Source organism: Pengzhenrongella phosphoraccumulans (genome assembly GCF_045689905.1).
In the GTDB taxonomy this organism is placed as follows: domain Bacteria; phylum Actinomycetota; class Actinomycetes; order Actinomycetales; family Cellulomonadaceae; genus Pengzhenrongella; species Pengzhenrongella phosphoraccumulans.
Genome location: NZ_CP144210.1, coordinates 4626997 through 4740865, shown reverse-complemented (window position 1 = coordinate 4740865; position 113869 = coordinate 4626997). Strand labels below are relative to the sequence as shown.

The following is a 113869-nucleotide window of genomic DNA, read 5'->3' as shown; positions in this document are numbered from 1 at the left end:
CGGCCGGCGACGGCTGCTCCTGGCCGGGATCTCGGTCTTCACGGTGGCCTCGGTCCTGTGCGGTCTTGCGCCGACGCTCGGGCTTCTGGTTGCCGCGCGCGCCCTGCAGGGCCTGGGAGCGGCCGTGATGATGGCGCTCACGATGGCGTTCGTCGGCGAGACCGTGCCGAAGGCGCAGACCGGACGGGCGATGGGACTGCTCGGGACGATGTCCGCGATAGGCACCGCGCTGGGTCCGTCGCTGGGCGGAGTCCTGATCGCCGGAGCGGGCTGGCGGGCGATCTTCCTGGTCAACGCACCGCTGGGCATCGTGACACTCCTGCTTGCCCGCCGCCATCTGCCCGCCGATCGGCCGCGGCCGACGACTGACCGGGCCGGCTTCGACCACGTCGGCACCGTGCTGCTGGCCGTGACGCTCGCCGCCTACGCGCTGGCGATGACGATCGGGCGCGGGAACTTCGGGTCGCTCAACCTGGTGCTCCTGCTGGCGGCGGGTCTTGGGGTCGGCCTCTTCGTGCGCGCCGAGACTCGAGCGTCATCACCCCTGATACAGCTCGCCATGTTCCAAGACCGGCAGCTGAGCGCGAGCCTGGCGATGAGCACGCTCGTCTCGACGGTCATGATGTCGACGCTGGTGGTGGGCCCCTTCTACCTCTCGCGGGCGCTCGGCCTCGACGCCGCCCAGGTGGGCCTCGTCCTGTCGGTCGGCCCGCTCGCCGCAGCCCTGACCGGGGTGCCCGCCGGACGCATCGCCGACCGATTCGGCGCACCGCGAATGACCATCCTGGGACTCACGGCAGTCGCTGCCGGGTCGTTCCTCCTCTGCCTGGTCCCGGCGACGCTCGGGATCGTCGGCTACCTCGCTCCGCTCGTCGTCATCACCGTCGGCTATGCGGTGTTCCAGACGGCCAACAACACCGCCGTCATGGCGGAGGTCCGCCCCGATCGCCGGGGCGTCACCTCCGGCATGCTCAACCTGTCGCGCAACCTCGGGCTGATCACCGGTGCCTCCGTCATGGGGGCCGTGTTCGCGCTCGCCTCGGGAACGACCGACGTGACGACCGCCGGTGCCGACGCCGTGGCCGGCGGGATGCGGGTCACGTTCGCGCTGGCGGGGGTCCTGATCCTCGTCGCGCTCGCCATCGCGAGGGGAAGCCGCTCACCCTCGACGGCACCGGAGTGACAGAAGGATCCCCACCTCAATCCCCAGATGTGGTGATGCCCAGTCCCCAGGTCTTCTCCTACGTTGCGATCGAACCGAGGACCAGGCAGGAACCTCCAGCCGGACCGGCCGACCACTTCGAAAGGGCACTTTCATGATCGAGGCGCACCAGCTGACCAAGCGCTACGGCGACAAGCTCGCCGTCGACCACGTCGACTTCACGATCGCACCGGGCTCGGTGACCGGATTCCTCGGGCCCAACGGGGCCGGCAAGTCCACCACGATGCGGATGATCGTCGGGCTTGACCGTCCGACGTCGGGGACCGTGACGGTCAACGGCAAGCCGTACGCGCAGCACCGTTCCCCGCTCGGCGAGGTGGGGGCGCTGCTGGACGCGAAGGCCGTGCACTCCGGCCGCAGCGCGCGCTCGCACCTGCGGACGATGGCCGCCACCCACGGCATCTCCGGCAAGCGCGTCGACGACGTCATCGACATGACCGGGCTGGCGGGGGTGGCCGGCAAGCGCGTCGGCGGGTTCTCCCTCGGCATGGGTCAGCGGCTCGGCATCGCCTCGGCGATGCTGGGTGACCCGCAGACGCTGATCCTCGACGAGCCGGTCAACGGCCTGGATCCCGAGGGCGTGCAGTGGGTGCGCCAGCTCGTGCGACTGCTCGCCTCCGAGGGAAGGACGGTGTTCCTCTCCTCGCACCTCATGAGCGAGATGGCCCAGACCGCCGACCAGCTCCTGGTGATCGGCCGCGGCCGGATCATCGCCGCCGGCCCGGTGCAGGAGGTCATCGACTCCGTCATCGGCGCCACGGTACGGGTCCGCTCGCCCCGGCTCGGCGAGCTTGCCGCGCTGCTCGCCGGCGACGGCGTCACCCTGACCCCGGGCGATGACGGGGCGATCGACCTGCAGGGCATCACGCCGGCGCAGATCGGCGACACCGCAGCGGCCCACGGGATCCCGCTCCACGAGCTCAGCTCGCACAAGGCCAGCCTCGAGGAGGCCTACATGAACCTCACCCAGGACGCGGTCGAGTACCGCTCCGACGTCACCGCAGCCCTCCTGAAAGGTGCGAACCGATGACCACGCTCGTCGCCCCAGCGCTCGAAACCCCACGTCCCGCCCGGTCCGTCATCGTCGCCCGGCGCACCTTCGGCGGAGTCCTGCGCGGGGAGTGGATCAAGCTGCTCTCCCTGCGCTCGACCTGGTGGACGCTCGGCAGCTCCGTCGCCGTCATGACGCTCATCGCGCTCGCCTCGGCCCAATCGCTCGGTGCCATGGCCGACGACGTCGCGGCAGCGGGTGGTCTCGCCCAGCTCCACGGGGCCACCATCGTCTCTGGCGGGGCCCAGATCGGGGTGGTGGCCATCGCGGTGCTCGGCGCGCTGCTGATCACCGGCGAGTACTCCACCGGCATGATCCGCTCCACGCTCGCCGCCGTTCCGACCCGGTTGCCCGTGCTGGTCGCCAAGGCGATCGCCCTGGTCGCGCTCACGACGGGCATCACCGCGGTGAGCCTGACCCTCTCCTACCTCGTGACGAGGCCGATGCTCTCGCGCCACGGCCTGGTCCCCGCCCTCGACGACGTCCAGACCTGGCAGGTCTTCGGCGGCACGGCCTTCTTCCTGGTTGCTGCTGCCCTGTTCGCTCTCGGGGTGGGCACGATCGTCCGCTCGACGGCGGCCGCCGTCACGGTGGCATTGACCGTGCTCCTGCTGCTCCCCGGCCTGCTCCAGCTCATCCGGCTGGACTGGGTCCAGACCCTCGTCAGCTACCTCCCGCTGCCGGCAGCCGGCTCGTTCCTCAACCTGGGAGACGCGGCGTCGCTCGGGGGGAGCCAGCTGAGCCCCGGGGCCGGGTTGCTCGTGATCGCGGCGTACGCCGTCGTCCCGCTCGTCGTCGGTGGCCTGGTGCTGCGCCGACGGGACGCGTGACGATTCAAGAATCGACTGGCAGACTCGGCGACGAAGCACCCGCACGCAACGCGCCGTCTGCGCCTCTGGTTGGTCTGCTGGCACCGATCCGGCTGGCCCCACCGGAGCCAGGTACCTGGCTCCATGCCTCCGTAAGGACTGCGCGATGCCCGACGTCTCCGGACCCGTGAGCAGCACGCCCGCCGCGCGACCGGCTCCGGTGGGGTCCCCGTCGCCCGCGCCGCGGCGGGTGGGCTGGGTCTTCATCTCGCTGTACACGTTGGCGTACACAAGCACGTGTCTCGTCGTGATCGCGCCGGTGCTCGTGACCTTGGCCTTGAAGATCAACTCGTTGGTCGGGATCGACCAGGCGCCGACCAGCCTGGCGCTCGTCACCGGGGTCGGCGCCCTGGTGGCCATGATCGGAAATCCGTTCTTCGGCAGGATGAGCGACCGCACCTCGTCGCCGCTGGGGATGCGGCGTCCCTGGATGGTCATCGGCTTGCTGGGTGGTTCCGTCGGCATCCTCATCGTCGCGTCGGCGCCCAGCGTCCTGGTTGTGCTGTTCGGGTGGTGCCTCGCCCAGCTGATGTTCAACGCGCTGCTCGCTGCCCAGGTCGCGGTGCTCCCCGACCAGGTTCCCGCCGCGCAGAGAGGTCTCGTCTCCGGGGTGCTGGGGGTGTGCGTGCCCGTCGCAGCGGTTGCCGGCACGTTCCTGGTGCAGCTCTTCGCAGGCAACCAGCTCGCCATGTTCCTGGCCCCGTGCGCGATCGGCGGGTTCTTCATCCTCGTCTTCGCGGTCTTCCTGAAGGATCGTCGGCTCGCGCGGGCAACGAGGCCGACATGGTCGCTGCGGGAGCTCCTCAGCACGTTCTACGTCGCCCCGCGCACGAGCCCGGACTTCGCGTGGGCCTTCGTCAGCCGCTTCCTGTTCGTGCTGGCCTACGCCTTCCTGACCACCTACCAGGCGTACTACCTGCTGCACCAGCTCGGCAGCCCCGAGGCCGACGTGCCGCGACAGATCTTCCTCGGCACGCTCGCCCAGTCGATCGTCATCGTCGTCGCGTCCCTCGTGGCGGGCAGGCTCTCCGACCGGACGGGCCGCCGCAAGGCGTTCGTGTTCACTGCGTCGATCGTGTACGGCCTGGCGATGTTCACGGTCGCCGTCGCGAGCAGCGTGAACGGATTCCTCGTCGGCATGGCCCTGGGTGGGCTCGGGTTCGGCATGTACGCGGCCGTCGACCTCGCCCTCGTCGCCGACGTGCTGCCGGACGAGAGCACGGCCGCCAAGGACCTCGGCGTGTTCAACATCGCCGGCGCACTCCCGTTCTCCGTCGCGCCCACGATCGCGCCGGTCATCCTGGCGCTCGGCGGCGGCAGCTACGAAACCCTGTACGCGGTCGCCGGACTCTGCGCGATCCTCGGGGCCGTTGCCATCCTGCGCGTGCGGGGCGTCCGCTGAGAACCCTCCGCACGGCGGGCCGGAACGAGTGCACTGCCGCGCCGGTACCGAGACTCGGCCGCAGCCAGGCCGCTGATGGGGCAGGATCAGGACCGTGCCCGAGGCGACCCGTGAGCTGGCGATGTTTCCCCTCGGCTCCGTGCTGCTCCCGGGGATGCCGCTGCCGCTGCGCGTGTTCGAGCCCCGCTACGTGGCGATGCTGTCGACGGTGCTGGGCGAGCCGGACCGCGAGTTCGGGGTGGTGCTGATCGAGCGCGGCTCCGAGGTGGGTGGCGGCGATGCGCGCTTCACGGTCGGCACCGTGGCCAGCATCGTGACGGTCGAGATCGGCGACGAGTTGATCGTCCTCGTCGCGCGGGGCGCCGAGCGCTTCGAGGTGGTCGAGTGGCTCGCGGAGGACCCGTTCCCGCGCGCACGGGTTCGCGAGCTCGCGCCGCTCGTGATCGAGCCGGACGACCTCGTCGCGCTCGCGGCTGCCGAGCGCGTGGTGCGGACCACCCTCACCCGGCACAGCGAGTTCGTCGAGCTGCTCTGGCCGCCCGACGTCGAGCTGTCGGACGACCCGGCCGAGCGCCTGTGGCAGCTGGCCGGCATCGCGCCGATCGGGTCCCTGGACCAGCAGGCGCTGCTGCGCTCTGGCACCGCCGCTGAGCTGATCACCCGCCTCGTCGCCGAGACGCGCGCGGCCGGTGACAGCATCGCGGCGGGATGGACCGATGGCCTGGACGACGACGATCCGACCTGACCCTCGTCGTACGCGACCGGTCGGTCAGCCGGCGAGCAGATCGGTCAGGACGTCGCGCATGTGCTGCAGCGCCTGGTGCGCATCCGCGTCCGGGCTGCTCGTGGCGTCGGGCACCCCGTCGGACCGGGGCGGCGTGCCGGCGTCGCCGTCGGCCGCGATCACGCGGGCGGCGAGCTCGCCGAAGCCACCGGTCGACTCCAGGTAGGGGAGCACCGGCCCCGCGTCGCCCCAACGGTCCAGCGCGGACAGCATCGTCACGAACTCCAGCGCGGTGAGCCGGGCGACGTCCAGGACGTCGGTGGCGAGCAGGTCGTCGACGTGGTCACGCAGGATCGCGTAGGCGCGCGCCCGGTCGCCGCGTCGGAACGCGGCACGTGCCTCGATGGGCCGGTTCACCGAGAAGGTGCGCTCCGGCACCTCGACGCGAGACATCTCGTCGAACAGCTCGTCAGCCTCCGGTGTCCGGCCCTGGAACATGGCGGAGTACCCCAGGCCCAGGAGGGTGAGGTGGAGCATCGCCGGGGGACCGTCCGCGCGGTACCGGTCTGCCAGCGGCGCCACGAACGCGTCGAACGCGACCAGCTGTCCGGTGGCCATCAGCCCGGACGCCACCCCGGCCAGCTCGATGAGCGCCGCCAGGTGCGGCTCGCCGATCCGGTAAAGCTCCGCGACGGCCGACGGCGAGATGGTGCTCAGCGCCGAGCCGTCGTCGTAGAGGTACGCACGCGTGTACTCGATCAGCGGATCATCGCGGTGCCCATACCGGCCGACGAGGACCTCGTAGCCCCGCCGGTCACCATTGTGCATGTAGCGGTGCGCCGCCCACGTGAGCCAGAACACGACCCGGTCCACGTCGTCGGGAGGGGTGATGGTGAGGATCCGCTCGGCCCACTCGCCGATCTCCGACTGACGTCGCAGCGTCACCTCGGCGGCGAGCGGCCGCACCAGCGCATCGGCCAGGAGGTGGTCGCCGATCCGACAGGCACGGTCGACGGCGGCCCGCAGGTTCGGCCACAGCACACCGAGGCGCGCGACACCCTCGACCTCCGCGGACCCCACGAGCTGGTGATGGATCCGGGTGACCTCCTCGAGGCACCACTCGGCATGACGCTGCGCGACCTGCTCGGTCGCGCCGGCCTGCGCGAGGTCGGCCGCGCCGAACTCGCGCAGGGTGTCGAGCAGTCGGAAGCGGCGCTCGGTTGCACGCGGCTCCACGACGAGCATCGACTTCTCGACGAGGTCCTCGAGGAGGTCCTCGATCTTCTCCTCGTCGAACCCCGGGTCGGCACAGACCCGATGGGCGGCGGCCAGGGTGAACGCGCCGGCGAAGACAGACAGCCGGATGAAGAGCGTGTGGCGGTCCGGGGTCAGGAGGTCGACGGACCACTGGATGGTCGCCCGCAGGGTCCGCTGCCGGTCCGAGCTCGTCCGCGGTCCGCGCGTCAGGAGTCGGAGGCGATCACCCAGCCGCTCGACGATCTCCGGGATGGTGAGCGTGGCGGTGCGGGCGGCGGCGAGCTCGATCGCGAGCGGCAGACCGTCGAGGCTGCGGCAGATCTCCTGCACCTGCGCGTGGTGGGAGTCCAGGTTGACGGTCCTCGAGACGGACCGCGCCCGTTCCGCGAACAGCTCGGCGGCCGGTCCGGCGGCGTCCAGCGGGTCGACGGCGAGGAGCTGTTCCCCGGGCACGCCGAGCCGTTCGCGCGACGTGGCCAGGACGAGCAGCTCGGGGCACCCCTCGGCCAGCGCCCGGGCCAGGGCGGCAGACCCCCTCAGGAGGTGCTCGCAGTTGTCCAGGATGACGAGCGCGGCTCGAGGCCGCAGCGCCGCGACGATCGACTCCGTGAGCGTGCGGCCGGGAGTCTCGGCGACCCCGATGACCTCGGCCACGGCGCGCGGGACGTCGGCCGAGCCGGGGACCTCGGCCAGCTCGACGAGCCAGGTCTCACCGCGGCCGTCGCCCCACGCCAGGGCCGCCGCGAGGCTCAGGCGGGTCTTGCCGATCCCGCCGGGTCCGACAAGGGTCACGACCGCCGAGGTCGACAGCGCCGCGGCGATCGCCTGCAGGTCGGCGGATCGGCCGATCAGGCGGTCGCGTCGCGCGGGGAGGTTTCCTCGACGCGCGCCGTGGTGAGGGAGGTCGTCGTGCTGCCGGGGCGATGGAGTGTGCGTGCCGCCGAGCGAGGCGCTCTGGTCGAGGATGCGCGACTCGAGCTCCCGCAGGCGCGGGCCGGGCTCGACCCCCAGCTCGTCGACGAGGTGGCTCCGGACCTGCTGGTAGGCGGCCAGCGCGTCGGCCTGTCGGCCCAGCCGGTACAGCGCGGTCATCAGCAGCGCCCAGAGCCCCTCACGGAACGGATGATCCGCCGTGAGCTCCGTCAGCGTGCTGACAGCGCCTGCCGCGTCGTCGTCCACCCGGATCTCCAGCACCATCTCGAGGGCGGCGAGGCGCTGCTCGTGGAGGGCGGAGACGGTCGCGGCGAGCCCGGGGACCTCGAGACCGGCGAGCGGCGTCCCGGTCCACTCGGCCAGCGCCGCATCGACGTCACCGGCGTCGAGGTGCTTGCGGAAGCGGACGACGTCGACCGCCTCGCCGGGCAGGTCGAGCCGATAGGCCGCACCGGCGCGGACGATCGACTCGTTGCCCAGTCCCTTGCGCAGGCGCGTCACGTACGACTGCAGGGTCTTGTCGGCGGTCCGCGGCGCAGACTCGCCCCACACGGCCTCGGCGATCCGGGACACCGGGATCGCGGACCGGGGCGCGAGGGCGAGGACTGCCAGCACGGCCTGGCACTTCGCGGGTCCGAGGTCGAGCTCACGGCCGCTGTCGTCGGTGGCGCCGACCTCGCCGAAGAGCCGGATCAGTACCACGGCACGCCCCTTTGGTGATCGGTCACCGATCCTCGCACAGCCCCGCCGATCCTCAACCCGGCTCCAACCCGGGCTCAACTCGGGGGTGTCACGGTCAGTCGACAGCACGGTCCAGCCCGAACCGTCAGCCCGAATCAAGGAGCACCTCATGAAGCCCTCCCAGCGGCTCGCCCGCACCGCAGGCCTGTACTACCTCGTCGTCGCGGTCTTCGGCGCTTTCGCGCAGGTCGTCCGGACGAAGGTCTACGTCCCGGGGGACGCGACCGCGACCGCCGCGAGGGTGCTCGAGAACGCGGACCTGGTGCGGTACAGCCTCGTCGCCGACCTCGTGCAGGCGACGTTCTTCCTCTTCGTGGTCCTGGCGATCTACCGGCTCCTGCGCCACGTCAACGCGCACCTGGCGCGGGCCATGGTGGTCTTCGTGGTGGTGGCCGTTGCCGTCACCACCCTCAACCTGGTCAACCAGCTCGGCGCCCTGCTCGTGGCGACCGATCCGTCCTACGCGGCGGCTCTCGGCGTAGACGGCGCACAGTCGCTGGTGATGCTGTTCTTGGACCTGCAGCACTACGGCTACCTCATCGCCCAGATCTTCTTCGGCCTGTGGCTCTTCCCCCTCGGCCTGCTCGCGTGGCGGTCGGGGATGTTCCCCCGCGTGATCGCCGGGCTCCTCCTGACGGCCTCCACGTTCTACGTCGTCGACGTCGCCCTGGAGTTCCTCGCGCCCGACGTCGCCGCCGCCGTCAACCCCGCGCTCGTCATCCTGTTCACTGTTGCGGAGGCCTCGATGCTCGTCTTCCTGCTCGCCAAGGGCGTCCTGACCGGCCGGCCGGCCGGCCGCATCCTGGTCGACGCATGACGACTCCGGCCGACCAGAGCGCTGAATCGTCCTGCGCGGATGGTGCGACCGCTGGCTCGTGGATGGCACGTTGGCGTCCTGGATCGAGTTCGAACGCGCGGACGGGTGGGTGGTCGGCATGGCTGAGGTGAGTGCAGAGATCGGTCCGATCGATTATCTCGTGGTCGAGTTCCCGGGCAGCCGGATGACCGGTGAAGGGTTGCCGATGCTCGTCGACCTCGTGGACAGGGGAGTGATCCGCCTCCTCGACCTGGTGTTCGTCAAGAAGGAGCTGGACGGGTCGTTGACCGGGTTGGTCCTGGCGGATCTGAACGGGGATGGTTCGCTCGACCTGTCCGTGTTCGAGGGCGCGTCGTCGGGCCTGTTGGGCCCGGACGACCTCGAGGAGGCCAGTGCCGTGATCGAGCCAGGCAGCTCCGCGGGGATCCTCGTCTACGAGAACACCTGGGCCGCACCGTTCGCAGCGGCGTTGCGTCGCGGCGGCGCTCAGCTCGTGGCGAGCGGTCGGATCCCCGTCCCGGATCTGCTCGAAGCCATCGAGTCCACCGAGTAGACCCAGTCACACTAGCCACCGTCAAGGGAAAGGACCCCTCTCATGCCTCTACTTCGTGCCATTGCGCGAACCGCGGTGGTCGCAGGAACCGCGACCGCGGTGTCCAACCGCGTCTCCCGTCGCCAGGCGGGTCGCTGGGCCGCCGAAGACCAGTCCGCACCGCCCGAGGAGGGCACGGAGCAGGCTCCTCCGCCGCAGGCGGCGGCTCCCGAGCCGGGTGATCCCATGGACGCGAAGCTCGCGCAGCTGAAGTCGCTCGGCGAGCTCAAGTCGCAGGGTGTGCTGTCCGACGCCGAGTTCGAGGCCCAGAAGCAGAAGATCCTGCAGAGCTAGCCGCCGGCGCCCGGGAAGGCACTCGTACCACTACAGTCGACACATTCGTCAGCCCGCCGTTGCGTCGTTCGCTGGAATTGGCCGTCGTGTCCGGGGCCGTACCAGTTGGTCAGCACGCATTCGTGGACTTTTCAGGGGGTCGGGCCTTCCACAACACGTGGAGAATGGGTCAACGAGCTAGGTAATCAACGCGAGCCAAAGGATCACAACTTCATGCGCAGGTGCAGAGCTGCAGCCCTCGAAGGGGCAGTGCATCGGCGAATGCGGCCACGGGGGATCGCGGCGGCCGTGGCTGCGGCGGCCGCGATCGTGACCGTCGCGGGGTTGCTGGTGCCTGCACCGGCGTTCGCTGCCTCCTGCGAGGGAGGTGCCATGCAGATCGTCGCGCACCAGGACGACGACCTCCTCTTCCAGAGTCCGGACGTGCTGCACGACGTCCAGGCGGGGCGCTGCGTCCGAACGGTCTTCGTGACCGCTGGTGACGCCGCGCAGGACGCCGACTACTGGCTCGGTCGAGAGGCCGGAAGCCGAGCGGCGTACGCCGAGATGGCGGGCGTGGCCGATACCTGGACGACCTCCGAGCTCGAGGTGGACGGACGCCCGATCCGGGTGCAGACGCTGACCGCCGCCTCGCGCATCTCGCTGGTATTCATGCGCCTGCCCGACGGGAACAGGCAAGGGACCGGGATGATCCGGCACCACCACGAGAGCTTGATGCGGCTGTGGCAGTCGAGCGTGACGTCGATCACGGCGGTGGACGGTTCAGCGAGCTATATCGACTCCTCCCTGCGAACCACTCTCACCGCGCTGATGGTCGACTTCGCGCCCACCACGGTGCGGACCGAGGACTGGACGGCCGAGTTCGGCAAGGGCGACAACGCCGACCACATCGCCACCGCGCTGTACGTGCGGGCCGCCCAGCGCGACTACGCCGCCGCGCACACCCTGCTGGGCTACGGCGGCTATCCGACGTGGACGCGACCACCCAACGTCGCGGGTACCGATCTCTTCGCCAAGCAATCAGCCTTCGAGACCTACGCCGTGGACGACGCTCGCATGTGCCTGCGGCCGTGGTGCCCGGGATCCCTCGTGGCCTCCATCCGCCTGGCCCGCCAATACGTCGTGGGATCGGAATCGAGCGGCAACTCGGCCCGACTGCCGGGGGTCACGGTGACGGCCTCGTCTCAGAATCGGCGGGCAGGTCAGACGGCATCGCAGGCGGTCGACGGGCTCGCGCTCGGATACCCGCGCAATCCCGCCGAGGAATGGGCCACCGTGAGGGGGCACGAAGGGAGCTGGATCCAGCTCGACTTCCCTGCCCCCACGGTGGTCAACGGCGTCGTGCTGGCCGACCGGCCCAACCTGTCGGACCAGGTCACCGGCGCGACGTTGCTGTTCTCCGACGGGACGACCGTCGTGATCGGTGCACTCGCGAACAACGGCTCATCGGGCTCGTTCCGGTTTGCGTCTCGAACCACGACGAGCGTGCGCGTGACCATCACCTCGGTGAGCGGGAGCACCCAGAACGCCGGGCTTGCTGAGCTGGAGACGTACGCCACCATGCCGTGAGCCCGACCGGCCGATCAGCCGGTCATGCGCCAGGCGATGAGCCCGAAGAGGACGCCCAGGCTGTTGGTGGCCCAGTGCATGCCGGCGCTCGCCAGCACGCTGTCGCTGCGACGCCGCAGCTCGCCGGCCACCACGCCGCCGAGCGCCGTGAACACGACGATCCCCGCGATGACGAGCACGCGACCGAGCGAGCCCCCGCCTTGGACCACGTCAGCGATGCCGAGATTGGCCGAGGAGATGTGCAGCGACGGCAGGATGTGCCACAGACCGAAGAGGGCCGACGAGATGAGCAGCACCCGCCAGGTCCCGGCGTGGCGCGCCAGCATCCCCCACAGGACCGAGCGAAACGCGATCTCCTCCAGCAGGATCGTGCTGAGCGGGATGATCACGAAAGCCGACACGAGCGCGCCCTGCACGCCGAAGTGGTAGCGCCCGTCCAGGAAGGCGCTGCGGGTCAACGGCACGATCACGCCGACCACGTACACGGCCGCGACCAGCGCGATCGCACCGAGCCCCCACCGCATGCCGGACCGCAGGCGATCGCGGTGCAGGCCCAGCTGCGACCAGCTCAAGCCGTTCAGCCGGGCGAACACGAGCAGGACCGCGGCTGCGACGGGCCCCAGCCACAACGCGCCGCTCAGCAGGTGCTCACCCAGGTTCACCGCCACCAGCGCAGCGATGACGACGCCGGTCGCGACCATGGCGGGAACACGGCCCCGGACTGCGGGCACGGCGGCAACCAGGGTCATCCGATTCCGATCATCTGAGGGGAGGTGGGCCTCTCTCCATGGTTCCAGCCGCACCGTCGCAGCGTGTCGGGATCGTGTGTCGATCGTGTGTGGACCTCGCACGGATTCAGTTGTGACCGACTCGGTGAGCCACGGGGGAGGGCGCAGCCATGCGTCGCGGCGAGACCGCACGACCACCGGGGTCCCGTCCGGCCGGCCGGCCGATGGTGCTACCGTTGGGTCCGAGCGAACGCTCAATAGGGTTGTTACCCATACTGGGGCAAGACCTGAGATGCACCTAGGTGCATCTCAGGTCTTTTTTTGTTTTCTGGGTCATATGGGTGCGAGCAGGAAAGGAATGACAATGGAGTCCACTACTCAACGTAGTACTGCTCAAGAAATTGTTGCCAAGCTCGGCGGTCCCGGCAACATCGTGAGCTTGACGCACTGTGCGACGCGGCTTCGATTCGTGCTGAACGATGCGGGCCTGGTCGATGAGAAGGCTGTCGACGCGATCCCCGGGGTCATGGGCGCGGTCCCGCAGTCGGGAGACCGGTTCCAGGTCGTCATCGGCGGCGCGGTCCAGACCACGTTCAACCAGATCATGAACCTGCCCGAGATGGCCGGCATCGGCAAGGGCTCGCTCAGCGATGCCGACGTCAAGGCGGGCGAACGCGGCAAGGCCCGCGGCAAGAACGCTTGGGTCGACAGCTTCTTCGAGTACCTGTCGGACTCGTTCCGGCCGCTGCTGGGAGTGCTGCTGGGCGCCTCGCTGATCCTCGCGTCCGCCGCCGTGCTCGACACGTTCGGTGTGATCGACTTCCGGGCCGCAGACAAGTCGGCATCCTGGGTCTTCGTCGACGCCATGTGGCAGGGCGTGTTCTTCTTCCTGCCGATCATGGTGGCGTACAACGCCGCCAAGAAGCTGAACATCGACCCGTGGGTCGGGGCGACCGTGATGGGCGCCCTCATGACCCCGCAGTTCGTCAGCCTCTCCGACACGGCGAAGTTCGCCGACACGGTCTGCACCACGAACGCGACCCTCGGCACCGAGTCCTGTGTCGCTCAGATCTTCGGCCTGCCGATGCAGCTGAACGGCTACGGCGGCCAGGTGTTCGTGCCGCTGATCATGGTCGCGGTGCTGGCACTGGTCTACAAGGGCCTGGCGCGAGTCTTCCCCGCGAACATCCAGATGGTGTTCGTGCCGTTCTTCTCCATGCTCATCATGATTCCGGTGACCGCCTTCCTGATCGGCCCGCTGGGCATCTGGATGGGCAACGGGCTCGGCGGTGGCATGGCCTGGATGAACGGCCACGCCCCCATCCTGTTCGCGATCCTCATCCCGCTGGTGTACCCGTTCCTGGTCCCGCTGGGTCTGCACTGGCCCCTGAACGCGCTCATGCTGATCAACATCCAGTCCCTCGGCTACGACTTCATCCAGGGCCCGATGGGTGCCTGGAACTTTGCGTGCTTCGGTGCGACCGCGGGCGTCCTGTTCATCGCCATGCGTGACAAGGAAGTAGAGATGCGTGCCACGGCTTCCGGCGCGCTGGCCGCAGGCCTCCTGGGTGGTATCTCCGAGCCGTCCCTGTACGGCATCCACCTGCGCTTCAAGCGCATCTACCCGCGCATGCTCGTGGGCTGCCTCGTCGGTGGCCTGATCACGGGCATCTTCGGCGGGGTGCAGACGAGCGCGTTCGCCTTCACGTCGGTACTGACCATCCCGCTCTTCGCCCCGATGCCGCTGTACGTGCTCTCCATCACGGCCGCGTTCGTCACCGCCATGGTGCTGGTCATCATCTCCGACTACCGCACGCCGGAGCAGAAGGCCGAGTCGCTCGCGAACCGCCTGCAGGCCGAGTCCGACCTGGCCCTCGAGGCCGCCCGGGCCGCTGCGCCGACGGACGTCCCGCCGGCCGTTCCGACGCCGGTGAGCACTCCCACCACCGAGATCGTCGCGCCCATCGCCGGACTCGTCGTGTCCCTGGACGAGGTGGAGGACAAGGTGTTCGCGTCTCGCGCCCTCGGTGAGGGTGTGGGCATCCGGCCCACCGACGGTCGGGTCACCTCACCCGTGGCCGGCGTGCTGGTCACCGTCCCGGCAAGCGGTCACGCCTTCGGGATCAAGACCGATGACGGGGTCGAGGTGCTGGTGCACATCGGTATCGACACCGTTCAGCTCCAGGGCAAGTGCTTCGACGTCGCCGTCAAGAAGGGTGAACGGGTCGCGATCGGCGACCTGCTTGCCACGGTCGACCTCAAGGGTGTCCGGGACGCGGGTTACGATCCGACCACCGTGGTGGTCGTCATCAACAGCAAGTCCCTGTTGTCGGTCACACCCAAGACGGGGAGCGACGTCGTCTCTGGCGACCCGATCATCGGCGTGACCCCCTGAAAGGAGCGATCGTGCTCGCTTCGTTGAGCGACGCGATGCTGGCCTGACATGGAGTTGGTGCGCGTCTTCAACAACAACGTCGTCCTCGCGAAGGATGACGCTGGACGCGACGTGATTCTGACCGGCCGCGGCCTGGGTTTCCAGGCCCGGCCGGGTCAGGCCGTCGACCCGGACCAGATCGTTCGGATCTTCGTGCCCGCGGACGGGCGCGACCCCGACCACCTGGCCCAGCTCCTGGCGGGCATCCCCCCGGAGCACATCGCGCTGGTGGGCTCGGCTCTGGCCGATGTCGGGTTGGACAGCCTCACCCGAAACCCCGCGCTGATCATCGCCCTGGCCGATCACGTCAGCTTTGCCTTGCGGCGCATCGCCGTGGGGATGGACATGGAGTACCCGCTCCTCGCCGAGGTGCAGAACCTCTACGTGGAGGAGTACGCCAGCGCCGCGGCGCTGGTGGTCGCCATCAACGCTCGAAGCGAGGCACAGCTTCCCAGCGCCGAGGCGGTCGGGCTTGCGCTCCACCTGGTCAATGCCGGCTTCGCGACCGGCGACCTCTCCTACACCTACACGATGACCGGCGCGATCCAGCAGATGGTCACCGTCATCGAGCAGACCTTCGGCCTGGACCTCGACCCGGGCGGAGTCAGCGTGGGACGGTTCATCACGCACCTGCGGTATCTGTTCGTCCGGATCCACCAGCACAAGCAGCTCGACGAGAAGCACTCGCCCATCGGCGTCGTCATCCGGGCGACCTACCCGCGCGAGGCGGAATGTGCGCTGCGGCTGGCGGCCCTGCTCGAGCTGCGCCTCGGTGCACCCCTCACCGACGACGAGGTCTCCTACCTGGCGCTCCATGTGGCCCGGGTCGCCGCCGATCAGGCCTGATCCATCGTCACGAACGCGCGTGAAGCGGCACGTCAGTCCTGGCGGGCGGCGCAGCGAAAGCCCAGGTGGCTCATGCCGGTGTCGATCATCTGGGGTCGTCGCGCCGCGGGTCGGTAGCGCAGGCAGTAGGAGTCGGCGCAGAGGAAAGAGCCGCCCTTGATGACCTTGCGCGGCACGCGGAACTGCGGCTGCCTGGCGTCGAGGCTTTCTTCCGGGGTGCCGCCTCGAGGGTCGCGCGGGACGCAGCATGGCGCACTACCGGAGAAGCGGTTTTCGCTGTACCAGTCGTCAGTCCACTCCCACACGTTCCCGGCCATGTCAGCCAGGCCGTAGCCGTTGGCGGGATAGCTGCCGACGGGTGCGGTTGCCCCGTAGCCGGCCTCGGCCCGCCAGGGGAAGTCGCCGTGCCAGTAGTTCGCGCGCCGGGCATCGGAGGCCTCGGGCTCGTCCCCCCAGGTGTAGGTGAGGCCCTCGAGGCCGCCCCGCGCGGCGCGTTCCCACTGTGCCTCGGTGGGTAGCACGAGCCCGGCCCACGCGGCGTACGCCTCGGCGTCGTCGTGGGCGACCTGGACGACTGGGTGGTCCCCACGATCGACGACGTCCGTCGTCGGGCCCTCGGGGTGCTGCCACGAGGCGCCGGGAGTCCACGTCCACCACTGGCTCAGGTGGCGCAGGTCGACCGGGCCGGGGGTGGGGGTGAAGACCATCGAACCGGGCACGAGGTTGGCCAGCGGGGCGCCGGGAAAGTCGGCCGGGTCGAGCGGGCGCTCGGCCACCGTGACGTAGCCGGTCTCGTCGACGAACTTCGCGAAGTCGGAGTTCGTCACGGTCGTGCGTCCGAGCCAGAACCCGGCGACCTTCACGGCGCGCGCGGGCCTCTCCTCGGGGTAGTGCGAGTCCGAACCCATGCGAAACGTGCCACCGGGGATCCACACCATGTCGCCCACCGGGGGTGTGCCCGCCGCGGTGGGCGACTCGAGGCGTGGTTCGCTCATGCGTCCGGCAGCCCGGCTCGCATCTTGTTCAACGCCTGGGTGATGCCGAAGGTCGCGGGCTTCTGCGTGGGCGGGAACTCCACGAAGGTCGCCGCCATCCGTGCGACGAAGGCCTGCGCCGGCACGAGCAGGAACGCGTGGTCGAGCAGCCAGTCCCAGTAGGTGTTCGACGTCTGGTCGGCGCGCTCGAAGGGATCGGTGCGCAGGTTGAAGATCTTCGGCACGCGCAGCTCGACGAACGGTTCCGCCCAGACCTGCAGCGTGCCGATCGCCCGCTGCTCCAGGAAGACGAACTTCCAGTTGTCGTAGCGCACCGCCGTGAGGTCGCCGTCGTCGCTGACGTAGAAGAAGAACTCGCGCGGACTGGAGTCGACCTCGCCAGTGAGGTAGGGCAGCTGGTCGTGACCATCGAGGTGCACCCGGTACGTCGTCCCGTTCAGGTCCGCACCCGCCTTGAGCTGCGCGGCGATGTCAGGGTTCCCCGCGGCGGCGAGCAAGGTCACGTACCAGTCGTTGTGGCTCATGATGCCGTTGAGCACGGTGCGGGCGGGGATGTGTCCCGGCCAGCGCACGACGGCGGGCACCCGGTAGCCGCCTTCCCAGTTGGTGTTCTTCTCGCCGCGGAACGGCGTCGTGGCCGCATCCGGCCAGGAGTTCATGTGCGGGCCGTTGTCGGTCGAGTAGATGACGATCGTGTCCTCGGCCAGACCCAGCTCGTCGAGCAGACCGAGCAGCTCCCCGACCTGTGCGTCGTGGTCGATCATCGTGTCGTGATAGCCGGACTGCCATCGTCCTGCCTGGCCCCGGCTCTCGGGCTTGGTGTGCGTGCGGAAGTGCATGTGCGTGGAGTTGAACCACAGGAAGAACGGGGTCTCCTCCGCGGCCTTGTCGCGGATGAACTGGGTGGCCGCCTCGATGAACTCACCGTCCACCGTCTCCATCCGCTTCTTCGTCAGCGGGCCGGTGTCCTCGATGCGCTGGGTGCCGTCGCTGTTGGCCCACGTGTGCAGCACCCCACGCGGCCCGAACCGCTGCCGGAAGTCGGGGAAGTCCTCGGCCGGCGGGTAGTCCTCGAGCTCGGGCTCCTCCTCGGCGTTGAGGTGGTAGAGGTTGCCGAAGAACTCGTCGAACCCGTGCATCGTGGGCAGGTGCTCGTCGCGATCGCCGAAGTGGTTCTTGCCGAACTGGCCCGTCGCGTAGCCGCAGGCCTTGAGCGCCGTCGCGATCGTCGGCGTCGTGGCCTGCATCCCGATCTCGGCACCTGGCAGCCCGACCTTGGTCAGCCCGGTGCGCAGCGGGTTCTGCCCCGTGATGAAGGCCGCCCGCCCCGCGGTGCAGCTCTGCTCGCCGTAGAAGTCGGTGAACCGGGCGCCCTCCTCGGCGATCCGGTCGATGTGCGGCGTGCGGTACCCCATCAATCCGTCGCTGTAGCAGCTCAGGTTGGAGATCCCGATGTCGTCGCCCCAGATGACGAGGATGTTCGGCTTGTGCTGCGGCATCGTGGGCCCCCCGAGTTGTCGTAGTCAGGGCAGCCTAAGGGCGCGTCTCGCTTCGCGCGCGGCGACGTGTGCTGGGTCGGCCTCAGCCCTGCTGCTGATCGGTCTCATCGGTCCTGCGGTGAGCCTCGACCCAGGCCAGTGCGTCGCCGAGGGCACGATCGGATGCCGCCCTCACCCGCTCGGTGCCCCGGTAGACGTTTCCCTCGCCGATCACGTCGGTGATTCCGGCGACGGCGATCTGCGCCTCGATCGTCTCGTTCGTGGACACCAGAACGAGCTTGCTGCCCACCTCCGCGAGGGACAGGGCATATCGCCGGAGCACGTCCATGAACGTGGTCCCGAGGTCGCTGCGGCCCCGTAGTCGCACGATCACCACGGAGTTGCGCGACGCGGCCGTGACCGCGGGCAGGCCGGCCTCGAAGACAGGTGCCGCGGCGAAGAACAGGCTCCCGTACGGCTGCAGGACGACGACCTCCCCGCCGGGGAGCTCGACCGGGGGATCCGACTCGATCAGGTGGCCCTCGGGGTCGAGCTGTCGTCGCCTGAGGGTGATCTGGTTCGACTGGCGCACCACGTGCAGGATCACCGACACCCCGACTCCGACCAGAACGGCGTACTGCAACGGGACGACCATGGTGAGCGCGAACGTCACCGAGAGCACGGCCTTCTGCACGGTCCCGGCCTTCCAGACCGATTGCAGGTCCGGCGGCTTGATGGTGCGGTAGCCGATCAGCATCAGCAGACCTGCGAGGGCAGGCATCGCCACGTACCCGACCAGCGTCCCGAAGGCGACGATCACCACGGCCATCACGAGCCCGGCGATCACGAGGGCCTGGCGTGACCGTGCGCCGGCGGCCTTGTTCAGCGACGACGCCGACAAGGACCCGCCCACGGGCATCCCCTGCAAGACCCCGGCGGCCACGTTCGCCGCGCCCTGCCCGACGAAGTCGCGGGACACGTTCGAGTACGACCCGTCAGGGTTGGGGAAGTTCGCCGAGATGCTCGCCCCCTGCACCAGTCCGACGAAGGCGAGCGACAGCGCTGGGACCAGCAGCGAGGGGACCAGGGAGAGCATCGGGGCGACGGGGAGCGGAAGGGACTCGGGAACCACGCCGAGGTCGTTCAAGGTCGCCACGTCCGTCCATCCCGCAGCGGCGACGAGACCCGAGGTGACCACCACGGCGAGCACGAGGCCCAGCGGGCCGAGCCTGGTGCGCTCCAGCGCGATGATCAGGACGATCGTGAGGACCCCTACCGCGACCGTCGCCGGCTGGAGCAGGCCGGGGTGCAGGAGGGTGTCGACGGCGCGCACGACCCGGTTCGGGCCCTGCGCGTCATATCCGGTCAGGTTGGCCAGCTGCCCCAGGATGATGTTCACGCCGACCGCGTTGATGAACCCCACCATGACGGCGTGCGACACGAATCGCAGGACCGACCCCAGATGCAGCAGCCCGGCGATCAGCATGACGACCCCGGTCAGCATCGACAGGGTGAACAACGCCCGCGCCGGGTCGCTCCCTTCGTGCACGGCCGGGACGTCGGCGACCACCATCGCCATGGCGCCGGTGCCCTGGATCGCCATGAAGGACGAACTGGTGACCAGAGCCCCCGTGATGGTGCCGACCAGGTAGGCGTTCAGCCCGTACAGGGGGTTGACGCCGGCCAGCAGACCGGTGGCCAGACCGTCCGGGACGCTCTGAACGCCCAGGACGAGGCCAGCAACGGCGTCGTGGCGCAGGGTGCCGCGTCTCACGGGGAACCGGCGTGCCATCGCCTCACCCCCCGCGTGATCGAGCGTGGTCCTCGCGAATCCCCGAACGCTATCGTCCGGGAACCCGGCCTGCAGGACTGGCCGAGGCCACTCCCCGCGTGTCGGTTGGCCCAGTGTGTGCCGCGTCGCCCACGGGGCCGGTCGGCTAGGCGAGGGCGCCGGCGTCGTGGACCAGCAGGGCGACCTGGACGCGATTCGTCACCTCGAGCTTGGTCAGCACCCGGGAGACGTACGTCTTGACGGTGGCGACGCTCAGGTACACCTCGGTGCCGATCTCGGCGTTCGAGAGCCCGCGCCCGACGGCGACCGCGACCTCCCGTTCACGTTCCGTGAGGCGGGCGAGGAGCTCCGTGCTGCGGCGGCCCGGCGTCGGCGACGGCGGCGCCTGGTCAGCAGTCACGAGATCGATCAGCCGCCGGGTGATCGTGGGGGACAGCATCGCCTCGCCGTCCATCACCTTGTGCACGGCGGCCACGATGTCGGCCGGCCTGGTGTCCTTGAGCAGGAAGCCGGCGGCGCCGGCGCGCAACGCGCGGAGCACGTAGTCGTCCACGTCGAACGTCGTCAGCACGATCACCTCGGGCGCCCCGGGCCGGTGACGGAGGAGCTCGGTGGCCGTCAACCCGTCGACCCGCGGCATCCTGATGTCCATCAGCACGACGTCGGGGGAGTGCGCCGCCACGGCGGCGGGCACCTCGTCGCCGTCAGCCACCTCGCCCACGAGCTCGACGCCGGCGGCGGCATCGAGCACCATCGACAGCGCCGAGCGCACGAGGGCGTCGTCGTCCGCCACGAGCACCCGCACCAGTCGGGTACCGGGGTCGGGACCCTGCCCGACGTCGATCGTCGGTGCCGGGGCCCCGTCGTCGGGCATCAGGCCTGCCACGGCAACCACGCGCGCAGCCGGAACTCGCCGGCGTCGGTGAGCCCGTGCTCGAGGTGGCCGCCCGCGAGGGCCGCGCGCTCGGACAGTCCGATCAGCCCGACGCCCGCGCCGGGGATCCGGCCTCGGTCGTCCGGCCGCGTGCCCGACGTCGAGCCGAGGCCGGGCCCGTTGCGCAGCTCCACCGTCAGACCCGCGCCGGGACCGCCGTGCACGACCAGGTCGACGGGCGCTCCCGCGGCGTGCTTGCACGCGTTGGTCAGTCCCTCCTGGACGATCCGGTAGGCGTTGCGCCCGGTTCCCACGGGCACCTCGGTCAGGTCGAGGCGGAGGTCGGTGCGCACCTGCACGCCGGCGGCCCGCGCCTCGTCGACCAGCGTCGCGAGGTCGGCGAGCGTCGGCTGCGGTCGCACGCCGCCGGGGTCCGCGCCGTCACGCAGCACCCCGATCACCTCGCGGAGGTCCTGCAACGCCAGGTGCGCGTTCTCGCGGATGACGCCGGTGGCGCGGGCGATCTCGTCCGGACCGGCGTCCGGGCGGAACTCCAGCGCCCCGGCCAGCATGCTCAGCAGGGAGATCCGGTGTGCCAGGACGTCATGCATCTCGCGGGCCATCCGCGCGCGTTCTGCCTGGCGGGCCTGCTCGACCCGCAGCTGCAGCTCGGTCTCGGCCCGTTCGGCACGATCGCGCAGCGACGCGACCAGCTCGCGACGGGCGCGCAGGTACATCCCCCACGCCACCACGGCCGCGGTCACGACCAGACAGAGGGCCACGACCGCGGCGAAGGGCAGGCTCGGCTCGGGTCGCAGCAGGTAGAACGTGGCGACGCCGACCACGTACAACGCCCAGAGGGCGCTCACGTCCCGCCACCGGCGGTACTCGGCCACCGTGAACAGCGCGATGATCGCCGCGCCCCCGGCCGTCACGCAGAACGCGGCAACGATGCTGAGCGCGGCCGCGAGCTCGATCGGCCGGCGACGGCGCACGAGCAACGCGAGGCAGGCCACCGCCCCCACGGCCAGGTCGACCAGCAGCGGGACCCCCGTCACACCGCCCGGGCGCTGCGTCTCGCGGGCGATCCCCGCCAGACCCACGCCCATGGCCAGCAGGACGAGGCCGACGTCGACAGCCCGGTCGCGGGCACGTCGTCCGGGGTCCGACGACGACGGCGGTGGCGCCGGAAGCGGCGCAGCCAGGGTGTCCTGGATCGATGCGCTGACCATGCAATCGACCGTACGCCCGCGCTCGTGGCCGTCGATAGCGACCAAAGTTGATGGTTCGCCAGGGAGAGCGACCCCTTCGGTCGACGGATCGTCGACTTTCGGCGGTCGTGGCGGCCGGGGTGGCCGACGAGGCTCGGAATCAAGCAGACCCTCTCAAGAACAAGGAGTCCCATCATGATGGTCAACGATCTGCTTCCGAAGCAGGAGGACCGCACTGTGCTGCGCGGGGGCGGACTCGCCGGTGTCCTGGGCAGCGTCGTCATCCTCGTCGTGTTCGCCATCGTCGCCGTGTTCGTCGGCACGTTCGCCGGGCCGGAGGCCGAGGTGGCGGCGTACCCCGACGTCCAGGTGGCGCGGACCGTCGAGAACGGTCTCTACCTGGTGGCGCTCGTCGCCTGGGCCGTGAGCTTCGCCGGCCTGTACCGAGCCCTGCGCGCGACGAGTCCCGCGTCCGCGCTCTACGGGGCCGTCCTGGGGATCGTGAGCATGGTGGTGCTGGCCGCCGGAGCGCTCCCGCACGTCGTGACCTCCACGATCTCCGACCTCTACCACGCCGCCGGGACGACTCCGGCGGAGCGCGCCGACCTCGTGGTGGCATGGCAGGCGAGTCAGAGCGTGATCAACTCGCTGCTCGTCGTCGGACTCGTCATCGCGCCCCTCGCGGTCCTGCTTCTCGGCGTGGCGATGGTCCGGACGCCGGCGTTCGGCACCCGCCTCGGCCGGGGCGTCGTCGGGCTCGGGGTGGCGGGGGCGGCCGCGGCCGTGGTGCTCGTGGCCGTGCCCGGGTCGCCGGTCGGCGTCGTCGGGATCCTCGTGCTCGTCGTCTTCCACCTCGTGGTCGGGTGGAGGTTGCTCCGCCTGCCGGCGAGGGGCTCGGACGGGAGCTGAGACCTCGCGCGACGAGGCCGCGCGCACCCTGCCCGTGGCGACGTCCGACGTCGCCACGGACAGACGCGGGCGGTCGACGTACGGCCTCGGAACCTAGGTCCAAACACCTACACAGACCGCCAGAAGATGGGCGACCGTTGTTGTGCCGGAGACCCCGGCCGCCACGTACGACGATCCCCACCCAGGAGCGCCCGATGACCGCCGCCACGATGACCAGCCTGTCCCCGAGCACCGCGTCCGGGCGCAGCCCGCTGGAGGCCCTGCGAGATGCTCGCCTGTGGGTGCGCGAGACTCCCGCCCCCCGCTGGGAGGGTGGCGCTGGTGCCAAGTCCGTCTTCGCTGCGTACGTCGGCGGGAGCATCGTGGTGTGGACCGTTCTCGGGCTGTCCGTCGCTGCGCTCCTCGGTGCGCTGCTCACCGCGGTCGCTTCGGCGTAGTCGTCCCCGGAGGTCTGCGGTTGCCTGACGTCCACGGGATCGACGACGGCGGTGCACCTCAAAGACGCCCGGCGGACACCGTTGCCACGTAGGTTCTCGGTGGCGGTCGACTCGTACCGTCGATGTCGACCGAAAGGCCTCCGTGGTGCTCACACTCTCGCTCGTGCGGCACGGCCAGACCGAGTACAACGCGGCCAGTCGACTGCAGGGCTGGTGTGACTCACCGCTGACCCCCGGCGGGCTCGCGGGCGTGCGCGCCGCCGCGGCTCACCTGGCCCCGCAGCCGATCGCCGCCGTGTACGTGAGCCCGTCCGGCCGCGCCCAGGCCACCGCACGCGAGCTCGTCGCGCACCACCCCGCCGCCCGCGTGATCATCGACCCCGACCTGCGCGAGTTCGGTTTCGGCGACTTCGAGGCCCGGCTGGAATCCGAGCTGTACGCCCAGTACGACCCCGAGCCGCTGTTCGACGGCGTGCTTCGCGGGACCTTTCCCGGACTGCCCGGCGGCGAAAGCGGGTCAGGCTTCCTGGCCCGGGTCGGCGCCGCGTTCGCCCGCATCGAGGCCGCGCACCCGAGCGGTCACGTCCTGGTCGTGAGCCATGGTCTGACCTTGCGGGCCTACCTCACGATGATCGACGACGCACGCCCCATGCGGCCGCTGCCGAACGCGAGCATCTCCACCGTGCAGGTGCCGTCACGCGGTGCCCGCCGGGTGGCCTCGATCGGTGTCGATCCGGGTCGACTGGCCGAGGACGCCGTGGCAGTGGGCTGAGGTGCCCTGATCAAGAGCCGGGCTCCGCGTGCGCGTGCGGACTTCGTCCGCATCGAGTCGCCCGCGGGCAGCGGCAGCGCTTGCCGCGCACCTGAGGTCGTCACCGGGCTGGCGGCCGACCTGGACTCCCGTGAGCTGCACCAGCTGCGCACCAGCGCCACCGGGGTGGAGCTTGCGCGCGTGGTCACCCACGACGACGTCGATCCCTGAGCAGTCGAGGGGCCTTCAGTCCATCGCGGAGCTCAGCAGCACGCTCGTCTCGCTGTTGACGACGCCGTCGATGGAGCGGATCTGACCGAGCAGCCGGTCGAAGCTGCTCAGCGTGTCCGTGTGGAGCTCGGCCACGAGATCCCAACCACCGTTCGTCGTGTGCAGCGCGCGCACCTCGGGCAGCCCCCGCAGCGATCGGATGGCCTTGTTCGTGGAGCGTCCCTCGACCTCGATGAGCGCGATCGCCCGGATCGAGTCGCGGTCCTGCTTCTCGTGGACCCGGACCGAGAAGCCAAGGATCGTGCCCGAGTCGAGGAGCCGCTTCAGTCGGCTGTTCACCGTGGCCCGGCTCACGCCGAGCTGCCGCGCGAGGGCCGTGACCGGCGTCCGCCCATCCGCGCGCAGTGCTGCGATCAGGCGGTGATCGAGGTCATCGAGAGGCAACATGGCACATAGTGTATAGCGGCGCTGAACATCCTGCGCATTGCGCTAGTCAGATTGGCTCCTTCTGGCAATTGTGCTTGCACATTGACTTTACCTAAAGTTGTCCCGGACAACAGAAGGAGTCGCTCATGGTGCGCTTTGTGAACGTCAGGAACATCACGCGGTGGGCCGCCGAGCGAGGTGTCGAGACCGTCATCTCCGGGATGATCGAGTACCTGGAGCACGACTTCCGGCGCTGGCCGGTGTTCGACAAGTCGCCGCGGGTGGCCAGCCACTCGCCGCTCGGCGTGATCGAGCTGATGCCCACGAGCGACGGCGAGACCTTCGGGTTCAAGTACGTGAACGGCCACCCGTCCAACCCGGGCAACGGGTTCCAGACGGTGACCGCCTTCGGGGTGCTCGCCGACGTGGACAACGGCTATCCGACGTTCTGGTCGGAGATGACCATCCTGACGGCGCTGCGCACCGCCGCCACCTCCGCCATGGTGGCCAAGGCGCTCGCCCGCCCGGACTCCCGCACGATGGCACTGATCGGGACGGGGACCCAGTCGGAGTTCCAGGCGCTCGGGTTCCGGGCCGCCCTGGGCATCGATCGGCTGCGGATCTGGGACACGGACGCCGCCGCGATGGCCAAGTTCGTCCGCAACATCGCCCCGCTGGGCTTCGACATCGTCGTCGCGACGAGCGCGCAGGACGCGGTCAGTGGCGCCGACATCATCACGACGTGCACCGCCGACAAGACGAATGCCACCGTGCTCTCCAGTGCCATGGTCGGCCCCGGCGTCCACATCAACGCGATCGGCGGGGACTGCCCCGGCAAGACCGAGCTCGACGCGGAGCTGCTCGTCCGGGGTGACGTCTTCGTGGAGTTTCCGGAGCAGACCCGCATCGAGGGTGAGATCCAGCAGGTCGCGGCCGACTTCCCCGTCACCGAGATCTGGCAGGTCCTCACGGGCCGGGCGGCGGGTCGGACGTCTGACGAGCAGATCACGATCTTCGACTCCGTAGGCTTCGCGATCGAGGACTTCTCGGCCCTGCGCTACCTGCGTGATGCCGTCGAGGGGACCGAGTACTACGAGGAGGTCGACCTGATCGCCGAGCCGGCCGATCCCAAGAACCTGTTCGGCCTCGTCAGCCACGCCGCGGTACCTGCGACCGCGGGCATCACCGGCGTGGTTCGGTGACACGACCGCAAACTCGAAGAAGGAACACCATGAGCTTCCACGTCGACTCCGAGGTCGGTGCGCTGCGCCAGGTCATCGTCCATCGACCCGGGCTGGAGCTGACCCGGCTGACGCCGGACAACGTCAACGAGCTCCTGTTCGACGACGTGATGTGGGCCGACCGGGCGCGCGAGGAGCACGACGCGTTCGTGCGCCAGCTGCGCGAGCGGGATGTGACGGTCCACTACTTCCACGACCTGCTCACCACCGCGCTCGACGCGCCCGGGGCCCGGAAGTTCCTCACGGAACGCCTGACGACGGCGTCCCGGTTCGGACCCGGTCTGGAACGGCCCCTGGAGCGGCTCGTGGGGCAGACGCCGGCCGAGACCCTGTCCTCGCTGCTGGTGGGGGGCGTGCTCAAGCGGGACGTCATGCCGTTCATCCGCACCCCCAGCCTGCTGCTGGAGTCCCTCGCGCTCGACGACTTCCTGATGCGGCCCCTGCCCAACCACCTGTACCAGCGTGACAACTCGGCGTGGATCTACAACGCCCTGAGCATCAACCCGATGGCGAAGGCGGCGCGCACGCGCGAGACGATCAACTCGCAGCTCGTGTACAACTTCCACCCCATGTTCGCCTCCGAGGGGCTGGACATCGTCTACGGCAACGACGCGCTCACCCATGAGCCCGCCACCGTCGAGGGCGGGGACGTGCTGGTGATCGGCGACGGCGTGATCATGGTCGGCATGGGCGAGCGCACCTCGCCACAGGGGGTCGAGACGCTGACCCGCAAGCTCTTCGCGGGTGGTCACGTCCGGCAGGCGATCGTCGTCGAGCTGCCGCACGCGCGCGCCTTCATGCATCTCGACACCGCGATGACGATGGTCGACCGCGACACGTTCTCGGTGTACCCCTACCTGCCCGAGGCGCTGCGGTCGTTCACGCTCACCCCGCGGGGGGCCGACGGCGACTACACCATCGTCGAGAACTCCGACCTGTTCGCCGCGGTGGCGGAGTGTCTGGGCGTGGAGAAGGTCCGCGTGCTGCGGACGCCCATCGACCGGGCCGGCGCGCAGCGCGAGCAGTGGGACGACGGCAACAATTTCCTCGCGGTCTCCCCGGGCGTCGTCCTGGGGTACGAGCGCAACACGATCGCGAACCAGTTCCTGACCGACGAGGGCATCGAGGTCGTGCCCGTCGTCGGGTCCGAGCTCGGGCGCGGTCGGGGCGGACCGCGGTGCATGTCCTGTCCGATCGAAAGAGATGCGGTCACTCGATGAGCTTCAACCTGCGCAACCGGAGCTTTCTCAAGGAGACCGACTTCAGCCCGAAGGAGTGGCTGTTCCTGCTCGGACTGGCCGCGGACCTCAAGGCCGCGAAGTACGCGGGCACCGAGCGAGCGAGGCTCACCGGGAAGAACGTCGCGCTCATCTTCGAGAAGACCTCCACCCGGACCCGCTGTGCGTTCGAGGTGGCCGCCCACGATCAGGGCGCGCACGTGACGTATCTCGATCCGGCCGGGTCCCAGATGGGCCACAAGGAGTCCGTGAAGGACACCGCGCGGGTGCTGGGCGGGATGTTCGACGCGATCGAGTACCGCGGCTCGGCGCAGGCCAACGTCGAGGAGCTGGCGGCGTGGTCGGGCGTGCCGGTATGGAACGGGCTGACCGACGAGTGGCACCCCACCCAGACACTGTGCGACATGCTCACGATGCGGGAGCACTCGAGCAAGCCCGACGCCGAGATCGCCTTCGCCTACCTGGGCGACGCCCACAACAACGTCGGCAACTCCCTGCTCGTCGCCGGTGCGCTCATGGGCATGGACGTGCGGATCGTGGCCCCGCGTGCGCTGTGGAACGACAGCGCGGTGATCGCCGAGGCCCGGGCCATCGCCGAGCGCACGGGCGCGCGGCTGACCCACACCGAGGACGTCGCCGTCGGCGTCGCGGGGGTCGACTTCGTGTACACCGACGTCTGGGTCTCCATGGGTGAGCCGAAGGAGACCTGGGACGAGCGCATCGCCGCCCTGCTGCCCTACCAGGTCACCTCGGACGTGCTGGCCAAGACGGGCAACCCGGACGTCAAGTTCATGCACTGCCTGCCCGCGTACCACGACCGCAACACCCGCATCGGCGAGGAGCTGTTCCAGCGGACGGGTCTCGAGGCGCTCGAGGTCACGGACGAGGTGTTCGAGTCGGACGCGTCCATCGTCTTCGAGCAGGCCGAGAACCGGATGCACACGATCAAGGCCGTCATGGTCGCCACCCTGGGTTCCTGATGCGGCTGGTGATCGCACTCGGGGGCAATGCCCTGATGCTGCGGGGCGATCCGATGACGGTCGAGAACCAGCGCACGAACGTCGCGCGGGCCTGTGCCGCGCTGGCGCCCATCGCCCTCGAGCACCAGCTCGTGATCACGCACGGCAACGGCCCGCAGGTCGGCCTGCTCGCTCTGCAGGCCGCGGCGTACGACGACGCCTCGCACTACCCCTTCGACGTCCTGGGTGCCCAGACCGAAGGAATGATCGGCTACATGATCGAGCAGGAGCTCGGCAACCGGCTGCCGTTCGACCGCTCGCTCGCGACGATCCTCACCATGATCGAGGTGGATCCGGCCGACCCCGCCTTCGCCGACCCGACGAAGTTCGTCGGCCCCGTCTACGGCGCCGCCGAGGCTGGTGCCCTGGCCGCACTGCGCGGCTGGAGCGTGAAGCCCGACGGCGACCACTGGCGTCGCGTCGTGCCGTCGCCCCTGCCGCAGCGGATCTTCGAGCTGCGCACGATCGAGGCGCTCGTGGCGGCGGGCACCGTCGTCATCTGCGCCGGCGGTGGCGGGATCCCGACCATGTACCTGCCCGGCACCCGCACGCTCGTCGGGGTCGAGGCCGTCATCGACAAGGACCGCGCCAGCGCTGTGCTGGCCCGGGACCTGCGTGCCGATGCGCTCGTGATCGCGACCGACGCCGACGCGGTCTACACCGGCTGGGGGACACCGGACCAGCGGGAGATCGCGCTCGTGCACCCGGACACCCTTGCGAGCTTCGCGTTTCCCGCCGGCTCGATGGGGCCCAAGGTCGAGGCTGCCATCGAGTTCGCCCGCGGCACGGGGCAGGACACCTTCATCGGCTCGCTCGACGATCTGCCCGCCCTCCTGGCGGGGTCCGCCGGCACCCGGGTGACCATGACGGCCGACGGCATCACGTACCGCTGACCTAGGCGTGCGGGGAGGCGGGCTCGGCGATGACGTCGATGTAGCCCCGGTACATGCCCATGGCGCACGAGTACTTCAGCGTTCCGACTTCCGTGGGGGTGAAGCTCAGGACGTTGATGCCGTCCACCAGCGTCACGGGGGCGAGCCCGAGCTCGGGCGCGTACAGCGAGGTCGCGCAGCTCAGGGCGATGGAGTCGATCTCCCAGCGCACCTCGCGTCCGGCATACACGGTGGCCGCCGCGGGCTCGTACCCACCCGCACCCTGGGTCGTGTGCAGGACCTGCACCGCGCCGTCGAGGGTGACGTTCTCGGACACGGTCGTGCTGGACCCCGCGGCGGCGGTCGCGCCCGTGAGCAGGTCAGGGGCGAGCACGTTCAGCGCGCCCGAGATGTTCACGGCCGCGAAGGCGAGGACGGCGACGCCCGCGAAGCGGAAGAACCCGGTCGCGAAGCCGCCGCGGACGACAGCGGTCAGGCCGCCGACGCTGAGCAGGCCGGGCACCGTGCCCAGCGCGAACACGCTCATGATCGCCCCGGCGCGCAGCGGGCTGCCCGTCGACAACGCGTACAGGGTGACGGCCTGCGTGAAGCCGCAGGGCAGGAAGAACGTGCCCGCGCCGAGCAGGGCGGTGGCGGGGTCGCTGTACCCGGCGCGGTTCCGGTCCAGGCCGAGAGCGGCGGACAGCCGGCCGGGCAGGGTGAGGGTGGATCCCCGGGACAGGCGAGGGGACAGCTGGGTGAGCTGGAGGCCGACGGCGGCCATGATCAGCGAGACGGCGATCATCACGATGGCCAGGAGCCGACCGCTGAGCGTGAACGCCGAGCCCAGGGCGCCGATGAGCGCACCCAGGAGGCCGAACCCGACCACGCGGCCCGCGTTGAACACCAGGTGCGGGCGCAGGCGGCCGAACGTGGTCGCGGTCCGCTGCTGCTCGGCGTGGCGCGCGGAGATCGCGAGGACGAGGCCGCCGACCATGGCCATGCAGGTGGACAGGCCGGCGGCGAGCCCGAGGAGCACGATGACGAGCAGGCCGCCGGAGGCCGCCAGTCCGCCGACCTGGTCAGTGAAACCGGTCAGCCCGCTGGACCGGAGCGCGAGCCACCCGAGCAGCAGGGCTGACACGGCGAGGATCGCGTCCCGCCACACGTTGAGGTCTGGGTTCGCCCAGGCCCGCTCGTCCTGGCCGACCTCATAGCCGACATCCTCGATCGCCGCCGTCAGCCGGGAGCGGGGCACGCGCCCGGTGGTCTGCACGCGCGCGATGCCTCGGCTCGCTGAGACCTTGGCCTTCTCGACCCCGGGGACGGACACGAGGGACTTGGTGATCCGCACCTCGCAGGCGCGACAGGTCATGCCCTTGACGGGGAGGTCGATGGTGGGCACGGGATCCCTTCACGGCGGGCTAGGGGGTGGGGTGGGACCAGGCGGTGAAGCGACGCAGCCGGAGCGAGTTGCTCACGACGAACACGGACGAGAACGCCATCGCCGCCCCGGCGAGCAGGGGGTTGAGGTGGCCGGAGGCGGCGAGCGGGATGGCCGCGACGTTGTACGCGAAGGCCCAGAAGAGATTGCCCTTGATCGTCGCCAGGGTGCGCCGGGCCAGGCGGATCGCGTCGGCCGCGACCCTCAGGTCACCGCGCACCAGGGTGAGGTCGGAGGCCTCGATCGCGGCGTCCGTACCGGTGCCCATGGACAGGCCGAGGTCGGCCTGGGCGAGGGCGGCGGCGTCGTTCACGCCGTCCCCCACCATCGCCACGACGCGACCCTCACCCTGCAGTCGCAGGATGACCGCGACCTTCTGCTCGGGCAGCACCTCGGCGATGACGTCGGTGATGCCGAGCTGGGCTCCCACCGCGTGGGCTGCCCGGGCGTTGTCGCCGGTGAGCAGGATCGGGGTCAGGCCCAGGCTGCGCAGCTGACCGATGGCTTCGACGGAGGTCGCCTTGATCGTGTCAGCCACGACCAGGACAGCGCGCGCGGCTCCGTCCCACCCGACGACGACGGCGGTCCGGCCCGCACCCTCGGCGTCGTCCAGGGCTGCGGTCAGCTGGGGCGCCAGCGGAAGGTTGCGCTCGGTGAGCCAGGCGGCGCGGCCGGCGAGCACCAGCTGCCCGTCGATCACGCCCTGCACACCCCGGCCGGGCACGTTCTCGAACCGGTCCACCGATCCGAGGTGCAGGCCGCGGTCGGTCGCGCCCGCGGCGATCGCGGCGGCGATGGGGTGCTCGGAGGCGTTCTCGAGGGTGGCGGCGCGCGTCAGCGCCGCGTCCCGCGAGTCGCCGTCGGCCACCACGACGTCGACGAGCGACATGCGACCGGTGGTGACGGTCCCGGTCTTGTCGAGCACGATCGTGTCGACCCGGCGGGTGGACTCGAGGACCTCGGGGCCCTTGATGAGGACGCCGAGCTGCGCCCCGCGCCCGGTCCCGACCAGGAGCGCGGTCGGGGTCGCCAGTCCGAGGGCGCATGGGCACGCGACGATCAAGACGGCGACGGCAGCGGTGAAGGCAGTGGTCGGATCGCCCGAGTACGCGAGCCAGAACACGAGGGTTGCCACCGACAGGGCGATCACGGTCGGCACGAAGATGCCCGAGACGCGGTCCGCCAGGCGCTGGACGGCGGCCTTGCCGGACTGGGCGTCCACGACGAGGCGGGCGATCTGGGCGAGCTGGGTGTCGGCGCCGACCCGGGTGGCTCGCACCACGAGCCGCCCACCGGCGTTCACGGTCGCTCCGGTCACCGGATCGCCGGGGCCGACCTCGACCGGGACGGACTCGCCGGTGAGGAGGGCGGCGTCGATCGCGGAGGTGCCCTCCACGACGACGCCGTCGGTGGCGATCTTCTCCCCGGGCCGCACGACGAAGCGCATCCCGACGGTGAGCTGCGCGACGGCGATCCGTGACTCGACGTCGCCGTCGGCCGTGGCGGCGAGGACGCCGACGTCCTTGGCACCCAGCGCGAGCAGGGCGTGCAGGGCAGCCCCGGAGCGGCGCTTGGCGTGCGCCTCGAAGTACCGCCCGAGCAGGATGAACACGGTCAGGGCGGAGGCGATCTCGAGGTAGATCTGCTCGCTGCCCGCGCCCGGGGCGGAGAAGAAGGTGAAGCCCATCCGCATGCCGGGCATGCCCGCCGAGCCGACGAACAGCGCCCACAGGGACCAGCCGAACGACGCAGCCACGCCCATCGAGATCAGGGTGTCCATGGTCGCGGCGCCGTGGCGCAGGTTCTTCCACGCCGCGGTGTGGAACGGGAGCGCACCCCACATGGCCACCGGCGCGGCCAGGGTGAGCGAGAGCCACTGCCAGTTGTCGAACTGGGCCACCGGCACCATGGCGAGGACCAGCACGGGCGCCGTCAGCACGGCGGAGACGATCAGCCGTCGACGCAGCGCGTCCACCGGGTCGTCCGTGGGGCGCTCATCGGTCGGCACGTCGAGGTCGGCGGGCGGGGCCGGCGGCGTCGCGGTGTACCCGGCGTCCTCGACGGCCCGCACGAGGTCGTCGACGGTGAGGTGCCCGGCGTAGGTGACCTTCGCGGACTCCATCGCGTAGTTCACGCTCGCGGCGACGCCGTCGATCTTGTTGAGCTTCTTCTCGATCCGGGCCGCGCACGAGGCGCAGGTCATCCCGCCGATCGTCAGCTCGACGACCGTGCTGGGGGCCTCGCGGGTCAGGTCCGTGCTGGTCATGGCGGTCCGGTCACGTCGTAGGTCGTCCTGGACATGGGGGGCTCCAGGGTCGGTGAGGCAGCAACGAGCGAGCAGGAGGGCGATCGCATGCCGCTGCGCTTGAGGCTTCTTCGACGGTAGGTGCATGTGGGTCGCCGATCGGCCCTGAGCGCGGTTTCGCGACGGATCTTCAGGGTTTCTTCATCGTTCGGCGATCACCCCGTGATCAGCGGGCAGGATGGGCCCATGACCAGTCCCGCCGGAGCGCCCGCGACCGTCACCCGGCCGCGCGTGCTCGTGGTGGACGACGAGGCGCCGCTGGTCCGGCTGGTCGCCGCCTACCTGAGCCGGGACGGGCTCGACGTCGAGACGGTGGGGGACGGTCGGGAGGCGATCGCCCGGGCCCGGGCGTGGGACCCCGCCGTGATCGTGCTCGACCTCGGACTGCCCGGGGCGGACGGCGTCGAGGTGTGTCGCGCGGTGCGCACGTTCTCGGACTGCTACATCATCATGCTCACCGCCCGTGGAGGAGATCGACAAGCTCGTGGGGCTCTCGGTCGGGGCGGACGACTACCTCACCAAGCCGTTCAGCCCGCGCGAGCTGGTCGCCCGGGTGCGGGCGATGCTGCGTCGGCCTCGGCTCGAGGGCACCGGCCCGGACGTCGGCGCTCCCGTCGTGTTCGGTGGGCTGTCGCTCGAGCTCGCGGGCCGTGAGGTCAGTGTGCGTGGGACGCCGGTGGAGCTCACCCGGACCGAGTTCGACGTCTTGGCGGCGCTCGCGGCCCACCCGCGGACCGCCTTCACCCGGGCGCAGCTCATCGAGGCGGTCTGGGGACCCGCGTGGGTCGGCGACGAGCATCTGGTCGACGTCCACATCGGGCACGTGCGCCGCAAGCTCGGCGACGATCCCGGGAGCCCGGTGTACATCCGCACCGTGCGCGGCGTGGGCTATCGGATGGGGCCCGGCGAGTGAGCCGAGCATGGCCAGGGATCGCGGGGCGCCGGGATCTGGGGGCCCGGCTGCTGGTGGCGATGGTGGTCGTGGTGGTTGTCGGCGGTGCGACGGCGTGGGTCGTGGCGGTGGGGATCGGGCCGGCCATCTTCAACGAGCACATGGCCCGGGCGAGCGGCTCGAGCGCGAATGTCGCCCTGCATGCGGAGGAGGCTTTCCGGACCGCCTCCGCACTGTCGCTCGCGCTCGCGCTGGCGGCGGCACTGCTCGCCTCGGTGCTGGCGAGCGTCGTGGTGACCCAGCGCATCACGCGATCCCTGGCCCCGGTGACCCGCGCGGCCGGGCGGGTGGCCGGTGGGGACTACACCGCCCGGGTCCCTGCCGTGGGGATGGGTACCGAGTTCGACGAGCTCGCCGGCGCGTTCAACACGATGGCCGCGGACCTCGGCCAGATCGAGCTGAGCCGAACGCAGATGCTCGGCGACCTGGCCCACGAGATGCGCACCCCGGTCACCACCCTGGCCGCCTACCTGGAGGCGATCGCCGAGGGGGTCGAGCGGGCCGATGCCCAGACGCTGGCGATGCTCAGCGACCAGGTCGCTCGGCTCGCTCGGCTCAGCGAGGACATCGCCCTGGTCACCACCGTCGAGGAGGGCCGCCTGACGATGCGACGCAGCCCCGTCGTCCTTGCCGACCTCGTCCGCGAGGTGGCTGCCCAGGCGGCGGCGCGGTTCGTGGCGAGCGGCGTGGACCTCGAGGTGCGGGTCTCGCCCGTCGCGTCGAGCGTGTGCGTGGATGCGGACGCGGACCGGATCGCGCAGGTCTTCACCAACCTCGTGGACAACGCCGGGCGCCACACACCCGCCGGCGGGCACGTCCAGCTCACCGTCGATCGCGTCGGTGGCGTGCTCCGGGTCGTAGTTGCCGACGACGGGCAGGGCATCCCTGCCGAGCACCTGCCCCACGTGTTCGACCGGTTCTACCGGGTCGACACCGCTCGTGATCGCGCCCATGGGGGTTCGGGGGTGGGGCTGGCGATCGCGAAGGCGATCTCCGAGGCGCACGGCGGAACCGTCACCGCCGGGAGCGAAGGGTCGGGGCGCGGCGCGGTGTTCACCGTCGCCCTTCCCGTGGTCCCCGCGGCGGCAGGACAGACGTAGGCAGTCGCCCGCGTGGTGGCGTCCTGCGCCAGGGGTCTGACGGTGGCGGGCTCAGTTCGACGGACGCTCGAGGTCGGCGTCGTGCAGGCACAGCGCGACCTCGACCCGGTTGCGGACCTCGAGCTTGTCGAAGAGGTGGCCGACGTGGGTTTTGACCGTGGGCACGCTCATGTAGAGGGCTGCGGCGATCTCGGCGTTGGACAGCCCGCGACCGACCGCGCGCGCAACCTCGCTCTCGCGCTCGGTCAGCCGATCGAGCCGGTCGTGCGCGGCCGAGTGCTGGCGCGGGGCCGGCTGGCGGGCGACGGCCGCGATGAGCTGGTCGGTGACCGACGGCGACAGCGTCGAGCGGCCGACGGCGGCGAGCCGCACGGCCTCCACGAGCTGCGCCGGCGGCGTGTCCTTGAGGAGAAACCCGATCGCACCGAGCCGAAGTGCCGTCATGACCAGGTCGTCCGTGTCGAACGTCGTGAGCACGATGATCTTCAGGTCGGGGTCGGCAGCTCGGGCGCGCTCGGTGGCCGCCAGACCGTCGCACCGGGGCATGCGGATGTCCATGAGGACGACGTCGGGCCGGGTGCGCGCGATGAGGGCGACGGCCTGATCGCCGTCGGCCGCCTCGCCGACGACCTCGATGGTCGGGTCCCCGCCGAGGATCATCCTCAGCCCCGCCCGGACGAGCGCCTCGTCGTCGACGATGACGACGCGCAGGGGTACGGACGTCAGGTCGGCCACGGGAGCCAGGCTCTCACGGTGAACCGCCCGGACGGGCCGACCCCATGGGTGAGCACACCGCCGGCGAGGCGAGCCCGCTCGACGAGCCCGATCAGGCCGAGGCCAGACCCGGGTGGGTGCTCCACGGCGGTGCCACGACCGGGCCCGACGTCGGGCATGGGGTTGCTCACGACCAACGTCAGCACACCCCCGGGTCCACCCGAGATCTCGATCGTCACGTCCAGGCCCGGCGCGTGCTTGCGGGCATTGGTGAGCGACTCCTGCAGGATCCGGAAGGCGTTGCGCCCGGCCTGGTCCGGAAGGTGGGGGAGGCCGACGGCGACCTCGGGCGCGACCGCGCACGTCACGGGCGTACCCGCGGCGACGGTCTCCTGGAGGAGCTCGTCGAGGGCGGCGAGAGTGGGCTGCGGTCGGTCCGGTCCGGCGCCGGCATCATCGAGGGTGCCGGTGTCGCGCAGGACGCCGAGCACGTCGCGCAGCTCCGCCAGGGCGAGGTGGGCGTTGTCGCGGATGATCTCGGCGGTGGCTGCGGTCTCCTCGCGGGTGAGGTCGTCGCGGTAGGCCAGCGCGCCGGCGTGCAGGGCGACCAGGGAGATGCGGTGCGCGACGACGTCGTGCATCTCGCGTGCGATCTGCGCGCGCTCCGTGATGCGGGCCTGGACCACCCTGGCGGCCTGCTCGCGCTCGGAGGTCCGCGCTCGGTCGCGCAGCGTCGCGAGGAGCTCGCGTCGGCCGCCGAGGTACAGGCCCACCAGGACCAGCGCGCCGTACAGGACGGATCCGAGGATGACGGCCACCGGCCACGTCACCTGATCGGCGGGCGCAGCGATGCGGTTGTTGACGACCAGCGCGACGAGCCACACCGGTGCGACCGCGACGATCTCGCGCCATCGTCGCCGGGTCGCGAGCGAGATCACGGCGATCAGGACGGCCCCGGTCGCGAGGGCCGAGAACGCGGTGCACGCAGTGACGACCCCGGCGATAGCCACCGGTGCGGATCGTCGGAACGGCAGCAGGCTGATCGCGACGATTCCGAGGAAGAAGTCGAGCAGGTGGAGGCCGCTGTAGAGGGCGGGATCGTCGGGCAGGACGGCGCCGAACGCCAGGAGGCCGACGAGGGCCGCTGCGAGCATGCGCCACGCCGTCCCCCAGGCCCGTCTGTGTCGGGGCGTCGCGTCCCGTCGCCCGGTGGAGCTGACGGGGGATGTGGGACTGGATCGCGCGACGGGGACAGCGGTGGGCGGGGTGGGTGAGGTCGGTGGTGGTGACGTCGGTGGTGGTGGGGTCGGTCGCCGCTGGTCGGTCGAGTTGGTGGGCACGGGCCCAGCGTAGGTGTGGGGAATTCGACCCAGGATCGTGCGCAGGTCGCGGGCTGGCTGCTACCAAAGTCGTAGTCCGGGCCCGGGTTCGCGGGTGCACGCCGTGGTCCGGTCACGGTCGATGTGAGGGGTGCTCACATGCTGTTCATCGCGCGATCGGTTGGTTGAGGTCGTGAGAATTGAGCCGCCCCCAGGCGGCTTTCGCGAATGCTTATCCACAGAATGCGGTGCATTGTTCTTTGTCCACACCCCCTGCCCGACGACGTCGCCGGGAATGTCAGTGGCTCCGGTTAGTGTGGGTTGCATCGGAAATGGTGGCGGTTCACCGGTTCTGAGGCAGCAGGGGTATTCGTGACACGCAGCGATGTGGGGGTGTGAGATGACCTTTGAAGAGGACGAGCGCGCGTCGTCGCAGCCGCCCACGCCCGTGCAGCCTGCTGCCGGTCCGCCTGCGTCCACGCCGCCATCCCCGCAGCAGTCGACGCCCGCGCCCACCTCTCCGCTTGGCGAAGGTCCGTCGCAGCCGCCCACGCTTTCGCCGGCCGCGCCTGCGTCACGGGTGTCGTTGGCGGAGCGGGTGGCGGTGATCGAGGCGCAGGTCGACGCACTGGCGGAGGTGTCTCCGCGGGACCTGGACGGGGCGGGTGCGTTGGAGCTGTTCGACAGGGTGTTTGAGCTGTCGGACCGGATGCAGGCCATCGCCACCCGTGTGCTGCCCGTGGTGGAGTCCGACGTGCCGTGGAACGTCAACGGGGCGCGCACGTTCCCGACGTGGCTGGCCCGCCGCGCGCACCTGACCTACGCGAAGGCCAAGCGGATGACGCGCCTGGCCCACGCGTTGCGCGACGAGCTGCCGTTGACCGCCGCGGCGGTCGTCACCGGCGGTGAGGGGCGGGTCAGTGTGGAGCAGGCCGAGATCCTGACCACGGCCGCCGCGACCAGCGACCTGCGCCGTCAGGTGTTGGCGGACCCGGACGCGCCGGTGGGGGAACGGTTCCTGCTGAACCAGGCCGCGCAGGTCAGCGCCGACACGCTGCGCATGCTCGCCCGCCGCTGGGCGGCCGCGGCGGACCCGGAAGCGGACGAGCGCGGGTACACCGGCGCCACCGAGCGGGAGTTCTTCGACGTCTCCGCCACCATCGGCGGGTGCCACCTGTCCGGGTTCCTGACCACTGAGCACGGCCAGGGGCTGCTGGTCGCCTTGCAGGCCGTGCAGGGTGTGCCGGCGGCCGGGGATGACCGCACCGCGTCGCAGCGTCGCGCGGGTGCCCTGTCGGACCTGGCCCGGTTGACGTTGGACCAGGGCCTGACCGGCAAGCACGCGTCGGTGCGCCCGCACATCAGTGTGCTGGTGGACTACCCGACCCTGATCGCGATGACCACCCGCGCGGGGGTGACCCACCTGCTCGACCCGTCCCTGCGCCCGACCGACTGCGACCGGGTGGACCCGGCCCTGCTGTTCCCGCCACCCGCACCCGGCGGACTGCTCGACCCCGGGCTGCTCGACCAAGGTCTGCTCGACCCCGCGGTGCTCAACGCCGGTGTGCTCGACCCTGCACGGACCCACGGGTCGCCGCTGGTCCCGCAGGTGCTGCGTCCGGCGGTGTTCGAGGACGGGCAGCTGGTCCCGCGTGTCGTGCTGGACAGGCTGTTGTGTGATGCGGAGATCAGTCGGTTCATGTTCAGCCCCGATTCGCAGCTCATCAATATCGGCCGGTCCAAACGCACGTTCACCGGCCAATTGCGTCGGGCGATCATCGCCCGCGACAAACACTGTCAATACCCCGGTTGCACCGCGCCGCCGCGCATGTGTGAATGCCACCACTCCATCCAGTGGTTCCGTGACCACGGTGACACCGATGCGACCACGGGGGTGTTGTTGTGCTGGCACCACCACGACCACACCCACGACCACGGCATCGAGATCACCTGGACACCTCACGGGTGGCAATTCACCGACCGCCACGGCGTCGTGATCCGCCGCTGAGCCGCGTTGGGGGAGGCTGTCGGGGGCTACGCTGCAGAGCGTGTCTCGTCCTTCGCGCACCGGGTGGTGGCCGTCCTTGCGGCGGCCGTGACCTGTACTTGTCTCGGGCTGCCTTCGGGTGGCTCGACGCGGCGTCTGCACGCCGCACGTGGCGACGACGAGGGCGGCTCCCCTTGAACCCCAGGGAGCACCATGATCAGCACCAGCACTTCGGCCACCAGCACTTCGGCCACCAGCACTTCGGCCTCCAGCGCTTCGGCCCCCAGCAGTTCCACAGCTGGCGAGTCCACCGCTAGCGCGGCCATCGCACCCACGGTCGGCGCTGACTCGTTCGCGGTGTCTGCCGCGCGAAGCACGCAGCTCGACGCCCAGATCGCGGAGCACCCGGAGCGTTTTCGGGTCCTGACGGGGGACCGACCCACGGGTGCCTTGCACCTGGGCCACTACTTCGGCACCCTGGCCAACCGGGGTCCGACTGCAGCGTGCCGGGGTCGAGGTCTTCGTGGTCATCGCCGACTACCAGGTGATCACCGACCGGGACAGCGTCGGGCACCTGTCGGGCAACGTTCGCGAGCTGCTGCTCGACTACCTCGCCGCCGGGATCGACCCCGAGACCGCGACCGTCTTCACCCACAGCGCAGTGCCGGCCCTGAACCAGCTGATGCTGCCGTTCCTCAGCCTTGTCACCGCCGCTGAGCTGCGGCGCAACCCGACGGTGAAGGCCGAGGCCGAAGCCACCGGGGAACGCTCCATGAGCGGCCTGCTCCTGACCTACCCGGTCCACCAGGCCGCTGACATCCTGTTCTGCCACGGCAACCTCGTCCCGGTCGGCCGCGACCAGCTGCCGCACGTGGAGACCACCCGGTTGATCGCTCGGCGCTTCAACGAGCGGTACGCGGGCGGCGCGGTGGTGTTCAGCGAGCCCGACGCGCTGCTCACCGACGCGCCGGTGCTCCTCGGCACCGACGGCACCAAGATGAGCAAGTCCCGGGGCAACGCCATCGAGCTGCGCTGCACCCCCGACGAGACCGCCGCGTTGATCCGCCGGGCCAAGACCGACACGGGTCGGACGATCACCTACGACCCCGAGGGACGGCCGGAGGTCGCGAGCCTGCTGCTGACCGCGGCGCTGTGCACCGGCACCGACCCCGTCGACCTCGCTGCTTCGATCGGCGACCGCGGAGCGGGCGCGCTCAAGGCTCTCGTGACCGAGGCGGTGAACGAGTACTTCGGTCCACTGCGTCGCCGCCGGCTCGAGCTGGCGACCGACCCCGCATACCTGCGCACGGTGCTGGCCCGCGGCAATGCGCGTGCGAACGAGATTGCGAACATCACGCTCGACGACGTCCGGCGGGTCATGGACATGGCGTACTAGGCGGTTTCACCGGCGTCGTCGGCACCGGTCGCTATTGGCCCTGCGGCCACCAGCCGGGCCGGAGCCACGTGGCCGGGGTGGCGCCGATCCGTCGTCGGGCCGCGACCAGCAGCGACGCCTCGATGCCGCCGAGAAGCGCAAAGATGACCGTGAAGGCGACGAGCTGGGGGCGGACGGTCGGGTCATCACCGAGCCCGTCCGCCAGCGCCATCGGCGTCACCGTGAGCATCGCGACGGACAGGATGAGCAGCATCACCAGCACGACGCCGGAGACGACCGGCGCAGCGGGGTGGCGACGGTGGAGCATCCACGCCGCGGCGAGCGCCCAGGGGATCAGCCAGGCAAGGTCGAACACCCAGGTCGGGTTCGGCAGCTCGGCCAGGTGGATGTTGACGGGGAGCCCGTCGGGGAGCGCGGGCACGATGTCGCTGAGCCACAAGCCGGCGATCCCCACGCCGGCGATCGCCAGGAACCACGCGGCCGCCCGGCTGGGGGCGCGCGTGAAGGCGGGCGCGGTGGACACCACATCGACGCGCACGATCCCGTCGATGGTGGCGAACCCGGCCAACGCGAGGATCGCCACGTAGACGAGGAACATCGCGTTGAACGGCACCCCGACCGCCTGGTGCGCGTAGCAGTAGGTGAACCACGTGAAGAGCCCCACCGAGAGCACGTGCGCGGGGAAAGAGCCCGACCGCGCGCGGACTGCGGCCCAGATCAGGACCGGCACGCACGCAAGAGTTACGGCGTCCTGCGCGCGCCAGGTTGACCGGGTCAGGTCTGTGACCAGGCGGTACGCGTCGTCGGACAGGAGCCCGTAGGTGGTCGCTGCCACGACGAGGCAGCCCAGGACGATCGCGGAGGTCAGGGGCAGCGGTGTACCGGTCCGCGGGCGCTCAGCCGCGTCTGCCGGTGGGTGCATCTCGTGCCTCGACTGCCCGATGCTGTTCGACATCCGCACACCCCCATTCGCTCTTCAGTTCCCGTTCACAGGCTAGGAGGGGCGCCCGATCCTGGGCTGAGTCGAACGTCCTGACACGATCGGGGAGCCCAGCGCTCGGGGAGGTACCGCGCGCGGTGGGCGTAGCGTCATCGCGTGATCGCGTCCCTTGCTGAAGTCAGTCTCGACTCCGCCGACCCCGAGGCATTGATGACCTTCTACCAGCGGGTGCTCGGCGGCGAGGTGGCGGTGCTGAGCCTGGACTTCGCGGTGCTCCGGCTCGTGGGCATCGCGGTCACCTCCAGCCGGGTCGCGAACTATCGGCCCCCGACCTGGCCGCAGGACACCGTGCCCAAGCAGGTCCATCTCGATCTGCGGGTGGCGTCGCTCGACGGTGCGGAGGCCGAGCTCGTGACCGCCGGCGCCCGGCTCGCCGACCACCAGCCGAACCCCGACCAGTACCGCGTGTTCCTCGACCCGGCCGGGCATCCCTTCTGCGCCTGCCTGGCCGCCGACTGGGCGTAGGTCCTTGTTCTAGTTGTCATCAAACAACTATGATCATCATGTGCTCTTCACCATCGATGCTTCCGCGCCCGAGCCGCTGTTCGAGCAGCTTGCGGTGCAGGTGCGGTCCGCGGTCGCGCGCGGCGAGCTGACCGCGGGTACGAGGCTGCCGTCCGCACGCGAGCTCGCCGCCTCGCTGACCGTCAACCTGCACACCGTGCTGCGGGCGTATCAAGACCTGCGCGACGAGGGTCTCCTCGAGCTGCGCCGCGGGCGCGGCGCGGTCGTCACCGCCCGCGCCGAGCAGGACTACCTGCCCCTGCGGGAGGCGATCGACCACCTCGTGTCGGTCTCGCGCCGGCTCGGTCTGGCGCCCGTGACCACTACCGCCCTCATCAAGGAGGCACTGCGATGACCGCCTCCACCCGGCCGACGTCGTCCCGCACGTCCCGCCCGCTCGTTCCGCATCGCGCCACCACCACCCTGGTCACGCTCGGTTTCCCCGTCGTGGTCCTGCTCGTGGCGATCGCCGTCGCACTGTCGTGGCGCGACGTCCTGCCCGATCCGATCGCCGTCCACTGGGGGTCCGACGGCGTGAACGGGTACGGCGACCTGGGCAGCCACCTCGCAGCGATGGTCGGGATCACGCTGGCGATGTCAGGGTTCATGTGGGCCGTGGGCTTCTTCTCCGGACGCAATGCCCTCACGCGGCGACTGGCCGGGGGAGTCGCCGTCTGGTTCGGCGTATTCATGGCCGGCGTGTTTGTCGGCTCGCTCGGGCCGCAGCGCGGGCTCGCCGATGCCGCCCAAGCCGACCCCGTCGGCGCGGTCCTCGTCGCTTCGATCCTCATCGCGTGTCTCGCCGGCGGCCTGGCCGCCTGGTTGATGCCCGCCGACCCGGCCGAGGCCGCCACGGACCCGATCCCTGCCGATGCACCCCGGATGCCGCTCGCCGCGTCCGGGCAGGCGGTCTGGATTCGCGACGCCACCGTGGGCGGCGCGCGCTGGTTCCTGGTGGTCCTCGCGCTGGCCATGGCGGCGATGATCGTGATCAGCCGCCAGTGGGAGGTCTTCGCGATCCTCGGGCTCGTGTTCTCTCTGGTGTTCGTCCTGCTCGCCCGATGGACGGTCACCGTGGACCGAACCGGACTGACGGTTCGCCCGCTCACCGGTCGCCCCCGGATCCACGTGCCCCTGGCGGAGGTGCTCGAGGCCGAGGTGGTCTCGGTCCGGCCCGTCGCCGAGTTCGGCGGCTGGGGGATCCGGACCGGAGCTGCCGGTCGGACCGGCGTCGTGCTCCGGTCCGGTCCCGCGCTGCAGGTCGCGCGCACCGGTGGGCGCACCTTCGTCGTGACGGTGGACGACGCCGAGACCGGCGCCGCCCTCCTGAACACCCTGGCCGCGCGAGCCCGCCGGACGGACTGACCCCGCCGCGCGGACTACGGCAGGTCCGTGGTCCGCACCGCCGGCTCGTGCCCCGGCCGGTCCGGACCGAAGCCGATGGCGAAACCCTTGGCCTGCGCCCGCCCGAGATTCGGGTCGGACTCGATCAGGTACGCCGAGCCGAACTCGCGCTCCATGGACTGGTACTTGTCCAGGGGCGCGGCGATGAGCAGCTGGAACCCGAAGGACTGCAGCGCCCGGATCGCGCGGCGCGTCACGTCGGGGTCGGACTTCACGAACCCCTCGTCGACCGTGACCGAACCGAACACGGGGACCTCTTCGATGCCGCCGAGCTGGTAGCGCAGCGCGGCGCCCAACGTCGCGGCGATGAGCTCCTGCCCCTCCCCGCCGGACGTCGCCCCGACGCCCTCGTACACGCGCGCCGAGGTCTCGCCGCGCCGGTACTCCTCGGCGGCGATGCGCACGTGGCGCTTGACGTCGAGGACGTCGCGCTGCCACTCACGGTCGGCCGGCTCCGTGCCGTCCAGCCGGACCATGAGCCGCTGGATCCGGCGGAACCGCTCCTCGAGCCCGGCGTCGTCCAGGTCCTTGCCGGGGGTGGTCTCCAGGATCGCGTCGATCTCGGCCTTGAACGCGCGCGAGGCGGGCGGCTCGACGTCGGAGGTCGCGATCTGCAGGTACCCGTCGTACCCGAACGGCACGTGGCGCAGCACGTCGTTCACCGGCGAGATGCGGTCGTCGATCATGTGCCGCTCGTCGCGCAGCGTCTGGATCAGTGAGGACAGGCCCATCTGGTTGATCCGGTGCATCAGCCGGCGCCAGTCGTCGAGCGCACCGGGCAGGTCGTCCTCGAGCAGGTACTTCAGCCGCGCGAGGTAGTCCGGGGCCGAGTCGACCTCGGGGGAGAGCTCGCCGGCCTCGTCGGGCCAGCGGTGCAGGAAGTTCGCCAGCATCAGCTGGATCCGGCCGCGCGCGTTGGTCTCGGCGAGCCGCACGGTCGCCAGGCGGGCCTCGACAGCCTGCACCATCGCCTTGCGCAGCGCGCCGACACCCTCCACCTCGGGGTTCGGGTTGCACGACGCCGCGATCTCGGCCAGCACGCGCAGCTCGTCCGCCGCGAGCTCGGGTGCCGCGTCGAGCCGGGTGGTCACGGCGTCCTCCTCGGTCAGCCGCGCGGACCAGCGTCGCTCTGCCTCGGTGCTCGCCGCGAGGGCGGTGCGCGCCTGGTGGTTCGCCTCGTCGCGCGCCTCGGTCAGCTGGCCCAGCTGCTCGTCGAGGCCCACCAGGGCGTCGCCGGACGCGCTCGAGGCGGCCTCGGCGTCGAGCTGTGCCAGCGCCCGGTCGGCCGCGGCCACGTCGATCTCGTCCCACGTGACCGACGCCAGCCGCGCCCACGCGTCGCGTCGCCGCCCGACCAGCTCCCGGGCGGCGTCGGCCTGCCCGACGGCGATCGCGAGCTCGTCCCGGTGCAGCTCCAGGGCGGAGATCTCCTGCTCGAGGTCCCGCACGGTCGCGGCGTTGTCGAAGCCGATGACCCGATCGCGGTGGGCGCCGTCGCGGTCGTCCTTCTCGTGGGTGCCGCCGCGGTGCTTGATCTGGCCCCGGAGCGTGACCGCCTGGGGGAGGTGCGCCAGCTCGGAGGCCTCCTGCGCGCAGGTGTGCGCGAAGCGGTGGACCAGCTGGTCGGTGACCCAGCCGGCGAACGGCGAGTCGGCGACATCGATCTTGGCCGCCATCGTGCCGACCGCGCCAGGTGCACCCGCGGGGCGCTCGCCGGTGTCCACCGGGGTGTAGCGGACGCGCCCCCGCAGATCGTGGGTGTCGACGAACTGCGCCACCTGCGCGTAGGAGCCGCGCGCGACCAGCAGGCCGAGGCCGAACCCGCCGAGCAGCCGCTCGGCGGCCGGGCGCCAGACCTCCTCACTGCTCGCGACGTCGATGAGCTCACCGACGAACGGCAGGTCGGCCTCGACCAGGCCGGTGCCCTCGATGATCCGGCGGCGGAGCTCGAGCGCCCGTACGGGGATGTTCGAGCGTCGGGAGGCGAACGACGCCAGGTCGCTGCGCCGCGCGGTCAGCGTGCGGCCGGCCTCGCTGTGCGCGGCGATGCTCGCGTGCAGCGTGGCGCGCAGGGACGGCTCGTCGTCGTCCGCCCCGCTGGTCGGATGCTGCGCGAGCAGGACGGCGAGCTCCTTCGGGCTGCCGGGCGCGGGCACGCCGAGCAGATCGCACCGGGCCGCCGCGTCCTGGGCCTGCTCGACCGTGCGCGCACGCTCGGCCACCAGCACGCCCCGCTGGGCGTCGAGCCGGTCGAGGGCGTCGCCGCCCTGCTCGTGGCGGTGCGCCTCGAGCGCCTTGATCTTTCCCGCGAGCCGCCCGTACTCCGCCGTCGCCGCACCGTGCAGCGTCCGCTGGTGGGTGCGCTCGGCGTGCTCGTACTCGGCGCGCGCGGCGAGCAGGTCCTTGTGCAGGCGCAGGACGTACGACTCGAGCGGGGTGACCTGGGCGTCGGTCTCGATCAGGGCGCGCAGCTCGGCGCTGGAGCCGCCCGCCGTCAGGAACCCCTCCCACAGCTCGGGCAGGTCGCCGAGCGCGCCGATCTGGTCGCGGGCGCGGGTCATGTCGTCGTAGCCGTTGCGCAGGGACTGGAACTGCTCGACGGCGGTGTCCTTGCGATCGGTCACCTGCGAGTCGTCCAGGACGAACCGCTTGAACGTCTCGTCGATGTTGTGCACACCCTTGCTCGACTGCGCCTTGTGCAGCAGCCGGATGGCCTTGGCGCTGTCGCCGTCCTGCCCGCGGATGCCGATGAGGGTCGACAGACGCGCGATGTACCGCCCGTACTCGTTGCCGAAGGTCGCCGCCGTCGGCACCGCGCGCCGCACCGCGTCCTGGCGCAGGTGCTGGTCCGCCGCGGGCTCGAGGTCACGCAGGTCGAAGGGCTGCTCGGTGATGAGCAGCGAGTGCGTGATCTCGCCGTCGCCGGTCGCCGCCCGGGACATCTGCATCGCCCGGCAGCCGGTGATGGAGGCCCCGGCCTTGTTCTCCCAGGTGAGCCCCACGGCGCTCCAGGTTGCGCCCTCGCGCAGGTAGATCGCCTTGCTGCCCCGGCTCGCGTCGCGGCGCGCGCCGCTCTTGCCGCGCACGTAGGAGTAGAACGTGCGCTCCTTGCTGCCGACGCCGTCGTCGTGCGCGGCGGCGTTGAAGGTCACCGAGCGGTCCATGAGAACGCACGAGATCGCGTCCAGCAGGGTCGACTTCCCGGAGCCCGACGGTCCGGTCACCAGGGTGCCGTCGCGGTGGATGTCGATCGAGTGGTAGCCGTGGAACGGCCCCCAGTTCACCAGCTGGATCGTGGCCAGCCGGAACTGGGCGAGCGCGGGGTCGAAGCCCTCCATCGGGTGGGTCATCGGCCGTCCTCACGTGCGTCGTCGTCCTGGGGGTCCTCGTCACGTGCTTCGGGTTCGGGGTCCCGCGCGGCGTCGGGAGCACGGTTCGGGGCCGCCATCTCCTCGAACGCGGCCGTCATCGCATCGACCTTCTCCGCGGTCAGCAGGGCGTAGATGACCCCGGAGATGCGGTACCGGTCCGCGGTGAGGAGCACGAGGATCCCCTTCTCGCGCACCGTGGCGATCGCGGCCTCGCACCGCTTGCGGAACGTGGCGGGGTTCTGGTCGTCGACGTCCTTCCAGACCTCGAGGTGGTCGAGCAGGTCGGCGTGGTCCACCACGACGTCGCGGCCCTCGACCGCGCCCCGGTCGTACTCCTGGCGCAGGTGGAGCAGGAGGATCGCGGCCGGCAGGGGCAGCGGCTTCTCCTTGCGCAGCAGGATCGGCACCTCGTCGCTCATCTCGACCTGCTGAGTGAACGCGACCTGGCGCCGACGGTCGAGCACCAGCTCGAGGTACACGTCGTTCAGCCGGGAGCGCAGGATGTCCTCGTGCCGCTGCACGCGGTTCCACCAGGCCGGGTTGCGGACGCCGTCGACGAAGCGCGTCGACAGCAGACGCGCCAGGGTGTTGCGCACCTCGGCGGGCAGCAGTCCTTCGTCGCCCTCGAACAGGACGTCCCGGGAGGGGTCGGTGGCCCTCGTCGAGTCGGACGGCGACCCGTCCGTCGCGACGTCGTCCACCGTGGCGACGTCGTCCGCAGTGATGTCGGTCGGGCTCACGGGAGGACCTCGGTTTTCTCGGCGGGGGGCTGCCCCGGGGGTGTCTGGCTGCCGTCGGGGTCACTGGTGAGGTCGCCGCCGGCGTCCCGGCCGGGGAACACGGCGGCGGGCACGGTGTAGCTGATCTGGGAGCCGTCGGTGCGGAGCGTCTCGAGCCGCTCGGTGACGGGGTCGATGAAGATCGCGCCCTGCTCGACCGCGACGTGCAGGAGGCCGACGACGTTCTTCGGGCGGCGCACCTCGGGGCTCAGGGCGAGCCAGACCTCGCGCAGGGTGGGGCGACCGGACGGGTTCGCGGCCACCGCGAGCTCGACGCCGAGCCGAAGCTCCTCGAGTGCCGGGCCGCCCAGCTCCCGCATCTGGGCCGGGGTGAGCGCGCTGCCGAGCGACAGCCGGTCCGGCTCGAGCGCGGCCGGGTGCTCGTGCAGCCGCGGGTCGATCAGCTGGAGCTGGGAGATCGACCGCACGCGGGCCATGGTCGCGCCGATCTGGACGTCGACCCGGCTGGCGGTGTGCCGCCCGAACAGCGCGTGCGCGGCGGACTGCGCGCGGCCCAGGCGCGATCGCAGGTCGCGGTCGGAGCTGTTCTGGTTCTGCACGTAGCGCTCGAGCGACTGCGTCAGTCGGCGGTAGGTCTCCTGCACCTCCTCGGCGCAGTCGACGAGCGTGCGGGGGAGGGCTCGAAGCGCCCGGCGCTGCTCGACCGTGAGCTCGGTCGCGAAGTCCTGGTTGAGCAGGCTCTCGATGTCCTTGCGCAGGGCGGTCTGCGCGCGGTGGTTTCCCCACAGCCGCATGAGCCCGCGGAACGCCTTGCCCTCGTCGCTGGTCTCGAGCAGGTCGTGCTCGGCGAAGAACGCCCGCAGCGCCTCGCCGCGGTTCACCGGCCCCTCCTGGGCGTCGCCGATGAACCTGCGGTGCATCTCGTACACGCTGTCGGACACCCGCTTGAAGTCCGCCGGCAGGTGCCGGGACAGATCCATGATGTTGTTCAGCTGCTCGTGCAGGGCCGAGCTGGCGGGCACCGGGACCTCGCCGTCGAGCAGGGCCGCGCGCCGGGACTGCAGCGCGGCCACCTGCTCGTCGATGCGGTCGATGCGAGCCCCGGGGTCGGGGTCGGCCTCGCCGGACAGGCGTGAGACGGCGTCGAGGATCTGCTTGAGCCGCGACTCCGAGGCCGTCGAGCGGTGGTCCACGAGCCGGTCGGTGAAGGCGAGCACGTCCAGGGTCGAGGCGGTCAGGGAGTACTGCTCGACCCGGTCGACGAGCGCGCGGTTGACCCACTGCCGGCTGACCCACTCGTTGCAGTACTCGCGACCCGACCGAGAGGTCTCCTGCAGGCCCGCGCTGGCCGAGCGCATGTCCTGGATCTCGAGGTCGACGATCTCGTGGAACCGCGCGACCTCGACCGGCCCGTGGGCCAGGTGCTCGGCCAGGATGCTCATGATCCATTCGAGGTTGTGCGCCCGGAGCAGGGTCATCTCGGGTCGGGCCGACGCGCGCTGGAAGCCCGACAGGCGCGCGAGCGCCCGTGTCTGGTGCTGCGCCACGGGTGGGGTTCCGATTCTTCGCGAGGTGCCGCAGGCGGCTGCCCTCGACGCAAGGTGACGACTTTACCGCCGTGCGCGCCGTGCCCGGGTCTGGCGCGCAGCGGGCCGGGGCGCGCGGCGTGACGTGTTCAGCCGCTGTTAACTGCCCGTTCCGCCCCGTTACGTCACCGCCAGACGTACCGTCGATGCATGGGGGTTTCATCAGTTCGTATGGCGAAGGTGCTGGCCAACCGTGACGGGGTCCGGGCGGCGGCGCACCGGCACCGGGCGACGACCATCGCGGTGTTCGGCTCGGTCGCCCGCGGCGATGACGGCCCAGGCTCGGACGTGAACTTCCTTGTCGACCTGGACGTCGCTCGGCGCGGGCTCTCGCTGGTCGAGGGGCTCCGGGTCGAGCTCGAGGAGCTGCTCGGGATGCCGGTCGACGTCGCCCCGCGCCAGCTGCTCTCACCACAGAACGTGGCCACCGCGCTGGCCGAGGCCATCCCGCTCTGACGCCGGCCGTGAAGGTGTCGGGTTCGCTGCGTGAACTGCTCGATCTTCGCGAGGGCCGACGCCGACGCGGCGAGCCCGCGAGCCGAGCCCGCGACGCGGGTCGAGACGGTGGACATGCGCTCCCCGAGCCCGGCCCGGTCCGTCTCCTCGCGTGCCGCCCGCTCGCTCGCGGCGGCGATCGTGCCGCGCGCCTCGTCGATCCGAGCGGCGCCCGTGCGGAAGCTTCCCGGGATCCCCCGCACCAGGAAGCGCCGGTGGAACCTGCCGTCCTGGGCGGCGGTGAGAACCGCGGCCGATTCGCGGACGTAGGCCTCGACGACATCCACCATGCGGTTGAGGTCCGAGCGGACCGCAGCCAGCTGCGGGTCGGGGTGCAGCGGGGCCTCGATCGCCGCTGGGGTGTGCGTCTCGCGCTGCTCCGCTGCGCGCACGACGGCGTACAGCGCGGAGCCCTCGGCGCAGATCTCGGGCTCGACCCAGCGCCGGTTCGAGTGGTTGCCGATGACCTTGCCCAGGGCGTTCACGCTCGGGGTGACGTGGGCGAAGACCCAGGAGTGACCGCCGTCGCCGTCAGCGGGTGAGCTGGCGCAACCCGGCCGCGCCGGTCGGGACCGCGGGGACCCAGCTCAGGACGGCGGGGGGTCGGGGGCTCGACCGGGCGATCTCGGTGAGCCAGCGCGATTCCTGGGCGGCGCGGGCCAGGAGAACCGGGTCCGTGGTCGGGGTCGCCGTCAGGGCCGCGTTGATGACCCAGGTGTAGGGCGTCAGGTCGGCGCGTGCGAGGTCGGCCTGGAGGTCCTGGGCCTCGTGGACGGGGGTGGCCTCGGGTAGGGCGACGAGCAGGATCCGCGTGTGGTCCGGGTCGCTGAGCGAGCCGAAGAGGTGCGCGGCGGCGCTGTCGCGACGGGCCTGGGGGGAGGCCACGGCCTGGCGGGCGAAGGAGGCGGAGGACTGCAGGAGCAGCAGGGTGTGGCCGGTGGGGGCGGTGTCGATGACGACGTAGCGTCCCTCGGCGTCGGCGATGGTCCGCGCGAAGGCGTGGAACACGGCGACCTCCTCGGTGCACGGGGAGCGCAGGTCCTCCGTGAGCAGATCGAGCGCGGCGGCGTCGAGCTGCGCACCCGCGGTGCCCAGCACGTGCGCCGTGTACGCGGCCGTCTCAGCGACCGGGTCGATGCGGGTGATGGTCAGGTTCGCCGGCGGATCGGGCAGCACGTCGGTGACGTGCGCGGCCGGATCGGTCGTGGTGAGCGACACCGGCAGGCCGCGGTCGGCGAGCGCGAGAGCGATCGCGGCGGCGATCGTGGTCTTGCCGACCCCACCCTTGCCCATCGTCATGACGATCCCGGGGCCGGCTGACGCGACGATGTCGACGAGATCGCGCAGGGTCGTGGACGCGATCGCGGGCGCCGGGGGAGTCGCCGTCGGGGTGGATCCCTGGCCGGGGTCGAGCGCGGCGCGCAGGCCGTCGATGCCCATCGGTGCCCGGGCGAGCAGCGGCACGGTGTCGACGGAGGCGACATGGGTCAGCGCGACCGGCAGGTTCGCCAGGGCGTCGGTCTCGCGGGCGAGCCGGGCCGCGGCGATGGGGTCGTCCGTGGCGGTCGGGGTGAACACGCCGTTGACGATCAGGCGTTGGTGCGTCATGTCGAGTTCGCCGAGCTCGTGGGCGGCCCGGGCTGCATCTGCCAGGGCGGACGGCTCGGGGCGGGTGACCAGGATCATGGTCGTGAGATCGGCGTCGCGCAGGGTCGCGAGCGCTCCGGAGTAGGCCTCCTGGGCCTGGCCCAGGGCGGAGACCGGGCCCACGCAGGTGACCCCGGCCGTGTTGGTGTCCAGGAACCCGGTCCACGCGGCGGGCAGGGAGAGCAGCCGCAGGGTGTGGCCGGTGGGTGCGGTGTCGAACACGACGTGGTCGTACGTCGCGGCGACGTCGGGGTCGGTCAGCAGCGTAACGAACTCGTTGAAGGCCGCGACCTCGATGGTGCACGAGCCGGACAGCTCTTCCTCGATGGAAGCCACAGCGGCGGCCGGCAGGACGTTCCGGTAGGGGCCGACGACGCGCTCGCGGTACTCGGCGGCCGCCACGGACGGGTCGATGTTGACGACGTCCAAGCCCACCACGCCGGGCACGGGGGTCGGCGCGGACCCCGTGACGTCGCCCATCGCGAAGACCTCGGCCAGGTTGGAGGCGGGGTCGGTCGACACGATGAGGATGCGGCGCCCGGCGTCGGCCAGTGCGATGGCGGTCGCCGCGGCGCACGACGTCTTGCCGACGCCGCCCTTTCCGGTGAAGAACAGGTACCGGGTGGGGTCGGCCAAGGTGGCGGAGAGGATGTGGTCGGCGCGCGCGGGTGCGGTTGCTATTTCGGCTGTCACGAGCACGAACCCCCGCCGCAGCAGCCGCCTGCCAGGGGCAGCGCCGTGCCGACCGTCGGGCGCGGCACCGCGGCGGCCAGCGGTACGCCGGCCCACGCTGCGAGCTGCTCGCGGGCGGGATAGGCCCCGGTGGACTTCAGCACGCCGTCGACCACGATGGCCGGCAACGCGCCGGTGCCGATGACCTCGAGCGCGTTGCGGACCGGCAGGTTCGCGACGAACTTGCCCGGCTCCTGCGCGAGCGTCGCACGCGAGACCGTGACGCCCTGGGTGGCGAGCCAGTCGACGTCGGCCGCGAACCGCGAGAGCGTCGGGTCCACGTCCGTGCCGCACACGCCGGTCGAGCAGCACATCGCCGGATCGAAGATCTCTACTGCGGTCATGACGTGCGCTCCTGGAGGTAGGTGGTGTCGAGAACCCCATTATTGCATCAGTATCCGCTGATATCAAAGTCTGCTGATATAATTTCGGTCCATGTCGACCACTGTCTCTATCGCCCTTTCGCCCGAGGGTCTCACTCACCTCGCGGCGCAGTTCGGGCTGCTCGCCGACCCGCTGCGGTTGCGGATCGTGGAGTCCCTCGCCAGCGAGCAGCTGTGCACCTGCCACCTGATCGACATCACGGGGGCGAAGCAGACGACCGTCAGCCACCACCTGCGGATCCTGCGTGAGGCCGGCGTCGTGCTCGGCGAGGCAGACGGCCGGTTCACCTGGTATCAACTGGTCCCCGGGGCGTTCGCGGATGCGCTGAAGCGGCTCCAGGGTGTCGAGCTCGGCGGCGCGACCGCCCAGCGGTTGCGGCCCGCCTGCGCGCCCTGAGTCGACGGGCCAAATGCCTCCTCTGTACAGGTTTGGTCGGGTTGGTGCCTGGACCGACTGGGTGATTCCCGCACGAACGACGCGAAAACTAGGACCTTCGTCCCCTAGCGTTCGGTCACCCGAGGAGGAAGGCCCCCACATGTTCCAGGATCGTTACGACGTCACGACGGTGATCTACGCGCACCTGATCCTCTCGGACTCGACCACGACCGACGTCGCCATCGAGCTGGGGTTCCGTGCGTCCGACCCGTACTCCATCCAGGCCGAGCTCACGGCGAACGATGTGACATCGACGTGGCTGCTGGCTCGGGACCTCCTGGTGGCAGGTCTCGGTGCCACCGAGGACGCCGTGGCCGGCGAGGGGGACGTGCAGGTCTGGCGGGACCAGGATCCCGAGTACCTGCTGGTGACCCTGTCCGGGGCCGGCGGCACCGCGTTGATCGCCACCGGTGCTCGGGAGGTCGAGCGGTTCCTGGTCGAGGCGCGCGCCCTGGTGCCGATCGGGACCGAAGGCAGCCGGGTCGACGCCGCGTTCGAAGCGTTCGTGACGAGCCTCCTGACCGCCTGACGGTGGCCGCCCGGCCCTGACAGCGGCCTCGGCCCGGGTCAGCTGCCAGGCGCCGCCGCGCTCGTCGCGCCCGGTTCGGCCGGGTCGAGGACGGCGAGCACGCGGCCCATGATCCGGTCGAGGTCCGCCATATCGGCGGCGGTGAGCGGGTCGATCACGTGCCGGCGCACCGTGGCGACGTGGCCCGGAGCGGTGGCCTCGATCTTGGTCCAGCCGGCGGGGGTGAGCACGGCGTTGGTCGCCCGCCGGTCGTTCGCGCACGGCTCTCGTCGCACGAAGCCGCGCTTCTCCAGCCGCGACACGACGTGCGACAGGCGGGGCAGGGTCGCGCTGGTCTGGGTGGCCAGCGTCGACATGCGCAGCGTGCGTGCGGGTGCCTCCGACAGCATCGCGAGTACGAAGTACTCGAAGTGGCTCAGGTCGGCGTCGCGCTGCAGTTGCGAGTCGAGGACCCCGGGCAGCACCTCGACGACCGCGATGAGCTTCTTCCAGGCGGTCAGCTGGTCGGCGGTCAGCCACAAGTCATCGGTCATGATTTCGAGCCTACCAACTACTTGACGCTACAACTATCACCGGTGCCGGGGCTGGCCCCGTAGCGGGTCAGGCCCGACCGGTGAGGACGACCCCGTTCTCGTAGGCGAGCATCACGAGCTGGGCCCGGTCGCGGACGCCCAGCTTGGTGAGCAGGTGGCTGATGTGGGTCTTGGTGGTCGCGTAGCTGATGAACAGGTCGGTGGCGATCTCGGCGTTGGAGCGCCCGTGCGCGACCGCACGCAGCACCTCCACCTCCCGTCCGGTCAGCACGTCGAGGCCGATCTGGGTCGCCGGAGCGACGGGGGACTGGCGCACGAACGCCTCGATCAGGCGGCGGGTGACGGTCGGCGCGAGCAGGGCCTCGCCCCCGGCCACGACCCGGATCGCTGTCAGCAGCTCGTCCGGGCGGGTGTCCTTGAGCAGGAACCCGCTCGCACCGGCCCGGATGGCAGCGAAGACGTGCTCGTCCAGGTCGAACGTCGTCAGGATGAGGACGCGGGTCGCGGTCGCCGGGTCGGCCAGCAGGGTGCGGGTGGCGGTCAGCCCGTCGGTGCGGGGCATCCGGATGTCCATCAGGACGACGTCGGGCCGCGTGCGGCGCACCAGCTCGACGGCGGCCGCCCCGTCGGCCGCCTCGCCGACGACCTCCATGTTGGGCTCGAGGCGGAGCAGCAGCGCCAGGCCGCTGCGCACGAGCGCCTCGTCGTCGACGACCGCGACCCGGATCATCGCCGGCTCGCGTCGTAGGGGAGCCGCGCGGTGACGCGGTACCCGCCCCCGGGTCGAGCGCCGGTGCTCAGGGAGCCGCCGAAGACGGCGACCCGCTCGCGCATGCCGAGCTGGCCGTGGCCGCTGCCGGGGTGTGCGCGGGGGCCGGGATCGGCCGACCCGTGGCCGTCGTCGACGACGTCGATCACCACCGCCTCGGGCTCGTACCGCACCGTGACCCGGGCACGGGCGGGGCCTGCGTGCTTGACCACGTTGGTGAGCGACTCCTGCACGAGGCGGTAGGCGGTCAGGTCCAGGGCCGCCGGGATGTGGTTGCGGTCTCCCTCGACGCGCAGGTCGACGGGCACGCCGGCCGCGGTCAGCTCGGCGGCGAGCTCACCGACGGCGTCGAGCCCGGGGGTCGGGCGGTAGCCGGCGTCGTCGTCCGGGTCGCGCAGAGCGCCCAGGATGCGACGGATCTCGGCGAGGGCGGTCCGGCTGCGCTGCGCGACCGCGACGAGCGCGGCCTTCGCCTCGGCCGGATCGGCGTCGATGACGTGCGCGCCCACCCCTGCCTGCAGCGCGATGACCCCGAGGGAGTGGGCCAGGACGTCGTGGAGCTCTTGGGCGATGCGCAACCGCTCGTCGGCGACCGCGCGCCCGGCCTCCTCCGCCTGCGCGCGCTCGGCGAGCTCGGCCCGCTCGCGCAGCAGCGTGAGCGTCCGGCGGCGGTAGTGCGCGCTGCGCCCGAGGGCGAAGGCGCCGATGAACAGGGCGGCGTTCGTGGCGAGGTCGCCGAACCGCATCTCGTGGGGGGAGACGAGCATCACGGTCACCATGAGGACCACGACCGACCCGGCGCCAGCGACGACGACGCGGCTGCGCGACCAGGCGGCCACGGAGTAGGCCGCGAGGAACAAGCCGGACCCGATCACGGCGATGCTGTAGCCGAGCGAGGTCATCGCGATCGCCGGGATCGAGGCGACGAGCAGCACGGCGAGCGGGGCCCGCCGGCGCCATGCGTAGGGCAGGGTGCCCGCAGCGAGCAGGACGTAGAGCGTCGCGTCCGGGGCCCGGTCCCGCGGGCCGGGAACCGCGGCCGACACGACGGCGCCCGCGAAGAGCAGCCCGGCGAGCAGGGAGTCGAACGCCACCGGGTGCTCGCGGTCGATGTCCCGCAGGCGCGCCCAGATGGAGTTCACGCAAGCGACGCTAGTCCGCTGGGCGGCGCCGGCCGTCAGCCTTCAGACCTACCCGGCCGTGCCTCCGTGGACCGATCGGGGTCGGGGCGGTCGGGCTCGGGACGGCGGCGGGGTTCGGCCCGGGGCCCGATGACCGCACGGCGGGTGACCGTCGAGGCTGGGGACGAACCCGCACCCCACCGAGGAGATCTGACCATGAGCACGAATACCGCGCCGACGCACCGGGGACGAGCGTCCGAGACGGACCCGGGTGGTCCGGCGCAGCTCGCCGCGTCCGGGGGCGGCTCGTTCGGGTTCTGGCTCGCGGCGCTCGTGGCGCTCGTCGGGGTTGCCACCGCGGCCGTGTGGGCGGTTGCCGGGGTCCTCGACCAGACCCAGCAGCCGGCCGGGTTCGTGCGCGCGGACGTCCCGGGGTCGGTGTCCGTCGTCCTGACCCAGGTCGGTGCGCACGTCGTCTACTACGAGGGTGGTGCACTGGAGGGTGGTGACGACCGGGCCGCGCTCACCGCGTCCGAGCTTGTCGTCACCGGGGCGAACGGCGCCACCGTCGACCTGCGCCCGTACCCCGGCGACCTGCGCTACGACGTGCCGGGCCGTCCCGGTGCGCTGGGCACGGCCATCGCTGTGTTCGACGCCGACCGCACCGGCCCGTACACCGTCGAGACCCAGGCCACCGCCGCCGACCCCGACGCCCGGCTGGCCGTAGGCGACGACCTCGCACCGGCCACGGTCCGTGCCGTCGTCCTTCCTGCTCTCGCCGCACTCGTCAGCGTCCTGGCCGCGATCGCGCTTGCCGTGCGGACCTGGACCCGTCGCAACCGGAGGTTCCCCTCGTGATATCCGTCCGCCATCCCCTGGCCCGCCGGTTCGGGGCTCGCACCGCCGCTGGCCTCGCCGTCCTCGCCACCGGGCTCGGCCTGGGGCAGGTCATGCCCCGCGGGCCGATGACGTCCGGTCAGTCCCTGACCGCGCTCGGCCTCGCCCTGGCCGTCGGCGGCCTCGCGGGGTGGGCATGGCGCACGCGGTGGACGGCGCTGCTCACTCCTGTCGCGTTCGCGTCGGTGTTCGAGCTCTCCCGGCTCGGGACCGTCGGTCCCAGCGTCGGCGCGATCCGGTTCGACAGTGTCTTCGGGATCGTCGCGTTCATTGCCGGGCGGGGCTTCGACGCCGTCGGAATTCTCGCGCCGATGGCCGTCGCCGCGGTGTGGGGGGCGGCGCTCGAGCGGCGGCAGACCCGCGCCGGCTCCGGCGCCGCACCGGCCGGCTCGCGCGCCGGGCGCATCCTGCGGCGCGGGGCGCTGGGACTGGCGAGCGCCGTCGTCGTCGTCCTCGTGGTCGGGCTCGCTCGTCCCGCGAGCACCGAACCGATCATGGGGCCCGACGGCGAGACGGTGGCGGGCAGCATCGCCGAGCTGGTGAGCGTCCCGATCGGCGGGCACGACCAGGCGATCATGCTGCGTGGCCGCGACTCCGGCGCGCCGGTGCTGCTCTTCCTCGAGGGTGGTCCGGGCGGGACCGCCGTCGGATCGATGCGTCAGGTGGGTCAGGGCCTCGAGGAGGACTTCGTGGTCGCGACCTGGGAGCAGCGCGGCACCGGAAAGTCCGCCGCGGCGCTCGAGCCGGCCGCGACCCTGACGGTCGACCAGGCCGTGCGCGACGCGATCGAGGTCAGCGAGTACCTGCGCGACCGGTTCGACCAGCCGAAGATCTACCTCGTGGGCAGCTCGTGGGGCACCATCCTCGGGGTGCGCGCCGCCCAGCAGCGGCCGGACCTGTACGCCGCCTACGTCGGCACCGGGCAGATGGTCGACCCGCAGGAGACCGACGAGCTCATGTACGCCGAGTCGGTCGCCTACGCGCAGCGCGTGCGCGACATCGCCTTCGCCGACCAGCTGACCGCGATCGGACCCCCGCCGTACACCGACATGCTCGCCTACCCCGTGGCGATCGCGTCCAACCCGGACTGGGACGCCTTCACGCCGGGGCCGGGCTCCAGGCGGGCCGCGGACTACCCCGTGAGCCTGTTCACCGCGGAGTACACCCTCACCGAGCAGATGCGGGGGATGGCGGCCATGGTCGACACCTTTGCGCTGCTGTACCCCCAGCTCCAGGGGACGGACTTCCGCCACGACGTGCCCCGGCTGGAGGTGCCGGTGTTCCTCGTCGAGGGTGCCCACGAGGCGCCCGGCCGAGCTGTCTTGGTCCGCGAGTGGTTCGCCACCCTCGAAGCCCCGGCGAAGACTCTGGTGACGTTCGCCAGCTCGGGCCACACCCCCCAACTAGACGAACCCACCCACTTCGCGACGTACATGACAGAAGTCCTCCACCAATCCACCCCCCACTAGTCCCACTCTGTCGCCGAACTCGGAGGTTTGCCTCGAACTCGCACACCCCGGTGTCCGAGTTCGAGGCAAACCTCCGAGTTCGCGGGGCCGTGTTCTGCCGGGGGGAGGGAGGAGGAGGGGAGAGGAGGGGAGGTGCGGAGGGGGTAGGTTTATGTTGTGTCTATGTTGAGTACCGCGCCGTCCGTTGCTGAGATCGCCTATCGGTTCGTGAAGGATCTGGTCCTGAACGATCGGGTCGCGGGCGGCTCCATGATCACCGAGGGGGAGATCGCCGGGCAGCTCGCGATGAGCCGCACGCCCGTGCGGGAGGCGTTCCTCCGCCTCGAGGCGGAGGGGTGGTTGCGGCTGTACCCCAAGCGCGGCGCCGTCGTCGTGCCGATCGCCGCCGGGGAGGCGCACGCCGTCGTCGACGCGCGGCTGCTGCTCGAGGTGCACGCAGTGGAGTCCCTGACCGACCCCGAGCAGCGCGCGCGGCTGTGCGCCGCTCTCGAGGACCTGATCGCGGCACAGAGCGAGGCGCTCGACCGCGGCGATCTGGTGGGCTACTCCGACCACGACACCGCCTTCCATCTCGCGATCGTCGCCGCCGGGGCGAACCCGCTGCTCACGAGCTTCTGCGTGTCGCTGCGCGAGCGGCAGCACCGGATGACGGCGAGGTCGTTGTGGCGCGACGTCGATCGCGCCCGGGGGTTCGTGCGCGGGCACGCCCGGCTGGCCGCCCTGATCGGTGCCGGCGACGCGCGTGGCTTCGGCGACGAGCTGCGCGGTCACCTGCGCGACGCCCACCTGTCCGAGCGCGCCGCCGACGCCGCGACCCTGTGACCGGCGACCCCGTGACCGACCCTGTGACCCCTGACCGGGGGACCGCCACGTCCACATCCCGCCGGCCGTGGCTCGCCGTCGGCGCCTCGATGTTCGCGATCGCCTGGGGCGGCAACGAGTTCACTCCGCTGCTCGTGCTGTACCGCGACGTGAGCCACTTCTCCGCGGTCACCGTGAACCTGCTCCTGGGCGCCTACGTGCTCGGCATCATCCCGGCGCTGCTCGTCGGGGGCCCCCTGTCCGACCGCTACGGCCGGCGCCCGCTGCTCCTGCCCGCCGCCCCGCTCAGCCTTGCCGGGTCGCTCGTGCTCGCGTTCTGCGCGCAGTCCCCGCTCGCGCTGTCCGCGGGACGCGTCCTGAGCGGACTCGCGCTCGGTCTGGTGATGGCAGTCGGGACCACCTGGATCGTGGAGCTGTCCGCCGATGACCCGGATGCGGGCGCGGGTCCGCGGCGCGCGTCGATCTCCCTCACGCTCGGCTTCCTCGTCGGCGCCGGCGTCGCCGGGGCCCTCGCGCAGTGGGGTCCCCGACCCACGGAGACGGCGTACCTGGTGCACATGGCGCTCACGCTCGTGACCGGGCTCTGGCTGCTGAGTGCACCCGAGACCCGCGTGACCGAACCGGTCCGCGCGCGAGGCACGCTCCTGGCCGACCTGCGGGTGCCCGCCATCGCGCACGGGCGCTTCCGCCGCGTCGTCGTCCCGCTGGCGCCGTGGGTGTTCGGGTGCGCGGGCAGTGCGTACGCCGTGCTCCCGGGCCTGATGCGCACGCACTCCGGCGGCCTGCCCATCGCCTTCTCGGCGTTGCTGACGGTCCTCACCCTCGGGTGCGGGGTCGGCATCCAGGTGCTCGGCCGCGCGATCGACACCCACCGCAGCGCACGGGCGTCCGTGATCGCGCTCGTGATCATCGTCGTCGGCATGGGGCTCGGCGCGGTTGCCGCCGCCGCGCTGACGCTGGCGCTGGCCCTCGCCGCTGCGGCCGTGCTCGGCGCGGGTTACGGAGTCGCCCTCGTCGCGGGGCTCAACGAGGTGCAGCGCATCGCGGGCCCGGACGACCTCGCCGGGCTGACCGCGGTCTACTACTCGCTCGCCTACGTCGGTTTCTTCATCCCGGCGGTGCTCGCGGTGCTGGCGCCGCGCTGGAGCTACCCGCAGATGTTCGGCGTGGGCGTCGTCGTCGCCCTCGGCTGCCTCGCGGTGGTGGCGTCGGGCTGGCGCGCCCACCTGCCGACCCGCGATCGCGGTCGAGGCTGGGCCGTCACGCCCTGAGTCCCGAGTCCCGTCCCCGACGGCGCCCGCCCCGCCTCAAGCCTCGTGCCCGACGGCGACCGCCCCGCCCGCGCCGGGCCCCCGCCGCGGCGCCGGTGGTCCGACGGCCGCCGTCGGTACGCTCTCCCGGTGTTCCAGAGCCCTGACCTGACGTCGCCCGCGAGCGAGATCCTCGCGACCCTGGCGCAGTGGTCACCGCAGGCGCCCGCTCAGCGTCTCCTGAAGGCCGAGTACGAGGTCTTCCTGCGCGAGCGACGGGCGTCGGCGCTCGACCGCGACGGCGGTCCCGAGCACCTGACCGGGAGCTGCTTCGTCCTGACCCCCGACCTGTCCGCGGTGCTGCTGTGCTTCCACCGCAAGGGGCAGTTCTGGGTGCAGCTCGGCGGTCACATCGAGGCCGACGACGCGTCGGTCGCTTCGGCCGCCCTCCGCGAGGCGTGCGAGGAGGGCGGCATCACCGACCTCACTCCGTTCAGCGACGTCCCCGTGGACGTCGACCGGCACGCCCTGAGTGGCAGCTTCGGGACCTGCCGGGTGCACTGGGACGTGGGCTACGTGGCCTACGCCGACGCGGACGCCGTGCCGGCCGCCAGCGTCGAGAGCGAGGCCGTCGCCTGGTTCGCCGTAGGCGCGTTGCCCGCGCAGGTGCCGCCGGGCTTCCCCGAACGGCTGCGCACGATCCTCGACGAGCTGGCGGCCCGCCGGGCACGCTGACCCGCCGTCACTCGCTCGCGCACCGGGCCCGCGTCCTGGTGAGCTACTTCTCCTGCCATTGCCACCAGGTGCCGCAGGTGTCCGGGGTGAAGCCGATCGCGTAGTAGAACGGCTGGTCGGAGCCGACGTAGGCGACCTTCGCCCCTCGAAGCCCGCAGCGGTGGGTCGCCTCGAGCACGACGGCCCGCCCGAGGCCGAGCAGGCGGTGGTCGGGGTCGGTGCACACCGGCTCGACGAGGGCGTAATCGGTTCTCGGGTCGAGCCAGACGCCGCAGTACGCGGCGTACTCGCCGTCGGGCGCGATCGCGACCATGTTGAGGGCGCGGTCGAGGTGCGGGCCCGACACGCTGGTCCGACGTTCTTCGATCACCGCCGGGGTGGTCACCGGCTGGTCGGGGTTGTGGAAGCCGCGGTGCAGCACGCGGTTGAGCCGGTGCAGGTCGCAGCCGTCCGCGAGACTGGCGAGCCGATAGCCCGGGGGAAGCTGGTACGACAGGTCCCCGGCCAGGTCGATCGCGGAGTTCGGTTCGCGGTCCGACGTGCGGGTCAGGCCGTGCGCGGCCGCGACCTGCTCGAGCTCGTGGTCGGAGTCGTTGACGAGGACGCGGAGCACCCCGTTGCGGACGAGGTGGGTCGTCGCCCACCGCAGCAGATCCGGGTAGAGCCACGCGTGCCCGGCGTCGGTGAGCAGCCAGGCGAACCCCGTGTCGGTCTCGTAGGTCACCACGGCGACGATCGCGCCGTCGTCCTCCCAGACGCCGATCTGCGGCAGGGCCGTGGCGTCGAGGTAGGGCAGGGAGAACATCCACTCCCACCGGCCCCACAAGAAGCCCGGCGTGGCGAGCCGGTCCTGGTTGATTCGAACGAGAAACTCTCGCACGCGCTGAAAATCGTCAGAGAAACCCGTGGAACCGGCGTAAGGCCGGATTACTACTGTCACTTCATCGCCTCAAGGGCCCATCATGCGCGGCGCTCGCTGCAACGAGCTTTGTCTCCACCGTATTACCGCCGTCCAGCGAATTACCAGGGTGACAAACGGTTGACGTCGGCGAACCGGGACGTGTCGCACACGTCGAGCGGTTCGCCCCGCTCTACCGCCGCTTTCCGCAGGTGAACCTCGAAACTGACGCGGCCGGGCAGGTCGCGACGGAGTCGGTTTCGCTCAGCGTCTCCGACGTCGTCGCAATACTCGCGAATCGCGAGGCGGTCGTCTTGTGTCATGACTGCCTTTGTGGCAGAACTGAAAGCAACCTATTTCGCGGCTACTTCCTCGAGTCTTCTCGTCAGGTTGTCCGATGCCGCAACAAGCGGGTTGTAGGCGATGGCGTCGAGGTTGTACTCGAGGTAGGCAAACTCACCGTCTGTGCCGGTGCCGGTGCCGGTGGTGTGCCAGTGGCCCTCCCCGTAGGTGGCCAGCCGCCGGGTGCCGAAGCGGGCGTAGTCGCGCACCGGCGTCGACCAGGGTTGCGGCGTCAATGACCCGTCCCGGGAGGTGCTCATCCGGTCGTCCGAGACGAAGTCGACGAGGTCGCCGTCGTCGAAGACGAGGTCGGCGGTGACGGTCTGCGCGCCGTTGGTGAAGACGCCGCGGACGTGGTGGTCGTCGAGGGGTTGCCAGGTGATCGGTGCGTCGATCAGCGCCGCGGGGGCCAGGATGCACAGGTCGTTGAACAGCGTCACCGTCTCGGCCCGGTCCATGTCGGGACCGGCGGCGTTGACCATCGGCACCATCGAGCACACCTTGACGCGCATGGTGGCGGTCGGGCCGACCAGGACGTGCAGGACGTCGACCGGCAGGCCGAGCATCGTGGCGTCCATCCAGAACAAGCGACTCGGCGCGCTACCGAAAGTGTTGATCTGCTCGCCGGTGTACGTCATCCAGCGCGCGGTGGCACTCGAGCGGATCCGGCCGTGGATGCGGGCGTGGACGGACACGACGCGGGGCTGGCCCACGGCCCCGGACCGGCGGACATGCTCGGCGACGAGGTACGGCAGGTGGGCCAGGTCGGCCTCGGTCACCACGGCGCCGGCGCCCGTTGCGGGGCGGGGCGCGCCGAGCGCGACCGCGGCCCGGCGCTGGTACTCGGCGCGGTAGCTCGCCGGGCCGCGGGAGGCGAGGGCGTATCCCAGGGCGACCAGGAGCAGGAGGTTCGCCACCGTGCCGGTCCGGGCGTCGTCCCACGACGTGACGATCACGGCCTGGGAGAGCACGACAGCGACGGTGCCGACCACCCACCACCGTCGATTGCGCGCGGCGAGCAGCACCCCGGCGGCCACGACGACCGCCGCGGCAGCCAGCCAGGCGACACCCATCGCCGGGCTGATCGGCTCGGGCAGGGCAGCCACCTCGGCCCAGCCCAGTCCCTTGGCCGCGCCGAGCAGGTGGATCAGGCCATGCCCGACCACCACCGCGACGACGAACCACCGCACCGCGCTCCTCATCGGAGCACCGCCTGGTCGTCGCGGGACCGGTCCGCCTGGGAGAGGCGGATCGAGGCGACCAGGGCGATCGCTCCGGTGAGTAGGTACAGGCCCTGCAGCCAGCTGAAGCCCTCGACGAGGAGGGTCTCGCCGAGGATCCAGCCGACCATGACGGCACCCGCCGCGGAGCTGATGACGAGCGCCCGCCGCCAGTGGGCCAGCAGAGCGGTCGCCCCGAGCGACGCGGTCCCGCCGATCACCACGGCCAGGAAGATGCCGGGGATGACGAACGATTCGAACGGGGTGTGACGGAGCAGGTCGATGGGGACGCCGAGGCCTCCGACGATCAACGCGATCCCACCGCCCACCGCCGAGACGGCGTTGAACAGGTGGAGTCCGACGACGGTTCGTCGCGTGGCTGGCATGGAGTGCGCCTCGGGTCTCTGGTGGCTGGTGCGCGGTCGGGTGGTGGTCACGTTGATGCCTCAGTCGGAGGAGACGGCGTCGAGCACGGGCAGGTGGGCGGCGCGGGACGCGGGCCACAGCGCCGCAAGGACCCCGACGACGGCGGCCAGGGCCACCATCCCGGCGAGCTGCGCCCACGGGATCGCGAGCGTGGTCAGGCCGACTCCAGTGAACACTCCAGGCAGCGCCGCCGCTACGGCCACCCCGAGGGCGACGCCGACGACGGTGCCGAACACAGCGGTCAGGATGGACTCGATGGTGATGATCCCGGCGAGCTGAAGCCGGCCCAGGCCGACGGCGCGCATGAGGCCGATCTCGCGGGTCCGCTCGATGACGCTCAGCGCCAGGGTGTTGACGATGCCGAGGATCGCGATCACGATCGACAGCCCGAGCAGCGCGTACAGGATCACCAGGATCTGGTTGACCTGGTCGGCCAGCGCGGCGGCGAAGTCCTCGGAGTCGAGCACGGAGAGCACGACGTAGGGGGCGGCGACGCCGACGAGGTCGGCACGCAGCGCGGCCGGTGTCGTGCCGGGGGCTGCGGTGATCAGGAGGTCCTCGATGGTGGTCTGGGCGGGTTCGACGACCTGCGCGAGCAGGTCGTCGGACGCGATGATCGGGGAGCCGATCAGTTGGGTGTCGACGATCGCGCCGATCCGGGCGGTGGTGGTGGCTGTGGCGGTGGTGAACGACACCTGGTCGCCGAGCGACCAGCCGCGCTCGGTGGCGGTGTCGTTCTTGACGGCGATCTGGCCGTCGGCGAGGGTGTCGAGCGAGCCGGCGACGGTGTCGATGGCGACGCTGCGACCGAACGCGGCCGGAGCGATACCGACGACCATGGTCGGGCTGTCGGGCGAGGCGGTCTCGCCCGGTCCGGCGGCGATGGCCGGTCCGTAGCTGAGCACGTCGAGCGCGGCGACCGAGTCGAGGCTGCGGACGTCCGCGACGGCGCCGAGCGGCACGCTGCCGGTGGCGGACTGGATGGAGAAGTCCGAGGTCCACCCGGCGTCGACGATGGACTTCGTGGAGGCGGTGGCGGATGCGGCCAGGACCGAGACGGCCCCGACCAGGGCCATGCCGATCATCAGCGCGCCGGCGGTGTTCGCGGTGCGCCGCGGGTGGCGGATCACGTTGCCGCGGGCCAGGCGGCCCAGCGGCCTGACGGCGGCGACGAACACCGCGGCCAGGACGCCCAGGGTGTGCTTCGCGATGACGGGCGCCAGGAGCAGCACCCCGACGACCAGACAGAGCGCACCCAGGCCGAGCAGCGTCGCGCCGTTGGACTCTGGTGCGACCAGGGCCGAGATCAGACCGGCCACACCCGGCACGACGACGAGTAGGCCCGCGATCGTGCGGGTCCGCAGGGACTTCTCGGTCGCGGTGGCCTCCCGCATGGCCTCGACCGGAGCGGTCAGTGCGGCGCGGCGGGCGGGCAGGGCCGCGGCGGCGACGCTGACGACGGTGCCGATGACCAGCGAGATGACGACGGTGGAGGTGTCGAGAGGGATGGACCCGGACAGGTCCATGCCGACCATCTCGAAGCCGATGCGCAGCAGGGAGACCAGGCCCAGCCCGGCGGCGATCCCGAGGGCGGAGCCGACCAGGCCCACGACGGCGGCCTGGGTCAGGATGGAGGCGAACACCTGGCTGGGGGACGCGCCGATGGCGCGCAGCAGGGCGAACTCGCGCATCCGCTCGCGCACCGACATGGAGAACGTGTTGGAGATGATGAATGCCCCCACGAAAAGGGAGATCCCGGCGAAGATCAGCATGAATGTCGCGACGAAGCCGAGCTGGCCTTCGATGTCGGTGCGCGCCTCGGTGCGCATTGCGTCTCCGGTCAGGGCCTGCGCTGGGGCCACCTTGTCGCCGGCCAGGACGGGGGCCAGGTCCGCGACCAGGTCGGCCTCGGACACGCCCGGTTTTGCGTAGACGCTGATGGTGGGCACCATGCCGTCCGGGGCGTAGGCCGCGGTCGCGGTCGCCACGTCGAGGTACACGATCGTGGCGCCGGCCATCGGGCCGTTCAGGGACACTTCGCCGACCACCTGGACTTCCTGGACCAGGCCGGCCACCACGGCCTTGGTGTGCTCGCCGACGGCCAGCCCGGAGGACTCCAGGGTCGCTGACTCCAGGGCGATCTCGCCGGGCCCGGTCGGGGCGTGGCCGGCGTTGAACTTGACGGTGTCGTCGGGGTGCAGAGCCATGGCGAAGCTCGGCGACCGGGTGGACTGCACCGCTGTGCCGTCTGCGCCGACCAGCACGATCGGGCCGGAGATGTCGGCGAACGCGTGCGCGACGCCGTCGACCCCTTCGAGGGTGTGGGCAAGGGAGGCCGGGATGGTGTTGCGGGTCTCACCCGTGGTGCCGGTCGTGCTCAGACCGGCGGCGGGCTTCGCACCGCGCACGTACATGTCGGCGGGCATGGACGACTCCACGATCCCGTCGAAGGTCGAGCTCATCATGGTGCGCAGCGAGAACGTGCCGGCCACGAATGCGACTCCGAGGGTGACGGCCAGGACGGACAGCAGGAACCGGACCAGGTGTGCGCGGATCCCGCGCAGCGCGACGCGGCCCATCAGGCACCGACCGAGGTGAGCTCACGGGCGGTGGCGGCGTCGACGGCGCTGAGGGACCCGAGGACCTCCAGGACGGACGCCTGGGTCGGGTTGGTGAGCTCGGCGACCAGCTTGCCGTCGGCGAGGAACAGCACCCGGTGGGCGTAGGCCGCCGCGCGCGGGTCGTGGGTGACCATCACCACGGACTGGCCCAGGTCGTCCACGCTGCGGCGCAAGAATCCGAGCAGCTCGGTGGCGGACGTGGAGTCCAGGTTCCCGGTGGGCTCGTCGGCGAAGATCACCGCGGGCCGCGCGACCAGGGCGCGGGCGCACGCCACGCGCTGCTGCTGGCCGCCGGACAGCTCGGACGGGCGGTGGTTCAGCCGCTTCTCCAGGCCGACGGCGGCCACGATCGCGTCGAACAGGGTGCGGTCGACCGGGCGACGCGCGATGTCCAGCGGCAGGGTGATGTTCTCCGCCGCGGTCAGGGTCGGGACCAGGTTGAACGCCTGGAAGATGAACCCCAACCGGGTCCGGCGCAGCTTGGTGAGCTGGCGCTGGTTCATCGACCCGACGTCCTGGCCGTCGATGACGACGGTGCCCGCGGTGACCGTGTCCAGGCCGGCCATGCAGTGCATCAGGGTCGACTTGCCCGACCCGGACGGGCCCATGATCGCGGTCAGCTCCCCGCGGACGAAGTCCACGTCGATGCCCGCCAGGGCCTGCACCGCGGTGTCACCGGTGCCATAGGTCTTGACCAGCCCCCGCGCCGAGGCGATCGCCGACGTCGTGGTAGCCGTCTCGGCAGCGGTGCTGGGAGGGGTGGTGGTCACAGTGCTGGTCATGCTGGTCCTGTCTGAGGGGTGGTGGATGGTGCACGGGGGAGGGGACGAGGTGAAAGTGGGCGTGCGGGATCCACGCGCGTGCTGTCGTGTGCGGGTGCTGCGATGCAGCGGTGTGGAGCGGTCGGGTTCTCAGCCGGCGGCGGCGCCATAGCGGGCGAGGACCAGATCGACGGCCGTGCGGGCGTAGCCGGGCTCGATGGGCTCACCGGTGATGAGCAGGCTGAAGTACAGGGGGCCGACGAGCGTGTTGAGCACGAAGCTGACATCGGTCTGCCCGGAGAGCTCGCCGCGGGCGATGCCACGTTCGATGGCGGCACGCCACTGAGCCTGGTTGGGCTTGATGACCAGGTCGCGGTAGCTGGCGGCGAGCACCGGATCAGCGGCCATCTCGGCCACCAGGCCGGGCAGCACGCGCCCGAGCGGCGTGTGGGTCAGGGTGTCGATGAGCTGTTCGGTGAGGGCGAGCAGGTCGTCGGCGGCGCTCCCGGAATCGTTGTCCTTGCCGGGGCGCATCTGCGTGACCATCGCCTCTACGACGAGCTGGGACTTCTGCGACCACCGCCGATAGATCGCCGGCTTGCTCACCCCCGCCCGACGCGCGACCTCCGCCACGGTGACGTGGACGTAGCCGACCTCCGAGAGCAGCTCGACCGTGGCCCGCAGGATCGCGCTGTCCATGTCCGGGTCGCGGGGACGACCACGGTCACTTCCACGACCACCCGGGCGGCGCGGCGCCAACATTTCGGACATCAGGACCAACTCTCTATTTGCGGCTCTGGCCGTAACGTAACAGAGGTTGGCGTGTTCCGCAACTAGCAGTTACGGAACAGGGCGTAGTGATGATGGCTGACGTCAGTCCGGGTGGAATCGCAGGGCACGGACACGACCGGGCAGGTCGGGGTCATCGACGATCTCTCGTCCCTCGAGCCAGGACGAGATGACGTGCGCGAGCTCACCGGGGTGGCTGAAGTTGATCGCGTGGGCGGCGCCCTCGATGAGGGCCACGGTGACGTGGTCCGGCACCAGGTCACCGACCTCACGCACCCGGTGCGGGGGAGGCATGAGGGGATCGCGGCTCCCGAGGATGGCCAGGGCCGGCACCGGTGTGCGCACGAGTCGCTCGAGCGAGGGGAACCGCATCAGCTCGCTGAACAGGTTCAGGGCGTTGACCGGGCCGAAGTGCACGTAATCCGGGACGGCGACCCGGGCCATCCGGGGGTCCTCGCGCGGCCCGTCCTTCGCGAGCTGCCCCACCGCGCGCCGCAGCGGCTGGTTGTAGATCCCGCCGGCGGGGGACACGAGGACGAGGCGGTGCACCCGCTCGGGTGCGGCGTGGGCGATCTCGAGGCTGATCGGGCAACCCATGGAGTTGCCGATCAGAACCACCTTGTCCAGCTCGAGGCTGTCGAGGATGGACATCAGGGCGTGCGCGAGGGCGGGGATGCCGAGCGTGTGGTCCCAGCGCTCGCTGCGGCCGTATCCCGGCAGGTCGGGAACCACGTTCAGGCCCTGGCCCGTGAGCAGACGCGCCGTCGGCATGAGGTAGGAGCCCGAGATGGCGAAGCCGTGCACGTGGACGAGGGGGACGCCGTCGACGTCGGGTCCGCGGCGGTAGAAGACGCGGTGGCCCTCCACCGTGAGTGACTGCTCGGTCCACCCGTCCGCGTCCGCGGGGGAAGTCCCGGGCGCGTCGTCCGTGAGCGGGTGGTCCCGTGCACGGGGGTCTCGGCGGATCGTTGCCGGCAGTCGGAGCGACGGCGCCATGGCTGGCCTCCTGGAGACGAGGCGCCCGACCCGTGGTGGAGGGCAGGTCGTCTCCGGGTGGGGCTGCATCTCGAGACAATCGGAGTGGGGCCACCTCTGCCTCATCCCGATGGGATGGTCCGGGCGAGCCTGCTCGGGCCGTTCCGCCGCTCGTGCGGTGGCACAGGTCGATGCGCGCGAGGAACGTGGGCCTCTGGCAGCTTCGCGAAGAACAACGAGGCGAAGGCGGTGGACGTAGGTGCGCCATGCGGTGTGGTGGCTGCAGGACTATGCCTATGTCGTCTACTGGCAGGTGCGCGCGCTGATCACGCGGGCCACGGCGGAGCAGCTCGAGGCGCTGGCGAGCCCGAGGGCCCCGACAGTCGTGATGCTCCCTGGGGTCTACGAAAGCTGGCAGTTCATGCGGCCCCTCGCGCTCGCGCTCTTCCGGCACGGGTATCCGGTGCACGTCGTGCCGGCCCTCGGGTTCAACACCGGCCCGGTGCCCGACATGGCGCGCCTGGTCGCCGCCGACCTGGCACGGCACGACCTTCGCGACGTCGTCGTCGTCGCCCACAGCAAGGGCGGCCTGATCGGCAAGTACGCCATGGTGAGCGGCGACCCGGACCGCCGGATCAGTGCCCTGGTGGCGATCAACACCCCGTTCGCCGGGTCGCGCTACGCGCGGTGGATCCCGCTCGCGGCGGTGCGGGCCTTCGTCCCGACGGACGCGACCCTGGAGGCCTTGGCGGTCGACGAGGCGGTCAACGCGCGCATCACCTCGGTCGCGACGCGGTTCGACCCCCACATCCCCGGCGGGAGCGAGCTCGCGGGTGCGACGAACGTCGAGCTGGCTACGCCCGGGCACTTCCGTGCCCTCGGCGATGCGAACCTGATCCCCGTGATCCTCGCGGCGCTCGACCGCGCTCGGCGGCCCTGATCCCGGCCGTCAGGCGCGCAGGGCTTCGCGGAGCTTCATGCGCCCGCCGGTGTGCAGCACGCCGCGCTGGTAGACGCGGGCCGCGAGCCACACCAGCCCGGGGATCGTGGCCGCCGCGATCGCGAGGGCGAGCGGCATCTCCCACGGCTGGAGGGCGCCGAAGGCATCGCGCACCGGCATCATGAACGGCGCGAAGATCGGGATCTGGGACAGCACCCGGACCAGGGTGCTGCTGGGGTCGTTCGGGACGAGGAACATCGTCGTGTAGAACGGGATGAACAGCAGGAACAGCAGCGGGGTGGTGACCGAGCCGATGTCCTCCTGCCGGGACACGAGCGCGGCGAAGCCACCGAAGAGCAGGGCGAAGATCGCGTACCCCATGAGGAACCACACGATCAACGAGACCAGCGCCGAGCCGATGTTCACGTTCAGGTCCAGACCGCCGACCCCGAGCGACAGGGCGGCCAGGGCCAGCGAACCGCCAAGCACGAGGACCTGGAACAGGCCGTAGATGCCGATACCCAGAACCTTGCCGGCGAGCAGCTGGCTCGGCCGGATCGTGGCCAGCAGGATCTCCACGACGCGGGAGGTCTTCTCCTCCACGACGCCCATCGCGATCATCGAGCCCGAGCCGATCAGGGCGCCGAAGAGCACGGAGATCATGGCCATCGACACGCCGAACGCGGCGTCGTCGAACGTGGTGCTAGCTTCACCGACCGCCTCGAGGTGCGGGACGGCGTCGGCCTGCGCGCGCGCGAAGGCGGTGGGGTCCCCACCGAGGTCGCTGATCTGCGTGGCGGTCACGTAGGACTGCACCGCCTGGTTCACGGTCTCCTGCACGACGGCGTCCGGGTCGGACCCGACGAGCATGCGCGGCGCGGCGGGGTCGCCGTCGAGGAAGGCCTCGATCGGCTTCGCGCTCTCGTCGGAGCCGTCGAGCGCGGCGGTGGCGTCGTCCGCGGTCATGGTGACGAGCTCGAGCTCGATCCCGCGGGCGGCCGCCGCGGCCTCGAGCGGGGGTCGCAGCGCGTCGGTCTCCTGCGCGACGGCGATCAGGCTGACGTCCGGCGCGCTGTCGCGGCCGAGGAAGTAGTTGCCCACGATCGCACCGGCGGCGATGACGACCACCATGACCACCATCGAGATGATGTTGGCCTTGGTGAGCATGCGGGTCTTGATCTCCCGCTTGGCCACCATCCAGACCACGCGCGCGCTGCTCATGCCGCCACCTCTGCCCGGTCGCGCTGCGGTCGGGACGGTCGGTCGTCGTCGGCCCCGCCCGCCTTGTCGGCCGAGACGATGTCGCGGAACAAGTCGGTCAGTGTCGGGCGGACCGGGCTGAACTCGCGCACGGCGCCGAGCGCGAGTGCGACGCGTAGGACGTCCTGCTCGGTACCGGCACCGGCGGCGGCGGCCGGGTCGGCGTCGGCGAGCTCGACCAGGACGGCGCCCGGGCGGGTGGTGAGCGGCTGGACCCGCACCCCGGGCACCGTGCCGATCGCGGCCAGCACGGCGGGCGTCTCGGCGTCGACGTCCAGCAGCCATTGCAGGCGCTCGGTGGTGCGCAGCTCGGCGATGGTCCCCAGCGCCTGCATGCGACCGGCCTGGACGATGCCGACGCGGTCGCACAGGCGCTCGACCAGGTCGAGCTGGTGGGAGGAGAAGATGACCGGGACGCCGGCGTCGGCCCGCTCGCGCAGCACCGCGCTCATGATGTCGACCGCGACCGGGTCAAGCCCGGAGAACGGCTCGTCGAGCACGAGCACGGCCGGGTTGTGGATCAGGGCCGCGGCCAGCTGGACCCGCTGCTGGTTGCCCAGCGACAGCTTCTCGACGTTGTCGCCCCGCCGGTCGCCCACCCCGAGGCGATCGGTCCAGCGATCGACCGCCTCCGCGGCGTCAGCCCGGGGCATGCCGTGCAGCTCGGCGAGGAATCGCAGCTGCTCGCCGACCTTCATCTTCGGGTACAGGCCGCGTTCCTCGGGCATGTAGCCGAACTGCCGACGGCTCTCCAGATCGAGCTCGGCCCCGTTCCAGCGGACTGTGCCGGCGTCGGCCGCGAGCACTCCCAGCATGATGCGCATGGCCGTCGTCTTGCCTGCTCCGTTCGACCCGACGAAACCGAAGATCTCCCCGGCCTGCACCTCGAACGTCATGTCGTGCAGTGCCTGGACGGTGCCGTAGGCCTTGGACACGTGGTCGATCTCGAGCACCCCCGTGCCACCGGGCTCGCGATCGGACGGGCGGTCGGGGGTTCGCCGGGTACGCATGTCGCGCAGTATGGCGCGGTCACTGTGTCAATGGGAAATTGACACGTCGCCGCCGGCTGGAACCTGTTGGGCGGTAATCGGTTGCCCGAGGCAACTAAGCAACGTATGGTTGCCTCAGGCAACGATCTGAGCACGCTCTCGGCTGCCGACCGGACCGGCGGGGACGCCCGGAACCCAGAACCACGATCGAGAGTGCGTATGAGCCCCCTGAGCACCACGTCCCAGTCCAGCGCGATGTCCCACCGTGAGGTGCTCGAGGCCCTCTCCGGGCTCCTGCTCGGCACGCTCGTGTCGATCCTCGCGACCAGCGTGATCTCGTCCTCCCTGCCGCTGATCATCCGCGACCTGCAGGGGACCCAGTCCGCCTTCACCTGGGTCGTGACGGCCACCCTGCTCACGACGACGATCTCGACGCCGATCTGGGGCAAGCTCGCCGACCTGGTGAACCGCAAGCTGCTCATCCAGCTCGCGCTCGTCATCTCGGTGGCGTCCTCGGCCGTGGCCGGGTTCTCGGGCTCGGTCGGCATGCTCATCACGATGCGGGCGTTCCAGGGCATCGGGGCGGGCGGCGTCACCGCGCTGGGTGCCGTGCTGATCGCGGACATCATCTCCCCGCGCGACCGTGGTCGATACATGGGGCTGATGGGCTCGGTGATGGGGCTCGGCATGGTCGGCGGCCCGCTCTTGGGTGGCGTCATCACCGACGGTCCTGGCTGGCGCTGGAACTTCTTCGTCGGTCTGCCCCTCGCGATCGCCGCGATCATCGTGTTGCAGAAGACCGTGCACCTGCCGACGCGCGTGCGCCGGATCGTGCGGATCGACTACGAGGGTGCCCTGCTGCTCTCGGCCGGGATCGCCGGCCTGCTCCTGTGGGTGACGTTCGCCGGGCGGTCCTTCGAGTGGGCCTCGTGGCAGTCCGTCGCGATGCTCGGCGGGTCGCTCGCGGCCCTGGCCCTGGCGGTCTGGGTCGAGTCCCGCGCCGTGGAGCCGATCATCCCGTTGCGACTGTTCCGCAACCGGACGCTGGTCCTGTCCGTGATCGCCAGCGTCGCCGTCGGCGTCGCGCTGTTCGGCACGTCGGTCTTCCTGAGCCAGTACATGCAGATCGCCCGGGACAAGACGCCCACCCAGTCCGGTCTGCTGACCGTGCCCATGGTCATCGGCCTGCTCGTCTCGTCCACGATCAGCGGTCGCATCATCAGCTCGACGGGTCGCTACCGGCGGTTCATGATCGCCGGCGCCGTCGTGCTGACCGCCGGCCTCGCACTGATGGGCACGATCGGGTACGACACCAACCTGTGGCTCGTCGGGGCGTACATGTTCGTCCTGGGCGCCGGGGTCGGGATGCTCATGCAGAACCTCGTGCTCGCGACCCAGAACACCCTCGCCCAGCAGGACATGGGTAGCGGCACCGCGACGGTGGCGTTCTTCCGCACCCTCGGCGGCGCGGTGGGGGTCTCGGCGCTCGGTGCCGTGCTCGCCTCGCGGATCACGACACTCCTGCTGCGGGGTCTCACGGAGCTGGGGATCGACCCGGCCTCCCTGGGGTCGGGCACCAGCGCGATCCCCGACGTCCAGTCGCTGCCCGCACCCATCCGCACCGTGGTCGAGGCCTCCTACGGGACGGCGATCGCCGACCTGTTCCTCCTGGCCGTCCCCCTGGGGCTCGTCGCGCTCGTCGCCGTGCTCTTCCTGCGCGAGGTGCCGCTCGGGACGCGGTCCGGGCTCGAGCAGCGCCGCGCGGCCGAGCTCGAGCTCGAGCTAGCCGCCGACGCCGCGCCGTCGGCCGCCATGGTCGGAGCCGAACGGTGACCGACGACGTCGCCGACCCGTACCCGTCGGTCGAGCGCGAGCTCGGGCTGCTGATGCGCCGCGCGCGCGCGTCCGCCGCGGCGGTGTCCGCGCGGGTGCACCCGGACCTGGACGCCGGCGCCTACCCGCTGCTCGTCCACATCGCCCGGGTCCCCGGTGTGCGCGGCTGCGACCTGGCGACGCACGTCGGCGTCGGCCGGGCGACGATCTCCCGCCAGCTGCACCGCCTGGTCGAGCTCGGCCTGATCACGCGCAAGCCCGATCCGCACGACGCGCGCGGTCAGCAGCTCGAGCTGACCCCCGAGGGCACGCGCCTCGTCGCCGATGCGGGTGATGCGCGCCGGAGCTGGCTGCACGCGGCGCTCAACGACTGGACGGCCGACGACGTCGCCACGCTCGCCTGGTCGCTCGGCCGCCTCAACGAGGCGCTCGACGGTGCCGCCCGGCGGGCCTAGTCCGGGATCGCCGTTCGCCGCTCGTTCCGAGGCCCGCTCAGCTGAGCACCTCCCTCGCGCCCTCCAACGCGATCCTGTCCTCGGTGGGGGGCGTCTGACCCCTCGCTGCGGGTCGGAGCGGGCACACTGGCGCCATGAAGTACTTCGAGGTGCCGGGTGTGGGTCGGGTCAGTCGGGTCGGGTTGGGGACGTGGCAGTTCGGGTCACGCGAGTGGGGGTACGGCCAGGACTACGCCGGGGGCGCCGCCGTCCAGATCGTCGAACGGGCCCTCGAGCTCGGGGTGACGCTGTTCGACACGGCCGAGGTCTATGCCCGCGGCGAGAGCGAACGGATCCTGGGCGACGCGCTCGGGGACGCCCGCTACGGCGCGGTCGTGGCGAGCAAGCTGTTCCCCCTGGCCCCGTTCCCGCCGGTGGTCCGGCGCCGGGAGGAGGCCAGCGCCCGACGGCTGCAGCTCGGGCGGATCCCGCTCTACCAGGTGCATCAGGCGAACCCGCTCGTGCCCGACTCGGTGATCATGCCGGGGATGCGCACCCTGCTGGCAGACGGGCGGATCGGCGGGGTCGGGGTCTCGAACTACTCGCTGGAGCGCTGGCGCAAAGCGGATCGCGCGCTCGGTCGGCCGGTGGTGAGCAACCAGGTGCAGTTCTCGCTCGCGCACGCCGGCCCGCTCGACGACCTGGTGCCGTTCGCCCAGCGGGAGAACCGGCTCGTGATCGCGTACAGCCCGCTGGCTCAGGGGCTGCTGGGCGGAAAGTACTCGGCCGAGAACCGTCCGGGTGGGGTGCGCGCGATCAACTCGCTCTTCGGCGAGGAGAACCTGCGCCGCGTGGCACCGCTGCTCGACACGCTGCGCCAGGTGGCCGACGCCCACGGGGCTCGGCCCGCGCAGGTCGCGCTCGCCTGGCTGCTCAGCCTTCCCCGGGTCGTCGTCATCCCCGGGGCATCCAGCGTCGAGCAGCTCGAGTTCAACGTCGCGGCTGCCGAGCTCGAGCTGGACGAATCGTCCCTGACCGCGCTCACCGCGGCGGCCAGGGCGTTCACCCCGGTCTCCGCGGCGTCCACGCTGGTCGGGGGACTTCGGGCCAAGGTGGGCCTCTAGTGCGGCCCACCCGACTGGTCACGGTCGATGACGCCCCGCTCCTGGCCGACGCGCTCCGCCGCAGTCGTGACTTCCTTGCGCCGTGGGAGCCGATCCGCAGCGATGACTACTTCACCGCCGACAGCCAGCGAGAGGTGATCCGCGTCGCGCTCGAGCAGCACGAACAGGGAACCTGCGTCCCCCAGGTGATCCTCGACGAGAACGGGCGCGTGGTCGGTCGCATCACGCTCAACGGCATCGTGCGCGGTGCGTTCCAGTCCTGCAGCGTGGGCTACTGGGTGGGCGCGAGCGACAACGGCCGTGGACTGGCGACGGCCGCTCTGCGTGACCTGGTCCGCATCGCTTTCGAGGACCAGGGCCTGCACCGGGTCCAGGCCGAGTCCCTGCTGCACAACGTCCGGTCCCAACGCGTGCTGGATCGCGTGGGCTTCACGCAGTACGGGGTCGCGCCGACCTATCTCAAGATCGCGGGCGAGTGGCAGGACTGCGCGCTGTACCAGCGGGTCAATCCGGCGCTCGTGTGACGGCGCCAAACCCCTCGATCTCGGCTCAATCGGTCGATAGCGCCCGGCGAGGGTCTGTCGAGGAAAGGCCGGGAACGACGTGTCACGGTCCAGGCGCGCAACGCGGTGGGGCTGGGCATCGCATCGGCGCGATCCAACCAGGTCGTGGCGCAGTAGTCGTCGTCCAGCAGTAGTCGTGCAGTAGTCGCGGCGCAGCAGGCGCTTCGGCTACAGGTCGCGGAAGCGCTCCTGGGCCGACTGGCGCGTTGTGCCGAGCGTGTCTCCGACCTGCTGCCAGGTCACGCCCTGCCGTCGCGCCTCGTGCACCGTCTGGCGCATCCGCAGATCTGCGGCGTTGAGCGCATCGCGGGCGTCCCGGATCGCCTGCAGGTGGCTCTCGTGGATCGTGTTCTCGTGGGCTGGATCGGCGTTGATCATGCGTCAAGGATAGCCTGACAAACGAGGGCATCCGTCAAGACCTTCCTGACGGATGCCCGTGGGTTTGCCGACCGGTGAGCCGGCGCCCGCGTCAGTGCCGGTGGTGCAGCTCGTGGGCGACGTCGGCGTCGGTGATCAGCCGCCGGTCGGAGACGTTCCAGGCATCGAGCAGGAGCGCCACGCCCCAGCCCGCGAGGACCTAGCCCGGCCAGAAGTACCCCATTCCGCGGCCCGATCTGCCGACAGACCTTCCGGTTCCAGACCCTGACCGAGATTCCAGGGTTCTCCCTGATGCGGCGCCGCCTGCCCTTGCTCCACGATGGTGTTACCAGCATTCCCCGACGCCTGCGGCGTCATCATCTCGTGAGGGCCCTCGTGAATTCTCGGTTCGTTCCCGTCCTGATCGGCTCGTTGGCGGTATCTGTGGCCCTCGCCGGCTGCGGAGGGCTGGCCCAGGATGTCGGCGCGACGGTCTCGATCGACCGTGACATCTCCGCGGTCTCGGCGGTCTCGTTGCGCACGAGCGGGGCGCTGACGCTGACGACCGGTCCGGAACCCGCGCTGACGATCACGGCCGGCGACAAGGTGATCGACAGCCTGACGAGCGAGGAGCGAGACGGGGTGCTCATCCTGGGTCGGGACGGTGCCCACTTCGGGAACGGCGGGCAGATCACCTACACCCTCGTGCTCCCGGCAGCGGACCTGGTCACTGTCGACGGGTCCGGCACGGTCGACGCCGAGCTGGGCGGGGCGACCTCGCTCTCGCTCACCGTCAACGGATCGGGTGACCTCGTGGCCCGGGGGATCGACGCGAAGAACGTGACGGTCGGGATCTCGGGCTCGGGTCGGGTGGACCTGACCGGCGACACCACTCGCCAGGTGATCACCATCGAGGGGTCAGGGGACTATCGCGGCGCCGGCCTGCACAGCGTGGACGCCGCCGTCACCGTCTCGGGATCGGGCGATGCGGACGTGCAGGCCACCGGGACGCTGGACGCGGTCATCACGGGCAGCGGTTCGATCGCCGTGACCGGCGGGGCCGCTGTCACGCGCCATATCAGCGGCTCGGGCAGCGTCGACGAGGGCTAGGCACTCACAGCAGCCGGCCGAGGGCCTGCAGCGCTCCGAACGGGTCCGGACCGGCAGGGATGAGCACGACGGAGTCGGCGCCCGCCCGGTGCAGCTCGTCGATCCGTGCGCGCGCCTGCGCGGGGGTGCCGACGACGGCGAGGCGGTCGACCCACTCGTCCGGGAGCGACGCGGCGAACTCCGCCCGGGAGCTCGCGCGTCCACGCAAGGCGGCGAGCTCGTCCGCGAAGTCGAGGGGTGCGAGCTGCACGGCCCAGTCCGCCTCACCGATCCACTCCAGCGCGGTGCGCGCGACCGCTCGGGCGAGGGACGCGTCGTCGTCCACGGCCGCGACGTTGTAGGCGACCACCAGGTGCGGCCCGGCCGCGTCGATCGCCGTGGCGGCCACGGCGAGGTACTCCGGCGTGACCGGCTCGGCGAGGATCGTGCCGTCCGCGTGGCGTCCGGCGAGCTCGAGGGATCGCGGCCCGCGCACGCCGGCCAGGACCGGCGGGACCACCTGAGGCGGGTCGTCGAGGGTCACGTCCGTGAGCCGGACGTACCGGCCCGCCGTGGTGAGGGTCTCGCCCCGAAGGAGGCCGCGGACCGCGTCCAGGGTCTCCTCGAGCAGTGCGAGCGGGCTGGCCGGCCACCCCCCGATCTGCCGCATCCAGGCAGGCATCCCGTGCCCGATCCCCACGATCGTCCGGCCAGGGAACAGCGCGGCGAGGGTCGAGGTCTCGAGAGCGGTGATGGCGGGGTTGCGGCCGGCCGCGGGCATGATCCCGATGCCTACGCGGATCGTCGTCGTCGAGGCGAGGGCGACCGCCGCCTGGGCGATGGCGCCGCGGAAGAAGCAGTCCTCCACGACCCAGACCTCGTCGAATCCGGCACGCTCGGCGGCCTGGAGGTAGTCGACGACCTGCGCCGCGGGAAGGTCACGCGGCAGCATCACCCCGATCGAGGCAGGCATGGGTCCGGTCCTCTCCGGCCGGCTGGCGCCGACCAGGTTGCGGCGCTCGAACGGGAGGGCGACACGAGATGTCGCCACCCTATCGAAGGTGCCCTGGGTAAACGCCTAGGTCAAAACGGGTCAGACCACCCTTGACAGGGGCGGCGGGAGACGCTCGAATACAACCCATCTGGCGCCGATGCCGAGTGGTGGCGCGCTGTGATCGCCCGCCGGGGGCCGGCCGGGTGTCGTGTTCCACTCGCAGGGGGCTCAACATGCGCACTGGACGACGCATTCTGACCATCGCCGCCGCAGCGTCACTCGTGGTCACGGCCCTGGGGGTGGTCCCGGCGCAGGGAACAACCCCCGCGCCCGACGGGCCGGGCGCGATGTCGCACTTCGACCTCGCGCGCAAGGACTGTCTCGGCACAGCCCGGAACTCCACCTCCAAGGTGTGGTTCACCGTGGCCAACGGCGTGCTCTCGGATGTGTACTACCCGACGGTCGACACGACGAACGTCGAGACGCTGCAGTATGTCGTCACCGATGGGTCGTCGTTCACCGACCTGCAGACCCGCGACATGACGTACACGGTCAGTGCGCTGGACGACTCCGGCATGGCCTGCCGGGTCACCTCGACCGCGAAGAGCGGTCGCTACACCCTCACCACGGACTACTTCACCGATCCGCAGCGCGCCAGCGTGGTGATGCGGACCCGGCTGAAGGCGGCCAAGGGCTCCGACGACCTCAAGCTCTACGCGCGCTTCGACGCCACGGTGAACGGCAACGGGGGCGGGCTGGATTCGACCGGAGGGGGCAATGCCGGGGCCGACGACGCCGTCGTGGACACCTCGACCGGGGGTCCCGTGCCGGTGTCGATCGACGTCAGCACGGCGACGACGGCGGCGAACCGCGACTACGCGACCCCCGTGTACGCCGCCCTGCGCGCGGACCGCAAGTTCTTGGCGGTCTCGAGCGGGTTCGCCGGCACCGCCAGCGATGGCCTGAACCAGCTGGACACCCAGCGCAGCCTGTCGACCAGCTTCGCCACCGCCACGCAGGGCAACGTCGTCCAGACGGCCCAGCTCGACGTGCATGGTGGTCGTGCCGCCACGCTCGCCCTCGGCTTCGGATCGACCCAGGGTGGGGCGGTCGCGACGGCGGGCAGGAGCGCCGCCGCCGACGCGGGCGACCTGCTCGCGAAGTACCAGGCCGGGTGGCGCGCCTATGACGCCGGGCTGAACCGCCCCGCGACCGGACCGGCGCTGTCGAGCCAGGAGCGCCGTCAGGTCGCCCAGACGTACTACCTGTCCGCGAACGTGCTCAAGGCCAGCGAGGACAAGACGTTCCCCGGGGCGATCGTCGCCTCGCTCGCCAGCCCGTGGGGGCAGGCGGTGGCCGCGGGTGATCCGGCCCAGACGTACTTCGGCTCCTACCGCGAGGTCTTCGCCCGCGACCTCTACGAGACGTTCACCGGACTGGTCGCCGCCGGCGACCTCGCCACGGCGCGGAGCACCGTGAAGTTCCTGTTCGAGCGCCAGCAGCAGGCCGACGGCTCGATGCCGCGCAACAGCCTGATCAACGGCAAGCTCGCCCCGGACTCCTTCGGGGTCCAGCTCGACGAGGTGGCCTACCCGATCCTCATGGCCCGCACGGTCGGCCTGACCGACAAGGCCTTCTATCTCGCCCACCTCAAGCGCGCGGCGGACTTCATCGTCGCGCACGGCCCGGCCTTCGGGTCGGAGCGGTGGGAGGAGCAGGCGGGGTACTCGCCGTCCACCATCGCCGCCGAGATCGCCGGCCTCACGGCCGCGGGCGCGATCGCCGAGAAGAACGGCGACGCCGCGGGCGCACGGATCTACCGGGCGACCGCGGACCACTACCAGCGCATGGTCAAGACCTGGACGGTCACCACGAACGGGTCGCTGAGCGCCGCGCCGTACTTCATCCGGCTGTCGAAGACTGGTGACCCGAACGCGGCCAGCACGTACAACCTCGGCAACGGCGGACCGGACGCCGATCAGCGGTCCGTCGTCGACGCCGGCTTCCTCGAGCTGCCTCGCCTCGGGATCCTGCCGAGCACGGACCCCGCGGTCGTCGCGTCGCTCCTCGTCGTCGACCAGTCCATCAAGGGGACGACGGCGAGCGGCGACGGCTTCTACCGCTACGGCACGACCGCGCCGGGGACCGAGGACGGCTACGGCGACTGCAACACGACCGACTCGACCGACTGCACCGTGCAGGGCAAGCCGTGGGCGGGCGTGTGTGCCGCGCAGAGCCAGAACAAGGGCTCGGGTCACCTGTGGCCCGCGTTGTCCGGCGAACGGGGCGAGCACCAGGTCGCCACGGGGGACAAGGCCGGCGCGGTCGCGCTGTGGAAGGGGATGGCCGCGACGGCGTCGGGCATCGGCCTCATCCCGGAGCAGGTGTGGGAGAACGCCGCGGTCGCCGCCTCGCCGTTCGGCACCGCGCCCGAGTGCGCCTCGATCGGTTTCCAGAACGGTAAGGCGGCGGGCAGCGCGGCGCCGCTCACCTGGTCCGCCGCGCAGTTCGTCCGCCTGTCGGCGAACATCAGCGCGGGGCGCATCACCGAGCAGCCGAAGGACACCACGGAGCGGTACCTCCGGCACACCCAGGCGGCCACGACCGTGACGCTGACCTCTCCGGCCGACAACTCCGTGACCACCGGGGACGTCACCGTGGCGGGCACCACCGCCGCCGGTGCCACCGTCGACGTCGACGCGGTGAACATCGACATCAACGGCGACGCCCTCGTGACTACGACGACGGCCGGCCCGGACGGGGCGTTCGCCGTCACCCTCACCCCGCCGCCCGGGACGGCGACGCTGACCGTGACCGCGACGGCGCCCGGCGGGGCGACCGGGTTCGCCCAGCGCACCGTCGTCAACGACGTGGTCCCTGGTACGCAACTGTTCACCGCTGCCGACCCTGCCGGGGACGACAACGGCCCGGGCACGTACGTCTACCCGACGTCCGGGGACTTCAAGCCCGGTGCCTATGACCTGCGCAGCTTCGAGGTGTACGACAGCGGGCCCGACTCGGTGACCTTCCGGGTGCAGACCGCCGACCTCACCCCGACGTTCGGCAGCCCGCTCGGCGCGCAGCTCATCGACGTGTACCTGCACAACCCGGCCGCGGGCGCGACCTCGACCGCGGCGTCCTTCCCGGGTCGCAACTACGTGATCGAGCCCGGGTCGGCGTGGAACCGGCTCATCGAGGTGCAGGGCTTCGGGCAACGGTTCGTGAACGCCGCCGGCACGACGGTCGGCTCGGTCGCGATCCGGGCCGCCGCGGCCACGCGCTACATCACGTTCACGGTGTCGAAGGCCGCGCTCGGGGGAACCCCCGCAGCCGGATGGTCGATGGCGGTCGTCCTCACCGGTCAGGACGGGTTCTCGTCCGATCAAGCCCGCGGGTTCCAGACGCAGGCCGAGGGGTACCAGTTCGGGGTCTGCGCCACCCCGGCCCCCGCCGGGAACCCGATCTGCGGTCTCGCACCCGGGAGCGTGCCGAAGGCGATGGACATCCTCACGCCGGCGGGGATCTCCCAGGCGGACGAGCTCAACCCCGTGGGCGGGACGGTGAGCATCCGCGGGGTCATCCTGCCCTGACGGCCAGCCCGGGCGTCGACCGGTCTCCGTGCGGAGGCCGGTCGACGCCGTGCGCTCGACGACTTCGCGACTGGTGGCCTTTGCCTCTGGTGCGCGAGCGGGCGCAAGCGCACGCTCAGAGGGTGAACCGTATGCGGGGCGGGCCTGTCGTGTGGAGGTGAGCGTCGGTGCCCGAGATGATCCGGAAGACTGCCGTCGGGGGGTTGCTGCTGATCGGCGGCTTGTTCATCGTGTTCGCGGTCGGCTACGCGCTGGAGGAGCCCGGCGGCTGGGCGGGTGCCGCGATGAGCGCAGCGTGGGTCGTGCCCACCGCGCTGCTCAGCGGGTTGGCCTGGCGACGTCCGGCGGTGGGCGCCTGGTTCGCGATCCCGCTCGTCGCGGTCATCGGGGTGAGCGCTTTGGTGCTTCCGTTCACCGCGGACGGCGTCCGGGAGGCGGTCGAGCGCAGCGGCCCGGTGCTCCCGCTGGCGACTGTCGCCGCGACGATGATCTGTGCGGCGCTCGGCGTGCACCGCGCCGGCCTGGCGGGGTGGCTCCTGGTCGGTCTTGCTGCTGCGAACGTCGCGGGCAGCTCCCTCGAGCAGCTGGCGCGCGGGGGCGGTGAGCCGGGCCCGCTCGGTCTGCTGGCGGGCTCCGGGGGCGTGACCGTGGTGCCCGTGCTCGTGGCCGGCGGCCTGCTGATCGTGGCTGACCTGCTCGAGCGCCACCCGCCCGCATCCTCCGCGGGCCACGCGGCACGCGCCTGAGGCGGGCGCGCGCGGGGGCATGTGATCGCAGATCGCAGGGATCGCAGGGATCAGATGTCGTCCTTCAGGCGGTGATCTCCGCGAGGCGTGCCTGGACGAGCCGGACGATCAGCGCCTCGGGAAGCTGCCGCTCGACGGTGAACCGGATCGTGCCCTTCGAGACCGAGAAGCCGTCGAGCTCGGCGCGGAGTGTGTCGATCGCCGCGGGCGAGAACGGGTAGACCGACAGGTGCCTGGCGGCGGCACTGACGCCCACCAAGGGCTTGCCGGCGACCATGAGGGCGGGGACCGCGTAGCTGACGCCGTCGACCGCCTGCGGGGCGATCTGCCGGGCGATGTCGATCACGCGCAGGAGCGCGTCCCGTTCCGGCGCCGGGGTGGCGGCCAGAGCAGCCTCGATCGATTCCATCCGACGATGCTCCCACCCGGAGGTCTGGGGCGCAGGTGAGGGTCGACCGGTCGGGCCCGGGTGCGCTCGCGGTCGACCGTGTGCTGCCCCTAGCGTCGAGGGGTGAGCGAGCGCCTGCCCTACGGACCGATGATGTCGGCCGCCCTCATGCCTCTGCGTCGTGCTTTCGGGGTGCTCAACCGACGGTTCGCGGTGCCGCTGCTGCACCTCGGCGGCGGACCGCTGCTCGCCACCCCCGTCGCGGGCTCGATCCTGGTCTTGTGCACCACGGGTCGCACGAGCGGACGGGTCCGCGAGGCACCGCTGGGCTACGCGGTGATCGGCGGCCGGGTCGTCGTCGTGGCGGGGCACGGGCGGGGCGCGCACTGGTTCCGCAACGCGCTGGCGGACCCCCGGGTCGAGGTGCTGCTGCCCGGCGCACTGCTCGCCGGACGAGCCGACGAGCTCACCGACCCGGTCGAGCGGCGGGAGACCTTCCGCACGGTGATCGCGTCGATGGGCGTCGTCGGCCGGCTCACGCTGGGCGACGTGGCAGGCAAGGGCGACGCCGAGGTCGACGTGCTCGCCGAGGCGTTCCCGATGCTCGCGATCACCCCGACCGCCGTGCTGCCGGGCCCGTTCGACCCGGGCGGCACGGGCACGTACCTCAACACGGCCAGCTCGGCGATCCTCGGGGCGGCCGTGGCGGCGGTCGCGGTCGCCCGCCTGCGCCGGGGCGGCCGCCCCTGAGTGATCGCCGAGGGCCGGCCGCGGCTAGACCGCGGACGACTCGACGTTGAGCACGTTGCCGTCCGGGTCGGCGAACCAGACGGCCTTCTGCTCACCCATGATCGCCACCTCGCCGTCCCAGACGAGTCCCTCGAGGTCGAAGGTCTGGAACCTGAGGCCCTTGGAGCGCAACGCCGCAACCTCGGCGTCGAAGGCGTCCGGCGCCACCTGGAAGGACATCGCGGTCGCTTTGTTCGTCCCGGCGTACTCGGACGGGTACACCAGGAACGAGCTGTTGCCGGCGGGGTAGATCACGCCGTCCGGGACATCACCGGCCGGCGAGAACCCGAGGGTCCCCTCGTAGAAGGCGCGCGCCCGCTCGAGGTCTTTGACCGCGATCGCGGGGATGGGTTGGTAGTCGGCGAGCATGTTCCCTCCAGCGTGGACCAGTCGACCATCGACTGGTCGGCACCCTCGAATTTAGGTCGACCTTGGTAGGTGGTCAACGCCCTGCCGTGATCGCGTGCCAGGGAGCAGAATGTGGCCATGCGACGACCACCACCTGCCTCGCCCACAGCGCCGATCGTCCCCGGACCGGGCCAGGAATCCGTCTGGGACTACCCCCGCCCGCCCCGGGTCGAGGCGAGCAGGGAGCGCGTGGTCATCCGGTTCGGTGGCCGGGTGGTCGCTGACACGGTCGACGCCGTCCGCGTGCTCGAGACGAGTCATCCCCCCGTCTACTACCTTCCGCGGGCTGCCTTCGCCGCGGGGGTGCTCGTCGAGGCTCCCGGTTCGTCGTTGTGCGAGTTCAAGGGCGCGGCACGCTATCTCGACGTCCGGGTGGGGGGCGCCGTGGCGGCGCGCGCCGGCTGGTACTACCCCGAGCCATGGCCCGGCTACGAGGCGCTCCGTGACCGCGTGGCGATCTACCCCGGGGCGATGGACCGGTGCGAGGTGGACGGCGAGCAGGTGATCGCCCAGGAGGGCGGTTTCTACGGCGGTTGGATCACCGCGCGGGTGGTCGGGCCGTTCAAGGGCGGACCCGGAACGCTCGGCTGGTAGCGGGACGGGGCGGGTTGGCGCAGGTCCCGCACCGGGGTCGCCGCCAGCCGGAATACTGACCGTGTGCCCGAGCGGATGAGTGTCTTTGACCTGGCCGAGCTGACCGCGGACGTCGGGCCGAACCCCCGCAACGTCGGCGTGCTGCTGGAGCTCGACGGACCGGCACCGCAGGTCGACGAGGTCCGGTCGGCCGTGGCGGTGCGCCTCGGCCTGGTCCCGCGCCTGGCCCAGAGCATGCGGCCCGTGCCGGCCGGCGCCGGTCGTCCGGTGTGGGCGGACGTCGCGGTCGACCTCGACCACCATGTACGCGCGCGCACTGCTGATCCCGCCGACCTGCTCACCGTGGCCGCAGCGATCCTGCTCGAGCCGCTCGACGCCGCCCGCCCGTGGTGGACCCTGACGCTCGTCGACCTGCCGGCCGAGAGTCGCTCGGCCCTGGTCTGGTCGAGCCACCACGCCATGGCGGACGGGCCCAGCCTGCTGCGGGCGGTGCTCGCGATCGTCTCGGACGGCCCCGAACGGGCGCTCGCTGCGCGCGAACCGGTGCCGGGTCGGGCCGTCCTCACGCGCGAGGCCTGGCTGGCGCGCGCGCGTGCGCTGCGCGGGATCTGGCGACTGCCGCAGCACCTGGTCGGGCTGCGCGAGCTGCGGGCGTCGTCGGGCCACCGGGTGCCCGCCTCACCGCTGAACCAGCCCGTGAGTCCCGGGTACGAGCTGCGCGTGGTCGACGTCGGCCTCGGCCCGCTGCGCGCCGGGGCGCGCACGTGCGGCGCGACGGTGAACGACGCGCTGCTGTGGGCCTGGGGCCGCGTGATGCATCGCCAGCTCGCCGCGCAGGGGCTGGCCGGTGCGCCGGTCGAGGTGTCCGTCACCGTGACCGTGCCCTCGGCGGCGATCGAGAACCGCGTCGGGGCGGTGCGCTTCGCGGTTCCCGTCCCGGGGCCCTCGGTCGCCCGGGACCTCACCGCGCTCGCGGCCGATTCGCGCCGACGCAAGCGGCTGATCTCGGGCTCCACCTGGTGGCTGACCGCGCAGGGTTTCCGGGTGATCGGAGCGCTCGGGCTGTACCGCCGGTTCGTCGACCGGCAGCGCTCGATCACCACGCTGCTGACGAACATGCGGGGGCCGGTGGACCCGCTCGTGGTGCTCGGGCGGCCCGTGACGCGCGCCATCCCGCTCGCGACGCTCGTCGGCAATGTCGCCGTGGCCACAGCGGCTCTGTCCTGCGGTGGTCGGATGGTCGTGACGATCATGTGCGCGCCCCAGACCGCCGCGTGGGCCGATGTGCTCGCGACGGATCTGCGTGACGGGCTCGCCGCGGTGGCCGGGCTCGTCGACGAGTGAGGGTCGAGCCGGCCGGTATTCACCTGGGAATCGCGGGTGGAGGTCGTCACACTTGCAGCATGGTTTCCGAGGTCGTCCCGCCGCCGTCCGCCCGCCCGCACCAGCACGTCGAGCTGATCCAGCTGCCGGCGGAGGCGATCCATGCGCTCGCAGCCGGCGATCTCGCCCTGGCCGAGCAGGCCGCGCCGATCACCTTGACGCCGTACTTCGTCGATCCGGGCGACGGCGTCTGGCGCCTGCGCAGCCGGCAGCTCGACGACGACCCCGCGTGCGCCGGGTGGGTCACCCGAGCCATCTGGGACGCCGACGCGCGCGCGGCGGTGGGTCGGGCGGGGTACCACGGCCCGCCCGACGATGCCGGGATGGTCGAGATCGGGTACGCGGTCGACCCCGGCCACCGCCGCCGGGGTTACGCGCGCGCCGCGCTCGAGATCCTGCTCGCGCGCGCGGCGCGGGAACCGTCCGTGCGGACCGTCCGCGTCACCATCAGCCCCGACAACGCGGCCTCGCGAGTGCTGGTCCAGCAGTACGGCTTCGTCGAGGTCGGCGAGCAGTGGGACGACGAGGACGGGCTCGAGATCATCTTCGAGGTGGCGGCGAGCAACTGGCAGCTTTGACGGCGGCGCGGCCGCTCAGGGCGTGACGACCGCGAAGTCCGGGTCGGGGGCGTCGGTGACCGCCAGGATGCGCTGCAGCGCGGTGCGGTCACCGACGAGGTCGATGCCGTCGGGCTCGCCCGTCGCCAGCAGGCGCAGCAGCTGCGGCTTCGTGAGCGTCACGGTGAGGTCCGCGTCCCGGGTCCCGATGCTCGGGAAGTGGATCAGCGCGCCGTTGCTCAGCTCCATGCGGTACGACTCGCCCAGATCGGGGAGGTACCACTGGATCGACACCTCGTCGTGCCAGGCCAGGGGTCCGACGACGCGGATCGCGACGGTGTCGAACAGCTGCGTGACGGTCAGGGCCGGGGCCAGCCCCGCTCCGCTGATCGGGGCATGCTCGACGGCGCCGCGCAGCTCGCGGGCCCCGGTCAGGTAGACGTTGCGCCACGTGGCGTTCTCCGCCCCGGTGGCCAGGCGCTCGAGCACGCTCGCGAGGAGGTCCTTCGCGGCGCGGCTGTCGGGGTCGGCGAACACCACGTGGCTGGCCAGCTCGGCAGCGAACCGCAGGTCACCGGCGGCGGCGAACTCCTCCGCTGCCGCGAGGGTCGCGCCCGTGCCGCCCAGGAGCTGCACGTACCGGGTTGCGGACGCCTGCGGCGGGTGCAGCCACAGGTGGGCCGGGTTCCCGTCGTACCAGCCCATGTAGCGCTGGTAGATCGCCTTGACGTTGTGGCTGACCGAACCGTAGTAGCCGTGCGTGTGCCAGGCACCCTCGAGCGCGGGCGGCAGCTCGATCAGCTCCGCGATCTCGGACCCGATGTGGCCCTGGTTCGTCAGGCGCAGGGTCTGGTCGTGCAGGTAGGCGTACAGGTCCCGCTGCTCGCTCAGGTACCGCGTGAGCTCGTCGGTGCCCCAGGTCGGCCAGTGGTGCGAGGCGAAGGCGACGTCGGACCGGAAGCCGAACCGCTCGATGGCCTCGTTGAGGTACCGCGACCAGATGCGCGCGTCCCGCACCTGCGCTCCGCGCAGCGTCAGGAGGTTGTGCAGGTTGTGGGTCGCGTTCTCGGCCATGCACAAGGCCCGGCGGTCGGGGAAGTAGAAGTTCATCTCGGCGGGGGACTCCGTGCCCGGGGTCAGCTGGAAGATGATCGTCACCCCGTCGACGACCTCCTCCTGACCCGTGCGCGTGATGTCCAGCGTCGGGGCGATCAGGCCGACCGAGCCGGCCGAGCTGCCCGGGCCGAGCCCCATCCCCAGCGTGCCCTCGGGTCCGCGGGGAAGGGAAAGGCCCGCGTAGTACGCGCCGCGGCGGAGCATCGCGGTACCGGCGTAGACGTTCTCGGAGACCGCATGCTCGAGGAAGTGCGCCGGGGCGATGATCGGGACCTCCGTGTCGGCGTCGACCACGCCGAGCACGCCACCGAAGTGGTCCAGGTGCGCGTGGCTGTAGATGACGGCGGTGACGGGGCGATCGCCCCGGTGCCGGCGGTACAGCGCGAGCGCGGCCGCAGCGGTCTCGGCGCACACCAGCGGGTCGATCACGATGACGCCGTGCGCGCTCTCGACCAGGGTCATGTTCGACAGGTCGAACCCCCGGACCTGGTAGATGCCCTCGGTCACCTCGTACAGGCCGTGCTTCGCGGTGAGCTGGGCCTGCCGCCACAAGCTCGGGTTCACCCCGGCCGGGCAGTCGCCGTCGAGGAAGTCCCAGGACGTCATCTCCCAGACGACGGTCCCGTCGGCGTCCGTGATGACCATCGGGGACAGCCGTGCGACCAGGCCGCGGTCGGCGTTGACGAAGTCCTCCCGGTCGTCGAAACGGGTGGTCGTCGATCGGGTCTGCGTGGACATGGCGATCCTCCGGGCGTGCTCGAGATGGTGGCACCTCCGAGCCTGCTGATCCGCCCGCTCCGCGACGTCATCCGTGCCGGATGACGGCCCGTCCCGACGCGCGTCAGACAGCGCGCCGCAACCTCCCCTCGCTCGTCCGGGCCACCTGGTCCAGCACGTTGTCGAAGACGGCGGCCCGGTCGAACTGCAGGGCGTGCTCCCGTGCCCGCCGCTCGAGCGCCAGCCGTTCGCCGGGCGACATCGCGGCCACGCGGTCGAGGGCGGCGGCGATGGCGGCCGGGTCCTCGACGGGCACGAAGACCGCGCAGTCGCCGACGGCCTCGCCGATCCCGCCGGTCTCGGTGGTGATCACGGGCCCGCCGCCGGAGAGCATCTTCTCCACCAGCGCGATGCCGAAGGTCTCGACGAACTCGGGCATCGGCTTGCTCGGCAGCACGTAGGTCAGGCAGCCCGCCATCAGGTGCCGCTTCTCGTCGTCGTCCACGTCGTCGAGGAAGACGATCCGATCGGCCGCCGGCGAGATCGCGGCCAGCGCACGTAGACGGGCGGCGTCGGGCCCGCTGCCGGCGATGACCAGGCGGACGGTCGGGGCGAGCTGGCTCCGGGCGAACCCGGCGATCAGGTCGTCGACCCCCTTGGCGTGCGCCAGTCGGGACAGGAAGAGCACGTACCCGTCGCGGTCAAGCCCCCGCCGCGCGAGCACCTGGTCGCCCTCGCGTTCATCGAGGGACAGGAAGGTGCCGACGTCGATCGCCGGGTACGACACGGTGATCCGGCCCTCGCAGCGCTCGGCGAACGTGGTCCCGTGCCGCGCGTCGAGCTCGACCGCCTCGGCGATGATGAGCTCGCGGGTGTACTGCGACACCGCGAGGCACACGTCGTGGGCGAGGTAGCTCGACAGCACGTGCGCCGCCGCGCCCCAGCGGTTCTCCTCGAGGCACGACCGCACCACGTTGGTGACATCCGAGCCGACGGCCTCCGCGATGGTCACCACGTCGACCGGCAGACCGGTGCTGTGCGCGACCCGCACGGCGTCGGCCACCACGACCGCGTGCGGGCTCAGGTACAGCGACATGCACGTGGTCGGGACGCCGTCGGTGAACAGCTCGACCAGCCGGCCGGTGAGCCCGGCCAGGTAGCGCCCGTCGGGGACCTTGTAGTCGCCCACCGGCTCCGGGCGTTCGACGACGATGCCGGGGGAGTAGGGCAGGACCCGGTCCAGCGGCTTGAGCGGCAGGCCCGTCTCCTGGAGCCGCTCGATCGGCCACGACAGGATCCGCACGTCGTCGAACCCTCGGTCGAGGGCCGCCTCGGCGAGGTTGCGCGCCTCCCCGGAGTGCCCGCAGATCACCGGATCGGCGCGCACGACGATGACGAGTCGGTGGGCCGGTGGTCGAGTCATGGGGTTGCTCCGGTGGGTGCGGGGGGAAGTGGTGCGGACGTCGAGGTGGAGGGTGGGCGGACCCGCGTGCCCCACGTGCCCGGCGCGGGGCCGAGCTCGATGAGCAGACGCCCGCCGCGATGGAGCTCGTTCCCGGTCAGCCAGGTGCGCTCGAGCGGGATCCCGTCGAGCTGGACCGACTGCACGTACTGGGCGGGGCCGTCCGGTGCGGGCTCCACGAACCCCGTCGTGGCGACCACGAGCACGGCGCCACCGAACTCGAGCCGCGACTCGCGCCAGGCGGGCGCGTTGATGAGGAACAGATTCTGGCCCGCGACCGGGAAGAGCCCGAGCGAGGCCCACACGAACCACGAGCTCAGGCCGCCCGAGTCGTCGTTGCCGGGCAGCCCGCCCCGGCCGGTCCCGAACTGCTGGTGCACGACCGCGTGCACGACGTCGGCCGTCCGGTCCGGTCTCCCCGCGTACTGGTAGGCCCACGGGGCCTCCATGTCCGGCTCGTTGTTGAGCCCCTCGAACCGGTTGAGGGCGTAGCCGCGGGCCATCTCGGCGTCGCCGGGCTGCACCCCCGGCTGGGTCACCGCCTCGGCGCCGACACCGAAGAACGTGTCGAGGAGGCCGACGAACGCCTCGTCGCCGCCCGCCAGCGCGATCCGGGCCGCCATGTCGTGCACCAGCCGGAACGAGTAGTTCCACCGGCCGCCCTCGTAGAACACCGAGTCCTTGAGCAGCCCGGTGGCGGGGTCGAACGCGTTTGTCCAGCGGGCTGCCAGGGGGGCGAACGCGGCGACGAGCGCCGCGTCACCGACCTGGTCCGCGATCTTCGAGGTGCACCAGTACCCGAACGCGAGATCGAGCGTGTGGCTGATCGGGTGGACCTCGCCGCGGAGCAGGAAGTCCTCCCCGTAGGAGCGGCGCAGGTCGTTGTGCATGTGCACCAGGGCCCAGTCCCAGTCGAGGGCCAGGCCGAGCTGGCACAGGTCGGCCAGGAACGTGTGCGCCAGCGCGCTCGCCTGGCGGGAGAACTGGTCGGCGCCCCGGGCCATCCGGTAGCCGATCGGCAGGTTGCCCTCCTCCTCGGAGATGTGCAGCAGGGCCTGGGCGAGCTCGACGGCGCGGTCGGGGCGCAGCGCGGTCAGCAGGGGCAGCTGGGTCCGGTAGATGTCCCACATGGTGGCGATGTCGTAGGCGAACGGCCCGCTGGTCGGCCAGAAGGGGCTCTCGCCCGGGGCCAGGCACGGCTTGATCAGCGAGTGGTAGACGGCCGTGGCCAGGACGCTCTTGCGCTCGGCGGACGGCGAGTCGACGGTGATCGCGCCGAGGTGCTCGTCCCAGGTCGCGGCCGTGGCCGCGTGCCGCGCGGCGAAGCTCGACGGACCCGGTCCGCAGTCGGCCTCGAGGTTCGCGCGGGCCTGGTCGACCCCGCGCAGCGAGAAGCCGAACCGCAGCTCGACGACCTGCCCGGGCTTGGTGGACCCGGCCCACATCAGACCGAACGGGCGCAACGTCGTCGGGCGGATGTAGTCGAAGTCGAGCCGGGTCCCCCCGGGCATCAGCCGGCGGTCGTACCAGAGCAGCTGGCGCCACTGCGGGGTGTCGCACTCGACGTGCACCGCGAGCGGCGCGCCCTCGACGACGATCTCGCCCTGCGCGACGCCGGGCGCGATCAGCTGCAGGTTGGCGCGCAACGGCACGGTGCGGCCGTGCGGGATGGCCAGGCCGCCGAGGGAGAAGTCGATGACCAGGCGGGCGTCGCGGTGGGCCGGGAACGTGTAGCGGTGCACGGCGCTCTTGGGGCCGACCGTCACGTCGCAGCGGATCCCCGACGCGAGCGTGGCCGAGTAGAAGCCGGGCGAGGCGTGCTCCTCGTCGATCTCCCACAGCGCGCCCAGCTCGTCGAGCGGCTGCAGCATCGGGGTCACGCGGAAGTAGTTGTAGTACTTGCGGATGGCCCCGGTGCCGGACTGCTGAAAGTGCGTGAAGCCCGACGCCATCTGGCGCTCGTGGACCCGGGTCGGAACCCCCTCGGTGACGAGGTCGTGCACGCCGTAGCCCGTGGGGTACGCACCCGAGTAGGCGCACGCCGAGACCATGCCCAGGGGGTAGGTCGCCCCGGGGTGGGTGTTGCCGACCTGCGGCTTGGGCCACCACCACGTGGACGCGAGCCCGGTGGGTGTCGGCAGTGCCGTGACGTCGGTCCCGATGAACGGGTCGACCAGGTCGGCCATCGTGCGGTTGTCGCCGGCGACCCGGGGTGTTCGTGGGCGGGTGGCGCCGACGTCGCTGTCCATCCGCAGAACTTACGAGGCGAAGATGTCCGGCCGGTTACCGGGAGGTCACGGCGCGGCAGACGGATCGCGACGGGCATTCGCGCGACTGCGGCCGAACGAACCTGCGCCCGGTCGCCCGCGCCGCGAAAAATGGGCTCTGGAGATTGCGCTATATTCTTTTGATGAACGTGTTGCAGATCCTCGACCTGCTGGCCGTGACTGAGGGCGACCGGGCCGATTGCGAGCGTTTGTTCGAGGCGCCAGAGAATCCTGCCGTGATCGCGGTGGAAGCCGAGCTGACACGTCGGTTGGGCAGCTTCAGCGTGGCGCCGCCTGAGGTGGCGTGCACCGACCCGATGACGTGGTTGACGGCGTTCCTCCGGCGGACTCCGGCGGTCGCGCGCTGGTACCGCGCGCACGGGATCCCGGCGTCGGTGATCGCGGCGACGTTCGCCGATGTGGGGCGCAACCAGGCCAAACACCGGCGCGCGCACGGGGAGTTCGGACTCGAGACCTGGGACTGGTTGATCCCGCACTACACCGGCATGATGTTCGCGCTCGGTCGCCTCAACTTCATGCTGCACCCGTCCCCGGTCTCGATCGAGGGGGTGCTCACGGCTGGCCAATGGTACGTGGGGATTCATGTCCCCGAGTCGGGTCCGCTTTCTCCGGCCGCGGTCAATGAAAGCCTGGTTTCGGCCGCAGAATTCTTTCCGGCGTATTTTCCGGACCAGCCCGTCGATATTGCCGTGTGCGAGTCCTGGCTCCTTGATCCGGCGCTGGTGGAGGTCATGGGCGCCGGCACGAACGTCGGTGCTTTCGGGCGTCGTTTCATGGAGCTGCGGGCCCCGTACGACGACGCCTCGGCCGCGCTGTTCTTCGTCTTCCGCACGCGCGAGCTCGGCGACGTGCCGTCGCTGCCCCGGCGCACGTCGCTGCAGCGGTTCGTCCTCGACCGGGCCGAGCGCGGCGAGGCCTGGCAGATCGGTACCGGCTACCTGCGCCTCGCGCCGGGGCACGGCGGGATCGCGGGCTAGATCGGGTTGCGTCGGACCGTCATCCGGATGTCGTAGCGGTCGCCCCGGTAGATCGACATCGCGCGCTCGATGGGTCGGCGCTTCTTGTCGTAGCCGATCCGCTTGACGATGAGGGCGGGGCTGTGGACGGGCACCCGGAGCAGGTCGGCCTGCGCCTGGTTGACGACCGTCGGCGAGATCACCTGGTCGGCCTCGAAGAGCTCGATGCCGTAGACGGTCGAGAGGATCTCGTACAGCGACTGGTCGAGGGGCTGGCGGTCGAGGCCAGGGGTCAGGTGGGCCGGCAGGTCGATGGTCTCCAGGCACATCGGGATGCCATCCGCCATCCGGACCCGCTCGAGGTGGAAGACCATCTCCTCGGGGCTGAGCACGAGCTCGGAACCGAGGGCGGCGCCGGCAGAGACGTGCGAGATCGCCAGGAGGCGCGACGAGGGGCGAAAGCCCCGCGCTGCCATGTCTTCCGAGAACCCGGTGAGCTCGGAGCTCTTCGAGATCGTCGGGTCGGCCACGAACGTGCCGTCGCCCTGCACCCGCACCACGTAGCCCGCGGTGGCCAGGCTCGAGATGGCCTGACGCAGGGTCATCCGGCTCACCCCGAACCGTGAGGCGAGCTCGCGTTCGGGCGGCAGCCGATCGCCCGTCTGCAGCGTCTCGATCACCTCGATGAGTCGGCCGCGGACCTGCTCGTGCTTCGAGGTCTCGGGGTCCGGCGTGATGGCGCCCAGCGCCTCGGCGAGCACCGGATTGCGTCTGAGATCGGTGTCGTGACTCATGCCCGTGCGCCCCCCGCGTCGACGTACTGATGCTCCGGTGCGGCGGTGGACCCCGTGGTGAGGCCCGGTCGACCGCGCGCCGCTAGGCGGAGCGTACTGCCGCTGACCTGGGCGAGCACCGAGGGGGGACGGCCCAGATCGGGTGCGTGCTGCGTGCTGCTCAACGCTGGTCCTCTCGGTTTCCCGTATCGCGCGGTGCCCGGCGCCGATGGGCGACTCGCGTGGTGCTGGTACGAACCACTGGTGCGGTCAGGCATCTCAGCCCGACCGCGTCGACAGTCTGCACCCGCGGTATCCCCACTCGCAACTGGGGCGAATCGCGGTCGGTTGACACTCTCGGGGATCCAGCGTACGTTTCAGGCATTCGAGAGGTCTAGACCTTAGCAACGCCGCTGAGACACACATTTCCTCGCCCAGTCCTACGACTCGGCCCTTGATGAACCCGTCCAAGGAGAAGCCCCATGGCACGAACCTCGGCCAACCCGCGCCGCAGCAAGGTCGCTGCGGTCGCCACGATTGGTCTCAGCCTCACCCTCGCCCTGACGGCCTGTGCCGGTGGGACCGACAGCACCGGCGCGAAGGCGGGCGCCGTCGAGAAGACGGGCACGACGCTGACGTTCTGGCACTACTTCACGGATCGCGCGGACCTCCTCCAGGAGCTCGCGACGCAGTACCAGGACGAGACCGGGGTCGAGGTCAAGCTCGAGCTCGTGCCGGGGGACGCTCTCGCGCAGAAGTTCCAGGCCGCCGCCCAGGCGGATCAGCTGCCCGACATCTCGGCCGGCTGGACCAGCGCCGGCGAGAAGCTCGCGCCCTACGCCCTCGAGGGAAAGATCCTCAACCTGACGACGGTGGACGGCGCGACCGAGTGGTTCGACGAGTTCGTGCCGTCGGCCATCCAGGGGGTCTCCTACACGCCGGACAACCAGTGGAAGGTCGACCCGGGCGCCTACCTGGTCCCGCTCGACACCAACAACATGCAGATCCTGTACAACAAGGACCTGTTCGACAAGGCCGGGATCACCGAGCTGCCGACCACGCTCGACGAGTTCATCTCGGTCTCCCAGAAGCTGCGGGACGCCGACATCCAGCCGTTCGTCTCGGGCTTCTCGTCGTGGCCGCTCGGCTCGATGGCCTCGATGTACATCGACAACGTGGTCCCGCTCGAGGCCCGGACCGCCGCCTATGACGGCACCGGCCGGTACGACACGCCGGAGTGGATCAAGTTCTTGAGCACCTTCGACAAGCTCGCCAAGGCCGGCGTCTTCGCGGACGGCATCCTCGGCTACGACATGCCCGCCGCCGAGACCCTGTTCGCCTCGGGGCAGGTCGGGATGATCTTCGACGGCTCCTGGGCCCTCGGCGTATTCAACGCGACGAACCCGGAGTTCAAGAACTACGGGGTCTTCATGCCGCCGTCGTTCGGCGACGAGACGCTGTACATCCCCGGCGGGGTCGGCTCGACGGTCTTCGTCGTCGGCACCTCACCGAACGCGGATGCGTCGGTGGCGTTCCTCAAGTGGCTCACCGAGGCCGACCAGCAGAAGAAGTACGCCGAGGCGAGCTTCAACATCCCGGCGAACCGGCAGGTCGCCGACGAGCTCGAGCTCGACGAGAACATCGCGGCGTTCGCCGCCGGGGCCGACAAGCTCACCCCCGCCTCGCCGGTCGCGATGCAGGGCGCCGTCGTCACCACCATGACCGCCGGGCTCCAGCTGATCATCGCCGGGACCGACACCCCCGAGGCCGTGGCGGCCCGGATGCAGCTGGCGCAGGAGACCGACCTGGCGCAGTAGGCCGAGCTGCGCCCGCTCGACCCCGTGACCAGCGGGTGCGCTCGTCTCCCCTCGCGACGAGCGCACCCGCAACCAGGAGAGGAACAACGATGAGCACGACCCGCGTCCTTGTTCAGGCGGACCGCGAGCGGCCGATCGGCCGCCGTGGCGCCGCCGGCGGGCGGCCAGTCCCGAACCGTCGATCGAAGCGGTACAGCCGGGCCCGACGGATCGAGATGCTCACCGCGTATCTCTTCATCCTGCCGACACTGGTGCTGTTCGTCGTGTTCAGCGTGTACCCGTTCGCGCGGACCGTCGAGCTGAGCTTCACGAGCTGGGACGGGCTGTCGAGCACGTTCGACAACGTCGGGCTCGACAACTACGTCGCCGCGCTCCACGACTCCGTGTGGTGGGGCTCGATGCGCAACGGCGTGTTCCTGTCCGTCATCGCGCTGGTGTTCATGCAGGGTCTCGGGCTCCTCCTCGCGGTCGGCGTCGACCGGAAGATGAAGGGGCAGACGATCTACCGCACGTTGTTCTACCTCCCCCCGATCCTCTCGGGCATCGTCGTGGCCACGATCTGGAAATGGCTCCTGGAGCCCAACAACGGCGTCATCAACGCGACGCTCGACTCCCTCGGGCTCGGCGTGCTGGCGCACCCGTGGCTGGGAGATCCCAAGACGGCGCTCTGGGCGATCTCGATCGTCTCCGTCTGGCAAGGGGTCGGGTACCCGTTCCTGCTCTTCCTCGCCGGCCTCCAGGGGATCTCCGGCGAGATCTACGAGGCCGCGCGGATGGACGGCGCGACCGGCCGGCAGATCTTCCGGCGCATCACGATGCCGCTCCTACGGCCCGTCATCGGGATCGTCAGCGTGCTCACGTTCCTCGGCGCGATGCAGACGTTCAACCTGGTCGTGGCGATGACGAAGGGTGGCCCGGGCTACGCCACCGAGGTGCCGATCCTGCACATCTACCGGTCCGCCTTCGGACCGAGCCCGGACTTCGGCTACGCCTCGGCGCTGTCGATCATCTTCGGCGTCCTGCTCTTCGGGGTCTCGATGATCTCGCTGTACGTGTCTCGTCGATCGGGAGGAGACCCGTCATGACCGCTCTGCTCAACCGGCCTGAGCTCCAGGTCGCGCCGCCGGTGCGCCGCGGTGCGCCGCGGCTCAAGGCCCCTCGGATCCTGCTCCACGTCGCGCTCGCGATCTGGGGGCTCGCCTCGGTGATCCCGCTCGTGTGGATGATCTCCGCGTCGCTGCAGACCAACGCGGAGATCTACGGCGGAGTGCACCTCATCCCGAAGAGCCCGCAGTGGAGCAACTTCGTGCAGGCGTGGCAGCAGTCCTCGTTCAGCGACTACTTCGTCAACAGCGTCGTCTACACCGTCGCCGTCGTCGCGGGCACCGTCTTCCTCGCCTCGCTCTCGGCGTACGCCTTCGCGCGGATGCGGTTCCCCGGCAAGCGGGCCTTGTACGGCGCGCTCCTGGTGTTCCTGTTCATCCCGATCCCGGGCGCGTTCATCCCGCTGTACCTCGTCCTGGCCAAGCTGCACCTGCTCGACACCCAGCTCGGCTACATCCTGCCCATGATCAACGGCAGCCTGCCGGTGGCCATGTTCATCCTCCGGGCGTTCTTCGAGCAGATCCCCAAAGAGCTCGAGGAGGCGGCGTTCATCGACGGCGCCTCGCGGGTCCAGGTGTTCCTGAAGATCGCCTTCCCGCTCGCCCGGCCCGCGATCGCCACGGTCGTGATCCTGACCGTGCTCGGCGTGTGGAACGAGTACGTGCTCGCCTCGGTGGTGTTCAGCAACCAGGCCCTGCTCCCGCTGCAGGTCGGGCTGCTCGCCTTCCAGGGCAGCTACTTCAGCCAGTACGGCCTGATGATGGCCGCCACCACGATCACCACGCTGCCGATCGTGATCGTCTACCTGCTCTTCCAGAAGAACATCATCCGCGGGGTCATGGCCGGGGCGGTGAAGGGATGAGCGCGCTGGTCCTGGCCGTCGACGGCGGCCAGACCGGGACCGTCGCCGTCCTGATGACCTCCGACGGTGACCTTCGCGGGGTCGGGCGCGGCGGGCCCATCCGGCACCACGAGGAGCCCGACGCCGAGCGGTTCGTCCGCGACGGTCTGGGTCGCGCGGTCACCGACGCGCTGAGCGGTGCGCGGGTCGGCGACTCGATCGCGGTCAGCTGCCTGGCGATGACGGGCTCGGCCGCGATCGCCGACGGGATGATCCGCGAGCTCGTCGAGGCCCGGCAGCACCTCACCCTCGAGAGCGACACCCTCGCCGCCCTGGCGAGCGGGACGGCCGGCGAGGGCGGGATCGGTCTCATCGCCGGCACCGGCACCGTGGCCCTCGCGCATGGCCGAGGGGCCGACGACGTCCTGCTCGGCGGCTGGGGCTGGCTGCTGGGCGACGAGGGCGGCGGGTTCTGGATCGCGATGGAGGCGCTCAAGGCCGCGGCCCGAGACGTCGACGGAACCGCGGCGCACACCGCGCTCACCCTCGCCGTGCCGTCCCGCCTGGGCCAGCCGGACATGCGGGGCGTGTACAACCTCGTCACCGGCAGCCGGCTGGACCGCACCGCCATCGCGGCGCTGACCACGAGCGTCGTCGCGATCGCCGAGAGCGGCGACGTCACGGCGGCGGGCATCCTCGATCGTGCCGCGGACCGGCTCGCCGACCTCGTCGTCGCGACGGTCGCGGCGGCGCCGTTCCTCGCGCCCGACGAGCGCCTGATCGTCCCGTCCGGGGGCGTGCTGCGCCCGGGCGGCTGGGTCCTGACCCGGCTGATCGCCCAGCTCGCCGAGCGCGCACCCGGCTTCCGGGTGGTCGTACCGCAGGTCCCGCCGGTGATCGGCGCGTACTACCTCGCGCTGAGGGCCGCCGGGATGCCGATCGACCACACCCTGCGCGATCGCGTCGCCGAGCAGGTCCGGTCGCTGACGACCGTGACCTCGAAGACGGCGATCGCCCCACCCGCCCACCCAACAGATCAGCTCTAGGAGAGCCCCCATGAACATCACACCGGTCGAGTCCGAGCACCTGCGAGAAAAGCTGGTGGCCAGCCTGCGGGGTGCGGTCATCGCCTCGTGCCAGGCCGGGCCCGAGAGCCCGCTAAACACCCCGGCGATGCTCGCGTCGCTCGCACTGAGCGCCGAGCTCGGTGGCGCGCTGGGCTTCCGCGTCGACGGCCCGGCGAACGTCGCCGCCATCCGCAACGTGAGCCCGCTGCCGATCTTCGGCATCAACAAGGTCGATCGGGACGGTTTCGAGGTGCGGATCACGTCCACGCTCGCCGACGCTCTCGACGTCGTGGCGGCCGGGGCGAACCTCGTCGCCCTGGACGGCACCCAGCGCGCGCGCCCGTTCGGCGAGACGCTCGCGCAGATCATCGGCGGCCTCCACGCGATCGGCGTGCCGGTGATGGCCGACATCTCCACGGCCGCGGAAGCCGCCGCCGCGGTCGAGGCGGGTGCGGACATGGTCGGCACCACCCTCGCCGGGTACACCCCGTACACCGAGCACCTGGACCGGTTCGGGCCGGCCTTCGGGCTGCTCGAGGAGATCCGCGACCTGCCCGTGCCGGTGGTGGTCGAGGGGCGGATCTGGACCACCGACCACATCGCCGCCTGTTTCGACGGCGGGGCGTACGCCCTGATCATCGGCTCGGCGATCACCGTCCCGGAGCTCATCACCCGGCGGTTCGTCACGGCCGCCCGCCAGGCGCAGGTCCGCTGGAGCGCGGTGTCCGCATGAGCGCCATCACCGACTACTTCGCCGACGCCGCCGCTCGGCTCGCGGACCTCGAGCGGACCCAGGGCGGCGCCATCGATGCCGTTGCCACCCTCGGCGCGGCCGCGATCGCGGACTGCCGCCCGATCCACATCTTCGACACGGGGCACCTGATCAGCCACGAGTTCATCGCGCGGACCGGGGGCCTGGCCGCGTACACCGCGCTCGGGTTCGGGGCGAGCGTCGAGGCGGGCAACGAGTGGATCGGGGCCGAGCGCGGCCGGCTCGACGCGACCGGCGAACGCTCGGCGCAGCTTCTGGTGGAGTGGTTGTTCGAGCAGGGCACGATCCTGGCCGGCGACCTGCTCGTGCTGAGCTCGGTGTCCGGGACCAACCTGCTCGTCGTCGAGCTGGCGATCCAAGCCCGTGCCCGCGGGGTCCATGTCGTGGCCGTGACCGGTTCCGCGTTCTCCGCCGAGCTCGCCAGCAGCCACTCGTCCGGCCAGCGCCTGTTCGAGGTCGCCGACGTCGTGCTCGACAACTGCGTGCCCTACGGGGACGCCGCTCTGGCCATCGAGGGTCTCGCCATGCCCGTGGCGGCGTGGTCTGGGCTCGCGGGGGCCGCACTCATGTGGGCCGTGACGGTGGGGATCATCGACAAGTGCGTCACGGCCGGGGTCGTCCCGTCGATCTACACGAGCTACAACCTCCCGGGCGGCGGGGCGACGTACGCGGCGACCCGCGCGCACTACCGGGAGACCGGGCAGTGAACGCGACCGCCTACGCGCGCTATCTCGCCGTCGTGCAGGCCCAGCTCGAGGTCGCCGGTTCGGACCGCGTGGGGGAGCAGGTGGGGGCGGCGGCGGAGCTGATCGTCGAGGCGATCGCCGGCGGGCGTGTCCTGTTCGCGTTCGGGGCGAGCCACGCCGGCCTGCTCGTGCAGGACCAGTTCTACCGCGCCGGCGGGCTGGTCCCGATCTGGCCGATCCTGCCCGCGGGGCTGATGCTCAACGTTGAACCGGTCACCGCCACCAGCGCTCTCGAGCAGACGTCCGGCGTGGCCGCCGAGATCCTCGCCGAGGTTCCGCTCGGCGCCGGCGACCTGCTCCTGATCGTCTCGGTCTCGGGCCGCAATCCCGTCAGCGTCGAGATGTGCACCCTCGCCCAGCAGCGCGGTGCGACGGTCATCGCGCTCACCAATGTGACCTACTCATCGGCCGTCGCGGGCCGCGGGGTGCCCCGCCTGTTCGAGGTGGCCGACGTCGTCCTCGATCTGCCCGGGGTGGTCGGCGATGCCGCCGTCGTCCTGCGCGACGACGTGCCACCGGTTGGCCCGACGTCGTCCGCGGTGGGCGCCGCGATGCTGCACGGGCTCATGGTCGAGGTCGGCGCCCGGCTCGCCGCGCGGGGTGCGACCCCACCGGTGTTCGCGAGCGCGAACCTCGACGACTCGGCGGCCTGGAACGCCCGTTGGATCGCGGCCTACCGCGACCGCGTGACCTATCTGTAGGCAGTCGTCGGCCTTGGTCCGACTGCATCGATCCGCCTGCCTTGATTCATCTGCCTCGGTCCGTCCCTGCATGACTCAATGAGGAGCTCATCCATGTCCATGCCCGCACGATTCCCGCGCTGGGCCGGCGCCGCCCTGGCCGTTGCCACGCTTGCCGGCACGTTGATGCTGCCCGCCGCCGCCACGGCTGCCATTCCCGGCTCGCCTGCGTCGCCCACCGCACCTGCAGGCCCGGAACGACGGTCGAACGAGCAGGTCGACTTCATCCTGTCCGAGCAGCTGGCCAGCGGCGCGATCCTCAGCACCGGCACGCGGATCTCGCCGTACTTCGCGAACATCGCCGCGCTGGGGCTCCTGGCCGCCGACACGCGGGCGGCGCGCGCCGGCGCGCTGCGGTGGATGACCTGGAACCTCGGCCACCTCAACGTCGCGGGCGTGAATGTGCCCGCCAACAGCGTCTTCGACTACGTGTACGACCCGGTCGCGCAGACCGAGACACCGACGGGCGACTTCGACTCGGTGGACAGCTACGCCTCGACCGCGCTCAACGTCGCGTACGCGGCGTACTCGAGCAAGGACCCGGCGCTGCGCGCCTTCGTCCGCAAGAACATCGGGGCGTACGAGGCCCTCGCCGACCTGGTCATCACCCCGGCGCCCACAGGTGTGCTCGTCGAGACCGGTCCCGACGCCGGGCTGACGATCGCCAAGCCGAGCTACCCGATCGCGTTCACGATGGACAACGCCGAGGTCTACGCGGGGCTCGTCGACCTCGCGAAGCTCGAGGCGCGCCTGGGGCGCAGCGCCCAGGCGGTTCACTACACGTCCTGGGCCGCGGCGACGAAGAGCGCCATGATCGCCAAGCTCTGGAACGTCGACAACGGCAACTGGGACTGGGCGTTTGCGAACCCCAGCAACCCCGACGTCTTCTACGCCCAGGGCACCGCGCAGCTCTGGCCGATCATCTTCGGCGTCGTCGCGCCGAGCGACCCGCGCGCCCTGGCCGGCTGGGGGCAGTTCGTCGCCTCGTTCCCGACCTGGTATGAGGGGGCCCTGCCCGACTCGTACCCGTGGGTCTCGGTCGCTCGCGCTGCGCAGCTCATGGGTGAGCCGACGCAGGCCACCGCCTTCCTCGCGGGCATCCACGCCCGTTACGCCCCCGGCTTCGGCCTGCCCACGACGTGCGGGGCAGCAGTCTGCGGTGAGTGGTACGACGCCGAGGCGGGTTGGTACCTGCTCGCCCGGAGCGCCCGGATCGAGGACCACCGGGCGGGCCGCGGCTCCGACCACTCGCCCCGGACGTCACACTGATGACCTCCCTGTCCCGAACGGAGCATCTCCTGTGACCCCGAACCCGGCCGTTGTCCAGGCCAGCTGGATCAGCGAACAGGTCGACTTCATCCTGTCGAAGCAGCTCCCGAGCGGGGCAATCCTCAGCACCGGCACCAAGATCACGCCCTACTTCGCCAACATCGCCGCCCTCGGCCTGCTCGCGGCCGACACGGCCACCGCACGTGCGGGGGTCCGGTCGTGGATGGGCTGGTACCTCGGTCACCGCAATGCGGCGGCGACGAACGTGCCGGCTGAGAGCGTCTTCGACTACGTCTACGACCCGGCGACGGGCGCCGAGACCGCGACCGGAGACTTCGACTCGGTGGACAGCTACGCCTCCACGGCGCTGAACCTGGCGTACCGGGCCTTCGCGAGCGGTGACCCGGCATTGCAGAGCTTCGTCGCGGCCAACATCGGGACCTACGAGGCGATCGCCAACCTCACGACGTACGGCGCGCCGACGGGGGTGCGGATCGAGTCGGGTCCGGAGGCCGGCCTCACGATCGCCAAACCGACCTACGCGGTGGCGTACACGATGGACAACTCCGAGGTGTACTCAGGTCTCGCCGACTTCGCCGCACTGGAGACGCTGCTCGGCCGGAGCGCGCAGGCGACCTACTACGCCTCGTGGGCAGCGTCGACTCAGGCCGCGATCGTCGCGAAGCTCTGGAACCCCACCAACGGCAACTGGGACGCGAGCTACGCCAGCCCGAGCAGCACGAGCGTGTTCTACGCGCCCGGGGTCGCCCAGCTGTGGCCGATCATCTTCGGGGTGGTCGCCCCGAGCGATCCGAAGGCGGCCTCGGGCTGGGGCCAGTTCTCGGCGTCGTTCCCGTCGTGGCACACGGGGGTGATCCCGGACTCCTACCCCTGGGTCTCGATCACGCGTGCGGCCCAGCTGATGGGTGAGCCTGCCCGGGCCGAGTCGTACCTCGCCGACGTGCATGCTCGGTTCGCGCCGAACTTCACGCAGCCGACGTCGTGCGGCCAGGCGCCGTGCGGGGAGTGGTACGACGCGGAGGCAGGCTGGTTCCTTCTCGGGAGCCTCCCGGGCAGCGGGCTGTAGCCCCCGTGGGTGCTGGAGGGGCACCACCGCATCGCTAGAGTCTTGTCCGTGATCCTCGTGCGCCACGCTCATGCTGGGAACAAGACCAACTGGACCCGAGACGACGCGCTCCGGCCCCTGACGGCACGCGGTCTTGTGCAGTCGGTGTCGCTGGTTCGGTCGCTCGCCGAGGACGACGTCTCGGTGGTGTGGTCGAGCCCGACCGTGCGCTGCCGACAGACGGTCGAGCCGCTCGCCGCCGACCGCGGCGCTCAGGTCCAGGACCACGAGCTGCTCGCCAAGGACGCCCCGGTCGACGCGCTGCTCGAGTGGTTGCTCGCACACCAGTCCGACCCCTGGGCGCTGTGCACGCACGGTGAGGTCTTCCGCGCGCTGCTCGACGTCGCCCGGGCGTCGGGCCTGGTGACCGCGCCGGTCCGCGCGACGGAGAAGGGCGCCGCCTGGCGTGTCCGACCCCATGGAGACGGGTCCGCCGACCTGCAGTACGTCCCGCCGCTGCTCCTGGGCTGAGCTTTCTCGTTGGAGTTTTCGCCCGCCGGCGAGGCCGGGTGATGCTGCTCACAGCCGATTCGCGGAAGTCTCCCGCCGGCAACTGGTTGTACCGGACAGCAACGCAACCAGAGGAGTCAGCTATGTCGGACCTGTTCTCGCCTTATCTGCTCGGAAACCTCGAGCTCACCAACCGCCTCGTCATGGCGCCGCTGACGCGGAACCGCGCGGGCGCCGGAGAAGCACCGACGGAGCTCGCGGCGCAGTACTACGCCCAGCGCGCCTCCGCCGGCCTCATCATCACCGAGGGCACGCAGCCGTCGGCCATCGGCCAGGCCTACCCGCACACCCCCGGGCTGCACACCGACGCCCAGGTCGCCGGCTGGAAGCTCGTCGCCGACGCCGTGCATGCGCGCGCCGGCAAGATCGTCGTGCAGCTCATGCATGCCGGTCGCATCAGCCACGAGGCGATCATCGGGACCCGACCGGTCGCGCCGTCGGCCATCACGCCCGCCGGTGAGGTCTACACGGAGCAGGGCATGAAGGACTTCGAGGAGCCGCGTGCCCTCGAGACCGCCGAGCTGCCCGGCGTCGTTGCCGAGTTCGTCGACGCTGCGCGCCGCGCTGTGGCTGCCGGCCTCGACGGGGTCGAGCTGCACGCCGCCAACGGGTACCTGCTCCAGCAGTTCCTGGCGACCGGTAGCAACACCCGGACCGACGGCTACGGCGGATCTCCCCAGAACCGCGCCCGATTCGTCATCGAGGTGGCGACCGCCGTCGTGGCGGCGATCGGGGCCGACAAGGTCGGCATCCGGATCTCGCCGGCGAGCACGATGAACGGGATCTCCGAGACCGAGACCGCCGAGACCTACGCCGCACTGCTCGAGGGTCTCGCCCCGCTGGGCCTGCTCTACCTGCACGTGCTCGAGGGCTCGAGCACCGACTTCCACGCGCAGCTCCGCAAGCAGTGGACCGGCACGTTCATCTTCAACACCGGCTTCACCGGGCCGTCGGACCTCGCCACCGCGCAGGCGTCCGTGGACTCCGGCGAGACCGACCTGTTCTGCATCGGGCGCGGCTTCCTGGCCAACCCCGACCTGGTCGAGCGGCTGCGGACGGGTGCCGAGCTGAACGCGCCCGACTCCTCGACCTTCTACAGCGGCGGTGCCCACGGCTACACCGACTACCCGGTGCTCTCCGCCTGACCCTCGCTCACCAGTGCCCGGCCCTCCGTAGGTTCAGCCCGCGGGAGGCCGGGCACGTCTGTTTGGGGTCGCCTTCAGGTGCGCGTGGGGGATGGCTCCACTACCTTGTCCGCCCAGCAGCCGATGACTGAGCCCACCCCGACGAGCTGAAGTGCCACCCGGGAATTGTGCTCACGGGGCCACCCCCAGGCGGCTTTCGCGAAGGCTTGTCCACAGATTTCGGTGCATTGTTCTTTGTCCACATATCGTGCCCGACGACGGGGCGGGGAATGTCAGTGGCCCCGGTTAGTGTGGGTTGCATCGGAAATGGTGGCGGTTCACCGGTTCTGAGGCAGCAGGGGTATTCCTGACGAGCGGCGACGGGGGGTGTGAGATGACCTTTGAAGAGGACGAGGGCGTGTCGTCGCTGCCGCCCACGCCCGTGCAGCCTGCTGCCGGTCCGCCTGCGTCCACGCCGCCATCCCCGCAGCAGTCGACGCCCGCGCCCACCTCTCCGCTCGGCGAAGGTCCGTCGCAGCCGCCCACGCTTTCGCCGGCCACGCCTGCGTCACGGGTGTCGTTGGCGGATCGGGTGGCGGTGATCGAGGCGCAGGTCGACGCACTTGCCGCCGTGTCTCCGCGGGACCTGGACGGGGCGGGGGCGTTGGAGTTGTTCGACCGGGTGTTTGAGCTGTCGGACCGGTTGCAGGCCATCGCCACCCGCGCGCTGCCCGTGGTCGAGTCCGACGTGCCGTGGAACGCCAGCGGGGCGCGCACGTTCCCGACGTGGCTGGCCCGCCGGGCGCACCTGACCTACGCGAAGGCCAAGCGGATGACGCGCCTGGCCCACGCCCTGCGGGACGAGCTGCCGTTGACTGCCGCGGCGGTGGTTACCGGGGGTGAGGGGCGGGTCAGTGTGGAGCAGGCCGAGATCCTGACCGCCGCCGCGGCGACCAGCGAGGTGCGCCGGAAGGTGTTGGCGGACCCGGACGCGCCGGTGGGGGAACGGTTCCTGCTGGACCAGGCCGCGCAGGTCAGCGCCGACACGCTGCGCATGCTCGCCCGCCGCTGGGCCGCCGCCGCCGATCCGGAAGCGGACGAGCGGGGATACAAAGACGCCACCGAGCGCGAGTTCTTCGACATCTCCGCCACCACCGGCGGCTGTCACCTGTCCGGGTTCCTCACCACCGAGCACGGCCAAGGGCTCCTGGTCGCGTTGCAGGCCGTGCAGGGCGTGCCGGCGGCCGGTGATGACCGCACCGCGTCGCAACGTCGTGCGGGTGCGTTGTCGGACCTGGCCCGGTTGACGTTGGACCAGGGCCTGACCGGCAAGCACGCGTCAGTACGCCCGCACATCAGCGTGCTGGTGGACTACCCGACCCTGATCGCGATGACCACCCGCGCCGGGGTGACCCACCTGCTCGACCCGTCCCTGCGCCCGACCGATTGCGACCAGGTGGACCCGGCCCTGCTGTTCCCGCCACCCGCACCCGGCGGCCTGCTCGACCCCGGACTGCTCGACCAAGGCCTGCTCGACCCCGCGGTGCTCAACTCCGGCGTTCTCGAACCCGCACGAACCAACGGGTCGCCGCTGGTGCCGCAGGTGCTGCGTCCGGCGGTGTTCGAGGACGGGCAGCCGGTCCCGCGCGTCGTGCTGGACCGACTGTTGTGTGATGCGGAGATCAGCCGGTTCATGTTCAGCCCGGACTCGCAGCTCATCAATATCGGCCGATCCAAACGCACCTTCACCGGTCAATTACGTCGCGCGATCATCGCCCGCGACCAACATTGTCAATACCCCGGTTGCACCGCGCCGCCGCGCATGTGTGAATGCCACCACTCCATTCAATGGTTCCGTGACCTCGGTGACACCGATGCCACCACCGGGGTGTTGTTGTGCTGGCACCACCACGACCACACCCACGACCACGGCATCGAGATCACCTGGACACCTCACGGCTGGCAATTCACCGACCGCCACGGCGTCGTCATCCGCCGCTGACGCATTGGTGGCGGCGGTCCAGGCGGCAGATCAACAGCCGAGCGCCTCGCCCGCGAGCTGGAGGTCGACCGTCGCGCCCAACGTGGGCGATGTCCCGTCGGTGATCCGCGCGAGCACACGCTCGTCGGTCGCAAGGACGGTGAGGGCGACCACGGAGTCGTGCCCGTAGAAGTGCACGCGGTCGACGCGTGCGAGGAAGAGCGAGCCTGGGGCGTCGTCGATGCCGTCGGTGCTGGTGCTGGTGCTGGTGCTGGTGGAGATCCGCACCTGCTCAGGACGGATGAGGACGCGGGTCGGACCATCGCGTCTTTGGTGCCGCAGCGGGATCGGGCCGATGCTGGTGTGCGCGAGACCGTCGCGCACCTGGGCGGCGAGGACGTTGGCCTCACCGACGGACCGTGCCGTCTCCGCATCGGCGGGCTGGCCGTACACCGCGGCCGGGGCGTCGGCCTGGACGATCCGGCCGTCCCGCATGATCGCGATGCAGTCGGCCATGGACATCGCCTCGCCCTGGTCGTGGGTCACGAGCAGTGCGGACGCCTTTGCGGCCCGCAGCGCGTTCACGACCGCATCGCGGGTCTCGGTCCGCAGAGCGGCGTCCAGGGACGAGAACGGCTCGTCCAGCAGGAGCAGGCTCGGGCGGGGTGCGAGTGCACGCGCCAGCGCGACCCGCTGCTGCTGCCCGCCCGACAGCTGGTGGGGAGCGCGGTGCCGGACGGCGCGATCAAGCCCGACCAGCTCGAGCAGCTCGTCGACGCGATGCTGCTCCCTGCGCTGAGCACGGGGGAGCCCGAAGACGATGTTCTCCGCGACGTCCAGGTGCGGGAAGAGCGCGCCTTCCTGCGGCACGTACCCGACCCTGCGCCGCTGGGCCGGCACGAACACGCCGTCGTCGGCCACGATGTCGTCGCCCAGCCGGATCGTGCCTCCGTCAGGCGCGGCGAACCCGGCGACGAGCCGCAGGAGCGTGGTCTTGCCGCACCCCGAGGCGCCCAGCACAGCCGTCAGCTCGCCGTCCGCCACGGTGAGGTCGACGCCGCCGAGCACCTGGTGGGAGCCGAAGGCCTTGCACACGCTCTGGATCATCAACGCGGTCATGTGAGGCGCTCCCTGGTGGGTCGGGTCAAGAGATACGTCGCGGGCAGGGACAGCAGCACCATCAGGACCGCGTAGGGCGCGGCCGCGCCGTACGCGAGGCTGCTGCTGTAGCTCCAGAACTTCGTGGCGAGGGTCTGGGTGCCGATAGGCGCCAGGAGCAGGGTCGAGGTGAGCTCGGTGATCACCGCGAGGAACACCAGCGCTGCCCCGGCCCCGGCGCCGGGCGCGATCAGTGGCAGCGTGACTCGCCGGAAGCGGGCCAGGGCGCCCGCGCCCAGGGAGCCGGCGACGTCGTCGAGCACGGGCGGGACCTGTCGGATGGCCGCCTGCAGGCTGACCATCGCCCGGGGCATGAACAAGATGACGTACGCGATCACGAGGACGGGTGCGGTCTGGTACCACGGCTGCGCGACGTTGATCGTGATCGTCACCAGCGCGAGCGCGACGACGATGCCGGGCAGCGCGCTGGACACGTAGGTGCTTCGTTCGAGGAGGGTGGCGAACGGTCCGGCGAAGCGGACGCTGAGCCAGGCCACGGGCAGCGCGAGCGCGGTGGTCACGAGCGCGGCCGTCAGGCCGAGGGTCAGGGACTGGAGCAAGGTCGCGGACAGGGTCGCCATCGGGAAGGCGGTCGAGGTCCCCACCCAGAGCCAGCGTCCGAGCATCACCATCGGCACGCCGACGGCGAGGACGGCGACGACGCCGACGCACGCGAGCCCGGGCCCGGCCCAGCGCCCCGTCCGCAACCGCGCCGCCGTCCGCGCGGACCCGTGCCCGACCCGCGCCAGGCTCCGTCGGCCACGCAGCTTGAGCTCGGCGAGCAGCAGGAGCAGGCAGGCGATCACGAGCACGGTGGCCAGCGAGTTCGCTGCCGGCCCGGCGAACGACGACCGGTACTGGTCGTAGATCGCCGTGGTGAACGTCGGGTACTGCAGCATCCGCAGCGCGCCGAACTCGGCCAGCAGGTGCAGCCCCACGAGCAGCGAGCCACCGAGGAGGGCAGGGCGGAGCTGGGGCAGGACCACGCGCCGGAACGTGCTCCACGCCCCGAACCCGAGCGACCGGGACACCTCCTCGAGCGCGGGGTCGAGCCCGCCGAGCGTTGCCGCGACGGGGAGGTAGACGAGCGGGAAGTACGAGAGCGTGACGATCACCAGCGCACCGCCGAACCCCTGCATCCCCGGGACGAGCGAGACCCACGCGTAGCTGTTCACGAACGCGGGAACCGCCAGGGGCGCGACCATGAGCACGTGCCACCCGCGGTGTCCCCGGATCGCGGTGCGACCCACCAGCCAAGCGGTACCGGTGCCGACGACGGCGCACGTCGCGATCGTCGCCAGCGTCAGGCGGACCGTGTTCCAGGTGAGCTCGAGCACGCGCGCCCGGAAGACGAGCTGGGAGACCTGCGCCCAGCCGGCGTCGACCGTGTAGCCGACGACGTACAGGAGTGGCAGCACCACGAGCAGGGCGACCAGCGAGCAGACGACGCGGAGCAACCACACGCCTGGCCGGGTCGTGTGGTTGCTCCGCGTGCGGGCGACGAGGCTCACCCTCAGATGAGCCCGGCGGCCTGCATGAGCTCGACCACGCGCGGCCCGTTGAGGCTGGTCGGGTCGACGGTGGGCGGCTCGAGGCCGCTCAGCGGCGGCAGCACGGGGTTCGACGCGGCGTCGCTGGCGATCGTGTACTCCAGCGCCTTGCTCCCGGCGATGGCCGCCTGACCGTCGGCGCTCGTGAGGAAGGCGACGAACTGCTGCGCCTGCGTCGGGTGCTTGCTCGAGGCCAGCACGCCCGCGCCCGAGATGCTCAGGAACGCCCCGGGGTCCTGGTGGCCGAAGTAGTACAGCTCCACGTTCGCGCTGTTGTCCCCGCCCTCGGCTCGGTCCTGGTACCAGTAGTAGTGGTAGACGACCCCGGCCTCGATCTCGCCGGAGTTGACCGCCTTCATCACCGTGCTGTTGCCGTCGTAGATGCGGGCGTTGGCCTTCAGGCCAGCGAGCCAGGTCGCGGCGGCGTCCTCGCCCTCGAGCTGGATGACGGCGCTCACGATGGCCTGGAAGTCGGCGCCGGCAGGCGAGATGCCGATTCGGCCCTTCCAGACGGGATTGGCCAGGTCGAGCAGCGAGGCCGGCAGGTCCGTGGCCGCGAGGGCGTCGGGGTTGTACACGAGGACCGTCGATCGGGCGGCGAACCCGACCCACGACCCATCGGTCGGTTGGTACTGCGGCGGGGTCTGCGCGAGCGTGGCCGGCTCGAGATCCGCGAACAGTCCGGCGTCCGAGACCAGGCTCATCCCGGGGGAGTTCTCCGTGACGAAGACGTCCGCGGGGGAGGCTTTGCCCTCTTGGACCAGGAGGTTCGACAGCTCGGAGTCGTCGCCGTTGCGCATCTGCACCGCGATCCCCGTCTTCGCCTCGAACGCGTCGATGACCGGTTGCACGAGCTCCTCGTGCTGGGCGTTGTACAGGGTGAGGGTCGTCTCGCCCGGGTCCGCGGTCGCGGTCCCGGAGCAGGCGGACAGGGTCAGGGCGGTCAGCGCGACGGTGAATGCCACGGGTGCTCGCAGGGATCGCATCGATAAGCTCGTCTCGGTTGGGTGAGGTAAGGCTTACCTTAGTAACCACGCGGGGAGCCGGTCAAACCGCGGTCTGGCACGCGTCGCGGGTACGAGTGCCCAGCCCTACCGCTCAGCCCTACTGCTCAGCCCTACCGCCGAGCAGCCCCGCGGTCACCGAGGATCGCGGGGTGGCGCGCATCGTCCACGCGGACGACGACGTCGGCCGCCCGCTCGGGGTCGACGTCGTCGTCGTAGCGCGCGAACGCGGGTAGGCGCCACCGGTCGGGCGGGGGCGTTCGGCGCCGCAGCGTGTCCGGCCGCACCGCGAGATGGACCGTGCGGTCGAGGTCGAGCCCGCGCCCGAGCAGCAGGCTGCCGGTCAGGAGGAGGACGGCGCTGTCGGCCGCCTGGATCCGCCCGGCCCGGGTGGAGCGATCTGTGACCGGGTCCCGCAGCGACGGGAGGTACCGGCCGCTCCCGCCCGGCCCGAAGGGTGCCAGCACCTCGCGCGACAGCGCCGCGAGATCGAGCCAGTCGTCGAAGTACGCGTCCGGGTTCTCTCGCCCGAACTCCCAGCGCAGCGACGCGGGGCGCAAGAAGTCGTCGGCGCGCACCCGCACGACGGGGCGGCCGACGGCGCGTAGCGGGTCGACGAGCGCGTCGGCGAGCTCGTCGGGGCGGACCGGCGGCGCGCCGTCGATGGCGATGCGCCACCGGCGGCCGACCTCGAGCGACGCCACGAGTTCCACCAGGCGCTCCACCAGCACGACTGGGCTCACCGGTTCGACGACCACGGGAGCCAGTGTGCGCGATCCATGCCCGGGGCGGGGCGGGGCGGGGCGGGGCGTGGCGGGGCGTGGCGGGGCAGCTCGGGTCGGGTGTTCTCTCGCTCCGCTTCAAAGCCTTAGACTCTGCGTATGAATGCAGATAAGCATGGCGAGAAGCTCGACGAGGATCAGGTCCTCCTCGCGGTCGAGGTGTTCCGCATGCTCGCCGATCCGACCCGCGTTCAGCTCTTGTGGGCCCTGATCGGCCGGGAGCAGTCAGTCAACGAGCTCGCCACGCAGGTGGGCAAGCCGGGGCCGGCCGTCAGCCAGCACCTCGCCAAGCTGCGACTGGGTCGCCTTGTGCAGACGCGACGGGACGGCACGAGCGTCTACTACCGGATCACGAACGAGCACATCGAACAGCTCATCACCGACGCCGTGTTCAACGCCGAGCATGCCTCCGTCGACATCCCCGTCCACCATCGCGAACGTGCAGCGTCGCCGGATGCGCCCGGTGCACAGTCCTCGTCGGAGCGGGGGACGCGATGAGTCCCGAGCCCGCCGCCGTCGTCGAGCACGACCACGACCACGAGCACGACCACGACCACGACCACGACCACAGCCACGACCATGGCGGCGTCGGGCACACTCATCCGACCGGGCTGCGCGGCGTGCTGCACGGGTTGTTCTCGCCCCACAGCCACGACCCCGCCGACTCGATCGACGACGCGCTTGAGGGCAGTGAGCACGGCATCCGCGCGGTCAAGGTCTCGCTCGTGGGCCTGGGTCTGACGGCCGTCTTCCAGCTGGCCATCGTCGTGATCTCCGGCTCGGTCGCGCTGCTGGCCGACACCGTCCACAACTTCTCCGACGCGCTGACGGCGATCCCGCTGTGGATCGCGTTCGCGCTGACCCGACGAGCCCCGAGCAAGCGGTTCACCTACGGGTTCGGGCGGGCCGAGGACCTCGCGGGACTGTTCATCGTCGCGATGATCGCGCTGTCCGCCGTGGTCGCGTTCGTGGAGTCGATCCGCCGACTGATCCATCCCGTTGCGCTCGAGCACACGTGGTGGGTCGCCGCGGCCGGGCTCATCGGGTTCGCCGGGAACGAGCTCGTCGCGATCTACCGGATCCGGGTGGGCCGGCAGATCGGGTCCGCCGCGCTCGTCGCCGATGGTCTGCATGCGCGCACGGACGGGCTGACGTCCCTCGCGGTCCTCGTCGGCGCGCTCGGCGTGGCGGCCGGCTTCCCGTTGGCGGACCCCGTGGTCGGTCTGGTCATCACCGCCGCGATCCTGGTGCTGCTGCGCAGCGCCCTGCGCGACGTCTTCCGCCGCCTGATGGACGGCGTCGAGCCGGAGCTCGTGCACCGCGCCGAGCACGCGCTTGCCGCGGTGCCTGGGGTCCTCGCCGTCCGCCGGGTCCGCCTGCGGTGGCTCGGGCATGCGCTGCACGCAGATGCGGAGCTCGACGTCGACCCGTCGCTCTCCCCCGTCCAGGCGCACGGCGTCGCCCGTGCGGGCGAGGATGCGCTGTCGCACGCGCTGCCCCAGCTGGGCGAGGCGGTCGTGCGGCCGTTCCCCGGATAACCCGGTCGCGGCGGGATAACCCCTTCGCGTCGATTTCGCAAAGGTGCATCGCGGTACCGGTCCGGCTACCTTCGTCCGCTCGGAGGCCGGGACCGGCCCCCGTGGGACTGAGGAGAGCGACTTTCATGACCGTCACAGGATTCATCACCGCCATCGTGATCGGCGCCATCATCGGCCTGCTCGGTCGATTCGTCGCTCCGGGAAAGCAGAACCTCTCCCTCGTCGTCACCATCCTCGTGGGCATCGTCGCAGCGCTGCTGGGGACCGCGCTGGCGAACGCGATCTCGTCCACGGACACCGCCGGGATCGACTGGATCGAGGTTCTGCTCCAGGTCGGTCTCGCGGCGATCGGCGTCACGCTGGTCGCTCGTCGAGGCGGCGGGCGTCGCTGACCGCTCGGTTCCGAGGCGGGGTCAGCCTGCCCGACGGCGGCGGGCCTCGCGTCGCTTGAACGCGTGGCGCTCCATCTCCGAGAGGGCGCCGCAGACGCCCGCATCCTGACCGGACTCGAGCGCCCACGTGAGGCAGGTGAAGACGGCCGGGCACCGGTCGCACACGGCTTTGGCGCGCTCGATCTGGCGTTGGGCGGATTCCGTGGTCCCGATCGGGAAGAACAGCTCCGGGTCCTCGGTCAGGCACGCAGCGTTGTTGCGCCAGTCCATGCTCAGCTCCACGGCATTGTTCGCGCGGCCCTGGAGGGACGCGCCGAAGGGGGTTCGGGAGCGCCGGCCGGACAACGCTTGCGAATTCGAAGGTTCGCAGGTC

The 113869-nt window shown here is 71.1% G+C and carries 105 protein-coding genes and 2 pseudogenes (1 of these 107 cut by a window edge); 63 read left to right on the top strand and 44 right to left on the bottom strand.

The features are described 5' to 3' along the window. The 5 genes from VTA80_RS21960 to VTA80_RS21940 all read left to right on the top strand — a co-directional run. Positions 1-1183 carry the 3' portion of an MFS transporter gene (locus tag VTA80_RS21960; protein ID WP_407343185.1) on the top strand. The gene continues 194 nt to the left of window position 1, outside the view, so the window shows 1183 of its 1377 coding nt (coding positions 195-1377); the start codon falls outside the window, past its left edge; its stop codon occupies positions 1181-1183. A gap of 133 nt (positions 1184-1316) precedes the next feature. Further along, positions 1317-2252 (top strand): ABC transporter ATP-binding protein, encoded by a 936-nt coding sequence (locus tag VTA80_RS21955; RefSeq protein ID WP_407343184.1) that lies wholly within the window; start codon positions 1317-1319, stop codon positions 2250-2252. Continuing rightward, positions 2249-3103 (top strand): ABC transporter permease subunit, encoded by an 855-nt coding sequence (locus VTA80_RS21950; protein ID WP_407343183.1) that lies wholly within the window; start codon positions 2249-2251, stop codon positions 3101-3103. Before VTA80_RS21955 ends, VTA80_RS21950 begins: the two co-directional genes overlap by 4 nt. 145 nt (positions 3104-3248) lie before the next feature. After that, entirely contained in the window at positions 3249-4544 is a 1296-nt protein-coding gene (locus VTA80_RS21945; RefSeq protein WP_407343182.1) for an MFS transporter, read from the top strand. A gap of 94 nt (positions 4545-4638) precedes the next feature. After that, entirely contained in the window at positions 4639-5289 is a 651-nt protein-coding gene (locus VTA80_RS21940) for an LON peptidase substrate-binding domain-containing protein (protein WP_407343181.1), read from the top strand. 24 nt (positions 5290-5313) lie between these two features. On the opposite strand, the gene VTA80_RS21935 is transcribed toward VTA80_RS21940, so the two are convergent. After that, positions 5314-8160, bottom strand: a complete 2847-nt coding sequence (locus VTA80_RS21935) for a BTAD domain-containing putative transcriptional regulator (RefSeq protein ID WP_407343180.1) — start codon at positions 8158-8160, stop codon at positions 5314-5316. Positions 8161-8308: 148 nt separating this feature from the next. Here VTA80_RS21935 and VTA80_RS21930 point away from each other — a divergent pair, with 148 nt between their 5' ends. The 4 genes from VTA80_RS21930 to VTA80_RS21915 all read left to right on the top strand — a co-directional run bounded on the left by VTA80_RS21930 (position 8309) and on the right by VTA80_RS21915 (position 11471). Beyond that, entirely contained in the window at positions 8309-9016 is a 708-nt protein-coding gene (locus VTA80_RS21930) for a DUF4386 domain-containing protein (protein WP_407343179.1), read from the top strand. 58 nt (positions 9017-9074) lie between these two features. Further along, positions 9075-9569, top strand: coding sequence for a DUF6325 family protein (locus tag VTA80_RS21925; RefSeq protein WP_407343178.1), 495 nt, complete (start codon positions 9075-9077; stop codon positions 9567-9569). 42 nt (positions 9570-9611) lie between these two features. Continuing rightward, on the top strand, positions 9612-9902 hold the full coding sequence (locus VTA80_RS21920) for an SHOCT domain-containing protein (RefSeq protein ID WP_407343177.1): 291 nt from the start codon (positions 9612-9614) through the stop codon (positions 9900-9902). 372 nt (positions 9903-10274) lie between these two features. Further along, a complete protein-coding gene (locus VTA80_RS21915) occupies positions 10275-11471 on the top strand; it encodes a discoidin domain-containing protein (protein ID WP_407343176.1) in 1197 nt (398 codons plus the stop codon). A 14-nt stretch (positions 11472-11485) separates the two neighbouring features. Here the strand turns inward: VTA80_RS21915 and VTA80_RS21910 are convergent, their stop codons facing one another. After that, the gene (locus tag VTA80_RS21910; protein ID WP_407343175.1) at positions 11486-12220 is read right to left on the bottom strand and encodes a CPBP family intramembrane glutamic endopeptidase; all 735 of its coding nucleotides are present in this window, start codon (positions 12218-12220) and stop codon (positions 11486-11488) included. 316 nt (positions 12221-12536) lie between these two features. Here VTA80_RS21910 and VTA80_RS21905 point away from each other — a divergent pair, with 316 nt between their 5' ends. Together VTA80_RS21905 and VTA80_RS21900 are read left to right on the top strand one after the other, a co-directional pair. After that, positions 12537-14594, top strand: a complete 2058-nt coding sequence (locus VTA80_RS21905; RefSeq protein ID WP_407345837.1) for a glucose PTS transporter subunit IIA — start codon at positions 12537-12539, stop codon at positions 14592-14594. A gap of 48 nt (positions 14595-14642) precedes the next feature. Then, positions 14643-15479, top strand: a complete 837-nt coding sequence (locus VTA80_RS21900) for a PRD domain-containing protein (protein ID WP_407343174.1) — start codon at positions 14643-14645, stop codon at positions 15477-15479. Positions 15480-15511: 32 nt separating this feature from the next. Here VTA80_RS21900 and VTA80_RS21895 read toward each other — a convergent pair whose 3' ends face one another. The 5 genes from VTA80_RS21895 to VTA80_RS21875 all read right to left on the bottom strand — a co-directional run bounded on the left by VTA80_RS21895 (position 15512) and on the right by VTA80_RS21875 (position 21850). After that, positions 15512-16474 carry a formylglycine-generating enzyme family protein gene (locus VTA80_RS21895; protein WP_407343173.1) on the bottom strand — a complete coding sequence of 321 codons (963 nt, stop codon included), beginning with the start codon at positions 16472-16474 and terminating at the stop codon, positions 15512-15514. Beyond that, positions 16471-17973 (bottom strand): arylsulfatase, encoded by a 1503-nt coding sequence (locus VTA80_RS21890; RefSeq protein ID WP_407343172.1) that lies wholly within the window; start codon positions 17971-17973, stop codon positions 16471-16473. The genes VTA80_RS21895 and VTA80_RS21890 overlap by 4 nt, the downstream gene beginning before the upstream one ends. Positions 17974-18055: 82 nt before the next feature. After that, the gene (locus VTA80_RS21885; RefSeq protein ID WP_407343171.1) at positions 18056-19744 is read right to left on the bottom strand and encodes a SulP family inorganic anion transporter; all 1689 of its coding nucleotides are present in this window, start codon (positions 19742-19744) and stop codon (positions 18056-18058) included. A 145-nt stretch (positions 19745-19889) separates the two neighbouring features. Continuing rightward, on the bottom strand, positions 19890-20639 hold the full coding sequence (locus VTA80_RS21880; RefSeq protein WP_407343170.1) for a response regulator: 750 nt from the start codon (positions 20637-20639) through the stop codon (positions 19890-19892). Beyond that, on the bottom strand, positions 20618-21850 hold the full coding sequence (locus tag VTA80_RS21875) for a sensor histidine kinase (RefSeq protein ID WP_407343169.1): 1233 nt from the start codon (positions 21848-21850) through the stop codon (positions 20618-20620). Before VTA80_RS21875 ends, VTA80_RS21880 begins: the two co-directional genes overlap by 22 nt. 174 nt (positions 21851-22024) lie before the next feature. Between VTA80_RS21875 and VTA80_RS21870 the strand changes: the two genes are divergently transcribed. From VTA80_RS21870 to VTA80_RS21860, 3 genes are all read left to right on the top strand, one after another. Continuing rightward, a complete protein-coding gene (locus VTA80_RS21870) occupies positions 22025-22738 on the top strand; it encodes a hypothetical protein (RefSeq protein ID WP_407343168.1) in 714 nt (237 codons plus the stop codon). A 194-nt stretch (positions 22739-22932) separates the two neighbouring features. After that, positions 22933-23175, top strand: a complete 243-nt coding sequence (locus VTA80_RS21865) for a hypothetical protein (RefSeq protein WP_407343167.1) — start codon at positions 22933-22935, stop codon at positions 23173-23175. Positions 23176-23320: 145 nt separating this feature from the next. Continuing rightward, complete coding sequence (locus tag VTA80_RS21860) at positions 23321-23947, top strand: histidine phosphatase family protein (protein WP_407343166.1); 627 nt, start codon at positions 23321-23323, stop codon at positions 23945-23947. A 225-nt stretch (positions 23948-24172) separates the two neighbouring features. Here VTA80_RS21860 and VTA80_RS21855 read toward each other — a convergent pair whose 3' ends face one another. After that, the gene (locus tag VTA80_RS21855; protein ID WP_407343165.1) at positions 24173-24604 is read right to left on the bottom strand and encodes an Lrp/AsnC family transcriptional regulator; all 432 of its coding nucleotides are present in this window, start codon (positions 24602-24604) and stop codon (positions 24173-24175) included. 125 nt (positions 24605-24729) lie between these two features. On the opposite strand from VTA80_RS21855, the gene VTA80_RS21850 reads away from it, so the two are divergent. From VTA80_RS21850 to arcC, 4 genes are read left to right on the top strand one after another with little or no spacing between them, the layout of a single operon-like run. Beyond that, entirely contained in the window at positions 24730-25785 is a 1056-nt protein-coding gene (locus tag VTA80_RS21850) for an ornithine cyclodeaminase (protein WP_407343164.1), read from the top strand. A gap of 29 nt (positions 25786-25814) precedes the next feature. Further along, entirely contained in the window at positions 25815-27044 is a 1230-nt protein-coding gene (locus tag VTA80_RS21845; RefSeq protein ID WP_407343163.1) for an arginine deiminase, read from the top strand. Then, positions 27041-28042 (top strand): ornithine carbamoyltransferase, encoded by a 1002-nt coding sequence (gene argF, locus VTA80_RS21840; protein ID WP_407343162.1) that lies wholly within the window; start codon positions 27041-27043, stop codon positions 28040-28042. Before VTA80_RS21845 ends, argF begins: the two co-directional genes overlap by 4 nt. Further along, positions 28042-28974 (top strand): carbamate kinase, encoded by a 933-nt coding sequence (arcC, locus tag VTA80_RS21835; protein ID WP_407343161.1) that lies wholly within the window; start codon positions 28042-28044, stop codon positions 28972-28974. The genes argF and arcC overlap by 1 nt, the downstream gene beginning before the upstream one ends. Before the next feature lies 1 nt (position 28975). Here arcC and VTA80_RS21830 read toward each other — a convergent pair whose 3' ends face one another. Beyond that, positions 28976-30358, bottom strand: a complete 1383-nt coding sequence (locus VTA80_RS21830; RefSeq protein WP_407343160.1) for a sulfite exporter TauE/SafE family protein — start codon at positions 30356-30358, stop codon at positions 28976-28978. A gap of 19 nt (positions 30359-30377) precedes the next feature. Then, positions 30378-32663 carry a heavy metal translocating P-type ATPase gene (locus tag VTA80_RS21825; protein WP_407343159.1) on the bottom strand — a complete coding sequence of 762 codons (2286 nt, stop codon included), beginning with the start codon at positions 32661-32663 and terminating at the stop codon, positions 30378-30380. A gap of 225 nt (positions 32664-32888) precedes the next feature. On the opposite strand from VTA80_RS21825, the pseudogene VTA80_RS21820 reads away from it, so the two are divergent. Beyond that, positions 32889-33615: pseudogene (locus VTA80_RS21820) on the top strand (response regulator transcription factor). After that, on the top strand, positions 33612-34754 hold the full coding sequence (locus VTA80_RS21815) for an ATP-binding protein (protein ID WP_407343158.1): 1143 nt from the start codon (positions 33612-33614) through the stop codon (positions 34752-34754). Before VTA80_RS21820 ends, VTA80_RS21815 begins: the two are co-directional and overlap by 4 nt. Positions 34755-34805: 51 nt before the next feature. Here VTA80_RS21815 and VTA80_RS21810 read toward each other — a convergent pair whose 3' ends face one another. Next, a complete protein-coding gene (locus VTA80_RS21810; protein ID WP_407343157.1) occupies positions 34806-35489 on the bottom strand; it encodes a response regulator in 684 nt (227 codons plus the stop codon). Next, positions 35477-36622, bottom strand: coding sequence for a sensor histidine kinase (locus VTA80_RS21805; RefSeq protein WP_407343156.1), 1146 nt, complete (start codon positions 36620-36622; stop codon positions 35477-35479). The genes VTA80_RS21810 and VTA80_RS21805 overlap by 13 nt, the downstream gene beginning before the upstream one ends. A 763-nt stretch (positions 36623-37385) precedes the next feature. Here VTA80_RS21805 and VTA80_RS21800 point away from each other — a divergent pair. Beyond that, positions 37386-38795: a DUF222 domain-containing protein gene (locus VTA80_RS21800; protein WP_407343155.1), complete on the top strand. Its 1410-nt coding sequence runs from the start codon at positions 37386-37388 to the stop codon at positions 38793-38795. A gap of 26 nt (positions 38796-38821) precedes the next feature. Here VTA80_RS21800 and VTA80_RS21795 read toward each other — a convergent pair whose 3' ends face one another. Further along, positions 38822-39100 carry a hypothetical protein gene (locus VTA80_RS21795; RefSeq protein WP_407345847.1) on the bottom strand — a complete coding sequence of 93 codons (279 nt, stop codon included), beginning with the start codon at positions 39098-39100 and terminating at the stop codon, positions 38822-38824. Between VTA80_RS21795 and trpS the strand changes: the two are divergent. Continuing rightward, a pseudogene (trpS, locus tag VTA80_RS21790) lies at positions 38988-40170 on the top strand (tryptophan--tRNA ligase). The gene VTA80_RS21795 and the pseudogene trpS sit on opposite strands and share 113 nt — an antisense overlap. A 31-nt stretch (positions 40171-40201) precedes the next feature. On the opposite strand, the gene VTA80_RS21785 reads toward trpS, so the two are convergent. Continuing rightward, on the bottom strand, positions 40202-41125 hold the full coding sequence (locus VTA80_RS21785) for a hypothetical protein (protein ID WP_407343154.1): 924 nt from the start codon (positions 41123-41125) through the stop codon (positions 40202-40204). Between the two features lie 141 nt (positions 41126-41266). Between VTA80_RS21785 and VTA80_RS21780 the strand changes: the two genes are divergently transcribed. The 3 genes from VTA80_RS21780 to VTA80_RS21770 are packed head-to-tail and all read left to right on the top strand — an operon-like array spanning position 41267 to position 43039. Then, complete coding sequence (locus VTA80_RS21780) at positions 41267-41635, top strand: VOC family protein (RefSeq protein WP_407343153.1); 369 nt, start codon at positions 41267-41269, stop codon at positions 41633-41635. Positions 41636-41675: 40 nt separating this feature from the next. Further along, on the top strand, positions 41676-42029 hold the full coding sequence (locus tag VTA80_RS21775) for a GntR family transcriptional regulator (RefSeq protein WP_407343152.1): 354 nt from the start codon (positions 41676-41678) through the stop codon (positions 42027-42029). Further along, positions 42026-43039 carry a DUF1648 domain-containing protein gene (locus tag VTA80_RS21770; RefSeq protein WP_407343151.1) on the top strand — a complete coding sequence of 338 codons (1014 nt, stop codon included), beginning with the start codon at positions 42026-42028 and terminating at the stop codon, positions 43037-43039. The genes VTA80_RS21775 and VTA80_RS21770 overlap by 4 nt, the downstream gene beginning before the upstream one ends. Positions 43040-43053: 14 nt before the next feature. Here VTA80_RS21770 and VTA80_RS21765 read toward each other — a convergent pair whose 3' ends face one another. From VTA80_RS21765 to VTA80_RS21755, 3 genes are read right to left on the bottom strand one after another with little or no spacing between them, the layout of a single operon-like run. Beyond that, the gene (locus tag VTA80_RS21765) at positions 43054-46428 is read right to left on the bottom strand and encodes an ATP-binding protein (protein WP_407343150.1); all 3375 of its coding nucleotides are present in this window, start codon (positions 46426-46428) and stop codon (positions 43054-43056) included. After that, positions 46425-47189 (bottom strand): DUF4194 domain-containing protein, encoded by a 765-nt coding sequence (locus tag VTA80_RS21760; RefSeq protein ID WP_407343149.1) that lies wholly within the window; start codon positions 47187-47189, stop codon positions 46425-46427. The genes VTA80_RS21765 and VTA80_RS21760 overlap by 4 nt, the downstream gene beginning before the upstream one ends. Next, positions 47186-48736, bottom strand: coding sequence for a DUF3375 family protein (locus VTA80_RS21755; RefSeq protein ID WP_407343148.1), 1551 nt, complete (start codon positions 48734-48736; stop codon positions 47186-47188). The genes VTA80_RS21760 and VTA80_RS21755 overlap by 4 nt, the downstream gene beginning before the upstream one ends. Before the next feature lie 189 nt (positions 48737-48925). Between VTA80_RS21755 and VTA80_RS21750 the strand changes: the two genes are divergently transcribed. The 3 genes from VTA80_RS21750 to VTA80_RS21740 are packed head-to-tail and all read left to right on the top strand — an operon-like array spanning position 48926 to position 49789. Continuing rightward, positions 48926-49231, top strand: coding sequence for a nucleotidyltransferase family protein (locus VTA80_RS21750; RefSeq protein ID WP_407343147.1), 306 nt, complete (start codon positions 48926-48928; stop codon positions 49229-49231). Between the two features lie 30 nt (positions 49232-49261). Continuing rightward, positions 49262-49540 carry a hypothetical protein gene (locus VTA80_RS21745; RefSeq protein WP_407343146.1) on the top strand — a complete coding sequence of 93 codons (279 nt, stop codon included), beginning with the start codon at positions 49262-49264 and terminating at the stop codon, positions 49538-49540. Positions 49541-49558: 18 nt separating this feature from the next. Next, positions 49559-49789, top strand: coding sequence for a hypothetical protein (locus tag VTA80_RS21740; protein WP_407343145.1), 231 nt, complete (start codon positions 49559-49561; stop codon positions 49787-49789). 12 nt (positions 49790-49801) lie between these two features. Here the strand turns inward: VTA80_RS21740 and arsA are convergent, their stop codons facing one another. Further along, positions 49802-51610: an arsenical pump-driving ATPase gene (arsA, locus tag VTA80_RS21735; protein ID WP_407343144.1), complete on the bottom strand. Its 1809-nt coding sequence runs from the start codon at positions 51608-51610 to the stop codon at positions 49802-49804. Then, entirely contained in the window at positions 51607-51993 is a 387-nt protein-coding gene (gene arsD, locus VTA80_RS21730; RefSeq protein ID WP_407343143.1) for an arsenite efflux transporter metallochaperone ArsD, read from the bottom strand. The genes arsA and arsD overlap by 4 nt, the downstream gene beginning before the upstream one ends. Positions 51994-52084: 91 nt before the next feature. On the opposite strand from arsD, the gene VTA80_RS21725 reads away from it, so the two are divergent. Further along, positions 52085-52429 carry an ArsR/SmtB family transcription factor gene (locus tag VTA80_RS21725; RefSeq protein WP_407343142.1) on the top strand — a complete coding sequence of 115 codons (345 nt, stop codon included), beginning with the start codon at positions 52085-52087 and terminating at the stop codon, positions 52427-52429. A 139-nt stretch (positions 52430-52568) separates the two neighbouring features. Continuing rightward, complete coding sequence (locus VTA80_RS21720; RefSeq protein ID WP_407343141.1) at positions 52569-52997, top strand: SsgA family sporulation/cell division regulator; 429 nt, start codon at positions 52569-52571, stop codon at positions 52995-52997. Between the two features lie 38 nt (positions 52998-53035). On the opposite strand, the gene VTA80_RS21715 is transcribed toward VTA80_RS21720, so the two are convergent. From VTA80_RS21715 to VTA80_RS21705, 3 genes are all read right to left on the bottom strand, one after another. Next, entirely contained in the window at positions 53036-53530 is a 495-nt protein-coding gene (locus VTA80_RS21715; RefSeq protein ID WP_407343140.1) for a MarR family winged helix-turn-helix transcriptional regulator, read from the bottom strand. 67 nt (positions 53531-53597) lie between these two features. After that, complete coding sequence (locus tag VTA80_RS21710; protein ID WP_407343139.1) at positions 53598-54260, bottom strand: response regulator; 663 nt, start codon at positions 54258-54260, stop codon at positions 53598-53600. Then, positions 54257-55441, bottom strand: a complete 1185-nt coding sequence (locus tag VTA80_RS21705) for a sensor histidine kinase (RefSeq protein ID WP_407343138.1) — start codon at positions 55439-55441, stop codon at positions 54257-54259. The genes VTA80_RS21710 and VTA80_RS21705 overlap by 4 nt, the downstream gene beginning before the upstream one ends. A 195-nt stretch (positions 55442-55636) precedes the next feature. Between VTA80_RS21705 and VTA80_RS21700 the strand changes: the two genes are divergently transcribed. The 5 genes from VTA80_RS21700 to VTA80_RS21680 all read left to right on the top strand — a co-directional run bounded on the left by VTA80_RS21700 (position 55637) and on the right by VTA80_RS21680 (position 60593). After that, positions 55637-56278, top strand: a complete 642-nt coding sequence (locus VTA80_RS21700; RefSeq protein ID WP_407343137.1) for a hypothetical protein — start codon at positions 55637-55639, stop codon at positions 56276-56278. After that, on the top strand, positions 56275-57786 hold the full coding sequence (locus VTA80_RS21695) for an alpha/beta fold hydrolase (RefSeq protein ID WP_407343136.1): 1512 nt from the start codon (positions 56275-56277) through the stop codon (positions 57784-57786). The genes VTA80_RS21700 and VTA80_RS21695 overlap by 4 nt, the downstream gene beginning before the upstream one ends. Before the next feature lie 162 nt (positions 57787-57948). After that, complete coding sequence (locus VTA80_RS21690) at positions 57949-58608, top strand: GntR family transcriptional regulator (RefSeq protein ID WP_407343135.1); 660 nt, start codon at positions 57949-57951, stop codon at positions 58606-58608. A gap of 11 nt (positions 58609-58619) precedes the next feature. After that, on the top strand, positions 58620-59879 hold the full coding sequence (locus VTA80_RS21685) for an MFS transporter (protein WP_407343134.1): 1260 nt from the start codon (positions 58620-58622) through the stop codon (positions 59877-59879). 129 nt (positions 59880-60008) lie between these two features. After that, positions 60009-60593, top strand: coding sequence for an NUDIX hydrolase (locus VTA80_RS21680; RefSeq protein ID WP_407343133.1), 585 nt, complete (start codon positions 60009-60011; stop codon positions 60591-60593). A 43-nt stretch (positions 60594-60636) separates the two neighbouring features. Here VTA80_RS21680 and VTA80_RS21675 read toward each other — a convergent pair whose 3' ends face one another. The 7 genes from VTA80_RS21675 to VTA80_RS21645 form a co-directional block, all read right to left on the bottom strand. Next, a complete protein-coding gene (locus tag VTA80_RS21675) occupies positions 60637-61473 on the bottom strand; it encodes a GNAT family N-acetyltransferase (protein ID WP_407343132.1) in 837 nt (278 codons plus the stop codon). Between the two features lie 371 nt (positions 61474-61844). Then, positions 61845-63035, bottom strand: coding sequence for a DUF6544 family protein (locus tag VTA80_RS21670; protein ID WP_407343131.1), 1191 nt, complete (start codon positions 63033-63035; stop codon positions 61845-61847). Next, positions 63032-63439, bottom strand: coding sequence for a hypothetical protein (locus tag VTA80_RS21665; protein WP_407343130.1), 408 nt, complete (start codon positions 63437-63439; stop codon positions 63032-63034). The genes VTA80_RS21670 and VTA80_RS21665 overlap by 4 nt, the downstream gene beginning before the upstream one ends. Before the next feature lie 60 nt (positions 63440-63499). Then, complete coding sequence (locus tag VTA80_RS21660) at positions 63500-66058, bottom strand: ABC transporter permease (protein WP_407343129.1); 2559 nt, start codon at positions 66056-66058, stop codon at positions 63500-63502. Further along, positions 66058-66882, bottom strand: a complete 825-nt coding sequence (locus tag VTA80_RS21655) for an ABC transporter ATP-binding protein (RefSeq protein ID WP_407343128.1) — start codon at positions 66880-66882, stop codon at positions 66058-66060. The genes VTA80_RS21660 and VTA80_RS21655 overlap by 1 nt, the downstream gene beginning before the upstream one ends. Positions 66883-67011: 129 nt before the next feature. Then, positions 67012-67560 (bottom strand): TetR/AcrR family transcriptional regulator, encoded by a 549-nt coding sequence (locus VTA80_RS21650; RefSeq protein ID WP_407343127.1) that lies wholly within the window; start codon positions 67558-67560, stop codon positions 67012-67014. A 174-nt stretch (positions 67561-67734) separates the two neighbouring features. Then, positions 67735-68646 carry an alpha/beta fold hydrolase gene (locus tag VTA80_RS21645; protein WP_407343126.1) on the bottom strand — a complete coding sequence of 304 codons (912 nt, stop codon included), beginning with the start codon at positions 68644-68646 and terminating at the stop codon, positions 67735-67737. A 238-nt stretch (positions 68647-68884) separates the two neighbouring features. Between VTA80_RS21645 and VTA80_RS21640 the strand changes: the two genes are divergently transcribed. After that, positions 68885-69565 carry an esterase/lipase family protein gene (locus VTA80_RS21640; protein WP_407343125.1) on the top strand — a complete coding sequence of 227 codons (681 nt, stop codon included), beginning with the start codon at positions 68885-68887 and terminating at the stop codon, positions 69563-69565. Positions 69566-69574: 9 nt separating this feature from the next. Here the strand turns inward: VTA80_RS21640 and VTA80_RS21635 are convergent, their stop codons facing one another. Together VTA80_RS21635 and VTA80_RS21630 are read right to left on the bottom strand one after the other, a co-directional pair. Next, positions 69575-70786: an ABC transporter permease gene (locus VTA80_RS21635; RefSeq protein ID WP_407343124.1), complete on the bottom strand. Its 1212-nt coding sequence runs from the start codon at positions 70784-70786 to the stop codon at positions 69575-69577. Beyond that, positions 70783-71835: an ABC transporter ATP-binding protein gene (locus tag VTA80_RS21630; RefSeq protein ID WP_407343123.1), complete on the bottom strand. Its 1053-nt coding sequence runs from the start codon at positions 71833-71835 to the stop codon at positions 70783-70785. The genes VTA80_RS21635 and VTA80_RS21630 overlap by 4 nt, the downstream gene beginning before the upstream one ends. 198 nt (positions 71836-72033) lie before the next feature. Here VTA80_RS21630 and VTA80_RS21625 point away from each other — a divergent pair, with 198 nt between their 5' ends. The 4 genes from VTA80_RS21625 (at position 72034) to VTA80_RS21610 (ending at position 75729) form a co-directional block, all read left to right on the top strand. Further along, positions 72034-73647 (top strand): MFS transporter, encoded by a 1614-nt coding sequence (locus tag VTA80_RS21625; protein ID WP_407343122.1) that lies wholly within the window; start codon positions 72034-72036, stop codon positions 73645-73647. Next, positions 73644-74102 (top strand): MarR family winged helix-turn-helix transcriptional regulator, encoded by a 459-nt coding sequence (locus VTA80_RS21620; RefSeq protein WP_407343121.1) that lies wholly within the window; start codon positions 73644-73646, stop codon positions 74100-74102. The genes VTA80_RS21625 and VTA80_RS21620 overlap by 4 nt, the downstream gene beginning before the upstream one ends. 134 nt (positions 74103-74236) lie before the next feature. Next, on the top strand, positions 74237-75205 hold the full coding sequence (locus tag VTA80_RS21615) for an aldo/keto reductase (RefSeq protein ID WP_407343120.1): 969 nt from the start codon (positions 74237-74239) through the stop codon (positions 75203-75205). Further along, positions 75205-75729 carry a GNAT family N-acetyltransferase gene (locus tag VTA80_RS21610; RefSeq protein ID WP_407343119.1) on the top strand — a complete coding sequence of 175 codons (525 nt, stop codon included), beginning with the start codon at positions 75205-75207 and terminating at the stop codon, positions 75727-75729. Before VTA80_RS21615 ends, VTA80_RS21610 begins: the two co-directional genes overlap by 1 nt. Before the next feature lie 207 nt (positions 75730-75936). On the opposite strand, the gene VTA80_RS21605 is transcribed toward VTA80_RS21610, so the two are convergent. Continuing rightward, positions 75937-76146, bottom strand: a complete 210-nt coding sequence (locus tag VTA80_RS21605; protein WP_407343118.1) for a hypothetical protein — start codon at positions 76144-76146, stop codon at positions 75937-75939. 375 nt (positions 76147-76521) lie between these two features. Here VTA80_RS21605 and VTA80_RS21600 point away from each other — a divergent pair, with 375 nt between their 5' ends. Next, complete coding sequence (locus VTA80_RS21600) at positions 76522-77235, top strand: GIN domain-containing protein (RefSeq protein WP_407343117.1); 714 nt, start codon at positions 76522-76524, stop codon at positions 77233-77235. A gap of 4 nt (positions 77236-77239) precedes the next feature. Here VTA80_RS21600 and VTA80_RS21595 read toward each other — a convergent pair whose 3' ends face one another. After that, complete coding sequence (locus tag VTA80_RS21595; protein ID WP_407343116.1) at positions 77240-78187, bottom strand: LLM class flavin-dependent oxidoreductase; 948 nt, start codon at positions 78185-78187, stop codon at positions 77240-77242. Positions 78188-78441: 254 nt separating this feature from the next. On the opposite strand from VTA80_RS21595, the gene VTA80_RS21590 reads away from it, so the two are divergent. Continuing rightward, a complete protein-coding gene (locus VTA80_RS21590) occupies positions 78442-81798 on the top strand; it encodes a glucodextranase DOMON-like domain-containing protein (protein WP_407343115.1) in 3357 nt (1118 codons plus the stop codon). Between the two features lie 176 nt (positions 81799-81974). Next, entirely contained in the window at positions 81975-82544 is a 570-nt protein-coding gene (locus VTA80_RS21585; RefSeq protein WP_407343114.1) for a hypothetical protein, read from the top strand. A gap of 64 nt (positions 82545-82608) precedes the next feature. On the opposite strand, the gene VTA80_RS21580 is transcribed toward VTA80_RS21585, so the two are convergent. Then, entirely contained in the window at positions 82609-82953 is a 345-nt protein-coding gene (locus tag VTA80_RS21580) for an iron chaperone (protein WP_407343113.1), read from the bottom strand. 102 nt (positions 82954-83055) lie between these two features. Here VTA80_RS21580 and VTA80_RS21575 point away from each other — a divergent pair, with 102 nt between their 5' ends. After that, a complete protein-coding gene (locus VTA80_RS21575; protein ID WP_407343112.1) occupies positions 83056-83682 on the top strand; it encodes a nitroreductase/quinone reductase family protein in 627 nt (208 codons plus the stop codon). Positions 83683-83706: 24 nt separating this feature from the next. Here the strand turns inward: VTA80_RS21575 and VTA80_RS21570 are convergent, their stop codons facing one another. Next, positions 83707-84090, bottom strand: coding sequence for a VOC family protein (locus VTA80_RS21570; protein ID WP_407343111.1), 384 nt, complete (start codon positions 84088-84090; stop codon positions 83707-83709). A gap of 117 nt (positions 84091-84207) precedes the next feature. Between VTA80_RS21570 and VTA80_RS21565 the strand changes: the two genes are divergently transcribed. The 3 genes from VTA80_RS21565 to VTA80_RS21555 all read left to right on the top strand — a co-directional run bounded on the left by VTA80_RS21565 (position 84208) and on the right by VTA80_RS21555 (position 86684). Then, positions 84208-84723 (top strand): DUF427 domain-containing protein, encoded by a 516-nt coding sequence (locus VTA80_RS21565; RefSeq protein ID WP_407343110.1) that lies wholly within the window; start codon positions 84208-84210, stop codon positions 84721-84723. A gap of 75 nt (positions 84724-84798) precedes the next feature. Continuing rightward, positions 84799-86067 (top strand): wax ester/triacylglycerol synthase domain-containing protein, encoded by a 1269-nt coding sequence (locus VTA80_RS21560; RefSeq protein WP_407343109.1) that lies wholly within the window; start codon positions 84799-84801, stop codon positions 86065-86067. Between the two features lie 59 nt (positions 86068-86126). Next, positions 86127-86684 (top strand): GNAT family N-acetyltransferase, encoded by a 558-nt coding sequence (locus VTA80_RS21555; RefSeq protein ID WP_407343108.1) that lies wholly within the window; start codon positions 86127-86129, stop codon positions 86682-86684. A 15-nt stretch (positions 86685-86699) separates the two neighbouring features. Here the strand turns inward: VTA80_RS21555 and VTA80_RS21550 are convergent, their stop codons facing one another. The 3 genes from VTA80_RS21550 to VTA80_RS21540 form a co-directional block, all read right to left on the bottom strand. After that, the gene (locus VTA80_RS21550) at positions 86700-88517 is read right to left on the bottom strand and encodes an alkyl/aryl-sulfatase (RefSeq protein ID WP_407343107.1); all 1818 of its coding nucleotides are present in this window, start codon (positions 88515-88517) and stop codon (positions 86700-86702) included. Positions 88518-88620: 103 nt separating this feature from the next. Beyond that, entirely contained in the window at positions 88621-89919 is a 1299-nt protein-coding gene (locus VTA80_RS21545; RefSeq protein ID WP_407343106.1) for a glycosyltransferase, read from the bottom strand. After that, a complete protein-coding gene (locus VTA80_RS21540; RefSeq protein ID WP_407343105.1) occupies positions 89916-92207 on the bottom strand; it encodes a glycoside hydrolase domain-containing protein in 2292 nt (763 codons plus the stop codon). The genes VTA80_RS21545 and VTA80_RS21540 overlap by 4 nt, the downstream gene beginning before the upstream one ends. Positions 92208-92368: 161 nt before the next feature. Here VTA80_RS21540 and VTA80_RS21535 point away from each other — a divergent pair, with 161 nt between their 5' ends. Beyond that, a complete protein-coding gene (locus tag VTA80_RS21535; RefSeq protein WP_407343104.1) occupies positions 92369-93223 on the top strand; it encodes an acyltransferase domain-containing protein in 855 nt (284 codons plus the stop codon). Here the strand turns inward: VTA80_RS21535 and VTA80_RS21530 are convergent. Beyond that, the gene (locus VTA80_RS21530) at positions 93220-93996 is read right to left on the bottom strand and encodes a GntR family transcriptional regulator (RefSeq protein ID WP_407343103.1); all 777 of its coding nucleotides are present in this window, start codon (positions 93994-93996) and stop codon (positions 93220-93222) included. The two genes, VTA80_RS21535 and VTA80_RS21530, sit on opposite strands and share 4 nt — an antisense overlap. Before the next feature lie 461 nt (positions 93997-94457). On the opposite strand from VTA80_RS21530, the gene VTA80_RS21525 reads away from it, so the two are divergent. From VTA80_RS21525 to VTA80_RS21470, 12 genes are all read left to right on the top strand, one after another. Then, positions 94458-95792, top strand: a complete 1335-nt coding sequence (locus tag VTA80_RS21525; RefSeq protein ID WP_407343102.1) for an extracellular solute-binding protein — start codon at positions 94458-94460, stop codon at positions 95790-95792. A gap of 89 nt (positions 95793-95881) precedes the next feature. Then, complete coding sequence (locus VTA80_RS21520; RefSeq protein WP_407343101.1) at positions 95882-96877, top strand: carbohydrate ABC transporter permease; 996 nt, start codon at positions 95882-95884, stop codon at positions 96875-96877. After that, the gene (locus tag VTA80_RS21515) at positions 96874-97758 is read left to right on the top strand and encodes a carbohydrate ABC transporter permease (protein WP_407343100.1); all 885 of its coding nucleotides are present in this window, start codon (positions 96874-96876) and stop codon (positions 97756-97758) included. The genes VTA80_RS21520 and VTA80_RS21515 overlap by 4 nt, the downstream gene beginning before the upstream one ends. Continuing rightward, positions 97755-98783, top strand: coding sequence for an N-acetylglucosamine kinase (locus tag VTA80_RS21510; protein WP_407343099.1), 1029 nt, complete (start codon positions 97755-97757; stop codon positions 98781-98783). The genes VTA80_RS21515 and VTA80_RS21510 overlap by 4 nt, the downstream gene beginning before the upstream one ends. A gap of 10 nt (positions 98784-98793) precedes the next feature. Then, positions 98794-99537: an N-acetylmannosamine-6-phosphate 2-epimerase gene (locus VTA80_RS21505; RefSeq protein WP_407343098.1), complete on the top strand. Its 744-nt coding sequence runs from the start codon at positions 98794-98796 to the stop codon at positions 99535-99537. Further along, the gene (locus VTA80_RS21500) at positions 99534-100283 is read left to right on the top strand and encodes a sugar isomerase domain-containing protein (protein WP_407343097.1); all 750 of its coding nucleotides are present in this window, start codon (positions 99534-99536) and stop codon (positions 100281-100283) included. The genes VTA80_RS21505 and VTA80_RS21500 overlap by 4 nt, the downstream gene beginning before the upstream one ends. After that, positions 100280-101023: a sugar isomerase domain-containing protein gene (locus VTA80_RS21495; RefSeq protein ID WP_407343096.1), complete on the top strand. Its 744-nt coding sequence runs from the start codon at positions 100280-100282 to the stop codon at positions 101021-101023. The genes VTA80_RS21500 and VTA80_RS21495 overlap by 4 nt, the downstream gene beginning before the upstream one ends. A gap of 93 nt (positions 101024-101116) precedes the next feature. Further along, the gene (locus VTA80_RS21490) at positions 101117-102331 is read left to right on the top strand and encodes a hypothetical protein (protein WP_407343095.1); all 1215 of its coding nucleotides are present in this window, start codon (positions 101117-101119) and stop codon (positions 102329-102331) included. A gap of 31 nt (positions 102332-102362) precedes the next feature. Then, positions 102363-103418: an MGH1-like glycoside hydrolase domain-containing protein gene (locus VTA80_RS21485; protein ID WP_407343094.1), complete on the top strand. Its 1056-nt coding sequence runs from the start codon at positions 102363-102365 to the stop codon at positions 103416-103418. Positions 103419-103466: 48 nt separating this feature from the next. Next, positions 103467-103928: a SixA phosphatase family protein gene (locus VTA80_RS21480; RefSeq protein ID WP_407343093.1), complete on the top strand. Its 462-nt coding sequence runs from the start codon at positions 103467-103469 to the stop codon at positions 103926-103928. A 122-nt stretch (positions 103929-104050) separates the two neighbouring features. Then, on the top strand, positions 104051-105112 hold the full coding sequence (locus VTA80_RS21475; protein ID WP_407343092.1) for an alkene reductase: 1062 nt from the start codon (positions 104051-104053) through the stop codon (positions 105110-105112). Between the two features lie 373 nt (positions 105113-105485). Continuing rightward, the gene (locus VTA80_RS21470; RefSeq protein ID WP_407343091.1) at positions 105486-107093 is read left to right on the top strand and encodes a DUF222 domain-containing protein; all 1608 of its coding nucleotides are present in this window, start codon (positions 105486-105488) and stop codon (positions 107091-107093) included. A gap of 30 nt (positions 107094-107123) precedes the next feature. Here VTA80_RS21470 and VTA80_RS21465 read toward each other — a convergent pair whose 3' ends face one another. From VTA80_RS21465 to VTA80_RS21450, 4 genes are all read right to left on the bottom strand, one after another. Continuing rightward, entirely contained in the window at positions 107124-108191 is a 1068-nt protein-coding gene (locus tag VTA80_RS21465) for an ABC transporter ATP-binding protein (protein ID WP_407343090.1), read from the bottom strand. Next, positions 108188-109741 (bottom strand): ABC transporter permease, encoded by a 1554-nt coding sequence (locus VTA80_RS21460; RefSeq protein WP_407343089.1) that lies wholly within the window; start codon positions 109739-109741, stop codon positions 108188-108190. The genes VTA80_RS21465 and VTA80_RS21460 overlap by 4 nt, the downstream gene beginning before the upstream one ends. Positions 109742-109743: 2 nt before the next feature. Further along, entirely contained in the window at positions 109744-110766 is a 1023-nt protein-coding gene (locus tag VTA80_RS21455; RefSeq protein WP_407343088.1) for an iron ABC transporter substrate-binding protein, read from the bottom strand. A gap of 131 nt (positions 110767-110897) precedes the next feature. Next, positions 110898-111542 (bottom strand): uridine kinase, encoded by a 645-nt coding sequence (locus tag VTA80_RS21450; RefSeq protein WP_407343087.1) that lies wholly within the window; start codon positions 111540-111542, stop codon positions 110898-110900. 123 nt (positions 111543-111665) lie between these two features. Here VTA80_RS21450 and VTA80_RS21445 point away from each other — a divergent pair, with 123 nt between their 5' ends. From VTA80_RS21445 to VTA80_RS21435, 3 genes are all read left to right on the top strand, one after another. Beyond that, positions 111666-112064 carry an ArsR/SmtB family transcription factor gene (locus tag VTA80_RS21445; RefSeq protein ID WP_407343086.1) on the top strand — a complete coding sequence of 133 codons (399 nt, stop codon included), beginning with the start codon at positions 111666-111668 and terminating at the stop codon, positions 112062-112064. Next, on the top strand, positions 112061-113104 hold the full coding sequence (locus tag VTA80_RS21440; protein WP_407343085.1) for a cation diffusion facilitator family transporter: 1044 nt from the start codon (positions 112061-112063) through the stop codon (positions 113102-113104). The genes VTA80_RS21445 and VTA80_RS21440 overlap by 4 nt, the downstream gene beginning before the upstream one ends. Before the next feature lie 125 nt (positions 113105-113229). Then, entirely contained in the window at positions 113230-113496 is a 267-nt protein-coding gene (locus VTA80_RS21435; protein WP_407343084.1) for a GlsB/YeaQ/YmgE family stress response membrane protein, read from the top strand. Positions 113497-113517: 21 nt separating this feature from the next. Here VTA80_RS21435 and VTA80_RS21430 read toward each other — a convergent pair whose 3' ends face one another. Continuing rightward, positions 113518-113766: a WhiB family transcriptional regulator gene (locus VTA80_RS21430; RefSeq protein ID WP_407343083.1), complete on the bottom strand. Its 249-nt coding sequence runs from the start codon at positions 113764-113766 to the stop codon at positions 113518-113520. Positions 113767-113869: the final 103 nt, after the last annotated feature.

Excerpts from the sequence above, each read along its gene's own strand:
- VTA80_RS21645 (WP_407343126.1), bottom strand. The coding sequence starts at position 68,646 with ATGGCGCCGTCGCTCCGACTGCCGGCAACGATCCGCCGAGACCCCCGT.
- VTA80_RS21805 (WP_407343156.1), bottom strand. The coding sequence starts at position 36,622 with ATGCTCGCAGCGGCCCTCGTCGGCCTCCTGGCGTTCGGCGCCGTCCTG.
- VTA80_RS21710 (WP_407343139.1), bottom strand. The coding sequence starts at position 54,260 with ATGATCCGGGTCGCGGTCGTCGACGACGAGGCGCTCGTGCGCAGCGGC.
- VTA80_RS21585 (WP_407343114.1), top strand. The coding sequence starts at position 81,975 with ATGATCCGGAAGACTGCCGTCGGGGGGTTGCTGCTGATCGGCGGCTTG.
- VTA80_RS21900 (WP_407343174.1), top strand. The coding sequence starts at position 14,643 with ATGGAGTTGGTGCGCGTCTTCAACAACAACGTCGTCCTCGCGAAGGAT.
- VTA80_RS21910 (WP_407343175.1), bottom strand. The coding sequence starts at position 12,220 with ATGACCCTGGTTGCCGCCGTGCCCGCAGTCCGGGGCCGTGTTCCCGCC.
- VTA80_RS21895 (WP_407343173.1), bottom strand. The coding sequence starts at position 16,474 with ATGAGCGAACCACGCCTCGAGTCGCCCACCGCGGCGGGCACACCCCCG.
- VTA80_RS21850 (WP_407343164.1), top strand. The coding sequence starts at position 24,730 with ATGGTGCGCTTTGTGAACGTCAGGAACATCACGCGGTGGGCCGCCGAG.
- VTA80_RS21785 (WP_407343154.1), bottom strand. The coding sequence starts at position 41,125 with ATGTCGAACAGCATCGGGCAGTCGAGGCACGAGATGCACCCACCGGCA.
- VTA80_RS21855 (WP_407343165.1), bottom strand. The coding sequence starts at position 24,604 with ATGTTGCCTCTCGATGACCTCGATCACCGCCTGATCGCAGCACTGCGC.
- VTA80_RS21550 (WP_407343107.1), bottom strand. The coding sequence starts at position 88,517 with ATGTCCACGCAGACCCGATCGACGACCACCCGTTTCGACGACCGGGAG.
- VTA80_RS21440 (WP_407343085.1), top strand. The coding sequence starts at position 112,061 with ATGAGTCCCGAGCCCGCCGCCGTCGTCGAGCACGACCACGACCACGAG.
- VTA80_RS21795 (WP_407345847.1), bottom strand. The coding sequence starts at position 39,100 with ATGGCCGCGCTAGCGGTGGACTCGCCAGCTGTGGAACTGCTGGGGGCC.
- VTA80_RS21630 (WP_407343123.1), bottom strand. The coding sequence starts at position 71,835 with ATGCGTACCCGGCGAACCCCCGACCGCCCGTCCGATCGCGAGCCCGGT.
- VTA80_RS21615 (WP_407343120.1), top strand. The coding sequence starts at position 74,237 with ATGAAGTACTTCGAGGTGCCGGGTGTGGGTCGGGTCAGTCGGGTCGGG.
- VTA80_RS21770 (WP_407343151.1), top strand. The coding sequence starts at position 42,026 with ATGACCGCCTCCACCCGGCCGACGTCGTCCCGCACGTCCCGCCCGCTC.
- VTA80_RS21530 (WP_407343103.1), bottom strand. The coding sequence starts at position 93,996 with ATGAGTCACGACACCGATCTCAGACGCAATCCGGTGCTCGCCGAGGCG.
- VTA80_RS21505 (WP_407343098.1), top strand. The coding sequence starts at position 98,794 with ATGAACATCACACCGGTCGAGTCCGAGCACCTGCGAGAAAAGCTGGTG.
- VTA80_RS21720 (WP_407343141.1), top strand. The coding sequence starts at position 52,569 with ATGTTCCAGGATCGTTACGACGTCACGACGGTGATCTACGCGCACCTG.
- VTA80_RS21865 (WP_407343167.1), top strand. The coding sequence starts at position 22,933 with ATGACCGCCGCCACGATGACCAGCCTGTCCCCGAGCACCGCGTCCGGG.
- VTA80_RS21605 (WP_407343118.1), bottom strand. The coding sequence starts at position 76,146 with ATGATCAACGCCGATCCAGCCCACGAGAACACGATCCACGAGAGCCAC.
- arcC (WP_407343161.1), top strand. The coding sequence starts at position 28,042 with ATGCGGCTGGTGATCGCACTCGGGGGCAATGCCCTGATGCTGCGGGGC.
- VTA80_RS21590 (WP_407343115.1), top strand. The coding sequence starts at position 78,442 with ATGCGCACTGGACGACGCATTCTGACCATCGCCGCCGCAGCGTCACTC.
- VTA80_RS21725 (WP_407343142.1), top strand. The coding sequence starts at position 52,085 with ATGTCGACCACTGTCTCTATCGCCCTTTCGCCCGAGGGTCTCACTCAC.
- VTA80_RS21435 (WP_407343084.1), top strand. The coding sequence starts at position 113,230 with ATGACCGTCACAGGATTCATCACCGCCATCGTGATCGGCGCCATCATC.
- VTA80_RS21555 (WP_407343108.1), top strand. The coding sequence starts at position 86,127 with ATGGTTTCCGAGGTCGTCCCGCCGCCGTCCGCCCGCCCGCACCAGCAC.
- VTA80_RS21565 (WP_407343110.1), top strand. The coding sequence starts at position 84,208 with ATGCGACGACCACCACCTGCCTCGCCCACAGCGCCGATCGTCCCCGGA.
- VTA80_RS21955 (WP_407343184.1), top strand. The coding sequence starts at position 1,317 with ATGATCGAGGCGCACCAGCTGACCAAGCGCTACGGCGACAAGCTCGCC.
- VTA80_RS21920 (WP_407343177.1), top strand. The coding sequence starts at position 9,612 with ATGCCTCTACTTCGTGCCATTGCGCGAACCGCGGTGGTCGCAGGAACC.
- VTA80_RS21465 (WP_407343090.1), bottom strand. The coding sequence starts at position 108,191 with ATGACCGCGTTGATGATCCAGAGCGTGTGCAAGGCCTTCGGCTCCCAC.
- VTA80_RS21875 (WP_407343169.1), bottom strand. The coding sequence starts at position 21,850 with ATGGTCAGCGCATCGATCCAGGACACCCTGGCTGCGCCGCTTCCGGCG.
- VTA80_RS21740 (WP_407343145.1), top strand. The coding sequence starts at position 49,559 with ATGCGGTTGAGGTCCGAGCGGACCGCAGCCAGCTGCGGGTCGGGGTGC.
- VTA80_RS21525 (WP_407343102.1), top strand. The coding sequence starts at position 94,458 with ATGGCACGAACCTCGGCCAACCCGCGCCGCAGCAAGGTCGCTGCGGTC.
- VTA80_RS21665 (WP_407343130.1), bottom strand. The coding sequence starts at position 63,439 with ATGCCAGCCACGCGACGAACCGTCGTCGGACTCCACCTGTTCAACGCC.
- VTA80_RS21885 (WP_407343171.1), bottom strand. The coding sequence starts at position 19,744 with ATGGCACGCCGGTTCCCCGTGAGACGCGGCACCCTGCGCCACGACGCC.
- VTA80_RS21545 (WP_407343106.1), bottom strand. The coding sequence starts at position 89,919 with ATGACTCGACCACCGGCCCACCGACTCGTCATCGTCGTGCGCGCCGAT.
- VTA80_RS21570 (WP_407343111.1), bottom strand. The coding sequence starts at position 84,090 with ATGCTCGCCGACTACCAACCCATCCCCGCGATCGCGGTCAAAGACCTC.
- VTA80_RS21670 (WP_407343131.1), bottom strand. The coding sequence starts at position 63,035 with ATGAGGAGCGCGGTGCGGTGGTTCGTCGTCGCGGTGGTGGTCGGGCAT.
- VTA80_RS21655 (WP_407343128.1), bottom strand. The coding sequence starts at position 66,882 with ATGACCAGCACTGTGACCACCACCCCTCCCAGCACCGCTGCCGAGACG.
- VTA80_RS21930 (WP_407343179.1), top strand. The coding sequence starts at position 8,309 with ATGAAGCCCTCCCAGCGGCTCGCCCGCACCGCAGGCCTGTACTACCTC.
- VTA80_RS21825 (WP_407343159.1), bottom strand. The coding sequence starts at position 32,663 with ATGACCAGCACGGACCTGACCCGCGAGGCCCCCAGCACGGTCGTCGAG.
- VTA80_RS21650 (WP_407343127.1), bottom strand. The coding sequence starts at position 67,560 with ATGGACAGCGCGATCCTGCGGGCCACGGTCGAGCTGCTCTCGGAGGTC.
- VTA80_RS21520 (WP_407343101.1), top strand. The coding sequence starts at position 95,882 with ATGAGCACGACCCGCGTCCTTGTTCAGGCGGACCGCGAGCGGCCGATC.
- VTA80_RS21915 (WP_407343176.1), top strand. The coding sequence starts at position 10,275 with ATGCAGATCGTCGCGCACCAGGACGACGACCTCCTCTTCCAGAGTCCG.
- VTA80_RS21750 (WP_407343147.1), top strand. The coding sequence starts at position 48,926 with ATGGGGGTTTCATCAGTTCGTATGGCGAAGGTGCTGGCCAACCGTGAC.
- VTA80_RS21595 (WP_407343116.1), bottom strand. The coding sequence starts at position 78,187 with ATGCCTGCCTCGATCGGGGTGATGCTGCCGCGTGACCTTCCCGCGGCG.
- VTA80_RS21765 (WP_407343150.1), bottom strand. The coding sequence starts at position 46,428 with ATGACCCACCCGATGGAGGGCTTCGACCCCGCGCTCGCCCAGTTCCGG.
- VTA80_RS21445 (WP_407343086.1), top strand. The coding sequence starts at position 111,666 with ATGAATGCAGATAAGCATGGCGAGAAGCTCGACGAGGATCAGGTCCTC.
- VTA80_RS21715 (WP_407343140.1), bottom strand. The coding sequence starts at position 53,530 with ATGACCGATGACTTGTGGCTGACCGCCGACCAGCTGACCGCCTGGAAG.
- arsD (WP_407343143.1), bottom strand. The coding sequence starts at position 51,993 with ATGACCGCAGTAGAGATCTTCGATCCGGCGATGTGCTGCTCGACCGGC.
- VTA80_RS21905 (WP_407345837.1), top strand. The coding sequence starts at position 12,537 with ATGGGTGCGAGCAGGAAAGGAATGACAATGGAGTCCACTACTCAACGT.
- VTA80_RS21490 (WP_407343095.1), top strand. The coding sequence starts at position 101,117 with ATGTCCATGCCCGCACGATTCCCGCGCTGGGCCGGCGCCGCCCTGGCC.
- VTA80_RS21635 (WP_407343124.1), bottom strand. The coding sequence starts at position 70,786 with ATGAGCAGCGCGCGCGTGGTCTGGATGGTGGCCAAGCGGGAGATCAAG.
- VTA80_RS21890 (WP_407343172.1), bottom strand. The coding sequence starts at position 17,973 with ATGCCGCAGCACAAGCCGAACATCCTCGTCATCTGGGGCGACGACATC.
- VTA80_RS21455 (WP_407343088.1), bottom strand. The coding sequence starts at position 110,766 with ATGCGATCCCTGCGAGCACCCGTGGCATTCACCGTCGCGCTGACCGCC.
- VTA80_RS21660 (WP_407343129.1), bottom strand. The coding sequence starts at position 66,058 with ATGGGCCGCGTCGCGCTGCGCGGGATCCGCGCACACCTGGTCCGGTTC.
- VTA80_RS21515 (WP_407343100.1), top strand. The coding sequence starts at position 96,874 with ATGACCGCTCTGCTCAACCGGCCTGAGCTCCAGGTCGCGCCGCCGGTG.
- VTA80_RS21690 (WP_407343135.1), top strand. The coding sequence starts at position 57,949 with ATGTTGAGTACCGCGCCGTCCGTTGCTGAGATCGCCTATCGGTTCGTG.
- VTA80_RS21580 (WP_407343113.1), bottom strand. The coding sequence starts at position 82,953 with ATGGAATCGATCGAGGCTGCTCTGGCCGCCACCCCGGCGCCGGAACGG.
- VTA80_RS21430 (WP_407343083.1), bottom strand. The coding sequence starts at position 113,766 with ATGGACTGGCGCAACAACGCTGCGTGCCTGACCGAGGACCCGGAGCTG.
- VTA80_RS21510 (WP_407343099.1), top strand. The coding sequence starts at position 97,755 with ATGAGCGCGCTGGTCCTGGCCGTCGACGGCGGCCAGACCGGGACCGTC.
- VTA80_RS21540 (WP_407343105.1), bottom strand. The coding sequence starts at position 92,207 with ATGGACAGCGACGTCGGCGCCACCCGCCCACGAACACCCCGGGTCGCC.
- VTA80_RS21625 (WP_407343122.1), top strand. The coding sequence starts at position 72,034 with ATGAGCCCCCTGAGCACCACGTCCCAGTCCAGCGCGATGTCCCACCGT.
- VTA80_RS21945 (WP_407343182.1), top strand. The coding sequence starts at position 3,249 with ATGCCCGACGTCTCCGGACCCGTGAGCAGCACGCCCGCCGCGCGACCG.
- VTA80_RS21950 (WP_407343183.1), top strand. The coding sequence starts at position 2,249 with ATGACCACGCTCGTCGCCCCAGCGCTCGAAACCCCACGTCCCGCCCGG.
- VTA80_RS21475 (WP_407343092.1), top strand. The coding sequence starts at position 104,051 with ATGTCGGACCTGTTCTCGCCTTATCTGCTCGGAAACCTCGAGCTCACC.
- VTA80_RS21560 (WP_407343109.1), top strand. The coding sequence starts at position 84,799 with ATGAGTGTCTTTGACCTGGCCGAGCTGACCGCGGACGTCGGGCCGAAC.
- VTA80_RS21500 (WP_407343097.1), top strand. The coding sequence starts at position 99,534 with ATGAGCGCCATCACCGACTACTTCGCCGACGCCGCCGCTCGGCTCGCG.
- argF (WP_407343162.1), top strand. The coding sequence starts at position 27,041 with ATGAGCTTCAACCTGCGCAACCGGAGCTTTCTCAAGGAGACCGACTTC.
- VTA80_RS21845 (WP_407343163.1), top strand. The coding sequence starts at position 25,815 with ATGAGCTTCCACGTCGACTCCGAGGTCGGTGCGCTGCGCCAGGTCATC.
- VTA80_RS21535 (WP_407343104.1), top strand. The coding sequence starts at position 92,369 with ATGAACGTGTTGCAGATCCTCGACCTGCTGGCCGTGACTGAGGGCGAC.
- VTA80_RS21870 (WP_407343168.1), top strand. The coding sequence starts at position 22,025 with ATGATGGTCAACGATCTGCTTCCGAAGCAGGAGGACCGCACTGTGCTG.
- VTA80_RS21700 (WP_407343137.1), top strand. The coding sequence starts at position 55,637 with ATGAGCACGAATACCGCGCCGACGCACCGGGGACGAGCGTCCGAGACG.
- VTA80_RS21470 (WP_407343091.1), top strand. The coding sequence starts at position 105,486 with ATGACCTTTGAAGAGGACGAGGGCGTGTCGTCGCTGCCGCCCACGCCC.